Raw genomic sequence first — 115,343 nt, forward strand, 5'->3', positions numbered from 1 at the left:
ACCAACAGACATAGCACTCTATGGAGACGTGAAAAAGGTTATTGCTACGAAAGTAACGGAGAACAGCCCGGAAGGTATACTAAGAATGGCTGCTTCGTTCGACTCGGGGCTTACATGGAAGGCATACCGTTTCAACAAGTGGTTCAATATGGATATCCAGGATACTGCGTTGTTCAAAAGAAAAGGAATGAATCTGGACACGCTTAACGCGATCCCTGAAAATGATTTAATCGGTATAACACGAATCGCCTATTATTTCGATAACAGCAAGCATTATGAAAACAGCTATTCGCTTGACGAAGTGAAGATGGTCGTTGATGCACCGCGTAACGCAGTGGAGTTCAGAGATATGTCATTGCAACTGTTAAACACCACAGCCACAATCAACCTGACCTTCTCAGGTAACAAACTAACAGGGGTGCTGGCTGATGCAGATCAGGGCAAGGTTAAATATCGCGTCTTATTGAACGGGAAAACGTATTATCCGGCAGATGGCCAGTTTACACGGCTAGCAGCATCTCCATTTAATATTGAACTCAATATTGACGAGAGAAATGTACATTTTGGTGTAGAGAATACGCTGAAGGTTGAATTTCAGGATTATTGGGGTGCCGTAGACTCCTGGGAAACTAAGTTTATCGGATCGTATTCTGGATTAATGTTTATGGATGAGTCTGGAGACTTTCTGTCAGATACCTTTGGCGGAATTTTGAAACAACTTGATTATGGGGTGATCATTGCTGGACAGACGACACTAACGAAGAAAGTCAGAATCAAAAACTTGCTTGGATATGCTGTGGACCATGTATACCTGGAGATGGATAAGAAATTCGAAACGGACGGTGTTAACGTCCAATTATCCAGACAGGCCGACCCGTTTCTTCCGATCGATTATCTGACCTATGGTCTGATCCAACCAGAGGATAGCATCGATTTTTATATTCGCATCGCAACGGATATTCATGCCAAGCCGAACCCGAATGGTAATTTTGAAATGAAAGTCACAGCAGACCGTGTATAGCTCTCAATACAATGAGACAGGAAGTGAGTGGAATTAATAACGGGGAGACTCTATTAGATAGTGTTATACATATTAAAAGTCCGGAAAATCGTTTTGCGGCAAAGTATATCCTGTACAATCAAGTCGATGAAGAACTGTCTTCAACGCTAATGGCTGCTACAAGAAAATTGAGTGAGATCGTCTCCAGTGTCTCCGTACGTGTCAGACGGTCACAGGAATTGAGCAATTCGCTATATGTGATGTACAAGTCCCAAGGAGATCTGAGCGCAACCATTCAAGCAGCGTCCAAAGTTGATCTTGAAGGCATGTTATACGTACGGCCACATAACCGTGCACACGGCAAATATGAATTACTGGAAGCACCGCGTGTGACTGTTAACCTGAAGCCTGTTGCTGATGCGACCACACGAAGTCAAACTCACTTGCAGACGCTCAACTTTGGTGATACACAGCGTATGATGATTGGCAGAGACGAGATAGAGCAATTCGAATCGTTTGTACATTTCGGTGATTTGGATAACAGAATACCTGATCTGTTATATATGGAAGAAGTTAAATTGAGGTTATATTACACGGGGACTCTGGCACCTGAAGCACACATTGAGCTGCACCAGCCGGATACATTGTGGCGGGAGTACGGGATTACGCATGCAAACAGACCCCAGTCCATTCAGCTCTTATCGTCCAGCTATATCATTAATAATGCTGAACGTTATATTGAGTTTGATATGATGGCATTACTTCAAATGTGGAGAGAAGGCATTCTTTCGAATGTTGGAATGATTATTCAGTCTAGCGGTAACACGCCGATATATTTCAACACTCGGGAATCTTCCAAACCACCTGTTTTGCAGATCAAATATATCACTTCTCAGATCTATTCCATCGGTCGAACTGAAATCGGAAGTGACATTTTTATTTATGGTGCAGGTCGCAAGGATATAGCTTCAACGTTAGTTGTACACAGTGATATTGGGCTGGACTGGCTCAAATCTCAGTTGTACGTCCACCGATATGAGGATCACATGCATCATGATATACCTCAAGTCATTGCGGTCAGCCGTCCGGATCTCGATGCAGACCTGACTGTAGCTAAACGTATAGACGCGGATCTGGATTCGAACATTTCTATTGCTGAAAGTAGGACAGAAGAGAGGGAAACATGGGTTGTTGTTTCTAAACCCGAGCTTCATTCGCAGTTCATTACTGCTATACGAACAACTGAGGATTTAGACAGTAACCTTGCCGTTAGAGTAGGTCTGGACGACGAAAAAACTGTACAAATCGCAGTCTCTCATCCGGACTTACCTTCAGTTATTACGGTAGATAGACAAATGTCTCTGGTCAGTACGTTAACGATATCACAATTGTTCCATGATGGACGGGATACGAGTTTAATGGTATCCATACCTGATCTTCATGCTTCAGTAGAAGTCTCTAATTATACAAAAGCAACTTCAACGTTGGGGTCTTTGCTAAAGGTCATGTATGACGATGATTCGACTGTGCTTTCGGAGATTATGGTCAATAAGCCTGATCTGAATAGTGTTCTTCAAGTCAGAGCATTAGATCATGATGAGAGGGCAGCGAGTCTTGAAATTCCTTACCTGGAAGAACAGCCTGGGCAAGTATGTATCTCCAGACCTGATGTACACTCCAGTATTGAGATCAAGTATATGGATGTTCTGGATGGCCACATTAGTATCAAGGAAAGAGAATACTTGGATGGTTATCTTCAGGTGCGAGAGTGGAAGGATATGCAGTCTAAGGTAGATGTGAGACAGATTGTGGATATGGCTACTGAAATGATCATTTCCAAGCCTGATCTGGCAGCTTATGTCCTACCAAGAGTTATTGCGAATGAAGAGTTAGATTCGATCACAAGTATCCGTAAACGGGATGCCAGTGATTTAGTGACCACAGTGATTGTGAAGAGTCCAGGGAATCAAGCGTATTTTTACATTTTATAAAATGATCTAACTATCTAAGAGGGCATTGGCCCTCTTTTTTTTGCGTTTTAGGCTCTTGCTCAACTCTAAACACCTGTACTTTTTTGGGTAACAGTCGTCTTCTCGTTATGTTACAATGTGTTCATCACATTATAAGGAATGAAGACCATGCGTCAAGAGGACAGCGTATTTGAACAAATTATGAAGCAAAAGAGATTGAGACCGATCAAGTCTGAAACTAATAATCTTCAAGTTGTACCAATACATAAAAAGAAACTAGCTCAGAAGCCATTAAGTGAATCGGATGTCCAGTCCAAAAAGTCGGCAGCTGCATCAATAGACCGCAGTGTACTTCATAGACGTGTACTGGGAATTAGAAGAGATTTAACAGAGTTAAGGCGATTAAAGAATGATGAGCATACGTTCTAAGGAAGGCCAACGTGACCAATTAAAATTAAATTCGTCTTCTAAACTCGAGAAGCTGATTGAATGTTATCAAAAATGGTTGACTCCGAGATAAACTTTAGACACTCAAAAATATTAATGATAAGTATAAGAGCTGCCTCATTTCCGAGGTAGCTTTTTATATTCCAACTAAGCATATATCTATTATCTAAGTCTGCGAGAAGAATTACCAACAATGTATTCGAATGATAAGTACCTACATTTTCTCAAACACGGCAGGTGTCCACACGACAATCCAGAATGAGGCATACAATTATCGTGACCTGTGGAAGAGGAGGTGGATCGGGAAATTATGGTGACGATGGAGCCCATTGTAGTTGGAGAGCATGTATTGGTTGGGGTAGAAGTCAAGCTGCCCAAAACAACGTTGTTGACCATTAACACATCCAAAGGATATATCATGTGCGGGGCACTCGATGTGGGATTACTTAATGAGAAGCTCGGGGATCGCAAAATTATTGCGGCTCGGGCGGTTGGTGTGCGTACACTGGAGCAATTGCTGCATGCACCTATGGAGTCGGTGACAACTGAAGCCGAAGCCATGGGCATTACGGTTGGCATGACGGGTGTAGAGGCTTTGCTGAAAATGATCTAATCACTAACAAAAGGGCTCCCCGTACGGGAAGCCCTTCTTTAGCATCTTAATTCAGAGTCTGGAGCACGTTGTAGCTACCAAAGCTATACAGGAACTCTCTTCTCGAACAATCCTATTAAGTTAAGCTTCTTCCTTCGCGAACAAGGCAGCCAGATTTTCCTGGAAAGGTGCGCGAACAACGCCTTTTTCCGTGATAATGGCTGTTACATATTCGTTAGGTGTTACATCGAACGCAGGATTGAATACTTTAACACCTTGCGGTGCGGTACGTTTACCAAATCCTTCGGTCACTTCCTCCGCAGAACGTTCCTCAATTGGAATCAGGTCACCGGATGGCGTGGACAAGTCTATCGTGGACAATGGGCTCGCTACATAGAACGGAATATTGTGAGCCTTGGCAAGCACAGCTACACTGTAGGTTCCGATTTTGTTAGCTACGTCACCGTTCGCTGCTACACGGTCTGTTCCGACGATAACGGCTTGAATCCAGCCTTTGGACATAACCATGCCTGCCATGTTATCACAGAGCAACGTAACGTCGATTCCTGCTTGCTGTAACTCAAATGCAGTCAGACGTGCACCCTGAAGCACAGGACGAGTCTCGTCTGCAAATACTTTCAAGTTAATCCCACGTTCCTGCGCAAGATACATTGGAGCGGTTGCCGTACCATATTTCGCTGTAGCCAGTCCACCTGCATTACAGTGAGTGAGTACCCCCATTCCATCTTCGAACAAAGGCAGTGCATTCTCGCCGATCATGCGGCATACTTCTTCGTCTTCCTTCTGAATCAACAAAGCTTCTACTTCAAGAGCATCATTGCCCTCCTCCAGGCTCAAGCCGGATTCAACGGCCACATTTGCTCTTTGCATCATGCGGTCCAGTGCCCAGAACAGGTTTACTGCTGTTGGACGGGAAGTCGCCAGATGGGCACATATGGATTTTACGTGATCCAGCCAGCCTTGGATGGTCGTTCCGTCATATGACTTGGCACCCAGAACGACACCAAATGCAGCAGCAATACCGATCGCTGGAGCACCGCGTACTTTCATGGAATGAATGGATTCCCATACTTCCTCGGGTGTGTATAATTTCAGCATGAGGATGGTTTCGGGCAACAGACGCTGGTCAAGCATTTCAAGTTTGTCCTTTTTCCAGATGAGAGAGGACAGAGGCTGATATTCAGGGGTTGTCATGGGTGGTTCCTCCGTTCCTTTAGTTAAGCCTTAGTCGTTGAGACAGCTGTAGATACAATATCCAGTACTTCACCGATGGTATTCAAGCGACGATTATTTTTGATTAACGCTTTACCAATGGACAATGATTTACGCTGAGCACGTTCACGTTCAAACGCATTAGGAATGGTATCTATATCCGCCACGTGAGCGAGTCCCACGATACGACGGACCATTTTGGCGCCTGCGAAGCCGATCGAATCTCTGAACAATTGCTGCACATACAGCTCCTGGTACCCAGGCGTTTTTGCCATCGGATCCACTAGGTCATTGTCCCAAAGGGCACGGAAACGGGATTCGAATTCTGTCCATACATCATGAACCATATTCAGTAAAAGCGTTTCACGCTCACGCAAAGCAGTCTCATCCTGAATCCATCCTGGCAGGGAGGCGTAGTTCAAGAGCAGGTTCGCAAGGACTGCACCAACATCGAATCCCATGGGTCCGTAAAAAGCAAATTCCGGATCAATGACTTTGGTGGATTCGGGTGTAACAAAAATACTGCCTGTATGCAGATCTCCATGAAGCAGTGCCTGCCCATGTGTCAGGAATTTTTCCCGCAGCAAGACTACTTCAAGGTGAAGCTCCCCATCCGTGCGAAGGGCTTCAGCTTCATCTTCGATGGAAGCATCATAATTATTTTTTTCAGCGATTCGGTAGGGTTCATCAAAGATCAGATCTTCCGTTATTTTGCATTGGTCCGGATTAATGAATCTGCCCTGTTGCTCCTTCTTCAGCTGTTGATCCATGCCCAAGTCGGATGTGAAGAACAGCGTTCTTGCCATGAATTCCCCAATATGCTGTGCAAAATGAGGATAGGTAACACCTTCGATCAGGCCTTTGCGCATGATCACGTGATCACTCAGATCTTCCATAACCGTTAGCGCGAGGTCATCATCGTAATGATACACTTCAGGTACCATCCCTGGACACAGACGATACTCTTCCTGAAGGATTTCACGTTCAATGCGGGCACGTACGAGAGAAAGTGGCCATGATTCGCCAACTACTTTCGCATAAGGAAGCGCCTGTTTGATAATGATACTTTTATCGGAGTTCTGATCCGTGATGTGGAATACCAAATTCAGATTGCCGTCGCCGATCTCGTGACAATCCAGATTCGCATCTGCCGCAAACGGACCCGGTAATGTTTTGGCCAGTTCAATTGCATCCTGGGGTGTTAAAGGGCGATATTGGGACAAAGGTGCCACCTCCATATATATGAAGAAACAGGAAAACCCACTTCTTTGCTTGGTATATGTCAGTATATCGGAAAAAGCGCGGTTTTTGAACTTTTTTTTTGAGACAAGCCCGGTTGATTCTGATTCGAACTTCCTGTTCAAGGGTAAAAACAAATAGGCCGGACAGTTGATAGAAACGCTGTTCATGAGCCTCTCCGCTACCAAGCGGTGACACATTGTTAACTCTCTGTTATGTACTGCAGGACAACCTGCTTATCACGGCATGACAGACTAATTTTAAATAAAAGGATGGGATTAATATGGCTACAAAAAACAAAACAGATCAAGCGAAATCAGTGGAACAAGTACTTAATCGTCAGGTGGCTAACCTGAACGTATTGTATGTCAAAATCCATAACTATCACTGGTACGTTAAAGGACCTAACTTCTTCACATTGCATGTGAAATTCGAAGAGTTCTACAACGAAGTTACTGTGCAAATGGATGAAATCGCGGAGCGTATTCTTACGCTCAAAGGTAGCCCGGCGGCTACAATGAAAGAGTATCTGGAACTTTCCTCTATCCAGGAGGCAGCAGGTGGCGAAGATGCGAAGACAATGGTGCAAAACCTGATCGAGGACTTCGCTACACTTTCAAATGAATATCAGGAAGGTATCGAAGTTGCTGATGCAGCCGAAGATCAACCGACTTCCGATATGCTGACTGGTTTCAAGGCTGACCTTGAGAAACACATGTGGATGCTTCGTTCTTTCCTGGGTTAATACGCCCAGGTTTCAATCTAATCTAAGTATGTTTCTTGCGTAAGCTTTCTGATCCCCGTTCATGTTGTCAGAAACGCCCTGAGCGTCTATACTGCTGACAAGAACGATAGGGGAGGGAACCGATTATGTTAGAACCAACGATACCGGCTTTAAAAGAATGGGCTTCTGCAATCAAGGCATTGGAAACGGGTCGCCAAATTATGGTGATGCGCAAAGGTGGGATCGTAGAAGAAACCCGACATTTTGAGCTGAAAAGTCCAGCGTTTTACCTGTATCCGACTTATGAACATCAGCGTAAAGAACTGATTAAGTCCTCGGATCAATCCTATGTTGAAGAATCACTGGCCGAATGGGTGCCGGAAGCTTCGACAATCCGTATTACTGCTTATGCCGAAGTAACGCAGGATCTGGAGATACGAGATCAGGAGATGCTGGATCGACTTCTTGACTTTCATATGTGGACTGCGGATTTTGCCGAAGACCGTTTGAAATGGAAACGGAAAGATCCGCTCCATGTATTGATTTTACGGGTGTACCGTTTGAAGGAACCGATGGAAATCCCCGTACTGCCTGAATATAATGGTTGTCGTTCATGGATTTCTATTCCGAATGGTCCGGTGCCGCGCGAAATGACGCCGGTGGTGGACGTTGCGGATTTTGACAAACAGGTACAGAAGATTAACGAGATGCTCAAATTGTAATATATTAATGAAGGGGCTTGTCCATATTATGGATAAGTCCTTTTTTTAGATTAGTATAGCTATTACGATAAAAGCTTGATTTTCCGTGATTTTTCTCACTGTCCGTCTTGGCGGGAGATGTTTTCTCATTTGATTCAATCTGGTATTTATTATAGAATCAGAAAGAATAATGTTTCCTGCAAGGAATGCACACTCTAAGGAAATAGCTTGATTATCATTGAGAATCAGTTTAGAATTATTCTAAAGTGTTCTTGTTTTAAAGGAACCGAGTGCAAGTGAAATTCAGGGGAAGCCCTGTTCAGATATAATAGGCGCTTTTTCGTTTTCGACAGCAAACATCAATTTAATCAATGGAGGGAAACAATACACATGGCTACGAATTTCGTCATTGAAGGTCTGAAAGCGACGATCGAAGGTAAGGAAATCCTGAAAGGTATCAACCTGGAAATGAAGGGTGGAGAAATCCACGCAATCATGGGTCCAAACGGAACAGGTAAATCAACTCTGGCTTCTGCATTGATGGGCCATCCAAAATATGAAGTAACTGACGGTACAATTACACTTGATGGTGAAGATGTATTGGATATGGCTGTAGATGAGCGTGCACGTGCAGGTCTCTTCCTGGCTATGCAGTATCCAAGTGAAATCGCGGGTGTTACAAACTCCGACTTCCTGCGTAGTGCAATTAACGCACGTCGCGGCGAAGGTAACGAGATTTCACTGATCAAGTTCATCCGTCAAATGGAAGGTAAAATGAAAGAACTCGACATGAACCCTGAGTTCGCTCACCGTTACCTGAATGAAGGTTTCTCCGGTGGTGAGAAAAAACGTAACGAGATTCTGCAAATGATGCTGCTTGATCCGAAAATCGTAGTACTTGATGAAATTGACTCCGGTCTGGACATCGATGCTCTGAAAATCGTGGCAAACGGTGTAAATGCAATGAAGAGCGAAGATCGTGGTTTCTTGATCATCACTCACTATCAACGCCTGCTTAACTACATCACTCCTGACTACGTACACGTTATGATGCAAGGTCGTATCGTGAAATCCGGCGGACCTGAACTGGCACACCGTCTGGAAGCTGAAGGATATGACTGGGTTAAGGAAGAGCTGGGAATTACAGACGAAACTGTAGGTCAAGAAGCGTAAAGACAAAACGGAGGAGGATTAATCAATGACTACACAAACAATTCTTCCGGTTGAATCTGAAGCGCTTCGCGCCTTGTCGGAAAGCAACAATGAACCCGGCTGGTTGACCGAACAGCGGCTCGAGGCTTTGAAGCTTGCGAGTGGGCTTGCGCTTCCTAAACTGGAAAAACAAAAAATTGAACGCTGGAATGTCAGCGAGTACGGAACATATAAAGCAAGTGAAGCTATTTCTTCTTTGACAGAAGTACCTGCTTCTATTAAAGAATTGGTTCAGGACCAAGCTGAAGGCAGTCTGGTTATCCAGCGAAATTCCGGTGCAGTATACTCCAAAGTGTCTGCTGATTTGGCGGCAAAAGGAGTTATCTTCACGGATCTGGCGACAGCGGTTCGCGAACACAGTGATTTGGTAAAACCATATCTGAACACAGCAGTGAAAGCCGATGAGCATTCACTGGCAGCATTACATGCGGCACTTTGGAATGGCGGGGTCTTCCTGTATGTTCCTAAAAACGTCGAAATCGAAGTGCCACTGCAAGCCGTGTTGCTGACGGATGATGCATCCGCAACGTTTGCACCTCACGTGCTTGTCGTTGCAGAGGCAAACAGCTCTGTAACTTATGTGGATAACTATGTATCTGGCGAACTGTCCGCACCTGTTTTCCATAATGGTGTTGTGGAAGTATTCGCAAAATCCGGTGCTAAAGTACGTTTCGCTTCGGTTCATCAATTGAGTGTGAATGTGACTGATGTTTCATTCCGTCGTGCAGTTCTGGAGAATGATGCTTCGATCGAGTGGATCGTTGGTGAGATGAACAATGGCGACACAGCGAGTAACACGATGACCGTGCTTAAAGGCAATGGTTCAAGTTCTGACTCCAAAGTCATCGCTGTAGGTTCCGGTTCCCAGAAAATCAACTACACCACAGAAGCACGTCACTTTGGTAAGAATACGCCAAGTCAGATGATTACACGTGCAGTTATGCGTGAAGAAGCTTCTGCAATTATCAACGGGATTACGAAGATTGAGAAAGGCGCTACCAAAGCTGATGGACAGCAGACAGAGAAAGTATTGATGCTGAGCCCTAAAGCACGTGGAGATGCCAACCCAATCCTTCTTATTGACGAGGATGATGTAACAGCAGGTCACGCGGCTTCTGTTGGTCAAGTCAATGCCGAGCAGATTCATTACTTGATGTCGCGCGGAATTAACCGTACGGATGCCGAACGCCTGATTATCTATGGCTTCCTGGCTCCGGTGGTGGCGGATATTCCTCTGGAAGCACTGCGCACCCAATTGCAGTCCCTGATTGAGAAGAAGCTGGGACAATGAACCCGTCCATTCGCGAGCAGTTCCCGATCCTCCACCAGGAAATTAACGGACACCCGCTCGTATATTTAGATAGTGCTGCAACTTCGCAGAAGCCTCGTGCTGTGATTGAAGCAGTGAAACATTATTATGAGTATGAGAACTCCAACGTACATCGCGGTGTTCATACCCTTGGAAGCCGTGCAACCGATGCTTACGAAGGCGCACGTGAGAAGGTAGCCAAGTTTATCAATGCGCGTCGTACAGAGGAAATTATCTTTACTCGCGGAACAACGACAGCCCTGAATCTGGTGGCTTCGTCATACGCCCGCGCCAATTGCAAAGAAGGCGATGAAATTGTTATTACGCAAATGGAGCATCATAGTAATCTGATTCCTTGGCAGCAGGTTGCCAAGGAGACAGGTGCAACATTGAAATACATCCCGCTTCAGCCTGACGGTCATATTGAATTGGCTGATGTCGAGAAGACGATTACGAACAATACTAAAATTGTAGCAATCGCATATGTATCCAATGTTATGGGGCTGATCCATCCCGTGAAACAAATTGCTGAAATTGCACACCGCAATGGTGCTGTCATCGTTGTTGACGGCGCACAAAGCACACCTCATATGAAGGTGGATGTGCAGGATCTGGACTGTGATTTCTATGCATTATCCGGTCATAAAATGTGCGGACCAACCGGAATCGGTGCACTCTACGGCAAAAAGGCGCTGCTGGAGTCCATGGAACCCATTGAGTTCGGCGGTGAAATGATTGATGATGTGGGTCTGTATGAATCCAACTGGAAAGAGCTTCCCTGGAAGTTCGAAGGCGGAACCCCGATTATCGCAGGTGCGGTAGGGTTGGGAGCTGCCATTGATTTTCTGGAGCAGATTGGTATGGATGAGATTGCACATCATGAGAGTGTACTGGCAGCTTATGCAACGGAGCGTCTGTCCGAGATCGAAGGCTTAACCATCTATGGCCCTGCGAAGCGGCATGTGGGTGTGGTTACCTTTAATCTGGGCGATGTTCATCCGCATGATGTCGCAACCGTGCTGGATGCGAGTGGCGTAGCCATTCGTGCCGGACACCATTGCTGCCAACCTCTAATGCGCTGGCTTGAAGTTAGCTCAACAGCTCGTGCCAGCTTCTATCTATACAATAACGAACAAGATGTAGATCGGCTTGTCAGCGCCTTAATCCAGACAAAGGAGTATTTTGGCGATGCAACTTGATGATCTGTACAGACGTGTTATAATGGACCACTACAAAAACCCGCGTAACCGCGGAACGTTTGATAATGACGCTGTCACGGTAAATTTGAACAATCCAACGTGCGGCGACCGGATTTCACTGCAAATTTTGTTGAAAGACGGAATCGTTCAGGAAGCCAAATATACGGGTGAAGGTTGCTCCATCAGCATGTCCTCTGCATCAATGATGACGGAGGCCGTCAAAGGCAAAACGATGGAACAGGCACTCGATATCGCTAACCGTTTTTCCTCACTGATGAAAGGTGAAGAAGTCGATTTCGACGATTATGAAGATCTCGAAGCCCTATCCGGTGTGAACAAGTTCCCTGCACGCATCAAATGTGCCACTCTGGCCTGGAATGCATTACGCAAAGGGATTGACGAAGAGAACAAAGTACAATAACGATAGGGAGGTAGAGCAAGATGGCTAAAAAAGCACCAGAAATGGAAGAGTACAAATATGGTTTTCGCGACGAGCACAAATCCATCTTTCAAACCGGTAAAGGTCTGACTGCAGAAGTAGTTACCGAGATTTCCCGGATTAAGAACGAACCGGAATGGATGTTGGAATTCCGTTTGAAATCCTTGAAACAATTTGAAAAGATGCCAATGCCGAAATGGGGCGGAGATCTCGACGGATTGGATTTCAACGATATTCAGTATTATGTTCGTGCTTCTGAAAAGCAAGGGAAAACATGGGAAGAGGTTCCTTCTGAAATCAAGGAAACCTTTGACAAATTGGGTATTCCTGAAGCAGAGCAAAAGTTCCTTGCAGGGGTATCGGCTCAGTATGAGTCCGAGGTTGTATACCACAACATGCAAAAGGAATTGGAAGACCAAGGTGTAATCTTCATGGATACGGATACGGCTCTCAGAGAGCATCCGGAAATCCTGCGTGAATATTTTGCAACGGTTATTCCGCCAGCAGATAACAAATTTGCTGCATTGAATAGTGCGGTTTGGTCCGGAGGAAGCTTCATTTACGTTCCTAAGGGCGTTAAATGTGAAGTGCCTTTGCAAGCCTACTTCCGGATTAACTCCGAGAATATGGGACAATTCGAGCGTACACTTATCATTGCGGACGAAGACAGCTTCGTACACTATGTTGAGGGCTGTACAGCTCCGATCTACAGCACGAACTCACTGCACAGTGCGGTTGTTGAGATCGTTTGTAAGAAAAATGCCCGTGTTCGTTACACAACGATTCAAAACTGGGCACCGAACATCTACAACCTCGTTACGAAACGTGCGGTTGCAGAAGAAAATGCAACAATGGAATGGGTCGATGGCAACATCGGTTCCAAACTGACAATGAAATATCCAGCGGTTGTACTGAAAGGCCGTGGAGCTAAAGGTTCCGTACTTTCCATCGCTGTTGCTGGTAAAAACCAGCACCAAGATGCAGGTGCGAAAATGATCCACTTGGCTCCGGATACAACATCTACAATCGTATCCAAGTCCATCAGTAAACATGGTGGTAAAGTAACGTACCGTGGTTTGGCTTCCTTTGGACGTCAAGCGGAGGGCGCGAAATCCAATATCAAGTGTGATACACTCATTCTGGATAATGAGTCCACATCGGATACAATTCCTTACAATGAAATCATGAATGATAACATCATGCTGGAGCATGAAGCTACGGTATCCAAAGTTTCCGAGGATCAACTCTTCTATCTGATGAGCCGTGGTCTGACGGATGCCGAAGCTACACAGATGATCATCATGGGCTTCATTGAGCCATTCACGAAGGAATTGCCAATGGAATACGCCGTTGAGATGAATAGATTGATCAAATTCGAAATGGAAGGGTCTATTGGTTAATCCTTTTAATAAAGGATTATTCAGCAGATCGGGACGTTCACGTCCTGAATCCGACCTAACTTAAATCATGTAATACTGAAAAAGATCGAGGTGAATTCCTCGGTCTTTTTCTTTTATATTGTTCTGTTCATTTATTGTACATATGAATAATCAGATTCTAGTACAGGACGAAATTAAGGGAAAAGATTTTGACCAAAAAAGCATGCTGTTATGCTTAATCCTAGTCTGAGCAATATTTTGTGGAATAAAATAAGACCAATAACACAAGCCAATTCATAGATTCAAGCATCTAATGATAGAAAAGGATGTGAGTGTATGAGCGTGAACCCTTTCGAGGGATATCGGATTACAAGTTCATTCGGCTATCGCATTCATCCCATTCATGGTGGACAGACATTTCATCGCGGAATCGATCTCGTGACAGAGCCCTGGAATGGCCCCGTCTATGCCTTTATGGAAGGCAGGGTACGTTTTGCTTCTGAAGGAGTTACAGGCTCCGGATTCGGCGGTTACGGGCTTACCGTTGCACTTCAAGATCATCGCGGCTATTTGCATTGTTACGCTCACCTTTCGCGTATTGCCGTAACCGTTGGGCAGCAGGTGAAGCGAGGTCAGCTTATTGGTAATCAGGGAAGCACGGGTCAGAGTACTGGACCGCATGTACATTATGAGATTCGTAAAACAAGTGCACCGTCATACGGGTATACAGCCAGTGAAGACGGTGTGACGGAACCGGGTGCATACCTGGAAGCCGAATACGGAACTGCATCTCAGGAACAGGAGGTTCTGCCGATGACTACTGAGCAGAAAAAAATGTTTGAAGCCATGCAGAAAACGTTGGAGTTTCAAGGGGGATGGATTCAGCAGCAGCAGCAACTTGCCAATATGGATTGTCCCACATGGGCGCAGCAAGCATTTGATTATTATCGACCTTTTATTATGAATGACAAAGGCAGTTATGATTTTTGGCGATCACTCGTCATTATGTATCGCAAGGAAAAAGGCATCCAGGTGCATTCGGATTCCGACATATAAATTTCCGCAAAGCACGGGGAGTAGCAACAGGTTGATCCACTCAGGTAGATGCAGGCAGACAACCAATTATCGAATGTTGCCACATCGCCCGGTTCACTAGATCGGTGAACGTCATATGTTAGGGTATACCTGATGAAGAGGAGGCAATCACATGAGCGAAGTAGGATATGGCTGTGGGGGCAATGTAGGCGGAGTAGGCGGCGTTGGTGGATACAATATGTTCACGAACACGGGTGCAATCTTGGTACTGTTCATTCTGTTGGTTATCATCACAAAAGCATTCTGTGTATAATCCAACATAATTGAATCGAAATAAACAAAAGGGAAGCCGATTATGGCTCCCCTTTTGTCATATTCAACATATTAAGTTTGCTATGCTATTTAAGCTACTTTTTGGTTCTTCGTAAGCATGCTGTGTACAATGAACAGTTACTGTACATAGATCTCAACGATAGCAATATCTCTTTCTTTCGCTAAATCGATAAAGGCTGTAGAGGTCTGAACAAGTGGCCGGAAATAATCCGCAGGATTATTCATGACAATCAGTCCCGTCTGACCTGTGGTAAGCAGAACCCTTTTACCAATAAAATTAGGCAGCATGTGCTTGATCAGTTCCTGCGTTGCTTCACCATTTAACTGACCGAAGCTGAGGCTGTACAGTTCACACAGAACAGAGATCAGTTCCTGTTTGGTCTGATATACCCGATTGGTCGTCATTGCGCTGTAAACGTCCGCTACAGCCGTTATACGGGCATAGGGATGGATCTCGTCTCTTCGAAGCCCATGAGGATAGCCACTCCCATCCTCGCGCTCATGGTGCTGAAGTGCAACCAGTGCGAGAATTTCATCTTGCGTGGATTCTTTGATGATATCGTAACCATAGAATGTGTGTTTCTTCATTTCGTCAAATTCTTCCGTGGTCAATTTACCCGGTTTATGTAACATTTCAGAAGGAATCTTGGACTTGCCGATATCGTGAAGATATCCAGCTTTGGCGACCGTTAGACATTCCTCGGGGTTATAACCCATCCAGCCCGCGATGTAAAAAGCGAGCATCCCCACTTGCAATGAATGATTATAGGTATAATCGCTATCCCCGTCCAGCATAAGCAATAAGGAGACTACATCTTTCTGTTTTTCCAGCTGGCCCGTCAGGGTAATCAAAATCTCATCGACTTGTGTCTCATCAATAAAACCCTTCTCCATCGCTTGTTGAAATAGAGATTCAGTACCTTTGATCGTATCGTTAAACAAGTTAGTTAACAGAGTGGTTTGATCGGAAGGTAAGGTTTGTGCATCAGAGTGTAGGTCGGATGTTGTATGTTCTACATCTGCGTAATCAATTCCATGTTGCAGCAGCTTGGACAGGTCATCTTCACTGAGGGTGGAACCTTTCATCAGGATGTGGAGACCCGAACTGTTGTATACATCATTTTTTAACAGGTCGCCAGGTTTGAGATCAGTAACATGCACTCTCACGTATAAACCACCTTTTCCTCGACTAATATCGACATATATCATTATAATAACAAGAAAAAAATGGGTTGACAACGACTTATTTACTAATAAGTCACTCTGTCGAAGAAGGTGTAAAGGCTCATTGTTAGTTCTCCATAGGGTTCCATGGTCCTAATTGATGACCCTTCCATTCAGACCCATCTTCCCAGATTTCCTTTTTCCAAATCGGAACGGTCTGTTTGAGTCTCTCTATGGCATGGCGGCTTGCATCATAGCAGTCGTTGCGATGAGGCGAGGAAACGGCAATGACCACACTAATCTCGGCCACATCCACTTTGCCGATTCGGTGACTGATTGCACATAACACACCAGGCCAGCGATCGGAGATTTCCACACCAATGGCCGCCATCTGAGAAAGAGCCATCGGCACATACGCCTCATATTCAAGATGGACGGTACGCTGTTCACCAGTCATTTCACGAGTCGTACCTACAAAAGTAAGAGCTGCCCCGTGATTCGGGGTAATCACTAGCGCTGTTGTTGCTTCCACAGACAAGGTGGATTCTGTAATCAGAAATAAGCCATCTTCAGTCCGATGCTCAAGGGAGGCAGAGTGATGCTCCTCATCGGATATATCCGTACCATCGCCTCCGGAGACGGGAGGAATCAACGCAAGTTCATCTTCCGAGCTAAGTATAGTATCGGCAGGAGCATACTGTTGATTAACGGCCAAAAAAGATGTTTTGATCTGAGAAGCTGCCTCCGGGTAGGCCAGACTCAGTTTTTCTTTTAAATCGGCAGCGGTTGGAATGTCTCCAATGTAATCAAACTCCAGAAGGGAAGTATTTAAACGTTCTGCAATGCCTGCAAATAGTTGAATTGTCAATTTCATGGATATGACTCACCTCTTTTTGATCTCTAAACCCTTTAAATATATCATAACGACGCGGAAAATGTTATGCTTATCCATTAGAAGAATGAACGTTTATTGAAGAGCAGGGGAGGCGGTGTGATGAGCACCAGAGAGAAGCAAAAGTTAACGATTCTTCACACCAATGACATTCATAGCCACTTCGGCTCCATGAGCACCATCGCCGCTATGATCAATGAGGAACGTGGACAAGGTGGCAACTTCCTTGTATTGGATATCGGCGATCATATGGACCGGATGGCCGTTGAAACAGAGGGAACACTGGGTACGGCTAATGTTGATGTTATTAACCTGACAGGCTACGATGCCATTACCATTGGTAATAACGAAGGACTGACATTTACGCCAGATCAGCTCTCGCAAACCTATGCTGGACTTATGTGTTCTGTGGTATGCGGTAATGTTGTAGAGCAAGATACGGGTCTACCGCCAGTGTGGATGAAACCTTCTCTGATTGTGGAGAAAGGTCCATTTCGCGTTGGTCTTCTGGGGGCAACGGCCCCTTTTACAACGTTTTACGAACTGCTTGGGTGGGATGTTCTGGACCCTGTGGATTCACTTAGAGCTCAGGTGGAAGCATTGCGTGATGAAGTGGATGTGGTGGTTATTCTTTCACACCTGGGACTCTCAACAGATCGGAGACTGGCGGAGCAAATTACTGGAATTGATGTTATTCTCGGTGGACATACCCATCATGTTCTCGAAGAACCATTAGTCATTGGTCAGACCGTGCTGGGTGCAGCTGGGAAATTTGGCCAATGGCTTGGTAAAGTGGTTCTGGAACGAACAAGCGTGGGAGAACCTCTCCAGCTGGTAAGTAGCGGTTGCGTGACTGCCAAGAGTATATTATTGGACGATCAGGTCGCTCTGGCAATCGCTACGAATCGTACGGAAGCCGAAAGGACACTCAATCAGACGGCAGTGATTACAGACCGGGTGCTGCCCATTGCGTATGACCGGGAATCCCCGTTTGCAACATTGCTTGCACAAGCTGTTCGTCATTTCACGGGGGCACAGCTGTCTCTGGTGAATGCAGGTCAGCTTCTCGGAGATCTTCCACAAGGCAATATTACAAAAGGAATGTTGCATTCCCTATGTCCATCTCCTATAAATGCTTGTACAATATGCTTGAGTGGAACTCATATTCGTGAGGCACTGGAGCAGTCCTTGTTGGACGATTTTTCAGGCAAGCCCATTGTGGGATTTGGTTTTCGGGGACAAATTCTAGGTACGTTATGCATGGATGGAATGGAAGTCCAATACAATCCACATGCGCCTGCCTATGAGAAGATCCAGACCATTTACATCGATGGTGAGCCTATGGATGAACAGGGGGAGTATATTGTTGGAACACTGGATATGTTTACGTTCAATGTAGGATATCCTCCTCTGGGTCATGGAACCCGTACGCTTTATCATCTTCCGGAATTCATACGTGATTTGCTGGAAACGGAAATAAAACGACCAGGGGCTCTGGACGACAGCCTGCGAGCCCGATGGCGTCAAAGCTAAAATAAGTACTTGCCTTCTGCTGAAGCGGCGGCTAGTGGTAATTACATCTACGGAGCGGGAGAGGATAGGCTGTGCGTTTAGTACATATAAACTTATTGCAGCCTGGCATGAAGCTGGGGAAACGAATTTATAGTGAAGAAGGCCTGGTATTACTTAGTGAGGATGTAGAGCTAACCAGTCGATTAATTGGGCGGCTCAAAGATCTCGGGGTTGGTTACGTGTATATCAAAGATGCTGCGACAGAGGATATCATCGTTCCTGATATGTTGCAGGAAGAGACCAAGAGGAAGGCATTGGTAGAGATCAAACAGCAATTTCAGAGTATGTCAGGACTGAAAACCAAAAATCAGATTCCTCATTTCGGCAAAGCGCTCAGTGGTGTGATGAATGCCATTCTGGAAGACATCGGCAGTCAGAAGGAAGCCATGATTATGCTGATGGACATGAATTCGAGTGACTTTGACCTGTATAACCATTCTCTGAATGTATGTGTGTACACGTTGGTTCTTGGTGTCGCTTCGGGTTACACACGCCAGCAATTAATGGAGATTGGTCTGGGCGCTTTGTTGCATGATATCGGCAAGACACAGATTGCACCAGAGATCCTGAACAAACCCTCCAGATTGAGTGACGAGGAATTTAAAATCATTCAGCAGCACACTACATATGGACACCGCATTCTCAAAGATGAACCAGGCATACCGCTTCTATCTGCGCATTGTGCATTGCAGCACCATGAACGAATTGATGGTAGCGGGTATCCCTTTGGGTTGAAAGACAAGGAGATTCATGAATATGCGAAATGGATTGCACTTGCTGATTCCTATGATGCCATGACGACGAATCGGGTGTACAAGCAAGCCTTATTGCCGCATCAGGCTGTCGAGGTACTGTACACTGGTTCAGGGACCTTGTACGAACAACGGATGCTGGAGAAGTTCAGGGATTGTGTAGCGATATACCCAGTAGGTCTTTCAGTCAAGCTGAGTACAGGAGAGGTTGGGGTAGTTGCATCCATTCATTCACGTGTTCCCCAACGTCCGCTTATCCGTGTTCTTAAAGATGCGGACGGCCAGACATTATCTTCGCCTTATGAAATTAACCTGCTGACAGCTCTGTCTGTTATGATCACAGGTGTAGAAGGTGTGGCGGATACACCATTAGCAGCCCGAGGTTTGCAGGTGGAAAGCTGAATAACTTGAAAAATGATTAGCGCTCATGTCGTAATATCAGGGCCGTTTCGTAATTCGGTCCAGAGTTGCCTGAGCGTTTTTTGTCATGTAATGGACAGGGTCTGCGTATGCCGGAGCATTCAAAATTGTGCTATGATAAAAGATAACTCCAAAAAGAGAAACACAAGGTATGATGTAAATAAAACTTTTTAGGTTAATAAAAGGAATAAGGTGAAGAACAATGACCATGCTAAACTCAGGATCGGTACAACCGATGCCTTTATCGCCGACCAATGATCCGTGGGATCCAATCGGCTCTCTGCGTACATATGGACGCCATGTGCTGACCAGTGTAGAAATGACCGTGACACATCTGTGCAACATGAGGTGTGAGCATTGTGCCGTGGGAGATATGCTTACGATGCGTGAAGCGCCAGCTCTTCCGCTGCCTCTGATGCTAAAACGATTGGACGAAGTGGAGCATCTGCAGACAATTAGTCTGACGGGTGGCGAGCCAAGCTTTAGCCAGAAAACAGTGGATGAGATGATTATTCCATTGCTCAAATATGCCAAGGAACGTGGAATACGTTCCCAGATCAATTCAAATTTAACACTGGATATCAGCCGGTATGAGCAACTTTTACCTTATCTGGACGTTATGCATATCTCATTTAACTATCTGAATGCTGACGATTTCCATCAAGTTGGATTTGCGAATAGTGGCAGACCTGTGAAACGTGAAGTAGCAGTGAAGATGTATGAGAAAATGATTGAGAATTCCCGCAAACTGAGTGAACAAGGCATGTTTATCTCTGCGGAGTCCATGATTAACTTCCGTACGCACGACAAGCTGGATGGCATTCACCAACTGATTCGTGAGATGGGCTGTGTTCGTCATGAAGTACATCCGATGTATAATTCAAACTTTGCTTCGTCGTTGCCCGTCTTATCACTGGACCATATGAGAGCAGCGATTCATCGTTTGCTTGATGTGCGTGACAAGGAGATGTGGATGCTTTTCGGAACATTGCCATTCTTCGCTTGCAGTGCAGCAGAGCAGGATCGGGAACTGATTAACAGGCTGTACAGCGAGCCAAATGTGACGGTGCGTAATGATCCGGATGGACGCAACCGCGTGAACGTCAACATGTTTACGGGCAATGTGTATGTAACGGATTTTGCGGATATCCCGGCATTTGGTAATATTCGGGATCGTAAGCTGGATGATGTGTTCCATGAATGGTCAGCGGAACATCCGCTCAATCAGACGGTTAACTGCCATTGCGATATAGCTTCCTGTTGCGGGCCTAACCTGTTGGTGGCAGATATGTATTACAAAGGTGTGGATTTCAAATCCAGAAAGGCAATCACACGTTGATATTCCAGGTGTATTCCTGAAATAGATAGAAAAGGGGAGTTTCAACTTGGATATTCATACCGAATTTCATCTTGGACAGCTGGTATTTAATCTGGTCTGTGTCTTTTTGCTCGTATTTTTGAATGGCGTATTTGTTGCAGCAGAATTTTCCCTTGTGAAAGTAAGGCAGACACGCTTAACTCAACTGCAGAGTGAAGGAAATCGTATGGCTGGTTACGCACTGAAGGTGAATAGTAAACTGGATTCCTATCTATCGGCAACGCAGTTTGGGATTACATTGACATCGCTTGGACTCGGGTGGCTGGGAGAGCCGGCCATCTCTGAATTGCTCGTTGAGCCACTGATGTTTAAGCTTGGTGTAGGAGATACTGGACTTATATCGACGGTATCTGTCATTATCGGTTTCTGTATTATTACGTTTCTGCATATCGTGCTGGGTGAGCTTGCGCCTAAATCGTTGGCAATTCAAAAAACAGACGGAGTGGCTTTGTTCTTATCTGCGCCCTTGCTGTTGTTCTACAAAATCTTCTTCCCATTCATCTGGGTATTAAATGTCTCGGCCAATGCATTGCTGCGTCTGGCGGGTATCGAACCTGCCAGTGAAGGAGAGGCTCACTCGGAAGATGAGCTTCGTATTCTGATGAAGCAGAGTGCCAAGAGTGGTGTCATCGATAAGGATGAGATCAAACTGATGGATAACATCTTCGATTTCTCCGATATGCTGGCGCGTGAAGTCATGCTGCCTCGTACCGATATGGATTGTTTGTATACCCACATGTCTTTGGAGGAAAATCTGGAGATTATTAATGCAACCAAACATTCCCGGTATCCCGTAGCAGTAGAAGACAAGGATGAGATTATTGGGTTTATCCATATCACAGACCTGCTGTTGGCTGACCCGGAGCAGCAACAAGATCTGGCTTCGCTTGTCCGTCCCATCTTAAACGTTCCTGAATCGATGGAGATCAGCCATGTGTTGCGGATGATGCAGAAGAAACATTCTCAGATGACCCTGGTTGTGGATGAATATGGGGGCACAGCGGGACTTTTAACTGCCGAAGAGATTTTGGAAGAGATTGTTGGAGACTTGTATGACGAGTTTGAGGATGAGCGTCCGCATATGGAACGTACCGGCGATTCATTTTCCATTGATGGTCGATCTCTTATTGAAGAAGTTCATAAGTGGACTGGAGCCATCATTGAGGATGAGGAAGTAGATACGATTGGTGGATGGTTGTTCAAAGAGCTTGGCGGCAGTCCGGCGAAGGGCAAAACGCAGGAGTTAAATGGGTACGTTTTTGAAGTGGAGGAAGCTACTCGTTTGCGTATTACCCGGGTTCGAGTGTACAAGCAATCTGTCCCTCAAGACATGAATTCGGAAGAAACAACGAGAGAATAGATTTGTTGTAGTCAGATGATGAGTGTGACGAACAAGAGGTCAACATATTTCTCCATTTTACGAAAAACAGACTTTTGGAACTGCCGTAGAGGTGCTTCCAAAGGTCTTTTTTTGGTTCAAGAGAAGAAGGCCTGGGAATTACTTTATGAATTTGTGCCGAATAGGGATTAACCTGTAGAGCTGAAACATATACATAGGGAGACGGGAAGCAGTGGTTTGAGATGTACGGGGATGCACGTAAACATTGTCGAAGGAGGCGTTTCGAGTGAAGGATCCACAGCTTCGGGCCTATGCTCCTTTTGTGGGGCCGTTTGATCCTTGTAAACCGATGGAAATACGTACGTATCTTGTTCCGCCGCAGTTGTTTATACCTTTCCAGCCCATGGGTTGGCCGCAATACAGTCCGGCAGAAGCGCTAAGACTGGGAACATTATGGCCTGCATTATACAGCCCTTATACATCCAAGAAGTCAAAGGAGAGGAAGGTGGAGGCGGATGGAACCTGAAGCACCGAAAGCCTGTGATGCAAAATACTACGAGTTGCTGGAAGAACTTCAGGCGCTGGACTTCGTATTAGTGGAGCTAAATCTGTACCTGGATACCCATCCAGGTGACTTTCAAAGCATTGAACAGTACAACAAGTTCAGCCAAGAGCGAATGCGAGTGGCCCATGAGTTTCAACAGTTGTATGGACCGTTAATGAATTTTGGTCATGCCTTCTCGAAGTATCCTTGGGAGTGGTCCCAGACACCTTGGCCATGGCAAGTATAAAAATTAAAGGGGGAGTCGTGGAATGTGGGTCTACGAGAAGAAACTGCAATATCCCGTTCGTGTGAGCAAATGTGACCCTCACATGGCTAAATTGCTGATGGAACAGTATGGCGGAGCAGATGGCGAATTGGCGGCAGCCTTGCGTTATCTCAATCAGCGTTATACGATCCCGGACAAAATTATTGGTCTGCTCAATGATATCGGAACAGAAGAGTTTGCTCATTTAGAAATGATTGCAACCATGATCTATAAGCTCACCAAAGATGCTACAGTGGAACAGTTGGAGCAGGCCGGGCTGTCTGCTCACTACGTTAATCACGATAAGGCCCTTTTTTACAATAATGCAGCAGGCGTACCTTTTACCGCTACGTATATTCAAGCCAAAGGTGACCCTATTGCAGATTTGTACGAGGATATTGCAGCAGAAGAGAAAGCCCGGGCTACATATCAATGGTTAATCGACCTGACCGATGACGTGGATCTGCAGGATAGTCTGAAGTTTCTGCGGGAACGGGAGATCGTGCATTCCTTACGTTTCCGGGAGGCTGTGGAAATCCTGAAAGACGATCGGGACACAAAGAAAATATTCTGAATATTTAATATCGCGGCAGAAGTCTGATTTTATAAAATTTTAAAAGCAGCAGTTCTCAAGATTGAATAATCTTGGAACTGCTACTTTCATTTAGAGCATCCTTTTCAGATTAATAGATACTACATCAACAATTTAATAGATATTATAGTTGTATGCTGACGGTTTCTTCACCAGGGCTAATATAATTAACACTTACTTTATTGGAAGGCACAGAGTGATATCCTCCGGTTTGTCCACTGCCCCAACTGCTATATATAAGATTGTTTCCTGAATAGTAGCCTACAGTGATATCATGCCAGCGAACATTTTTAATGGTTGAACCTGTGTTCATGTTTTCGGGTTTTTGACCAATGGTGGTCATTCGTTTTACTCTCATCCCTATACCGCTTTTATCCCAGCCGCTTACCCCGCTTCTTACAATCGTCGTTGTTAGTTGTTCGCCAGTCGTCGTGATTCCTGATACTGCCAACGTACATTCATTGGGATTCGTCACATAAAATTTCATATAAATATCTTGTCCTGAACGATAGCGAGTGTTAGGAGCAGGCACCATGAGTCCATTTGCTAACGTTGTGGGGGCCCAATTATCAAACGCTGTGCTGTATTGCAAACCTGCATCTATCCCATTTCCATTAGATCCCCAGCCTCCCAGGTACACATAAGGAACATCCGTAGAAACATTACCTTTTACGTATGGGGCACCTGGGATGGTTACCTAAGTACTTAACCAATTGTATCCGTTATTTGAGAAAACTCTTCGATACGGGCCGGAACCTCCGCTTGGATTAGGCACTTCGGCAGTGGGCGAAATTTGTGTGTCATCTTTAACGGCAGATGCTGAAAAATCATTCGTGGATACGCCAGGACCGACAAGTTCTTTTCCGGATGCACTTTGATAGATATTGTTCTCAACCAGATCATATACTTCTGTCGTCTCTTTGAGATCCGTCTTGTTAGAGTAAATGGCACCATCTTCTGCGACATAGATGACATTGGCTCGATCTTCTTCGTCTAGCCGGGCCATCACGGCAGCAATTACTTCTCGCTCATTTCCGGTGATTGATGAATCGATGTTGACTTCGATACTTTTTTTAAGTTCGTTGTTCATGGTGTTCGTGTCCATATTACCATCAGCGAATACAAGATTGAATGGAGTTAGTAACAAAGCTAAGGATAATAATGAAGTTAGCGATTTTCTTATCTTCAATCTAAAAACTCCCTCTCTCTGGTGGAATGTGTGTTGATATTTACCAATTGAATGTTAACTACGTTTAATACAGCAAATCATGATAATGATAGATCGTACTTGAAGATAAACCTCTCCTTTTATGGAATTTAATTACTTCTAAATCATAGTTTTTGTGTAATAATATGTAAGTGACTATTTTCACAATAAAAGGTGATAAATTATCTCATGATCGTTAATCGTTATAGGTTAGAGAATGGAGAAACAAAAAACCATCCCCAGTAGTGGTACCAGAGATGGTTTTATTGGATTTAAAGTGTTTGGCTAGTATTCAACCACCATGGCAACATTTTGCCACCCGGCTCCAACGGTCCAGAACAAAATTTTGTCACCACGCTGAATCTGCCCGGTTGTAACTGCTCGATGTAAAGCGATGAACGGACTGCTGGTTGACGTATACCCGAACTCATCTCCGATATAGACAGCAATATCATTATCAATGCCAACGTTCTCGGATATAGCCCGAATGTTACTAATGGATAGCTGGGAGAAGCAGGCCGCTCTGATCTCATCTGGTCTAATCTCGTTGCGTTTCAGCAAGGTACGAATAGACTCTGAAGCGGCATCCACACAGATGGAATCATCAAATGGGATGAATTTCACATGAAAGGCACCTGCATCTACACCCGTTTTGCCCAGCTTCGCCAAGCCTTCTGCAGGAAAAAGAGAATTGCCATATACGCAGGTATCCGTCTGATAGATTGAATCAATGAATCCGACAGCCTGTTCATCCCGCTCTATCATAACCGCCGCTGCGGCATCACCGAAATTGGCGAAGTATACGGGATCATCGGGACTAGCGTGAGGAGCCACGTAATCCGAGCCAATGATTAAAGCGCGGCGAATTCGAGGATTGCCCAGCATCTGCCGGCTAACCTGTTCGAAAGCAGCAGTCATGCCTGCACAGTTCGCATTACTGTCAATACAGATCGTGTGAGAAGCGCCATTAATCAGGCGATGAATCATCAGGGAATTCGTAGGAAAGATGTATTCTGGCGTTTGGCTTGCATAAGCAATCAGATCAATATCTGCACCGGTAAGTCCGGTTTTCTCCAGTAGATTACTGGCTGCCTCAAAGGCCATGCTTAGCGAATTTTCGTCATCATTGTCAATTTTATAACGTGTATCACGACCAAGTGCCTTTAATAATCCACGAATATCTACACCTCTTGCATCAAAATGTTCAATATAAAAATCATTGTGCATCTTGGTTGCTGGGTGATAGATATCGATATCTACAATACGAATTCCGGCCATCTTCATTCTCCTCTTGAGCGGAAGGGTGAATTCACAGCTTGTCCGCCTGGTTTATTAAGTGGTAACGGTAGATATGATTTCGAGATTGTCCAGGCCAACAGACCGACCAAGTCGGGACAATTGCATTTTTAGAATTGCGTTGTTCTCGAGGGTCAACACAACTTTCTTATATTCATCTTTTTTGAACATTTGAAGGCAGCCTTCCAAAAGAGGAACAATCTCCGGAGCAGTAACATTCAACTTTTTGCAATCGATGTTCAGGTCATACTCCTTGGTGTTAATAGGAGCGATCGTATCCTGATAAGCCGAGATGGAACGCAAACCGTCTTCTTGAGAGAAAGAACCCTCCAGTTCAATGTTTAACACCTTGTTCGGAACGTCAGTCTTAAGAATGAAATTTCCCATGCTTGATCTCTCTCCTTTAAATGAGTTAAGGCTATCCTGCGAATGGACACACAGCCCCATAAGACCTCTGCTGAAAGCTTCTAGGATGGTGAGAGCTGGTTGGAAGGATAATTTAACCATATTATAAAGGTAGGAATGTAAAAAGATCAATAAAAAAGTCGAATCATGTATAAAAATGTAGAAAAGTGAATTATTGTATTTCGTCCAAGGTGGCAAGCAAAATATTAAATGCACTAATAATGCGCGGGGCCCCCACACATGGTGCCAGATGCAGCAATATTCCCTTGATCTGATCCACCGTCACTCCCACGCTTAGAGCCATTGTATAATGTACTCCCAATTGTTCATACTGTCCTTGGGTGATCAATGAAGAGATAATAGCAACTTCCTTCCATTGATCTGTAATCGTGGTGCGCTGAAAAATATCCCCGTATGCCGTCCCCATAATAAATTCCGACAACTCGGGAAAATGTTCTTTGATGGGGGCGAGGGCTCTTACACCGTACTCCCCAGAAAGTTTAGCAAAACGGTCGAGTCCCTGAGTCACATGTTCACTCATGATATACTCCTCCTAATTCAAAGTTACAGTGCGGTGAGCCGTGGGTGGAATCTCGTCCCGATCAGTCAGAAGCTCTATAACCGTTACCCGATTCAACGTCTGGGCTGCGTTCAGCGCAGATGAGAACTCAGCAAGGGTCTCTGCTCGAAACGCAACTGCACCGAGAGATTCGGCAAATTTGGCTGCATCCATAGGAACTTCATATACTGTGCCATCGATTCTGCCCGTTGTTTTTTCCATTCCTTTGAGTGCCATGTCCAGTTGTTTGTTATTAACGACAATGAAAATGACATTCAGATTGTTGCATACCGCGGTATTGATCTCCGTCCCCAGCATCATGAAACACCCATCTCCGGTGATACATACGACAGTCTCTTCAGGTGAAGCGGCCTTTGCACCTATCGCCATACCGATGGCATTACCCATGCATGCAAAGTACGCGTCAAATACAAAGCTGCCTGGTTTCTTGACTTTATATCGCTGAACTGCATGGAATCCGTGGCTGCCATCATCGACAAACAGTTTATGTTCGTACGGAAGCATTTCACTCATCCCGTCCAGCACAGAAGCCAGAGACAGTTGGGGGAGATCTGGTAAAGGGATCGTGTAATCTATGGGTGGCGTGGTTCTCACATGAGTAGGCAGGCCTTCTAGTGTGCCCAGTAGATATTGCAGGTTGTCCTTTAAATCACCAGTGATATGTAAGGTTTGAGCGCTCAGTATCTTGCCCACAAACGTAGGATCAGCATCAAATTGAATGAGGTGTGCCGGATGATGCTCAGGCTTCAGATTGCAGATGGTCATGTCACTAAGACGTGAACCAAGTACAATATATAGGTCACTTTGGTTCAGCATGTCGTCTGCATGCGGGAAACCACCTACACCACAAGGTCCATGGTACAGGGGATGGTCCCACGCAATCGCTCCTTTTCCACCAGGAGTAGTAATGACGGGAATGTTGAACGATTCGGCCAAATGAAGCAATTCATCATGGGCTCTGGCGCGACTTACACCTTTACCAGCAATAATTAAGGGACGGTTGGATTGTTGAATGAGAGGAAGAATGCGATTCAGATTCGATACGCTAAGGAGAGGTTCCGTTTCGGGAATGACAATCCGGCATTGAGATAACAATTCAGTCTGTACGTCAAAAGGAAGACAGAGGTGAACTGGGCCTTTGTTAGGGCCGAGTGCAATGGAAAGGGCATGATTCAGCAGTGTGCCGAAGTGATCTCCACGTTCAACCAGTTTGCTGAATAGCGTAGCAGGCCTGAACATCTCGGCCAGATCAGCCAGATAGGAAGAGGAGTCCTGACACTGGGGTAGCCCCAGTTCCTGAATGGATTGATGACCCGTAATAAACAGTACGGGCAGATTGTTGGCCTTTGCATGGGCTGCAGCAGTAATCAGATTGGTTCCACCTGGACCGGATGTGGCAAAGGCAACACCGAGTTTGCCCGTCTGTAAAGCATACCCGGATGCGGCAAATCCTGAGCTGGATTCATGACGGCCTGGAATGAATTCCAATCCGTGATCCACCATCTTCAGGATAGCAGGACAGATCGATTTACCAATAATACCAAAGACATGAGTAACGCCTAGATTACGCAGAGTTTCTGCCAAATAGTCCGCAACTGTTCTCACGCGGGACACCTCGCTTCATGAAATAGGTTAATAGAACCACACGCATATTCCATTTGTTGAATGCAAGTCAATGTCTAAGGTTGTAAGAGGAAATATTCATTGTTATTAGGAAGAGTATCTTTTTTTGTGGTTTTTTGTCAACTTGTTTTTGTGAGTCTTATTTCCTGATTCTTAAGTTGGTAACGCTTTAAGTGTTGCTGGATCAAGTGAAATTAAATGGTTATAAATCCCTGCAACGAATTACCCAATTGATAACGAGTTACAAATAATGTAAAAATATGACTAACCATGATGAATTTCAGCCTCTACCAGTGACTTGAAAGCTAGAGGTATATTTTTTTCGTATCCATGCATCGCATTCGCAATTCTCCGCTATCTGCTATACTGGAAAGGAATTGGGAGGGGATAGAATGGTAGTCATCAAGATGGCTCTGATTGGTCTGGGTAAAATGGGATTACATATGGTTCATCAGATCGATAATACGAAGCTGGATACACAGATTGAGATTGTAGCGGTGTGCGATGCGAATGAGGAAGGTTTGGCATCTTTTGCAGCTTCTCGTCCTGGGGTTCGTACGTATACGGATTACAAGCAGTTGATGAATGAGCATCAGATTGATCTGCTGTATATTGCAGTTCCGCCGAAATATCATTATCCAGTTGTCATGGAGGCACTAGAGCGCAAAATTCATGTGTTCTGTGAGAAACCCTTAGCCAACAGTGTAGAAGAAGCCAAAGAGATGCTGGATGCAGCGGAGCAGGCGGGTGTTGTTCACGCCATTCATTTCTCTATGCCTCATGAACCTTCCGTGCTGAAACTGCAAGAGATGATCGAGCAGGGCAACGTGGGGGCAATTCGCAAAATAGATCTCATTCTGCAATTCCCGCAGTGGCCACGATCATGGCAACAGAATGCATGGATTACGAGCCGGGAACAGGGTGGATTTATTCTTGAAGTGGGGATTCACTGGATTCATATGATTCAGAACGTGTTTGGCCCCATTCGGGTAGTCAGTACTCAGGTTCAATATCCTGAGAATGGAGAATGTGAACTTGAAGTACAGGCTGCACTGGAACTGGAAGACGGGACTCGAGTTCAGCTAAACGGCATCTCTCAATTTGCCGGAGAAGAACGTGTATCCATGGTGGTATACGGCACGGAAGGTACAATTGCTCTGGAAAATTGGGATGAATTGAAGAGTGGCCTGGTGGGGCAGCAACTGTCCCCAGTGGAAGTGCTTGAATCGGCGAGTGAACTGCCTGTACTTAAACATGTCATTGCTCGCATACAAGGCAAACCAGCTAAAATTTATGACTTTAACGATGGATATCAGGCACAGGTTGTGTTGGAAGCGCTGCGAAACACGGGACGATTGAGGTAAGAATAGGAGGAATCCTTTTTTTTCATATAAAGGTACCTGAATGCCTTTACCGTGAGCTGCTCTCGTTAACACAAAAGAAGCATCGCAGAAGCTCGTGTGAGCCGCCTGCGATGCTTCTTTGCTTAGATATATGCATACGAAATAACGTTATCGATATTTTTATCCATAGCTTGGTTCGGATCAAGCAAGCTTAAATCGTTTAACCAATTCATCAAGTGCATCGGACATTTCATTCAACTGCTTGGAGGTGTCAGACATTTCCTGCAGAGAAGCCAGTTGTTCCTCCGTCATCGCAGATACTTCTTCTGTAGCGGAAGCGGTATCCTCCACAACGGCCGATACTTCATTAATGGACTTCATCACAGACTCGCTACCGGAAGTTAACTCCTCGACAACAGCAGATACCTCCAGAACTTCACCACTGAGGTTATGAATATGCTGAGTAATGGTTGAAAAGGCCTTGCCTGCATCCTCAATGGTTCGCAACCCTTCATTGACATGTAGAGTGCTCACATCAACGACCTGCACTGTACTTTGAACACCCGCTACCACGGTCTCCAGGATACTTGTAATCTCTTTGGCTGATGTTGCACTCTGGTCTGCAAGATTACGGATCTCCGAAGCCACGACAGCGAAGCCACGTCCATTCTCCCCAGCCCGTGCCGCTTCGATTCCGGCGTTAAGTGCAAGCAGATTCGTTTGTCTCGCAATACCCGACATGGAATCTGCAATGTTGATTACTTGATCAGACATTTTCGAAATTTCATTAATGGCTTCCTGTACAGAGAGGAAGGATTGCTCAATGGAACTCATTTTGCCTACAGCATTATCGATGCGCTGTTGACCATCCACCGCAATGGATTCGGTACGTACAGCACGTTCTGCCACGTCACCTGCCGAGGAGGCAACACGCTTAAGCCCGGTTAGGGATTGCTGCATCGCAGCTACCATGGTTTGCGTGAGAGCAACCTGTTCATCAGCCCCTTCAGCGACACGTTCCATGGCAGTGGCAACCTCTTTTCCAGCAAGATGGCTATCGGCAACCCCTTTATCCAATCGATCCGAAGCAGTACTCAGAATCAGGGCATTGCTCTGAACATCCAGCATCATTTGCTGCAAACCGGCGAGCATTGTGTTGGCTGCCTCCGCAAGTTCACGAGTTTCATCTTTCATTGGCGTAGCGATTCTCAGTGTCAGGTCACCATTGGAAGAACCGATGTCATTCAATGCCTGTTTCACGGTACGGATGTTCTTAACAATGGCACGTGACAGGACCAATGCAGTGATGAACGAGATAATGGCGACAACGACAAGTGCCCCATACAGTTCCAGGTTCAGGAGTGCATTTTTTTGCTTCAGCGCTTCTGTACGGTTTTCGGTTAACGTATGCTCATTGGTTCGAAACGTATCGAGGGCAGTACGAATCTGGTCCATGTCTCGTTTACCCGGATCATCTGCGAAGAAATCTCGAATGGCTTGCGTATTATTTGCCTGGCGTAGGGCGATTACAGGTTCTCCAGCGACCTGGACCCAGTTCTCCATATTGGTATGTATGTCTTTCAAGCGTGCAAGTTGAGCCGGATTGTCCGAAATTAAAGCAGCAAGTTCATCTCTGAGAGTACTAAGCTTCTCTTTTCCTTGGATGTAGGGAGCAAGGTAACTGTCCTGACCCGTGATGATGTATCCACGTTGGCCTGTTTCCATATCTACCATATTTCTTTCGAGTTCATAGGTCAGAGCGTGTACTCTCATATCATGATCAACCAGAAAGTCCAGTTCCCGTTGAAGCTGACTTGTGCTGTTCTGAATCAGCAGGATGCAACCAGCCAGTACAGCCAGCACGAGTAGATATCCTAATCCAATCTTATAAAAAATCTTGAAGGTCTTACGCTTTTTCATGTTTGTTATTCCTCTCTATGGGGTATATGTAGTTGTCGAAAAAAGCGGAAATGTCATAATTGTAGGTCTTTAGATTAGGTGTCTAAAGCACTATTTTTTAGTATTATACGAAAAGAAAGTTATTTTGTATATAGTTTGTTTAACTATCATATAATGTTTGGTTCGATGTGTATAAGGTTAGGTCTAATGATATATACAATCGTTGGTTTACACGTTCAAACGTTATGTTTATCATGGGAAGGGAACGATTCCAATTACACATACATATCCCAATCCGAAAGGAACATTGGACATGACTAAAGAGAAAGTATTGCTCAAACCGGAAGCGATGATTTTTGACATGGATGGCACGCTATTCCAGACAGAGACCCTGTTGTTGCCAGCTTACCAGCAACTATTTGATACATTGCGTGCCGAAGGGCATTTTGAAGGAGAAACTCCACCCGAGGAACGCATGCTGGGAAGCTTGGGCATGTTGCTCGAAGATATATGGAAAGTGGTTATGCCTGAGGCATCGGAAGCGGCACATCGCCGTGCAGACGAACTGCTGCTCCAACTGGAGATTGAGGGGCTTGATCAAGGAAGTTCCCAATTGTATCCGGGTGTGAAAGAAACGCTGCAAGCACTAAAACAACAGGGAGTGCGTCTTTTTGTCGCAAGTAATGGGTTGGAGGACTATGTGAAGGGAGTGGCATTTGCACACGAGATTATGCCTTTCTTTGAAGGGGTATACAGTGCGGGCCAGTACAAAACACCCTCCAAGATTAATCTGGTGCAGATCCTGCTTGAGAAACATCGCATTCAGGACGCATGGATGGTAGGGGATCGCTCTTCTGATGTGGAGGCTGGTAAAATGAACGGTCAGGCGGTCATCGGCTGTGCCTATGCCGGTTTCGGCCGTGATGAGGAGCTTGCGGGCTCAGATGTGCTCATCTCTGATTTTACAGAACTGCTGCGTCTGTATGATGAAGCAGAGTAAGGCAGTCGCCGATTAAAATCTGAGTAATCATATGAGAGCGCCCAACCCACGATGTTCCACGGGTTGGGCGCTCTTTTATTGGTGATCAACCGATCATCTCTTTTTGCGTGCCTTCTTCAGTGCAGATGGTCTGTTGCTTGCAAGCCGGGTGTTTCGTATTGGTTTGACCGGACGACTGGCTTGGTTGCGATATACCCACAGGGCGTACTCCAGCGGTTGCGTGATGGCTTTATGATAGATGTCCCGTTCACCGATGCGAGCGAATACTTCACGTGCAGGTTTGGGGTTGACTTCAAGCAGGTAGATACGTCCGCTTCTGTCAATCGCCAAATCCAGTGCCAACTCACATAAGTCCCCGTACGTATCTTCCAGAAATGTAGCAACATCAATGCCAAACTTCTCTGCAGTCGTGTTAATTTCCGCGCGGAGGTCGTCATCCTCGATCCATTGCTTCATGAGTCGGTTCATTGCGATTGCCTGGCCGCCGCCATGCAGATTGGAGGTTACGCTTTTTTCAGCACCCATGCGTCCGGCACATCCGGTAAGCTCCCATTGTCCTTCACCATTCTTCTGAACCAGCATGCGGTAATCATGCACACGTCCATTCGGAAGCTGAAGTTGAATCCCCTTTTGTACAAGATACTTGTCTTTCATGTTCCAGTGCTGGAGCAATGAGCCCAGTCGTGATAAATGAACCTTACGCGGAGTGATGATACGACGTTTCTGATCCCGTCCCTGAACAAGCACCGTATTCGCCTCGTTACTGCCGCGTTCAATGCGCAGAATACCACGTCCGCCTGTTCCATTAATGGGTTTAAGATAGACTAGAGAAGAAACTTTGAGCATCCGATTTACATCGGACATATCCTGAAATAAAGTGGTTTCCGGCAGGTGCTCCCGAAAGTTGGCCTTTTGCAAGAGAGTCTGGTGGATGGTCCATTTATTGCGCAGAGGTCTGTTCAGAAAGAGCAGATGCCCATATTTTTCACGAAAAGCAAGCAATTGCTGGAACCTGCGGTTCCGTTGAATCCGGCAGCGATCAAAGATCAGGTCCGGGAATGATCGCCACTCCCTGGACCAGCCTTTTCCCTCATGAAAAACCATGGCTTCAATCTGTTTGCCGCCGGGGTGTACGTCAGCTGGTGTGAACACATAGATATCGAGTCCCCGCTTGCGCCCTTCAACAATCATCCTGCGATAGATGGTGCGTTCTTCAAGAGCGCGATGTTCATTTAAGTACAACGTCATAATGCCCAGAACAGGTGAGGACACAAACAATCACCTTCTTTTTGCAGTATTCCTGTCTATCATCGTTTGGACTGACGGGCAAGATAAGCGCTGTAGTGAAATATACGTTCCAATGACCGTCGTCTGATCTGTGGTTCATCGAACTTCATAGGCTTTGCATTGGCTTCAAAGAACCAAAGTTCCCCCAGGTCATCAATGCCCAGATCCATGGACATTTCTCCAAGTGTGTACCCTGATCCCCGTTCTACCTGTCTTGCAATCATTAATGAAGTGGATTTCACACGTTTCATCAGGGTTGTAGTCATTTCTTCGCCAAAAAGCTCAGTTAGCAGCTTCTCAGGGTCTTCTACGCTTCCGCCGCGCGGCACATGAGTGGTAATGCTGCGGGACCCGGCAAGTCTCGCACCTACACCGGTCACGCTCCATTGACCCTTGCTGTTCTTTTGTACAAGAACACGCAGATCGAAGGGGCGTTTACGAGAGGATGCCAGTTCAATACCTTGTTGTATGATATAGGGCGTATGTCCGGTTTCTTTGCGAATTCGTGCCCATAACTTGGCGAGTGTAGCAGCTTTATAGGTCGTGCTTTTACGTGTAGTTTGTATTTTAAGTCGATACGGAAGACGTTCTTTTTCCTGATATTTAAGCATCATGATTCCTTTGCCAGCTTTGCCGCTCTCAGGTTTAAGGTACAGATAAGGATACGTCCGTAGAACGGCCCCCAGCGAAGAAGCACTTCGCATCCGTCGGGTATAAGGGATCAATTGCTGAGTTGATTTGGACTTTTTAAGCCATTCAAACAGATCCCATTTGTTGAAAAAGAAGGGGTTATACAGCTCAATTCCTGATTGCATGCATTCGTCAATTTTGCGCTGAACGGAAGGTTTGCCTTCGTCTTCCCGATTGGGAATACGATTGTACAGAACATGGGGAAGGGGGAAGGGTTGTGAGACCCACTTTCCACTCCCCTTGTTGTACGTATAGCCTTTCACGGTAGGACCACCCACGTTCAGATCCCGCACAGTCACAATGTACACGACGTATCCCATGCTCTCGCCTGTCTGCAGAATATCTTGAAAATTTTGATGATTTCCCCTGAACATGCGCTGATTATCATGCATGGTCAAAACAGCAATGACAGGTTTGAAATCATCATGAAGACTCATCAAATTTCTTCCTTCTTCCGGAACTTGCTCAAATACAGGCAGTGTTCCAAGATGTGCTCCACCGACGATTTTCCCTCCACCCGGAGTGAAGGGTGACGGAAAATGGAGCGCCCGGGTTTGGCGTTCGCTTCGAACATCCATACATGTTCCTCCTGATCAATGCCCAGATCAAAGCCAATCTCACCAATCAGATGCTGGTGCTGGGTTTCAATCGCCTGGGCCAGTGTAATAGCGACGGATTTGGCATGCTGAAGAACTTCTCCCGCACGATCGCCGAAGTTGCGACTGAGCGCCTGCTCAGGAGTCATTAGGGAGCCGCCATTTTTGATGTGTGTTGTGACGCTGCCACGTCCTGCTTTTTTGGCTCCAATCCCGACAACAACCCATTGATTGTTACCATTTTTGTGCATGTGAAAACGAAAATCAATTGGACATTCGTCAATCTCGATTAGACGTATTCCCTGCTGAACAACGTATCCGCGCAGTTGTTTGCCATGTCTTCCCTGAAGCATACGCATCAGACTGTTGAAGGACCCAAAACGCAGGAGTGCATTACCGCCTTTTTTGCGATAACGTGCGAAGTATCCGCGTTTGGGCGAATAAGTCAGGCGGTAGATCCCGTTCCCCAGACTTCCTGCAGTAGGCTTATAGTAGACGAACTGATGGCGTTCCAACATTTCCTTCATCTGTTCAACGGATGGATTGGTAATGGATTCTGGGATATAACGTCCTGCTACCGGTTCATTCTCCAGCAATGTATAGATATCTGATTTGTTGAAAAAGCTCCAGTTGAAGAACGGAATTTTCCGACGAACAAATCGTTCCCGCAGTTGGTTAATGGCGGGTGAAAAATCGGAACGACGGCTCGGTAACCGGTTGTAGACAACATCGGGCAGGGGTACCGTTTTGCGTGTGAAGCTTCCGTTTTCATTCAGAAAAAAGCCGGACACCGTTTCATTTTGCCAATTGATATCCCGGGGAGTAAAGGCATAAATATAGGATTTCCGGCTGCCTTCACGGAGTAACTGTTTGATGAAACCAGTACGGGAACCGAATGGATTAGTGCTCGTCGCAGGCCCATCAGAGAGTACGCCGATCAGCGGACCTAACTGAACCTCATCATTTTGCAAATTACGGAGATAAATACTGCCCCGTTTGGGAACGTTCATCATGTTACGGATACCTGAAGCGAGATACAGATGTTTACCTGCTTTTTTGATTGGTTTGATCGTTGCAGGTACCCGGTCACGCCCGAAGCGAAGGTTCACCGTTTTTTTGCCGGACAGGTTGAGGCTCTTCATTAAAGCGTTGGATACATAAACCACTTTATCCGGTTGCTTGGTGAAATGCAGATTGCAAAAGGTCAAACTCATGATTTATCCTCCTATCCTGAAAAGATCCTTGGGCTCCATGGCAAGCGGGCACTGCGGGCCTCAGCCGCCGTGAATCGGGATGGGTTTCAGGCCAGCTTTGCTGGATGTATTCGGCAATTTCATTGGACGAATGACGTCCGTGAGAACATGTTGTTGCAACAGATAACGGGCATAGGCAAGCGGCCGGGTATAAGTCAGGATATGCATGCGTCGGTCGCCCGCTTCTGCGAATGAGGTGCGGCCTGGTTTGGAGTTGACTTCAATTAGCCAGAGTTGGCCCTCTGCATCTGCTCCGAAATCAAGCCCCAATTCGGCTAACCTGCCGAAACGGCTCTCCAGCAGGGTGGGGATAAGAGTAGCAGTCTGCCGGATGTTCTTCAGCAGAGTTTCTGTACGGGTCGTTCCATATCGCTGGAGCAGATATGCTTGAGCCGGATAGGCACTACCCCCACCGTGAAGATTGGACGTGAGTGAACCTTCGGGTCCTTCTCGTACCATACATCCGGTAAGCGTCCAGCGACCTTGCCCATTCTTTTGCATCAGTGCCCGTATGTCGAATGCTCTTCCATGATGGCTAAGCTCCAGATATGGCTGCACGATCATCTTGCGCCCAGCCTGTTGTAATGCCAGCCAGGAAGATACAGCCTGGGTATGGTTGAATGTTAGAAGAAAGGGTTCATTGTGCTCGTTACGACCCTCCATGATCCATGTGGATGGAGTCGATCCCCGAGACAGGCGAAAGGTATTTTTGCCATGAGTCCCGGATATCGGTTTGAAGAATAATCCACTTGGCCAACGGTCCAGCCATGTTTCCCAAGGAATATGCGCTCCGATCCGGGTGGTGGGGGCAAGTAGTGACCGCAATTCAGGATTTCGGGACAATAGACGATGTACCTCCCATTTTCCTGGAAGAGAAGCCGACCAATAACGGTGTTGATCTGTGCCGTTGGTTCGAATCTGTTCCTTAAGCTGCTGTTTGACGTTCCTTGGGAGAGGGCGAAGACAACGATCCATGATGAGATCAACTGCAGGAACAGGTACCGAATTCCACTTCCCTTGCTGATAAGCAAATCCCCATTGAAGAGGGAGGTAGGCGGCATCAGCCGATATCGGAATCACAATAATCTGAAGGGCGTATTGCATACTTCCCAAACTGAGACGACGGCAGAAAAGTTCATCCGTGAAGGGAGGTGAGCCTTCGGTTGCACGTACCAGAATGGCCAGTGTTTTGATCTGAGATGATGGAAACATTTTGCTGCACCTCTCCTCAATGGAATGACTTTTCAAAAACCTGCCAGATACGTAGAATATTCGAGCATGGCTTTGACGGAAGGGCGGATCTTGCTCTCACTCAGTGGTGTGTTATCATTCTTGGATGGTTTGGAGTTAACTTCGAGCAGCCATACGCGCCCAGTCGAATCCAGGGCCAGATCAATACCGAGTTCACCAAAATGAGCAGGGATGGCACTCTCAATCCCTTTGGCGATATCCAGTGCTGCGGTGTGCAGTCCGGCATATGCGGAAGCTTTGGCTGATCCAGACAACTGCGTTTTGGCAACGGCATCCTTGACGGTGCTCAGGCTTCCACCCCGTGCCAGATTGGATACGTAGTGACTCCCGCCTGCAATTCGTGCGACGATGGAAGTTACACTCCATTTACCTGTACGGTTCTTTTGCACGAGCGCACGGAAATCCACGGGTCTGCCACTGTTGTCAATGAGAGTCAGCCCTTGTTGGATCTGATAACGCGTTGTTTTCATTTTCCCAGTCATACTGGCATACAGTTTATCCAGAGACGAATACGTTTGTTTCCGGGTACCCCCGACGCCAGTTGCGAGAGTCAGGAAGCTTCCGTCCGTCTGACGTGAGACACGGATGATCCCTTTGCCCAAAGAACCGCGTACAGGCTTCAGGAATACAACCGGATGTCGGTTGCACATCGTCTTGAGCATGGTGGAAGTCTTGAGCAAATGAGACTCGGGAAGAACCCGTTTAAGCGTTGAAATGGACTTGAGTGCGTCAAATACTTCGTTTTTGTCCAGAAACTTTTCATTGAAGGTTTGCGTACCGTAGAGCGATTTTACTTCTTTCATAAAATGCTGTACGCTAGGTTTGTTCTCAAGCTTGCGGGACGTTAGCCGGTTATTGACGACGTCTGCTACAGGCAGAACAGTCTTTTTCCAGCCGTCATCATACACCCAGCCTTTCATATAACCCGTTACCGCTCCAATATCCTCCGGTGTGAAAAAGGATACATAGGCGCCTTGCTTACGGCAGGCGTTCACCAGTTCTTGACAGAACATCGTGATGGAGCCAAAGGGCCGATCGGGCTGATCGGGATAATCCTGGCTAACCAGTACACTGATGTAGGGTCCAAGGCGAAGCGTACGGCTGGCTGAACGATAGGATACTCTCAGGACCGAACGTGGAACGAGACCGGTCTTGCTGGCAACTGTCTGATTGATGCGCAGCCCGTCATACCTTGGTACCGGAATGACTGTGACTTCGCGGCGGAAAGAGCCAAATTGCAGCTGAAGCGGCCTTCCTGAAGGGATTTTAAGCGCTTTGAGCACCCCTTCGCCCAGCATGATGACGTCGTCCTGCAGGATGCCCGAGCCGGTAACCTGAATCGTTACTTTTTTAGTGGACATCACGGATCTCCTTCCGGGCGGCAACTTGATGTCTGATCTCGAAGTTGAACGGCATCTGAACATGGCATGTGCTTCATCATATGAGGACATATAACCCTTGGTGATTGACCCATATGGATTAAATGCATTTGATTCGAGGCAGGTTATTGATGGCCTGTTTCAGATCGCCCCTGTTTGACAGGAGAGCAAAGCGTGTATTAACACGGATGAACAAACCAATCTGAGGAGGAATAATAGTGAACATTTATGACAAAGCCAATGATTTGGCCAAAGCACTGAGAGAAAGCAGCGAGGTGGAAGAGATTACTTCCGCGATGAAGCTGATTGAAGCTGATCCGGACGCAAAAGCAATGCTGGATAACTTCCGTGATCAACAAATGGAATTGCAACAACGTATGATGAGCGGGGATATGCCGGCTCCGGATGAAATGGAGAAAATGGAGAAACTGTTTGAAGTACTGAGCTTGAATCTGAATATCCGTCGTTTGTTTGATGCAGAACGTCGTCTCAGTGTCATCATTGAAGACGTGAACAAAATTATTGCGGACAGCCTGGGTCATCTGTACGGTGGCGCTGAAGCGTAAAAAGGTAGTTCATAATGTCCACTTTTGATTAGGAAAGATGAACACGTACCAAAAGGTTGTCTTGTTTTTTTCCTGAACCTCTCATAATAGCTCCTTATCGTTCATAGACTAGACATATAGAGTCGATCAAGAACGAAGGAGCTGTGAAGAGTGAAGAGGTTGAAAAAAGCAAAACATGTGATCTATCTGCTTATCGCGTTGTCGATGCTGGTCATTGCACTGCCGCGGATTTCCTTTGCTGGAGGAATGGACTGGGTTAATATCTTTGGCATCGTATGGGTGCTGTTCTCCTTATTAATCGTTGGTGCACATCTGCATTTTATTCTCGGTGTGGATGAAGAGAAGAAACGTGCACTGGAAGCCATTCGCCGGGCGAAGCTGCGGCAATGGGAGATGAAACTGCTGGACAAGCAGGAGCGGAGCGAGTCTGTATAAGGTGTCGAATTACATTCTGCACGCCAAGGCCAACCTTGTTGGTTCAGCCTCTGGAAAAAGACCGGATTACCTTGCACATAAGGGATCCGGTCTTTTTGGTATATAAAGGATTAGCAGCCACATCGGAAGAAAGAATTTATTCGGCGCAATTCCCTTGAGAGTGGGATAGGATATGGGGTTATTTTCCTAACGACGTGTTATAATAGATACAGTATAGTACAGATGCATCTTCGGGGGTGGTACAGTTGGACGGTCAGGAAGAGAACGTAACGAAGCATGAACAGTTACTTCAACATATTGAACAACTGAAGGTAGGCAGTAAAATATCGGTACGTGGACTTGCGCGGGAGCTGGGTGTAAGCGAAGGGACAGCTTATCGTGCGGTGAAAGAGGCGGAGAACTTCGGACTGGTCGTGACCAAGGAACGTATTGGCACGGTGCGGATCGAGAAGAGACCTCGGGGCATGTCGGAACAGTTGACCTTCGCTGATGTTGTGACCATTGTGGAAGGCCATGTGCTAGGTGGTAACGAAGGTCTCGCCAAACCGCTGCACAAGTATGTGATCGGTGCGATGAAAGAACAGGCAATGGCCCGTTATATTGACGCTGGAAGTCTGCTGATTGTGGGTAACCGTGAAGATGCTCACTCACTTGCCCTCGAACAGGGAGCGGGCGTGTTAATAACGGGTGGCTTTGGAACTAGCCGTGAAGTAAGAATTATGGCTGACGAGCTTGGGCTACCGATTATTTCCTCCAGACATGATACATTCACGGTGGCTTCCATGATTAACCGTGCGATCTTCGACCGGCTGATTAAGAAAAAGATTATGCTTGTTGAAGATATCATTGGTCAGAAACCACGTCTTCAGGTGTTGAAGGTCACCAGTTCAGTCTCGGATTTCCATATGTTGGTGTCGGAGACGGGTGAACATCGCTTCCCGGTCGTGGATGAATGGAACCGGGTCATTGGAATTGTGAGTCTGAAGGATGTCAGTGAGCTTACGGCAGATCAGAGTATTGAGAAATGTGTGATACGCCGCCCGATTACGGCCTCATTGCAGACATCTCTTGCTTCTGCTGCCCAGATTATGACCTGGGAAGGCATCGATTTTCTGCCAATCGTGGATCGGAACCGCAAACTGATTGCGTCCGTCACACGCAAGGAAGTGCTGCAGGCTATGCGGGATGCACAGAAGCAGCCACAACTGGGAGAGACGTTTGATCATTTGATTTGGAACGGATTTGCCGAGGAGCGCGGTGATCAGAACGAATTGTTATTTCACGGATTCATCATTCCTCAGATGGCGACGGATCTGGGTACGATCTCTGAAGGTGTACTGTTGAATGTGATGACACAGGCTGGCCGACGGGCAGCGTGGGATGTTACAGGGAACGACCATGTGGTGGATAATGTAACGACATATTTTGTTCGCCCTGTACAGATTGAGGATCAGATTTTGGTTCGACCGGTGATTCTGGAAACCAGCCGTCGGACGTGCAAAATGGACATTGTGGTTACCCGTGAAGGCAGTGTGGTATGCAAAGCGGTAATGACACTGCAGTCGATTGACCATGCCTAGCAGGTTGAGTTACCTCGGGCATAGACAAAGAGAGTACTCCCTGATTGAGAAGCTCTGCCTGGTGCGCTGTCGCGCGGTTCTGGCTTCGCTTGATGAAGGGAAGTACTCTCTTTTTGCAGACCTAACAATAGAGCTTCAACGAATCATGCAGATTGTCCGGAGGTTTTACCTGATCCATTCCTGGACCGTTGTTGAAGCCGGGCATAATAACTGCGGTTACGTATTCCGGCAAATACGTTATACGCACCCATAATCAGAAATAGCGCTTCCACAATCACCGATAGGGTGGAACCCGTGAAGACAAACATCAGAATCAGTGCAAGCACGACAAGCATGCCACCCATCCAGATATTCGTCCATGAACGGTACAGACCGGCGCTGGTGGCATCCGAGCTTCTGTGTGAACGAATGCTGTTCAACGCTGCCAAAACCACGGCAACAGCAAAGATGGCGATTAGAGCATATTTGAGTACATCAATGAACACAAAGACGCAGCTCCTTTTCTGGAAAGCATTTACTGCCCTTATTGTACCATGGAGAGATGCAGACAAGGGCAGTTTTTTGCTGTTACGCAGGAACGTGCATGCGAATCTGTACCCAAACTTGAAGTACGCCTTCCATAACCAGCATCGTTTTGACCTGAACGGTGTACTCCTTTTCCCTGACCGAGTATACTTTCTGATTCAACATGATGCGCGTCATTTTGCTATACTCGTCGATGTTGAATACATCTCTGCCCCGAAGCACCTCAAGTTCGTCACCGAGCTTCTGTAACATCACTTTCAAAGAAGCCTCATCTGGCCCCTTATCCGACTCTTCTGCACGGACCTTGATTTCCTTGATAACGGTTTGGCGTTTACTGTATTTTTTCAGCGTTTTGATATCCTCCTCATTCTGATGCAGCTGAAGCTGCAGCTCCTGATTGTTCAGCCACAACGCATTGTAACTCAGGTGAAATACACCGTTGTAGACGACACATCCAGCGATCATTCCCAGAACAAATACAGCGGTCATTCGCATCAGCGGGCGGTAACGGGAGAATGGCGGAATTCTCATGAACGCTGTTCCCGTATCATATTAGCTCCGGCCTCCGCCGCACACCCACTTCACCAGTTCGGTTCCCATATGTGCGCCCATAAAAGCAGAGATCAGGTACAGGATTTGTTTGACCGCCGGAGACAGGTTGCCATCCAGGAAATTGCTCTCGATGACACGCATGGGATCAATGGTGCCGCCGACAGCGGCTGCGAGCGCCCATATCTTTATTTTTCCGGAAATATCGAGCATCGTCTGTGTCGGAGGCTGAAGAGAAATCACGGCTCCAATACCTCCGATCATCGCGCCGCCCAGCACGATTCCAAACGCAATAAAGAAATCAAGAATGGCTTTGGACAAAAATGTGCTCACTGGCAACACCCCTTTCAGACCTAGCAGCACACCTCCTGTCTTGGGTCTGTCACAGGGGGAGCGGCTTGTACTTCTATTGTATGGGCGTGCCCCCGAACGTTATGATAAAATAGAATAATAAAGAGACTCCATTTTTTATTTATTTAATTCATAGATATGAGATAGATAGGTTAGCAGACGGATCAGAAGATCGATGCTGCGACTATCTGCGGCGAAAGGAAGAAAAAAACATGAGTTCTTTTGTGCATTTGCACGTTCACAGCGAGTACAGTTTGCTGGACGGCGCTGCGCGTATTCCGGATCTCGTGAATAAGGCTGCAGATCTCGGAATGACGACACTTGCGCTGACCGACCATGGCGTGATGTATGGTGCAATTCCTTTTTATAAAGCATGTGTTGAACGAGGTATCAAGCCGATTATAGGTTGCGAGGCATATATGACAGCAGGGTCCCGCAAAGAGCGGGGAAGCCGCAAGGATCAACCGATTCATCATTTGATTCTGCTGGCCAAAAATATGACAGGTTACCGTAATCTGATGAAATTGTGCTCGATTGGACATCTCGAAGGTTTTCATTACAAACCACGTGTAGATATGGAAAGTCTGGCTGCCCATCACGAGGGCATTATCTGCCTCAGTGCGTGTCTGGGTGGTGAAGTACCACAGCATCTGTTGCATGGACGAGAAGAAGAAGCGCGACGTGCGGCGTTACGCTACAAAAATATCTTTGGTGCCGACTTTTATCTGGAACTTCAGGATCATGGGCTTTCCGAGCAAAAAAGGGTGAATCCGCAGTTGATCAAACTGGCTTCTGAACTTGAAATTCCGCTTGTAGCGACCAATGATGCTCACTATCTGGCGGAAGGGGATGCCGAACTTCAGGATGTGCTGATCTGTATCGGAACGGGCAAGACCGTGGATGATGAGAATCGGCTCCGAATTGCTACCAACCAGCTCTATCTGAAAAGTGAAGAAGAGATGGCCCGGTTGTTTCCTCATGTACCTGAAGCTCTGGCGAATACCGTCCGCATTGCGGAATCCTGTGAGTTGGAGCTGGAATTCGGCAAATCGATTTTGCCGGAATACAGACCACTTCCCGATGGACTCAGCCCTTCGGCATACCTGCGTCAACTGTGCGAAGAGGGCATGGAGGAACGTTACGCGCAGTCCGCACGTTGGACTGATGCGGAGCTTCGATCCGAACTCGAACAACGCTTGTCGTATGAACTGGGTGTAATCGACAGCATGGGCTTCTCGGATTATTTCCTGATTGTCTGGGATTTCATCGCCTATGCGCATAAACAAGGGATTGTTACTGGACCAGGCCGGGGCTCCTCGGCAGGTAGTCTGGTAGCCTACACGTTGCACATCACGGATGTTGATCCGATGAAATACAATCTGCTCTTCGAACGGTTCCTGAATCCCGAGCGGATCTCCATGCCGGATATAGATATTGACTTCAGCGATGAACGGCGGGATGAGGTCATTGATTATGTGGCACATAAATACGGCAAAGCCCATGTCGCCCAGATTATTACGTTCGGAACGATGGCTGCCCGTGCAGCTGTACGTGATGTCGGACGAGCACTGAATGTGCCTTATGGCGAAGTGGACAAGGCTGCGAAGCTGATTCCGGCGCAGCTCGGCATTAACATCGAGCGGGCCATGGAAACGACACCTGAATTGAAGGCGCTGTATGAGACCAAGCCGAAAACGCGTGAACTGCTGGATATGGCGATGAAGGTCGAAGGTATGCCACGTCATGCTTCCACGCATGCAGCGGGAGTGGTCATCTCCCGTGATCCGCTGACCGATGCGGTACCGCTCCAGGAGGGCAGTGAAGGGACATCGTTAACCCAGTATTCCATGGAAAACCTGGAGTCAATCGGGTTGCTTAAAATGGACTTTTTGGGTCTGCGTACCCTCTCAATCATTGAGCGGTGTGTACGCTGGATTGGGGAACATGGAGAAGTTCCGGACTTCCGTGTTATTCCTGATGATGATGCATTAACGTATGAGATGCTTGGCCGTGGCGACACGATGGGCATATTCCAACTGGAATCTGCCGGGGTGCGCCGTGTGTTGAAAGAGTTGAAGCCCAGCGTATTTGAAGATGTGATCTCCGTGCTGGCCTTGTATCGTCCGGGTCCAATGGAGTTCATATCCAAATACATTCAGGGTAAGCATGGACAGATCGAAGTGGATTACCCGCATGTGGATCTGGAGCCTATCCTGAAAGATACGTACGGCATCATCGTGTACCAGGAACAGATTATGCAGATTGCCTCCCGGATGGCGGGTTTCTCGCTGGGGGAGGCAGATTTGCTTCGCAGAGCGGTCTCCAAGAAGAAGCGGGAAGTGCTGGATCTGGAGCGGGGACACTTTGTGCAAGGCAGTCTGAAACAAGGGTATAGCGAGGAAGAGGCAGACCTGGTCTATGATATGATCGTCAAGTTTGCCAACTATGGCTTCCCGCGCGCTCATGCCGCGGCATACGGTGTGCTTGCGTTCCAGACCGCGTATTTGAAGGCACACTATCCGGTTCATTTTATGGCTTCCATGCTGACAGCCGTGATGGGCAGTCATCGGAAAGTCGCAGAGTACGTGGTGGAATGTCGGCGTATGGATATGGAGGTGCTTCCGCCGGATGTAAATGAGAGCGGTATTCTGTTTACACCTGTATTTGTGCCGTCCGTCAGCGCAGGAACCGAGGAACAGAGCAATGTATCGCAGCAGACTGCTGGAGCAGATGCAGAGAGTGACACCGGAAGCGCGGGCGAAGAACATACCGCGAACGGTAACGGAAGTTCCTTCATGGATGATCGCGCTCATGAGCATGATGGGCATTCAGGACAAGCTGAATATGGTGAAGCACCTTTGCCGGATGACCCTGGTCCTGGACCGGATGAGGACAGTGGCGGATATGAGTGGCAAGCCGCAACATCCATGCCTGAAGCATCCGACAACCGGAAGGAACCGGGCTTGGTGGCGGCTACTTCAACGGAAGAGAACAATGATCAGGGTCCGGAGGTATCTTCTTCGCATGCGGAGCAAGGTGAATTGATCTCTGCTGAGAAGAACGTTGCAGTATCTAATGGGAATTCGGACGAGGGAAAATTAACGGGTGCAATACGCTTCGGTCTTGCCGCTGTGAAAAATGTCGGTACCCAGGCGATGGAAAGCATTATGGTCGTACGGCAGAAGAGACCATTCGACAGTCTGCTCGATTTCTGTCGTCGTGTGGATTTGCGCGTATGCAACAAACGTGTGATTGAATCGCTGATCCAGGCCGGAGCTTTTGATACACTGCCTGGACACCGGGCCCAATTGCTGGCGATGCTGGATGAGACCGTTGAAGCCGCGTTGAAATGGCGCAAGGAACGTGAGGATCTGCAGATTCAATTGTTCGACTTTGTGGAGACGCCAAACTGGGAGATTGAATACCCGGAGATCCCTCCTTATTCCTCAGGGCAGCAACTGGAGCTGGAGCGAGAGTTGTTAGGCTTGTATCTTTCCGGGCATCCGCTGGATGACTATGAAGATGTGCTGGAATCGAGTGGGGCTGACCGGATCATGGAGCTGACCGAGGCGGCAGACGATACGATGACCGTCGCCGCGGGTATGGTGGTGTCTGTGAAGTCGATTACGACGAAACAGGGCAAGGCCATGGCGTTCATGGAGCTGGAAGACCAGATCGAACGCTGCGAAGTGGTTCTCTTTCCCGAAGTATGGCGGCGTAGCCAGCAGCATGTCGGGAAAGGTGAACTGCTCGTCGTGCGTGCCAAAGTGCAGCAGCAGGACGAAGGGTTTAAGCTGCTGGCTGAGGAAGTGCTGCCGTTGTCACAGGCGGCACTGGAGCAGCAGCTGCGCAGCCGTGACCGGCGCGGCAAGCCCGGCAGCGGCAGCTCTACGCGCACGGCGCCATCGGCTTCGCCGCGGCGGCCAGCGGGCGCAGGAGCCGAAGCGCAGCGCAGCAGCGCAGGCGGGGATGCTTCCGCTGCGCGTAGCAGCGGGGGCCAAGGCTCGGCAGCGACGCGCAGCGATGCGGCGGGTAAGGGCGCAGCCACGGCTGCGGCTTCCCGGCCTGGCAGTGCCGCTGAGGCGGCTGGCAGCGCGGCGCAGAGCCGTGAACCGCGGGCGGTGGAGCAGCGGGTGTTCGTGAAGATTGCTCCGCATGCAGAGAAGCCAGAGCTTTTGGCACGTCTGAAGCAGCTGCTTCAGGAACATCCCGGACCTGTGGCAACGGTGCTCTTCTATGAGCAGCAACAGAAGCTGCTTGCGCTGAGTGATGCCTACCGTATTAAGCCATCACCAACCTTGTTCTCCGATATGGAGCAGATGCTGGGTGAAGGTACGGTCAAAATTAAATAAGAGTTTATCCCTTAGGGCGTTCTTGTTCCATAATATGAGACCTGTTTGGCTAAAAGCTGAACAGGTTTTTTAATTGTTTTAGTGCGGGTCCTGGGTTCAAGCATCCGCACATTTTATGAACATTTTAACAGGTTGCTGCATACACTTGAGAACACCGAAGGACCTCGCGGTCCTCGGGGGATTGATGCGGGAGGTCGAGATATGTCATATGAAATCGTAGAAGCCATGCTGGCCCGGCGGGGTGTACGGATTGATGCCATCGCAGCAATTGTATACCGTCTGCAAAAAGGGTACCACCCCGAACTGACCATGGACGACTGTGTAACCAGCGTGAAATCCGTTCTGCAGAAACGAGAGGTGCAATATACGCTCTATACCGGTATTGCGCTCGACGAACTTGCGGAGAAAAAACTCTTGCCCCAACCGTTACAGGCTATTATGGAAGCGGATGAATCCCTGTATGGAGTGGACGAGACTCTGGCCCTCGGCATTACTCATGTGTATGGTATGATCGGTTTAACCAGCTTTGGTTATCTGGATAAAGAAAAAATAGGTGTCATTCATGATTTGAATGAACACACCTCAGCCATTCATGTCTTTTTGGATGATTTGGTCGCAGGGGTAGCCGCTGCCGCTTCTGCCCGGATAGCACACAAAAATATCAAAGCCAAAAAATACCCCTCAGACCTGTAACCCCCTGCATTACCATACTTCTGTGCTAGTGTTCTTCAATGGCTCATATGAAGCTATCAAGGGCGGCTAAGGCTGCCCTGGCAGGCTTGCTGATGCTTGATGAAGGATATGAACAAGAAGATTTCGTCAACCATATGAGTTAGTCGTGGGGGACAAATGTCCCTCATGATCCCGAATTCTCCCCAAAGGTCCCGAACCCTTTCTTGCAGAAAAAAAGTGAGGTATGTTATCATTAGTCCAATATACGGGCTCTGAACATTAGCTTAGGGGGCGGACAAGGCATGTGGACGGTGATTTACATTGCGCCGACAGCAAAGGTTGCGGACAAGATCAAGACCAAGCTTTCGGAAGAAGGTTTTCTGGTACAGACCCGTCCCATCAGTTTATCCAAACAGCAATTTGAGATTCGCGTCCCTTCTGGGGAATTGGAAGAGGTCCAGGAAGTGCTGAATTCCATTCTGCATTCCTGATTCGTTCGACATCGACATGCCTTGGCAGATGAAGAAGTACCATCGGTACATAAGGGACTAATCGCGTAAGCGGAGAGAGGAATCGACTTGCATGTATTGTATGCTGCTGTCCTTCCTTCTTTTTTTGTTAGGACAAGGACCGACCTGGTTGCTCCCGGAGACCCTACCAAGATAGATTCAAACATCGGCGCAACAATCTTTCGGTTATTGCAGGTAATATCAATCGTGCTGACAGAAGCCGCTGATCCTTGCCCTGTACCGGCGGATTTTTTTGTTGTGAATGCTGGACAAGGCCCATGGCAGCGTGTGGGTCGTAAGCGGTTTACCGTAGCACGCGGATGAAGCTGCCCCAAGCAGCGCACTGCAGGTTGCGGCCATCAAATCAACGGCTGGAGAGGTGTAGTTGTGTTCAAAGATATATTCCAGAAGAAACGGAAGTACGCTACCATACCTTCCGAGCGTGCACTTCCCGGCGAAGGCCAGGAAGTCCCAGAACGCCCAAAACGTGAAATACCTGAAGGGCTTATGAACAAGTGCAGCAAATGCGGCACCATTCAATATAGCAAGGAATTGGAGAAAAATCTGAAAGTATGTCCTGCCTGCGGTTACCATATGCGTCTTAATGCTATGGAGCGCATTGCAATGGTACTTGATGATCAAGGATTTGTTGAGTTTGACGCGGATATGATATCGGTTGATCCACTTGGCTTTCCTGGATATAGCAACAAATTGGAACAACAGCGCCTGAAATCGGGCCTCAAGGAAGCGGTAATTACAGGGGAAGGAACCATTGAGGGCCTGCCTGTAGTTGTGGCTGTCATGAGTTTTGATTTCTTCACAGGCAGCATGGGTTCTGTTGTAGGAGAGAAAATTACCCGTGCCATTGAGCATGCAACAGAAAAACGGTTGCCATTGATTATTTTCTCCACATCAGGTGGTGCCCGGATGCAGGAGAGTATTCTCAGCCTCATGCAAATGGCCAAAACAAGCGCAGCTTTATCCCGTTTGGATGAACAGGGCGGGCTGTACATCTCGGTCATTACAGACCCGACGACAGGTGGAGTCTCGGCAAGTTTTGCGAGCCTGGGCGATATCAATATTGCCGAACCTGGCGCTGTATTTGGTTTTGCCGGCAGAATCGTTATCGAGCAGACCATCCGTCAGAAGTTACCTGATGATTTCCAGACGGCTGAATTTAATATGCAACACGGTCAGCTGGACATGGTTGTGCACCGTAAGGAACTTCGGGCCACTCTTGGCAAGCTTCTGGATATGCATAGTGAAAAAGGAGGGGTCTAAATGGCGGGTGAGTTGCCATATGAAGCGCCTCTGGTTGAGATGCGCAAAAAGATTGATGAACTCGTACAGTTTGGACAGGAAAAAGGGATCGACTTCACTGACGAGATTGCCCGCCTGGAAGAACGTTACCATAGACTTGAAGAAGAGATCTACACTGGCATAACGGCAGCACAGAAAATGCATCTGGCCCGGCACCAACAGCGCCCAACGGCGCTGGATCTGATCCAGTTGATTTTTACGGATTTCATTGAGCTTCACGGTGATCGCATGTTCGGAGACGATCTTGCGGTTGTTGGCGGGCTTGCCAAGTTGAATGGAAAGACAGTAACGGTAATCGGACAACAGCGTGGGAAAGATACGAAGGATAATATTGCCCGCTTTTTCGGCAGCGCTCATCCGGAAGGTTTCCGAAAAGGACTTCGTCTGATGAAACAAGCGAACAAATTTGGCCGCCCTATTATTACATTTATTGATACTAAAGGGGCGTATCCGGGTAATACTGCAGAAGAGAGAGGTCAATCGGAAGCTATTGCCCGTAACCTGATGGAAATGGCGAAGCTTTCGGTTCCTGTTATTGTTGTGGTCATCGGCGAAGGTGGAAGCGGCGGTGCCCTCGCTATGGCTGTGGGTAATCGTGTGTTGATGCTGGAACATGCGATCTATTCTGCGATCTCTCCGAACGGGGCTGCTTCAATTCTCTGGAAGGACGCATCCAAAGCAGATCAGGCGGCTGAAGCGATGAAAATAACAGCCAAAGACCTGCTGGAGATGGAAGTCATTGAAGAGATTGTCCCTGAGCCACGCGGCGGTGCTCATCGGGATTATGAAGCGTCTGCTTCTTTCATTAGTGAGGCTTTGGTCCGTCATCTTGATGAGATGAAGGGTTGGAGCGCGGATCAGCTGAAACAGGATCGTTATGAGAAATTCCGTAAAATTGGATCGGTCACGTTTGAACCTCAAGCATCCATTGAAGCTTCTCCAGAGCTTGTAGAAGTCGATGTGGCGAGTAATTTGTCGGGAAATGCTGAATAATGTGACGAATTTCCTATACAAATGAGCAAAAGTATAGTAAATTTAATAGTTGGAAAAAGAAAAATAGATAAAGAGTAATACCTTTAAAATCGGAGGAAACCCAAAATGCGTAAAACGAAAATTGTATGTACCATTGGTCCATCCAGTGAATCTCTGGAGAATACCAAAAAACTGATTATGGCCGGTATGAACGTGGCCCGTCTGAACTTCTCCCACGGTGATTTCGATGAGCACGGCGGACGGATCATTGCGATTCGCCAAGCATGCGAAGAGTTGAACAAAACAGTAGCGATCTTGCTGGACACCAAAGGACCGGAAATTCGGACAGGTAAACTCGAAGTTGAACCGATCGAGTTGGTTCAAGACGAGTACATCACTTTGACAACAGAAGAAATTCTGGGCACCAAAGAACGTCTTTCCATTACGTATACAGATCTCCCGAGTGATGTTGAACCGGGATCTACAATTCTGATCGACGACGGTCTGATCGGACTGACCGTGGTGGAAGTGCAAGGCACCGAGATCAAATGCCGTATCGTTAACGGCGGATCGATCAAAAGCAAAAAAGGTGTTAACGTTCCGGGCGTTGCCATTTCTCTGCCGGGTATCACTGAAAAAGACGCTAACGATATCGTATTTGGTATTGAGCAAGGTGTCGATTTCATCGCGGCTTCTTTTGTACGTAAAGCAAGTGACGTACTAGAAATTCGTGAATTGCTTGAAAAACACAATGCTGGACATATCCAAATCATCTCCAAAATTGAAAACCAACAAGGTGTCGATAACCTCGATGAGATCCTAGAAGTGTCTGACGGCCTGATGGTTGCTCGTGGAGACCTGGGTGTTGAGATTCCTGCGGAAGAAGTACCATTGGTACAAAAACGCATGATCGAAAAATGTAACGTTGCAGGTAAACCGGTAATCACAGCTACACAAATGTTGGATTCCATGCAACGCAACCCGCGTCCAACACGTGCGGAAGCAAGTGACGTGGCGAATGCGATCTTCGATGGTACGGACGCAATCATGTTGTCAGGTGAGACAGCTGCGGGTAAATACCCGGTTGAATCCGTTCTGACCATGTCCCGTATTGCTGAAAAAGCAGAATCTGCTCTGCCTTACCAAGAGCTGTATCTGAAACAACGTGTAGCTCAACAAACAACAGTTACAGAAGCAATCAGCCAATCGGTTGCCCTCTCAGCTCAAGATTTGAACGCAAAAGCGATCATCACTTCAACTGAGTCAGGACACACTGCACGCATGATTTCCAAATATCGTCCAGAATCTCCAATCATCGCGGTGACTACGGAAGACAGAACTTCCCGCCGTTTGGCTCTGGCTTGGGGTGTAACTCCTGTCAAAGGAAGATTGGTTGATTCCACGGATGCTTTGTTCGAAAACGCAATTGAAGGCGGCGTAAAATCCGGACTTGTTAAAGAAGGAGACCTGGTCGTGATCACAGCAGGTGTACCTTTGGGTCGTTCCGGTTCTACGAACCTGATTAAAGTAAGCCAAATTCCAAACAACGCTTAATAGCGTCTTGAATGGAGAAGTAACAGGAAAGAAGCAATGGGGCTTTATAGTCCCGTTGCTTTTTTTCCATCTTATTGACACTTTACAACGACGTAACACGTATGAATGTTAGAGCGAAGGAGGCCGATCACGTGCGAGAACAGATCAACGGTAGCTGGTATGCGGCACGTCTTCGTGTACGCTATCAAGAAAGTGACCAGATGGGCGTGGTCTACCACGCGAACTATTTGAATTGGTTTGAAATCGGTCGAACTGAGATGATTCGCCAAATGGGGTATACATATCGTAAAATGGAGGAACAGGGGTTACTGCTTCCCGTAACCGGACTGGATGTGAAATATCACAAGCCTGCTCGATATGATGATGAGATTATCATTTTCACCCGTATTGCTGCATTTAGTGGTCTGCGACTGAACTATGAGTATGACATAAGACGCATGTCTGAAGAACCTGATGAGCATATGGCGATTGGAGAACGGGTATGGTCAGCTGATGAATCACTCCCCGGTGAACGGCTAGTTACAGGTTCTACCCAGCATGTGTGGGTGAATGGGGACTGGAAGCCAGTTCGGCTGGATAAGGCAGCCTCTGAGCTATACAGCGCGCTTGAAAAGGTGTGGCTTTCGGGAAAGGGGTAATACGTCAATGCGAAAATGGATGTGGGCTTTACTCTTAATCATTCCGGTGATTGAATTATTTGGTTTCATTCTGATGAGTGACTGGATCGGAGCCGGAAAGACATTGCTTCTCATGATTCTCACGTCCTTGATTGGTATAGCAATGTTGCAGTTTGAAGGGCGTAAAGTACTAGTGGACGCCAAATTGGAGATGGAGCGCGGCAAAGTACCTGGTAGAAAAATGGTCGATGGTCTTTTTATTTTCGTCGGAGGTTTCCTGCTTTTGATTCCAGGCTTTGTAACAGATCTGATCGGGTTTACACTGGTATTTCCATTAACACGTCCGGTGTACCGCCTGTTCTTACTGGGGTGGCTGGAGAAAAAAATGAAAAGCGGCAAAATTACATTTTATCGTCGTCCGAAATGAAACATCGGTTGTTATGCAAAATGAAAAAGGCTTCGCTCAGCAGATGATTTCTGTTGAACGAAGCCTTTTTCATTTTTACTGTGTGCTCAAAATGCATAAGGTGATGCTCATCGGACACGTCCGTTGATAATGTACGTTCTAAGGTCACGCAATACGTTAGCCCGATTAAACGCATCGAGGATGACCAGGCTGACAGGACCGATAATCAAGCCAAGTACACCGAACAGTTTCAAACCCACGAACATTCCGACCAGTGTGGCGAGTGGATCGAGCCCAACACTACTTGCAAGGACCTTCGGTTCAATAATCTGACGGGCGATCAACAAGATCAGATAGATAACACTGATACCTATGCCCAGATACAGATCCCCGTTCATAAACAGGTATGCTGCCCAAGGTACCATGACCAGACCCACACCCAAGTAAGGAAGCAGATCGACCAGACCAATAAAGAGAGCGATGGTGAAGGCTGACTTCACTTGCAATATTAGCAGTCCTATCATGACGAATAGTGCTGTAATCGAGATCATGATTAATTGTGCTCTCACGTACCCAAACAAAGCCTTTCTCAGGTCAGTCCATATGTCTGATATGGGCTTGCGAATGGAAGAGGGCACCCAGCCCGATACGGTGATGCTGTGTCGGGTCCAACTTTTGCTAATGAAGAATGTAGATAGCAGAACAACAATTAATACGGCGCCCATGTTCGGCAGGGAAGTCAGGAGATTTAGGACCATATTGAAAAATCCGGTGACCAGATCGGTCACGGCTGTACCTACCGTTTCGGTTGTTTTACTAATATTGCTGTTGATGGTTTCCTGGTAGTTGGGATTCTCCTTGTAAAATTCGTTAATCTGCGCAATCAAGCTCTGAATGGTGTCATTCTCGGTCCAGCGCACAAACGTGTCCTTGATCTCATCAACATGAAGATCGAAGCTTGTCGTAAGTGAAATGACTTCTTTTACCATACGGGTAATCGCTGCAGACAGTACCACCGCAATGGCTCCAAAATATAGGATCAATGAGAGAGTCACAGCCAGCCAGCGGGGGAAACGGGCTCGATTCTGAAGCAGCCTCACTAATGGATTCATGGCATAGGCGATAATCCAGGCAATCGCAAAAGGATACAGAAGCGGGAACAGCAAGTATATGGCAACAGCGATCAGAATGGTCGCAATGATAACCCATAAGCCGCGGAGCAGGCGTTTCAGTATGATTTTATCCAAGCATCAACTCTCCTAGTTTCAATTAAGCCGACCTATGTATGATCCATAAGGCAGAGATGGCTATCTTAATTAATATAGAGCATTTACCATGTTTTGAAACGCCAGACTGTTCCCAGAGTGTGTTCAAAACCTGATTGATGAACAAGCTCTGCCAGGATTCTTCTTTTGCCTAGAGTATGCCTTAGTATTACAGAATATAGCAATAGGAAGTTCTTTAAACGACAGGATTGGTTAAAAAACATTAAATGTCAACCTTGTTTTTGTAAAGGCTTTCAAAAATGCTTTATCGGACCGATAAAGAAGTTTGATGTGCGAATGAACTCTCATCATGTTCACATAAACGACAAAATCCAGTATGATGTTATAAGTAAATACCGATTGACAGATAGGAAAACCGCATTTTGAAATATTTGTTAATTTTAAAATGAAAATGTTTACAAAAAGAGAATAGGTGCACTTTGGCACTTATATGCACTCTGGAATGGTTCCTGATTTCGCTTATTAAAGGAGAGATGTAATATGACAGCTACCAAAGGTCTGGAAGGCATCGTTGCAACAACCTCTTCGATCAGTTCTATTGTAGACGGTGTGCTTACATACCGTGGTTACGATATCGACGATTTGGCTGAACATGCCAGCTTTGAAGAAGTTGCCTATTTGTTGTGGTTTGGTAAATTGCCATCAACGGATGAATTGAAATCCCTTCGTAAAAGCCTGAGCGATTACGCGCCGATTCCGAGCGAGTTGATTGCACAAATCCAATTGTATCCGAAAAACGTCAGTACCATGGCAGCACTTCGTTCCGCTGTCTCTGCACTTGCCTTGTACGATGAGCAAGCTGATGAGATGACAACGGAAGCGAATGAGAACAAAGCGGTTAAGTTGCAAGCACAGTTGCCAACGATTGTGGCAGCCATCGCCCGTATCCGTCAGGGCAAGGAACCTGTGGCTCCAAAAGAAGGCGCTTCCATCGCAGAGAACTTTTTATATATGATGACTGGTGAAGAACCATCCGAGACCGCAGTGAAAGCATTGGATCAAGCCCTTGTCCTGCATGCGGATCACGAGTTGAACGCTTCGACATTTGCAGCACGTGTAACGGTTGCTACGCTGTCGGATATCTATTCCGGTGTAACTTCCGCCATTGGCGCATTGAAGGGACCACTGCATGGCGGTGCTAATGAAGCCGTTATGAAAATGTTGAACGAGATTGGTACGCCTGATCGTCTTGAAGCGGCAATTCAGGAAAAATTGAATAATCGTGAAAAGATCATGGGCTTTGGACATCGGGTGTATAAGAATGGTGATCCACGTGCCAAACATCTACAGAAGATGTCCAGAGAACTTGGCGAGATGAATAATGATACACGCTTGTATGATATGTCAGTGAAGATCGAGGAACTGGTAACAGGGCAAAAAGGACTGAAGCCTAACGTAGACTTCTATTCTGCTTCTGTATATACCCAACTGGAAATCGAACAGGAATTGTTCACTCCGATCTTTGCCATCAGCCGGGTGTCTGGATGGACTGCGCATATTTTGGAACAGCTTGCGGACAATCGCATCATTCGTCCACGTGCGGAGTACACTGGCCCTACTGAACAGAAATACGTTTCTATTGAACTTCGCTAATAGCCGCAAAAACAGTATAATAATATGGACGAGGTGAAGGGTTGGAAAGCAGAGGCGTTATTGGCTTAAGCTCTCAGGACCCTTCTCTCCACAAGACTAGTGGTATGATGAATACTGCATATACGAAACCTAGGAGGAATTTTAACTATGAAATTAGAAAAATTTGCTCACCCAACTGAAGGCGAAAAAATTCAAATTGACAATGGTACACTTCAAGTACCTAGTAATCCGATCATTCCATTTATCGAAGGTGACGGTACAGGCCGTGATATCTGGAAAGCTTCCAAACGTGTATTGGATGCAGCTGTTGAAAAAGCCTATGATGGCAACAAAAAAATCGCATGGTATGAAGTGTTTGCTGGACAAAAAGCATTCGATACATACGGTGAGTGGTTGCCGAATGATACATTGGAAGCCATTCGTGAGTATATCGTAGCGATCAAAGGACCTTTGACTACGCCAATCGGTGGCGGTATTCGTTCCCTGAACGTAGCCCTGCGCCAAGAGCTGGACCTGTACACTTGCTTGCGTCCTGTTCGTTATTTCGACGGCGTACCTTCTCCAGTTAAACGTCCTGAGCTGGTAGACATGGTCATTTTCCGTGAGAATACGGAAGATATCTATGCAGGAATCGAGTATGCTGAAGGTTCTGAAGAAGTGAAAAAAGTGATCCAGTTCCTGCAACAGGAGATGGGTGCTAACAAAATCCGTTTCCCTGAAACTTCCGGTATCGGTATCAAACCAGTTTCTTCCGAAGGTTCGAAACGTTTGGTACGTGCAGCAATTCAATACGCAATTGATCATAACCGTAAGAGTGTTACCTTGGTACACAAAGGTAATATCATGAAATTTACCGAAGGTGCCTTCAAAAACTGGGGATACGAAGTGGCTGAAGAAGAGTTCGCTGACAAAGTATTCACTTGGGCACAATATGACATCATCAAAGATAACGAAGGTACAGATGCAGCGAATGCAGCACAAAAAGCTGCTGAAGATGCTGGTAAAATCATCGTAAAAGATGCAATTGCCGATATCGCTCTGCAACAAGTATTGACTCGTCCAGGCGAATTCGATGTGATCGCAACATTGAACCTGAACGGTGACTATCTGTCCGATGCACTTGCGGCGCAAGTGGGTGGTATTGGTATCGCTCCTGGAGCGAACATCAACTACGTAACAGGACATGCTATCTTCGAAGCTACTCACGGTACTGCACCTAAATACGCGGACAAAGATGTCGTGAACCCTGGTTCCGTTATTCTGTCCGGGGTTATGTTGCTTGAGCACTTGGGATGGCAAGAAGCAGCTAACCTGATCTACAAAGGTATGGAAACATCCATTAACAATAAAACAGTAACGTATGACTTTGCACGTCTGATGGACGGTGCTACTGAAGTGAAATGTTCTGAATTCGCGGATCAAATCATTAAAAACCTGTAAGGGGAGATGTGAATCTTGACTATTCAGCGCAAAAAAATCACAGTAGTCGGCGCCGGTTTTACCGGTGCTACGACCGCATTAATGCTTGCCCAAAAAGAACTCGGGGATGTGGTGCTGGTTGATATTCCTCAACTGGAGAACCCGACGAAGGGGAAAGCACTCGATATGATGGAAGCAAGCCCTGTTCAAGGATTTGACAGTCATATCGTCGGTACTTCCAACTACGAAGATACTGCTGGTTCTGAGATTGTAATTATCACTGCTGGTATCGCCCGTAAACCGGGGATGAGCCGTGACGATCTGGTCAATACGAATGCGGGTATCGTGAAGTCCGTTTGTGAAAATGTGAAAAAATATTGCCCTGATTCCATCGTCATTATTCTAAGCAACCCGGTGGATGCGATGACTTATGCTGCTTATCAGACCCTTGGTTTTCCTAAAAACCGTGTTATTGGTCAATCAGGTGTTCTGGATACTGCACGTTATTGTACCTTCATTGCGCAAGAGTTGAACGTATCTGTTGAAGATGTTCGAGGATTCGTTCTTGGTGGTCACGGAGATGATATGGTGCCTCTTGTTCGTTATTCGAGCGTGGGGGGCATTCCAATCGATACACTGATTCCGGCTGACCGGATCGAATCCATCGTTCAGCGGACCCGTGTTGGCGGGGGTGAAATTGTGAATCTGCTCGGTAACGGCAGTGCATATTACGCACCGGCGGCTTCACTTGTTCAGATGACCGAAGCGATTTTGAAGGACAAGAAACGTATTATTCCTGTCATTGCTTATCTTGAAGGTGAATATGGCTATCATGATCTGTTCCTCGGTGTACCAACCATTCTGGGTGGTAACGGCATTGAGAAAATATTTGAACTTGACCTGACAACGGAAGAAAAAGCGGGGTTGGATAAATCTGCTGATTCGGTTCGCAACGTCATTTCGGTAGTAAACCTGTAAGTTTGAATACTTTTTGAACAGAAGCCCAAAGAAAACCTCCGGTAAACCCGGAGGTTTTCTTTTCTTTGGATAAGTTCCCCAGTATAATGGAATGTGATATACAGCACACCGAAAATGTTGAGGAGGATGAAAATTTTGACAATGATTATGTATCTGCTCCATATTATTGGAGCACTGGCAATGGGGTTCTATTTGATTCTGCCATTTGTAGTCGGTAAAATCCGTACCTTGAATGCTGCAGCACAAGAGGGAGCATTTGCTTCGCTTCGTTCTTTGAACAAAGTTGCGCAGTATGGACTTGTAATCCAACTTCTTACGGGTGGGTACCTCATGACAAAAGGGGAGTACTCCCATGTCTGGATGGCTGTCGTGGTTGTTCTGCTCTTGGCGATTGCGGCTATTGGAGGCATTATGGGCAAACCGCTGCGACTCGCTGCAGAAGGTGTGAAAAACAAGCGTGATGTGGGCCCTGAGCAAAGCAAGATCCGTATGTTCAGTACACTTCTGGCTGTATTCTTGCTAATTATGGTATATCTAATGGTGAACAATCAAGTGATCTAAATGTGTTGTGCACGGTTAATCCATCCTACATAGATGTATTCGTAGTTGTTGGTTAAGCGTTTGCAGACATCATCAGGACAAGCCAAAATGTAAGATGATGTTCGTTGAAACGAATGAAGAATAGACAGCCAATGCGGCTGTCTATTTTTATTATTGCCGATATAAGATTGGCAAACATTAGTTTATATGAGTTGAAACTACAGTATTCACTAACCTACATATCATCGTACAACTTCCGTCAGACACAGCCTACATTAGTTAGGTCGTACTCACAGTATATACACGCACTGCATTTCGACCATTGCGCTTGGATTCGTACAAGGCAGTATCAGCGTCACGTAACAAGGATTCCAGCGAATCCAGCCCTCCATTGTACTGGGCAATGCCGAAGCTTGAGGTCAGCGTAATAGAAACTCCCTTAACATCTAGAGGGCTATTCAACAAGGCAACTCTCAGTTGCTCGGCAAGATTCTCGGCTTCTTGAAGCAAGGTATTCGGGAGAGCGATGACGAACTCTTCTCCTCCATAACGGGCGAACAACATCTCAGGTCGCAAAAAACGATTACATACAGAGACGACATGAATGAGGGCCTGGTCACCAATATCATGCCCGTAGGTATCGTTGATGCGTTTGAAGTAATCAATATCGAATAAAATAAAGGAGACTGGTTGCAGATTAAGTTGAGCTTCCCTCAACATTTCCCGCCCCTTATGCAAAAATTGAGTGCGATTATAGATTTTGGTCAGACCATCGAAATAAGCCAGTTGTTTGAGTTGTTCTTGCAAGAAGCGTTGTTCCGTTATATCAATGAGCATAATCAGACTGCCTACAATCTGTGCATCCTTGTTATACACGTAAGATGTCCTGACCTGATAACAGACGGTCTCTCCATTTAACTGCCAGTACAGATCGGTTTGCAATCCTTCTTTGTGATAATCGACGGGGAACGTCTCTCCAGCAAGATTAAGCCATAGGTCATCCAAGAGCTGGCCAACCATGGTTGTATTAAGCTCTGGCAACATGTCACGCAGAGACCTATTGTAATCAACGAGTCGATAGGAACTATCCAGTACAATAACACCTTCACGCATGCTCTCGAAAATACTGTCTTTGGCGATGGGGACGATGGTCAGGAGACGAGAGGATAGAATCGCCCAGATATACATGGCAGAGGTGATACACATGAGTACGGGTACGGGGTCCATCCCGCCAGGAGTCAAACCAAGCAAATACAGAAAAGCTGCGACCATAGGAATAATCTGTGAAGTAATCAGAGTAAGCAATTGACGACGGTACATCTTCTTGGTGTGTCTCCATTGGGCAATTAGAATAAGGCAGGCACATAACAGACAGGAGAACGTGAATGCACCGTGTACAACATACCATTGACCCACTGCGATATCCATCAGAGGAACAGGACTATCTTCTCTCAGCCATACTTTCTTATAGAAAAGATGATGAAAGTCATTGGTTGCAACCATAACTAAAGTAATGGAAGGGATTACAAACAATGCGGCAGTTACCTTTTTGGATAACGTTTTCCCTGTGTACTTTATCATCAACATGAGGCCGAGGGATGCGGAGAAAGGCATGCCTATATACTCCACGGTGGTCCAGAACTTCATCTGCTCCAGTGTGTTGCTGGCCAGCTCAATCGCATAACCAAAAGTGTATATGGAGAGTGCTGCGGTGTAGAGAATGAATATTTTGGAGCTGGGGATCTCGGATCTTCTGAAATAGGTATATAAACACAAAAAGACATTCAGCACGGCTGAAGTGGCTACGAGTGTTATATATGAATTAATATGCGATTCCATTGTCAGGTCTCCATGTTAGATAGAATGATCAAACCAATAAAAATGAGAGTTTAAACACATCAGTATACTGTACATTGTACATCAGCCCAAGCAGCATAGGAATACACTTTGTATCATGAAACAGTCTAATTTCGAATAAATTTCGAATTTTGGCAAAACAGGCATTGAAGAAAATCGGTTGTTTGATATCCAAAGAGAGTGGTAAATAACGAATAGAAGATAGGACGCTGATAGAGACAGCACGCTGAGGCTTAAGTTGCTGTTCCTCGCAGAAGAATAATCTGAACTGTTCATGCCATCCTACAGAATGAGACCTTTTCAGAGAACGCAAGACAAGGAAAGACACAGTTGGAGTCCATGTCTTCTGTAATCCAAACATGTTCACATTTTGAGAGGAGAATGTTAGATGTCAACCAATACACAACAAAATCAAAAAACGATGCCAGCACAGCACCAGGATCAACGCCCCGGAATTGAATCGGAGATGCATCCCAGACCGGAGTTTGAAAAGCCTGAATACAAGGCGGCAGGTAAACTGACGGGTAAGGTAGCGCTCATTACAGGGGGTGACAGTGGGATCGGACGTGCTGTTGCCGTTACGTATGCCAAGGAAGGCGCGGATGTCGCCATTGTATATCTGAACGAGCACGAAGATGCCAAGGAAACGAAGCGTCAGGTCGCACAGGAAGGACGCAAGTGCATCTTGATTGCCGGGGATATTGGTGACGATGCCTTTGCCAAGAAGTCGGTTCAGCAGACAGTGGATGAACTGGGCAAACTGGACATTGTTGTGAATAATGCTGCAGAACAACACCCACAGCAGAATCTGGAGGATATTACGCCAGAACAACTGGAGCGAACATTCCGTACCAATATCTTCGGCATGTTCTATGTGACGCAGGCAGCCCTGCCACATCTGAAGAAGGGCAGTACGATTATTAACACAACATCCATCACAGCCTATCGCGGGAGCCCGACCCTGCTTGACTATTCATCCACTAAAGGAGCCATCACTTCATTCACACGTTCTCTGTCGATGAATGTGATTGAGAAGGGGATTCGTGTTAATGCGGTTGCACCAGGGCCGATCTGGACCCCGCTCATTCCATCCACGTTTGATGAGAAAAAGGTAAGCGAGTTTGGCGCAACGCAACCGATGAAGCGGCCGGGACAACCGGATGAACTGGCTCCAGCCTATGTATATCTTGCTTCAGACGATTCCTCGTATGTGAGCGGACAGGTGATGCATGTGAATGGCGGCGAAGTGGTGAACGGTTAATTCGTTAAAATGCTTTAGAAGCAGTATGGGATTGATTTTTACAAAGAGGCGTATCGCTTTCAGCATGGCTGAGCGGTGCGTCTTTTTTATATCAGGGGAATGTGCAAGTCCAAGATGCGGTTTAGCACGTGTTTACAAAAGTCGGCATCTCTGTTGATACAACTATGATAATTTATTATTAGCCATGTCTGACTGGAAGCTCCCTAATCTGTGATATGATAGATCGAGCAAATTATACTCGGAGGGACAAGTCATATGAAAATGAGCAAACAGAATGCAACGCATTACATATGGGGTGGACAGTGCGATGGCTGGCACCTTGTTCAAAACGATACGTTAAGCATCATTCATGAGCGAATGCCTGCAGGAACGGCTGAAATGCGACATTACCATTCAGTAAGCCGTCAGTTTTTTTTCATCCTCAGCGGTGAAGCATATATGGAACTTAATGGGGAAAAGTTCGTACTGGAAGCCCATGAAGGAATAGAGATTGCACCCGGAATGCCGCACCAGATGATGAATCGCAGTAACGAAGAAGTGGAGTTTCTCGTTATTTCCAATCCGGGCACCCGTGGGGACCGAATTGAAATGGATTCAATGTAGAACAAGTCATTAGATGTTAATCTGATCATAAAGGAAGAGATAGATGAGACCTTTCCGAATTCGCCTTGCCATCATTATGATGGTGCTGATCGGTGTATCCGTCATTGTAGCTGGTTACACGATGGGCAGAGTGTTTAAGACTACGCATATAACCGCACTGGAACAAACCATGGTGCGCGAGATTAATCTGCTCAAAGCCACTTTTCCATTCCATGATGCAAGTGATCCTACCTCGGAAGCCACACGAAAGTATTATTCGGATCGGGCGCTGGAACTGGATCGTCTGACGGATTCCCGGGTAACGTTCATCAACAAAGACGGCACGGTCATTGGAGATTCCGAGAGTAATCCGGCAGCGATGGATAATCACTTGAACCGGGAAGAGATCTTGGGGGCGGTTGGGGATGGATACGGGCAGTCCATACGATACAGTGAAACACTGGGACAGGACATGCTGTATGTAGCGCTACCTGTCAATTCGGATCAAAGTGACATGATTGAAATACCCAGTGGCAAATTTGATGGCTACATCCGCCTTTCGATGAGTCTGTATGCGGTTGATCAGGGGCTTCAGCGTGGTTGGATGATTATGTTTGCTGCACTTGGACTACTGTTTTTAATTGTCGCGTTTGTCAGCTATCGGGTTGCACGCGGATTAACCTCTCCAATTGAGCATATTACAAAAGTGGCTCATCGGATCACCAAGCTGGAATACGATGCGAGAGTCGATGTAACGCGTAGAGATGAGATTGGACAGCTGGGACTTGCGATAAACGGAATGGCAGACAGTTTGCAATCCCAACTGAAGACCATTCGTGACAATGAAGCGTTGCTGCAGAGTGTCCTCGCCAACATGACCGGAGGTATTGTCATGATCGACGCAGGGCAATCCATTGCACTGGTCAATCGGGAAGCGGAACGTATGCTTGGTATTCAGGCAGGAAAGGTTACGGGCAAGCCTTATACTGAATTGAAAAGACACTATGAATTAACACGTACCATTGAAGAGAGTGTTGCATCGAAAGAACGGATGCATGAAGAAGTGAGTGTGTTCAATCCGGAGGAAAAACTGATTCGTATTGATGGAGTTCCGATGTCAGAAGATGATGGCGGATATCGAGGCATGTTGTTCCTGTTGCAGGATGTGACGGCAATTCGTCGATTAGAATCAATGCGCAGTGAGTTTGTGGCGAATGTCTCTCATGAGCTCAAGACACCTGTGGCTGCGGTCAAAGGGTTTGCCGAAACGTTGCTCAGTGGCGGGGTACAAGATAAGGAAACGGAGCGTTCATTTCTGAAAATCATCTATGATGAAGGAGATCGACTTAACCGATTAATCGGGGATATTCTGGAGTTATCCAAAATTGAATCCAAACGCGCGCCGCTGCAATGCTCGCCTGTTCATCTACACTCTTTCTTTGAAATGGTGCTGGGCACTTTGTCCAAGGTGGCGGAGAAAAAACAGATTCGTCTGGAAATGCATGTTCCGGAGGAATTGTACATTGAAGCGGATGAGGACAAGATGAAGCAGATCTTCATCAACCTGTTATCCAACGGAATCAACTATACCCCGGATGGTGGACGAGTCAAGTTACAGGTATCGATGGATAACGATGATGAAGTGGTCTTTGCGGTATCGGATACCGGAATAGGCATTCCGAAAAAAGATTTGCCGCGAATTTTCGAACGGTTCTATCGCGTTGATAAAGGCAGATCCCGTAATTCAGGGGGAACAGGCCTTGGACTATCCATTGTTAAACATCTGGTGGAATTGCATCATGGCAAATTGTCTGTAGAGAGCGAGTTGGGTATGGGGACAACGTTCCGTGTTATCCTTCCGTTCATTCAAGATGAAGAGATCTAGACATGAAGTAGCAAAATGTAAAAAGGTTGTTTTGTTTTACACCGCGTTAACAATTTAGTGCTATGATAGAAAAAGTGTTGTGGCAACAGACAGCCTATGAAGAGAGAAGGGGTATCATGGCACAGCGTTTGCTAGTTATTGAAGATGAACCTACATTATCGAGATTACTCACGTATAACCTGACACAGGAAGGTTACGACGTTACGGCAGAAGATCACGGATCTGCAGGATATGATCGGGCCTTGTCCCAGGAGTTTGATCTCATTTTGCTGGATCTGATGCTTCCGGGCATGAATGGTCTGGACATTCTGAACAAGTTAAGAATACAGGGTGTCAGTACACCTGTTATCATTCTGACGGCCAAGAACGGTGAAGCCGAAGTTGTACAGGGACTGAAATCGGGTGCCGATGATTACATCACGAAACCATTTGGTGTATCTGAATTATTAGCACGAGTGGATGCAGTATTAAGACGTTATTCCAATGGCGAAGACTTGCCACAACCTGAGGATAAGGATGGCTCACGAATTATTCTGGGAGAGCTGGAGATTTATCCTTTGAAATATGAAGTGACACTGGGTGGACAATCCATCAGTCTGCGTCCGAAAGAGTTCGAAGTTCTGCTATATTTGGCCAAAAAACCGGGTGTTGTGCTGACAAGGGATGATCTGATGAACGCTGTGTGGGGCTTCGATTATATTGGAGGTCAACGAACCGTGGACGTTCACGTCAGCTCATTACGTAAAAAGCTGGAGCTGGACCCGGAATCGGTTCACATTGATTCCATTCGTGGTGTTGGTTATAAATTGGTTGTCAAAAGAAAAACTCCCCATCATTCAAGCTAGCAATGATCGGGGAGTTTTATTTTACGTTATTTTAACATAAAGGAGGATTTTCCTTTACGAAGAGGGAGTAGCATGGATTTATCTGGGTGATACTTTATACCTACATAATCTATCTTAAGACGGAGCTAATACGTAAAGGAGATTGCGCATTTATGCCCATGTTGCTCGAAGTGAAACCTGACCAGCCTCATGTTGTTTTACATAACGAAGAATTTGCGACACCCGACCCGCAGCATCATGAAGTAACGGTGGTTGCTAAAGAATCTGTAATCCATCTGCATGACTATTATCGTCAGGTTCCTGTCGCCGGGGTCCATACGACCTGTGGAGAAGCTGCCAGTATGATGAATCAGGATCAGGAGCACCCATGTATCGTACTGTGTGATGAGCAGATGAGACCTACCGGATTGTTAATGCGAGAGACGTTATATCGGATGTTAAATGGCCGTTTTGCCGCAGATCTTTTCTACCGTAAGCCGGTCATACAAGTAGTGAATACATCTCCGGTTATTGCAGATATTCATATGGAAGCTACAACGATTATTGATATTGCACTTGGACGGAATGAACAACATTTCTATGATTGTCTGCTCGTTACGGAACAAGACAGACTGCTCGGTGTGCTGACGATGCGTGATGTGATGTCCCTCTCCCGCAGATTGCAGCAAGCTTCTTCGGCAGAACGGGTACGTACGGTATCCGAGAGCAGGCAGGAGATATCGAGAATCAATGATGCCGTCACCAAGCTGGTGCATGCAGCGAATCAGACCGTTCATGAGGCCCGTGAGATCATGGCATTGTCCAATCAGGGCGAAGAGAGTTTGAAGCAAGTCGATGCTTCCTATAACCGGGTACATGAGCATATGAAGAGTCAAGGACAACATGCGGATCACATGCTGAATTCCATCAAAATAGGCTCAGGCATGGCACATTCCATTCGATCCCTGGCAGATCAGAGCGGACTACTTGCGCTGAATGCTTCCATTGAAGCAGCGCATGCGGGTGAATATGGACGAGGCTTTCAGATTGTTGCAGGGGAGATCCGCGCGCTCGCCAAACAGACCCGTGAAGTCGCAGGCAACATGTCTTCATTGCTTGAGAATATCAGCGAACTGACCCTTCAGACGGTAGAGTTGGTCAAGGCAAGCGGAACTGAGATTGATGACAGTTCGGTACATGTTACCTTGGGGGGAGCAACATTCCGACAACTGAACCATGCGGTCAGAGATCTGTCCCGTATAGCAGAGGGAATCGCCGTGGAAGGCGGGAAAGCTGGAGAAGTGGCAGAGCATATTCGTACGAAGCTGGATGAGATGGTTTCGAAGTAGCGAGAAAATATAAGGAAATTAATAAGGCAGGCATCAGGAATCAGATTGATCATCAAGCAGATCATGAAGGTTTAGGATGTCTTTTTACATTCCGTTAACATGAAAGTGATACTGTTTTTACAATGAAAGGGTAGGATATTAAAGATGGCCGAGCAGCGATGAACGATTATCAGCATCGGTCTCAACGTAAAGGGAGTTTCCGCGTCCCTGCAGCGAAGGAGAAGTGAACATCCATGAAGGACCTCATTCACATTGATAAACTTAATTTATACTATGATACGCATCACGCGCTTAAAAATATATCGATGGATCTGCCGGAAAAAACCGTTACTGCGTTCATCGGGCCGTCAGGTTGTGGTAAATCGACATTGCTTCGCACGTTAAACCGGATGAATGACATGATTCCGGGTGTTCGTGTGGAAGGACAGGTTATGCTGAATGGCTCGGACATTTACAGTAATGAGATTGAAGTGGAGACACTGCGCAAACGAGTGGGTATGGTATTCCAACAACCGAATCCGTTCCCGAAATCCATCTATGATAACGTCGCTTATGGACCGCGCTTGCACGGAGTAACCCAAAAGGCTGAGCTGGATCAGTTGGTGGAACAGAGTCTTGTCCATGCTGCTCTCTGGGATGAAGTGAAGGATGTATTGAAAAAGTCGGCACTTAGTCTGTCCGGCGGACAACAGCAGCGTCTCTGTATTGCTCGGGCGCTGGCTGTACAGCCTGACGTTCTGCTGATGGATGAAGCAACGTCCGCACTCGACCCGATCTCCACGTTGAAAATTGAGGAGCTGGTGAAGGAGTTGCATCACAAGTACACGATCGTTATGGTTACCCACAATATGCACCAGGCGGCACGGGTATCTGGACGCACGGTATTTTTCCTGAATGGTGAAGTGGTGGAGGCAGCTGATACGGAGACGTTATTCTCCACACCGCAAGATTCCCGAACCGAGGATTATATCTCCGGAAGGTTCGGTTAAGCGAGCTGAGTTGGAATGATCCCGGCATACCCGGAGATGATGGATAAGGAGGACATGAAATCTATGATTCGCAGAAAAGAATTTGATCAGGAGCTTGAAGAGCTGCGTACCTTGCTCAAACAAATGGGTGAACATGTAGGAGCAGCACTGGATGGTGCTATTGAAAGTTTACAAACGATGAACGCCGAGAAAGCTCAGGTCATCATCAAGAATGATGCGAATCTGAATGCCCTTGAAGACAAAATTATGGAACTTGGCTCCAAACTGATCATCACACAACAGCCGGTGGCGAAGGATCTCAGACGTATTATCGTGGCCTTCAAAATTTCCAGTGACCTGGAGCGCATGGGAGATCTTGCTCTCGACGTGGCGAAGGTGACACTCCGGATGGATGGCCAGAAGCTGATTAAACCTCTGGTGGATATCCCGCAAATGGCAGAAATCGTGAAATCCATGATTGATGAGTCGATTGAATCTTTCCTGAAAGAAAATACAGATTTGGCCTACAAAATGGCTCAGACGGACGATCAGGTCGATCAACTGTACAGCCACATGATCAGTGATCTCTACACGTTAATGACGGAGCATCCGAATCAGGCTTCTCAGGCTATGCTGTTGATGATGGTAGGACGTTACATTGAACGTATTGGTGACCATGCGACCAACATTGGTGAGAGTACGGTATACCTGGTCACAGGTAAACGTCCGGATCTGAATCAATAGGAAGAGTATGAATTAGGAAGACCATTATTATGGAATTGGGGAATCAGTGTTTGCAACGATAGCATTAATATCGAAATAGGGAACTTTCTCTCGAGTAGCCTGTGTACAGGCTGCCTGCGGAGGAGGTTCTTTTTTACGGATAAAAATGGAGTGAGAAGATGGCTATTTTTTTTGATGTGACAGATGGGTATGGTATCATGAGAAGTAGATGCAATTTGAAGAGGTTGACCATATAATACGCGAGGTGCTGGAATGGACAAGTTTATTCTTATAGATGGAAATAGCATTATTTACAGGGCGTTTTTTGCAATGCCGCCCCTGACCAACTCGAAAGGTCTGCATACCAATGCGGTATATGGCTTCACCACGATGCTGCTGAGACTGCTTGAAGAGCATAAGCCTACACATGTGATGGTCGCATTTGATGCAGGCAAAGTCACGTTCCGCCACGAAGGGTATCAGGAATACAAGGGTGGTCGGGAGAAAACTCCGCCAGAGTTGTCAGAGCAATTCCCATTGCTCAAAGAACTGCTGAAAGGACTTGGCATCGCTCAATTTGAGCTGGCTGGATTCGAAGCGGATGATATCATCGGGACGTTAACCAAACGCGCAGATGATGCGGGCAGACAGGTGCTTGTTGTATCGGGTGACAAAGATATGCTGCAGCTTGCTTCTGAACATGTACATATCGGACTGACACGTAAAGGCGTAACCGATATCGAACTGTATGACCCTGCTCAGATTAAGGAGCGTTATGGTCTGACGCCGCTGCAAATCATTGATCTCAAAGGTCTGATGGGCGATGCCTCTGATAATATTCCGGGTATTCCCGGGGTTGGAGAGAAGACAGCGTTGAAGCTGCTGCACCAGTTCGGATCGGTAGAAGATGTGTTGAACGGAACGAGTGAACTGAAAGGCAAGATGAAAGAAAAGATCGAGGCTCACGCCGAAGATGCCCGGATGAGCAAACAACTGGCGACGATTCACAGGGAAGTTCCGCTGGAGCAGACATGGGAGGATATGCAATTCGCCGGATTAAGAGAAGAACAGGCTGGTCCTGCACTGGCCAAGCTGGAATTCAAATCCTTGCTCGAACGCCTGTCATTCAGTGGCAGCATCGGTTCTGAACAGGAAGCGGTCCCTGCTGCCGAGGTAGAATCCTCCATTGCAACAGAGGACAACATCAGTGAGCTGTTTAGTTCTCTGGATTCCATTGATGTACTGCACGTGGAGACACATGGGGATAACCCGCACCAAGCGAAACTGATTGGACTTGCTGTAGGTTCCGCTGGAACCTATACGTTCATATCTCCCGAAGTGCTTCATTCCGATGCTGCTGCTCCGGTACGGGAATGGCTTGGTAATTCAGAGCAACCAAAGCGCGGGTATGATCTTCATCGTGTAGACCTGGCCCTTCATGCACATGGTATTGAATTCGCTGGCGCATCATTTGATGTACAACTGGCAGCGTATCTGCTTGATCCAACGGAATCCAACCAGACGATTAGTGGACTCACAACCAAGTATGGTCTGCCTTCCCTCGTGGAGGATGACACGGTTATGGGCAAAGGGGCCAAGTATAAGGTGCCGGAAGTAGAGATACTCGGCGATTTCCTGTGCCGCAAAGCTGCTGCAGTCGCAGCGATTATTCCACTTCAGGAACAGGCACTGGCGGGCGATGAGATGAACTCGCTCTTCCACGAGCTTGAGATGCCGTTGTCACGCATATTGGCGGACATGGAGAAACAGGGAATCAAGGCCAATACATCCGACCTGCAGGCTCTGGGCAGTGAGTTTGAAGAACAGATTAGCAGGTTGATGGCGGAGATCTACAAGCTTTCAGGAACGGAATTCAATCTGAATTCACCGAAGCAGCTGGGCGAGATTTTATTTGATAGACTGGGTTTGCCAGTGGTGAAAAAAACAAAAACGGGCTACTCCACAGATGCTGAAGTATTGGAAAAGTTGGCTCCTTATAATGATGTGGTCAAACATATTCTGCAATATCGTCAGCTTGCCAAGCTGCAATCCACTTATGTGGAGGGCTTGCTTAAAGAGATTTCTGATCGGGATGGCAAGGTGCATACGTATTATCGTCAGACCATTGCTGCAACGGGACGACTTAGCAGTCAATTTCCAAACTTGCAGAACATTCCGATTCGGATGGAAGAAGGTCGCAAAATCCGGAAGGTATTTGTTCCTTCCGAGCCAGGATGGTCCATTTTGGCAGCAGACTATTCCCAGATTGAACTGCGTGTACTGGCACATATTTCGGACGATGAGCGCTTGAAGGAAGCGTTTGTCAATGATATGGATATTCATACAAAGACCGCTTCGGATGTATTTGGCGTGAAGCCTGAAGATGTGGATGGGGATATGCGTCGTTCCGCCAAGGCAGTTAACTTTGGTATTGTGTATGGAATAAGTGATTATGGTTTGTCTCAGAATTTGCATATTACGCGTAAAGAGGCTGCACAGTTTATCGATCAGTATTTTGAAGTCTTCCAGGGTGTGCGCCGATATATGGACGATATTGTGAAGGAAGCTCGCCAGGATGGATACGTTAAAACGTTGTTGGAACGACGTCGCTACCTGCCAGAGATTAATGCCAGCAACTTCAATCTGCGTTCCTTCGCTGAGCGTACGGCAATGAATACACCTATTCAGGGAACTGCGGCAGACATCATCAAACTGGCCATGGTACAGATGGATGAAGCGCTGCGGGAACGCGAGTTGAAGAGTCGTATGTTGCTTCAAGTGCACGATGAACTTGTATTCGAAGTGCCTGCCGATGAATTGGAACTGATGAAAGAACTTGTGCCTGCTGTCATGGAAAAAGCATTGGAACTCTCGGTTCCGCTGAAAGCAGAAGTCAGCTTTGGTGATAACTGGTACGAAGCGAAGTAAACCACGCCCCGCGCGGTTTTTCCGGTATTTTACATTAGCCCTTTCCATGTTTTCGATATAAGAAAAGGGTCCCGCTGAGCGCCATCTTCCGTTATAATATAGGGGAGGTGAGAACATCATGCCGGAATTACCGGAAGTCGAAACAGTCAGAAGAACATTGAATCAACTTATTGTAGGCAAAACGATTGATCATGTTACCGTTAGCTTGCCGCGGATTATTCAGCGGCCGGACGATATAGATGCATTTGCACTGGAACTGGCGGGACATACCGTAATCGGGGTGGAGCGTCGAGGCAAGTTTTTGCGTATTTTGCTGGACGGGCTGGTGCTTGTCTCCCATCTGCGGATGGAGGGAAGGTACGGTGTGTACGAGCAGCATGAAGATGTGGAGAAGCATACCCATGTGATCTTCCATTTTAATGATGGTACGGAATTGCGTTATAAGGATGTGCGTCAGTTCGGTACGATGCATCTGTTCAACACAGGGGAGGAACTGGTGTCCAAACCTTTGCTGAAGCTGGGACTGGAGCCGCTTGATCCGGACTTTACAGTAACTGCATTCCGCGAGGCGGTTGGCAAGCGCACAACCAAAATCAAGGCTGTACTGTTAAATCAGGCATATGTGGTCGGCATCGGGAATATTTATGTGGACGAGGCCCTATTTCGCGCAGGCATCCATCCCGAGACCATCGCCAAGACACTGACCGAAGCTCAGTTAACCGTGCTCCATGAAGCGATTGTGGCTACGTTGCAAGATGCAGTGAATGCAGGTGGATCTTCCATCAAGTCCTATGTGAATGGACAGGGTGAGATGGGGATGTTCCAGCATCAATTGAAAATCTATGGACGCAAATCAGAGCCTTGTGCAACATGTGGTACGTTAATCGAAAAAACGGTGGTAGGTGGCCGTGGTACGCATTTTTGTCCGAACTGTCAGCCGCTGAACATGAACTGAATGAACGAAATGATGAAATCATAGCACCCTTGGATTCCTCCCTCCATATACTGATATGGCAGAAATAAGCGGGCGTATACCCATACTGGCATCTTCAGTTGGCACGAGTACCGCACAGAGGAGGAATCCGGGGTGCTGCATCATTTTATTTCATTGCTGGCGCTTGCTTTGGCGCTTAGTTTAGATGGTTTTGGAGTCGGGATTACATATGGGTTACGGAGGACTAAGATTCCCCTGTTATCTATCGCTGTTATTTCGATCTGTTCGGGATTGGTTATTGCCTTGTCGATGCAAGTTGGTGTGCTGTTGTCCCATGTGGTGTCACCGGATATCGCTTCTATTGTGGGAGCCGTTATATTGATTGGCATTGGTGCATGGTCACTGTTGCAACTTATTCGAAAGCAAGGCAAAGAACAGCAGGAAACAGACACTAGATCGGGTGAGGGAGCAGAAACAAAGGTAACTGGTGTTGGTGAAACTCAAGAGACACTGACGGATTCAAAAGGCCGGAATCAGGTGCTTGCCCTGGATCTGGAGCAGTCGGCTTCAGGCGGTTCGCTGGAACGCATGGTATTTACACTGGAGCTGCGTAAGCTGGGTGTTGTCATTCAGATTCTTCGCAGTCCCTCCAAGGCCGATATGGATAACTCGGGGAGCATATCGGCCCAGGAAGCGATGTGGCTTGGTATTGCCTTGTCTCTCGATGCGTTTGGAGCAGGTTTGGGAGCAGCGCTTTTGGGATTCCCTACACTATGGACAGCACTCATTATTGCACTGTTTAGTGGGGCATTTCTGTCACTCGGCATGAAGGTTGGTCTGCGATTCTCAGCGCTGCGCTGGATGCGAAGACTCTCTGTATTGCCAGCACTATTGTTAATGATTATGGGAATAATGAAGCTGTTATGAGGTGAAACGATGAATATAGGCTTAACCGGCGGGATCGCGACAGGCAAAAGCAGTGTTTCCGCCTATCTCGCCAGTAAGGGAGCGTTGCTCATCGATGCAGACGTTATTGCCCGGGAAGTTATGATGCCCGGGCATCCCGTGTTGGCCGCCGCTGTTAAGCGGTTCGGACAAGCCATACTGAATGAAGATGGAACACTGGATCGGAAAAAGCTTGGAAGTATTGTTTTCAAACAACCTGAGGAACGAAAGGCATTAGAGGCGATCACACATCCGGCGATCCGTCGAGAGATGCGTGAACGGGCTGCCGCATACCGGGTGCAACATCCGGATAAACTTGTGGTATCTGATATTCCTTTGCTGTACGAGTCGGGTCTGGAAGAGGGTTTCGAGGAAGTTATGGTTGTTTATGTTCCCAGATCGGTCCAACGCGATCGCTTGATGAGTCGGGATGGAATGACTGCAGAACAGGCTGAGGCCCGGATGGATGTACAGATGGATATTGAGCGCAAAAAGAAGCTGGCAGATATTGTAATTGACAACAGTGGTTTATGGACTGAGACGGAGCAGCAAATTGACTCATATCTACAGCGTAAGGGTTTGTTATGAGAATATTGCGCAAGAAACGAGTACTGCTGTTGATGTTTGTGTCCTTTGTATTGGTGTTGTTTCTGAATACAAACTGGATGGCATGGTTCTATCCGATCCATTATAAGGAAGAGATTCGTGCCCAGTCTCAGAGTTATGAGGTTGATCCGTTTCTGATTGCTTCGATCATTAAGGTGGAGACCAATTTCAAGACAAGCAAGGAATCCAAACGCGGTGCCATCGGGCTCATGCAACTGATGCCGGACACGGCCAATTGGATACTGGAGCAAGCCAAAATTCCCGAAACTTCGCTGGATGAATTAAAGCATGAGCCTGAACGAAATATTCAATTAGGCACATGGTATCTGCGTAATCTGTCCGATCAATTTGAGGGCAATGAAGTGGTCATGATCGCTGCCTATAATGCAGGTCCAGGCAAGGTAAATAGTTGGCTTAGAGATGGTGTATGGGATGGCTCGATCGATACGGTGAAGGATATTCCGTTTGGTGAGACGCGTCACTATGTACAAAGGGTTATTTACTATTATAATCAGTATGTAAAGATCTATAATACGTTCTGAGTATATATAAGTAGAAGCACAGAGCAGGCCGGTTATTCACCGGCCGCTCCATGCTCCTCTGTGTAGCGTATTACGTTACGATGCAGATATTATTGGTATTGACCTGCCAATTGCTGTTCTGCAATTGTTACCAGACGCTTCGTGATGTATCCACCGATCGAACCGTTCTCGTAAGAAGTCATGTTACCTTGGTATCCGTCTTGTGGAATGCTGATTCCGAGTTCTTGAGCAACTTCATATTTCATTTGCTCGAGTGCTGCGGAAGCTTTAGTTACCACCAGGTTGTTGGAGTTACCGTTGCTTTGTGCCATTGCTGTTCACCTCCTCGTGAGTTGGTAAAAGTATTATGTCTCGGCAATGCATTTTTCATTACAAAATCAAGACAGGGAATATGTGGTAAAAAGTAAAACGTGGGAAGTGATCTGATTTGAAGTGTCCTTATTGCGGTTATATGGGTACCAAAGTGCTTGATTCGCGTCCGGCCAACGAAGCAAAATCCATTCGTCGTCGCCGTGAGTGTGAGCAGTGTGCCCGAAGATTTACAACGTTTGAGATGATTGAGGAGACTCCACTGATCGTTATTAAGAAAGATGGCAGCCGGGAAGAGTTTAGCCGGGACAAGATTCTCCGCGGGCTTATTCGTGCCTGTGAGAAACGTCCAGTCTCCGTTGAGACGCTGGAGATGATGGTATCTGAAGTGGAGAAATCGCTGCGTAATACAGCTGAAGCTGAAGTGGAGAGCCGCCAGATTGGCGAGCTATTGATGGAACAGTTGTTTCCAGTCGATGAAGTGGCATATGTTCGTTTCGCGTCGGTATATCGCCAGTTCAAAGATATCAATATGTTCATGAAAGAACTGAAATCCCTGTTGTCCAAAGACGATCTGGAGGATTAGTGAAGTGGGAAAGGGAGAAGAGCAGTCTGGAGTTCCAGTCCATGTGTGCCAGTGAAATCGGTTGTTCTTCTCCAATCACTTTGGATCTTGAAAAAGTGATTGACAGCGAAAGCTGGATTTTATATGATATAGGAGTCGCCTGTGGAACGTTAGCAGTGTTGGACAAGTTATCTATTTCATATCCCGGGGCCTTAGCTCAGCTGGGAGAGCGCATCGCTGGCAGCGATGAGGTCAGGGGTTCGATCCCCCTAGGCTCCATAACTAAAGAACCCGCTAAACACAAGGCTTTCCTAGTGTTTGACGGGTTTTTGCTATGAGAAAATGCTTTGTTCTTATCGTCGTGGTCACACGAATGGTCACAGTGAAAGTTTTTTTAGTGTTTTTTTGATTCACTGACTGAATTAATGAAGTAGAATTTTGGACTTGGGGACGAGCTTGGGGACGAATATTCTAGATGTGAAAAACAAGGTTCTAAATCCTGACTGTAGAGTTGTCAAAAAAGTGCAGTTTGAAAACAAGGAGACCCTTCCGGCTGGATATTGTCCAGCCGCAAGGGTCTCCATTTTCCTGTATACGCTTTCAGTTAACCAGATACTCGACGAATCTTACAAAGATAGTAGCTACTTCGGCGCGGGTGGCAGTGGCTTTGGGAGCAAAAAAGTTGTCCGTCTTGCCTAATACAATGCCCATGCCTTGTAGCGCCTGAACGGCCTCCAATGCCCAGGAGCTAATCTCACTCTCGTCCGTGAAGGATTTATAGTGGCTTTCAGGTATCTCATAGCCTTTGTACTTCATATAGTTGTACAGTATCACGAGCATTTGCTCGCGTGTCATCGGTGAATTGGGGTCAAACAGGTCTGCGTTTGTACCGTTGATTATGCCTTTTTCGGCCGCCCACTCGGCTGCTGCCGTGTACCACTGTCCGTCCGTCACGTCACTAAAGCGGGAACCCGTATAGCTGGAGAGGTTTACGTTCTCCAGATTGGTCAATACTTGCACGAACATTGCACGCGTCATTGCGGTGCCCGGTGAGAACGTCGTAGACGTCGTACCTTTGAAAAGATCGTATGTGTAGGCGAAATTGATATCGTTGTAGAACCAGTCGTTTATGTTGGCATCCCTGAAAGGGTTGCCCGATACCACCAGGAAGCCGATTGGGGTGGCGTCATCGAACGACAGCTCCGTACCCTCACGTATGTTCAGCGACAAGCCGTTGTCTAAGCTTACTCTTGCGCCGCTCAGTCCTACCACAACCGCGCCGCTACTCCGTATCTTCGATCCCCCGTGGATATGCACTTGATTACCGTTTGGCAGATTCACATGCGCGTCTTTGCCGCCTATTGTGATCGTACCGTCGCTCGCGATCGTCGAGCCGCCCGAGATGGTCACTGTGCTGTTGCTGCTAGGGAGCTCCACGTGGGCGCTCTTGTCCGCCGGAATGGTCACCTTACCGTATGAGTCTATCGTTGTGCCTTCGGGTACCTTAATCTTCGTCCCGCCTTTGGTCGCAATTTCGCCGCCACCGGGTAGAGTGGTGTTGCCGTTTTTGTCTGTTATCGCGGGCTTATCCTTTGGTGTATTTACTGTGTAGGTCGATTTTGAAGTTCCAGGGTCTGTCCCGATGCCCGTATTGTTGGTGTTTTGTGTACTACCACCGTTGCTTGTATTACCGGTGTTGCCCGTATTGCCTGTAGTACCACCAGAACCAGGTACGGTAGGAGTCGTCGTCTTCGTCGGCATCGCCGTCACACTGATCTCCGCGCCGTCTCCCTTGGCGTTCACCGCAACGATCTTGAAGCTGTAGCTTTGGCCGTTTGTCAGGTTGTTGAAGGTATACTTGTTCTTCGCCGCATCCAATGTAATCGGTGTTATATTGCCATACCATACCTTGTAGCCCAATATCGCGCTGCCACCATCGTCAGCAGGAGTAGTCCAGCTCAATGTGACCTGACCGTCACCTGCTGTCGCCTTGAAGCTGCTCGGCGTATCGGGTACGACCGGTTTTCTCTGCGCGAACATCCAATCAAATACATCTGTGTAGTCGTTGTTCCAAGCTGGCAAGTTAGAGGACTGCGCCGTAGGTGCTATACTCCAAGTTCCCATAGTGATCTGGTTATAAAGAACCGCCGCTTCAACTTCATGCGCTATATAATCAGCCAGAACAGGTGTGTTGGCTGGATTCGGCCTCAGATTCGGCTGATCAAACTGATTGTAGGGCCACGTAAGTGCCTCATTACTCTCAAAGCGCGAAGCCCTCGCGTTGATCATTTTCGGCATATTGTTATTGATAAAGTTATTGAGGTTAGTCTGGTAGCTTCCAACATTATGAGCATTTAAAAACATCCAATAGGCCAGGTTGTTGTGAGCATCATTGTCCTTCGCGTTCGGTGAACCGCTTACCGGGGCCATAGGGGCGGCTGCGGCGAAAAAGCCGGGATAGCTATTAACTAGGTTGTTCGTATACTGACCGCCCCAGGAGAAGCCTGCTGCGTAAACACGGTTAGGGTCTACTTCACCGCTGGCAATCAGGGCGTCTATGACCTTCTTAACATTTTCTGTTGAGGGCACAGATACGCCATTATAGGAAATGTTCAGTACATGGCTGGCATACTTATCGGGATTTTGCTCCATCTTTTTCATTAGAGCGACTGAGCCGTTGGCGGATTTCATGGCCGCTTTTTGGTCTGCCGCAGCATTTGTGCCGCCGCGTGACATGCCGTGAGTATAAACATACAGCGGCAATCCTTTCATCACGTTACCGTCTTCACCCTTATGAAGGTAGAGCGAGCGATTGACCAAATTGTCCGTGAAAGTTGTGAACTTATCGAGGATTGGATTCACAACCTTTTCCTGTTCAAAAACCACGTTGTGAAGCGGATTGCCTTCTGTCAGTACGATTTCGCCTTTTTGGACAATAGTGTAAACCTGCTTTGTCGAGTTACTGCTGCCATCCAGCGTTGTATTGCCGCCGCTCTCTGAATAAAACTCAGACTCAACGACGATGTAACGACCGCTCGCCAGACCGTCCTGATAATCTGGTGAGTTGCTAACCTGCCCCACATAGCCGAGTACCTTAGGCTCGTCATTAGCGTAAACCCTTGTAATTTTGCGTGGTCCTTCAAAGGTCACTGCTTCACCGTTCAGGGTCGTATTCCTAGCCGATAAGGCTAACAAGTCCGGATTAAGCGCGGAGCCTAACACTGCCTTCCCCTCGCCTAAATCAATGATAACAGCCGTTGTGTACTCGCCACTGGCGAAGTTGTCATTCCATACGATAAAGGGAAGTATGCCCGCATCCGGATCGTTTTTGAATGTCACATGAATAGTATGGTTAGCCTCAATATTTGAAAAGGTATACGTGCCAGCAGATAGAGTCACGGTCTCGCCGTCTACCGTTACAGTATCCACAATTTTGCCGTAATCGGGGGTGAACGTAATGTCTTTGTTAGAGCCCCGATCTACTCTCAGAACATCACCGGGTGGGTTCGACATGATTGAGCCGCCCGGTCCCGCAGTGGCGGTGATTGAAAATCTGGTGTCCACTTCATTGGCTGAAATGAGCTGCAGGCTGTCTGTAAATGAATCAGAGCTGGTATAAGCCGCGTCCGGAATTCCAAAAGAGGAAACGACTTCATAGCGGTCAGCTCCATTTTCCGTCGAGTTATTGATGTAAACCTCAAAAGTGAGCTTTCCCTCCTCAAAGGTCAAATTTCTTTTGGGTATTCTCATCTCCACGATGTATCCGGTTTCCGTAATCTGGGTCCATGTAGCCCTGCCTGGAGCGGCCTGCCCTGAAAACACGCCCGTCGCACTGACGCGCCATTGGTTCGAGCCTCCGGTTCCGGTGCCAACATAAAACTCCAGGCTGTCATACCGGTGATCTGCGCCAGCTCCCTGATATAGATTATTGTCATTCACAACTACACGAGCATACAGGTAGTCATGATCCCAAAGGATTCTGGCTGTACCCATGGCATGAGGTCTGGGGTCGGTGGGTACCGTGCTTTTATTGATGTGATGCTCCATGGTTTGGTCCCAGAGGGGATCGTTTGACCCGAGTTCGGGAGTTCCAAACATGGCGGTGGGTGTTTCATTCGCTTCTGCGTTCTCGATGTTGTCAGTGGCGGCAGCATAGCTGGTAGGCATTAGCGAAGCCACCATGACCAAGCAGCAAAGGAGCGCGAGCATTTTTCTTAATTGTTTTGGCATAGATGCAATCCTCCTTATTTTTTGATCTGGTGCGCTCATAGGTTAACCTGCACCATATTTGGAATCGTTTTACAAGCGCCCAACTATATATATTATGTTTATCAGGGCTGCAATCCTTTAATTTAAACCTAGCGTATATTCGAAAATGAAAACGATTACTTTGAAGTATAAAAATGGTGTTGCATTCTGCATTAATTTCAGATTGCAATAAAAAAGTCCACATTATTAACATGATAGTACATTGAATTGAAATATCTGAACACGTAATATGAGAATGAATGTAAGCGTATTCATTTTGGTGAGGAAGGTTTAGCTCCTTGAGTGAGGTAGGTCTTGTTTTGCATGTGAGCTATGGATTTGTGTGCTTCTGAAAATTAAACGAGGGGAAGAATGCTATGCGAAAGCGAATGACGAGCATAACTTTGGTTTTACTTTTGACCTTCAGTAGCTGTTTTAGTTTGGGTATGCCATTCAGCAATCAAGCTTCAGCGGAAACAATAACACCAACGATGTTGGCGCATTATCCACTGCTTGAGGATGTATTGGATCAATCAGGTCATGGCAAGCATGGAACAGCTGTAGGAAACATTACGTATGCTGATGGTCTTACTCTACCTGGAGGGACCGATAGTAATACGAACTACGTCCAGCTTCCGACGGGTTTGTTTGATCATCAAGAAAATACAACGATTTCTGTATGGATCAAGAGTAACACGGGGAGCGGAAACTACTCCGCATTATTCTACGGTACGCCAGCAGCTGATAATAAATTGCCAACGAATTACTGGATGTTTAATCCATCCAACCCAAGCGGTGATTTTAAGTCCGTATTTACAGATCGCAATAATGTTGACCAGCCTTGGACGACAGAGGTAGGCGTATCAGGCACCTCTACGTCACAGTACGAAGGTCAATGGGTTCACTATACAACGGTCATCACAGAACGCTCTATTACAGGTTACATTAACGGTGTAAGTATAGGTACAGTCGCCAAAGAGAAAACAACAGCAAGCTTTGGTACGGATTTGCAAGCTTACATCGGTCGCTCCAATTATCTAGGGGATGCTACTTTTGCAGGTAGCTTTCAAGATTTAAGAATTTACGGTGAGGCACTAAGTAGTGAAAATATTGCCGAAGTATATGAACAATCATTGAATGAAAAGCAAATACAACAAAGCAAAATAGAGCTAACGTTAGGTGATGTATCTGCCGTGACAGAATCTCTTGAACTTCCTTCTGCCGATAAGTATGACGCATCGATATCATGGTCTTCCAGTGATGAAAGTGCGATTAGTCCAACGGGGGAAGTGTTTTTACGAGAAATGGAGCAACAAGTGACGTTAACGGCAACCATTTCTCTAGGTGGGAGCCAGGCAACGAAGGAGTTCATGGTTACCTTACTGCCTAAGGATGGATCTATTGAGTTTGAGCAGATTACCGTTCAAGAAAAGTTGCTAAACGATGATCTGCTTCTTCATTACAACATGAAAACGACTGCCGAAGTAGACGGTCAACTCGTACTGAAGGATGTTGCCAACAAGGAAGTTACATTCGACGGGGTATTTAAAAATCCAAACCATGGACAATTCATTTCAAATAGCGAAGTGGGCTTTATTTCCTTCAATGGTGGAAGCTCTACATCGAATAGTGGATATGTTGAGATCCCTAAGGGCTCCAACGGACTAGATCTATTACAAGGTCTGAATGAAATTACCGTATCTTCCATCGTGAACTGGACGAATGATGGTACGAATCGCTGGATTTTCGGATTGGGTACAGTGTTAACACCGGAAACGAACAAATATTTTTTCGTAACCCCACGTCACGGTAGCGGATCAGGCAATATGATTGCTACAGGTATATCCAAAAATGGCTGGCCGAACGAAGCATTAGTTACAGGTAGCGCCAACTCCAACCTGGTCGGTGGACAGTGGAAGCATGTTACCGTTTCCTTCTCCGAACCTAGCAACAAGATGACATTATTCGTGGATGGAGCGAAGGTTGCTTCAGGCAATACGAAGGGACTTAAGCTGTCAGACATCATTAATCCGGATGCTACGTTCTCTGGTTTTATCGGTAAGTCCATCTTCGCGAATGATCCATATCTTCAAGGTAGCTTGGCTGATTTCCGAGTATATGATCGTGCGTTGACGGAGCAAGAAATGGGCGAGTTATATCAACAGGAAGCCGTGACTCATATCTCCCAAATACGTCAGCTTACTGTTGATGATGCAGCGAATCAACTTAGCATTGATCGTTACTTAGACGAAGCAGATCAGAGTGCTGAACAGATAACGAAAAACCTTACCTTGCCGACTAGCGGTAAAAACGGCGTAACCATCACTTGGAGTTCCAGTCAACCTGCAGTTATCTCTAACAGTGGCACTGTGCAACGTCCAAATGCTCAAGCAAGTGATGTTCAAGCAGAGCTTACCGCTACTTTAACGTATCAAGGCGTATCTATAGAAGCTGTATTCCCTGTTACGATCTTGAAGCAATTCGATGATCAGCAGAAGGTTGATCTGGATGCTGAACAATTAGAGATCTACAATGCGGACAATGTTAAAGGCAACCTACGTCTTGTAACTACAGGTGAACAAGGCTCCACCATTACATGGACATCTAGCAAACCTACAGTAGTTAAAGGGACAGCCGAAGCGGCTGGAAACGCTACACAGTTAGGCTGGGTAAGCCGTCAAGCTATGGATGTACCTGTTACGTTAATAGCTACAATTACGAATGGTACAGCTTCTGAAGAGCGTACGTTTGACCTTACAATTAAAAAAGCAGCTGCGCCAGTACAGCTTGATGCATACTTCTTTGCTTATTTTACAGGTGAATATGAGGGTGGGGAAGAGATCTCCTTCGCTACAGCTGAAGATCCATTGTTCTGGAAAGCGCTGAATAATGGGAAGTCGATCCTTCAATCGGATATGGGTGAAAAAGGGCTTCGTGATCCATTCATTATTCGGTCAGCAGAAGGCGATAAATTCTATATGCTGGCAACCGATTTGAAAATGGGTGAAAGTACAGATTTCGACCAGGCTCAAATTACGGGCAGTCATTACATGATGGTCTGGGAGTCAGAGGATCTCGTTAACTGGAGCGAGCAGCGAATGATCGAGGTTGCTCCCAAGACGGGAGGAAATACGTGGGCACCAGAAGCGATCTATGATCCGGTAACTGGAGAGTATATCGTATTTTGGGCATCATCGATGAAAAATACAGAGACATATGGTGATTTTAACGGAAGACCGGCAGGTCAGTACAATGTGATGTACTACGCGACAACACGAGATTTCTACAACTTTTCTGAACCAACGGTCATGATTGATGAGTCACTGCCAACCATTGATACGACGTTTATTGAGCATGATGATATGTTGTATCGATTCACCAAGTCAGAAGTGAATACGAAAGTCTATGTAGAGAAAGCACCTAATTTCTACTATGACAAGGACGGTATTGCAGCAAATGGCCTTCAATACAACGCTGTTCCTGGAACACGTGATAACAAACTTGGCTTGATCGGAAAAAATGGAAACAATGAAGGGCAAACGATTTTTAAGGATATTCATAAAGACAAATGGTATCTGTTCCTTGATTCATGGCCCTATCATGTACGATACACAACAGATCTGGATAGCAGCACGCAATATATAAACAATGTATTAAGCAGTGATCAATATGCACTGCCACCAGGACCACGACATGGAACGGTCATTCCCATTTCACGTGCAGAGTATAATGCTTTGCAAGAGAAGTATGAATTGCAAGGACCAGCACCATCAACAGACCCGGTTGTACATTACTCATTTGATGCAGATACAGTGAATGGGGCAACGTTAAACGACATTTCGGGCAATGGCCATCATGCAACACTCTTAGGTGGAGCAACGATTAATGAAGAGGATCGTATCGGGATTTCGGGTGCTTCGCTAGAGCTTAATGGGTCAACAGGATATGTGAAGCTGCCAGATCACTTGATTCAATCCTTGAATCTGGAGAAGGCTACGTTCTCTACATGGGTTCAAATGGACCGAAATCAGGCAAATCAAAGAATATTTGATTTTGCTTCCGAAACAGGCAGACAGGTGAATCGCAATACGATGTACTTGAGTACACAAGGGGATACAGGTAGTTTAGAGTTCGCTGTCGTAACCCCTTTTACTGAGAAATTCAGCAATGACACCACAAAACTAGGGTCTGATTATAAATATGCAGTGAGAAATGCCGGACTATTGCCAACAAAGACTTGGCAACATGTTGCCATTACAATGGACGAATTCGAGGCAGTATTGTATGTGAATGGTCAAGAGGTTAAACGTAGCTCGACATTTAACGTGGAGCCGAGAATGTTACTGGAAACAACGATGAATTATATTGGTAAATCGAGAAATAGCTCTGATCGTCTATTTGCTGGTAAATTGGATGATTTCCGTATTTATAATCGTGCATTATCCGGTGAAGAGATTACAGCATTAGCAGATGAAGATGTTACTCCTCCAGTAGAGCAGCCCTCTGGTGCTGAGCTTATTCTCCACTACGATATGAACGATATCGATCGTGCGACTGCAACGGTTATTGACCAAACAGGTAACTTCAACGGTAAATGGATGAATCCGTCTAAGGCAGAATGGATTCGTACACAAGATGCTGGTGTGTTGAGCTTTAATGGGGGCAGGACGGACTCCTATGTAGAGCTGCCACAAGGAGTTCTCGATGGATTAACGGATATTACCGTTTCATCAATTGTGAACTGGAGCGGTAAAAACGCTGCGGAGTGGTTATATGCATTAGGAAGACCGAACAATAATACGCACTATACGTATTTCACACCACGGTATAACGCTAACGGTCTAGCCCGTTTGGGTATCGCGACGAATGCCTGGAATAATGAGTCTTCAACCTCGACCACGGGCTTAAAGAAAAATGAATGGAAAGTAGTTACGACTGTTGTTTCAGGTACAGATGGTACACTAACGCTTTATATTGATGGTGTTGCTGTTGCAGTAGGCTCAACGAATGGAATGACACTGGAACAAATAAAAAATACTTCAGGCAGTAGTGGAACCATCGGTAAGTCATTCTATACAGCTGATCCATACTTCGGCGGGTTGATTGCAGACTTCCAAATTTATGATGGTGCGATGACTGCGGCAGATATTACATCACTTCAGGCTCGTGCAGATCAGAAGATTGCTAAAATGGAGGGCATGCTGGTATCGGCTGCGACAGAGCAATTAACGATTGCTGATCTGCTTGCTTCGAATACATCCAAAGATGCGATTATAAGCAATGTAACCTTGCCAACATCAGGTGCGTATGGCACAACAATAAGCTGGACTTCAGATAAGGACAGAGTGATCTCAAATACAGGTACTGTAACCAGACCAGCTAACGCAACGGGCGATCAAGTTGTAACCCTAACAGCGGAATTTACAGATGGTACAGAGACCGTTAACAAAACCTTTACGTTGATGGTTAAGGCATTACCGAGCGATACCGCTTCTGTAGATGAAGCAAAAGCAGCGCTAGTCGTTCATAACATTACGGATGTGAGAGGTCATATATCATTACCGGCATCCGGGTTATATGGAACAACGATTACTTGGACTTCTGCTCAACCAAACGTCGTTTCAGTGACTGGTGAAGTACAACGTCCGTCGCACGGTAGTGGAGATATAGACGTGAAGCTTACAGCTACGATTACTTTAAATTCAGCATCCACTACAAAGGAATTTATTGCGAAGGTCAAGGAACGGCCTGCTGCTGAAAATTATGCGGGATACTTCTTCACCTATTTCACTGGAGAAGGTACTTCAACAGGCGAGCAAGTTCACTTTGCACTAAGTAACGGTAATGATCCGTTGAACTGGCGAGAATTGAATAATGGTAAACCTGTATTGACCTCTACCTTAGGGGAGAAGGGAGTACGTGATCCATTCGTTATCCGTTCGCCTGAAGGTGACAAGTTCTACATGATCGCTACGGATCTGAAAATTAACGGCAATGGTGACTGGGGCAAAGCGCAAACATGGGGCAGTCGTTCCATTATGGTGTGGGAATCGAATGATCTGGTCAACTGGACAGATCAACGCATGGTAGAGGTTGCACCGGAAGAAGCGGGTAATACATGGGCACCAGAAATTATGTACGATAAAACAACAGGTGAATATATCGTATTTTGGGCATCAAGAATGTTCGATGATGCATCCCATACAGGCAGTGCATATCAAAAAATGATGTATAGCAAGACAAGAGATTTTTATACGTTTACTGAACCGCAAGTATATTTGGATTATGGATATTCCATCATTGACACCACGATGATTGAACACGATGGAAAAGTGTATCGTTTTACGAAGGATGAACGAGACAACGGAGCTGCTGCTCCATTTGGCAAGATGATTTTTCAGGAGATGGGTGACTCGATCTTAGATCCAGCCTTCAAGTTGATTAATCAAGGTGTGGGTAACATGAAATGGGTTGAGGGTCCAACGATCTTCAAATCAAATACAGAAGAAAAATGGTATTTATTCGTAGATGAGTTTGGAGGAAGGGGGTATGTTCCATTCGAGACAACCAATCTGGCATCAGGTGACTGGACATTATCTTCTAACTACAATTTACCCGCTAGTCCGCGTCACGGAACCGTAATTCCGATTACACAAAGTGAGTATGATGCACTCAGTGGGAAGAACGTTCCTGTTAGCGGAATTAGCTTGGACAAAAAGACATTGTCCATCGTAGAAGGTCAATCAGGGCAATTGACAGCTACGATCGCACCGGCAAATGCAACGAAAAAAGCAGTAATATGGAGCTCAAGTAACCCAGTAGTAGCCACTGTAAGTGCGACTGGTCAAGTAAAAGCTGTTGCATCAGGAACAGCAATCATCACAGTAACTACGGTAGATGGTGGTTTTTCAGACAGCGCTACCGTAACGGTAAAACCATTGGTTGATGGGATGCCACAAGCACCAGGCAGTGGTGATGGAAGTGGTGGCGGTGGCGGTAACATCCCTGCGCCTACAGTACCACCAACTCCAGGTGGAAGTGAGCCAGTTGTGATGGACAACGGACAAATAAACATTAAACCAGTAGTTAATGAGAGCGATGCTTCTAAGGTGAAGTTAAGTGCAGATACGGTGAAGCGTGCGCTTGATCAAACGACAGGCGGTAAGCTACGGGTGCGTCTCGAAGCTGATGAAAGCTTGAACGGGATAACGATTGAGCTAGCAGTAGATCCGCGTTTAACAAGTGGAACGTCTACGGTAGATCGCATCGAGATCAACACAGGCTCGGCAGTCGTAACTGTGGCAACCGAAATGCTTGGAACAGAAACAAGCGCAGGGACAACGTTAGGATTGTCGCTTAAGAAAATACCAGCTAATCAACTGTCAGCTGGTGCACAAGCTGGGCTAACCGGTGAGGTCGTATACGATATCAAGTTAACTATGGATGGTAAGAAGCTTACAGTGTTTGATGGTAGAGATGATCTCGTGATTGCATTGCCATATACATTAAAGGTTTCGGAGAATCCAAACAACGTCATCGTATACGATGTGAAGGATAACGGTGAGCTAAGAGTGGTGACAAATGGTAAATACAATGAAGCGACGGGAAAAGTAGAGTTCAAGCCAACGTATCCAGGCAAGTATACGGTAGCGTATGTTGCAACGAGCTTTCAGGATGTGACCCAAGCTTGGGCGAAGGATGCGATCTCGGGATTGGGAGCAAGAGGCATAGTGAAGGGTGTAAATGTCGGCGAGTTTAATCCGAAGGGTCAAGTGACAAGAGCAGAATTCATCACCATGCTGATGAATATGTTGGAGTTATCGGATGAGCGCGCAACGACAAGTTTTAGTGATGTGAAGCAAGGTGAATGGTACCATGGAAACATCGCAACCGCGCAGAAGCTGGGGATTGTGAACGGGAAACCAGATGGAACATTCGGAGTTCATGAGAACATTACGCGTGAAGATATGGCCGTTATGGTATACAAGGCAATCCAAATGAAGCAACTAGCGTTAGCGATTTCTGAAGCTAGAGCCTTCAAGGATGAAGCAAGCATCGCAAACTATGCGAAGCAAGCGGTAGAGGCAATCCATAGAGCCGGCATCATAAACGGTGTAGGTAACGATGAGTTTGCACCGAAGAAGAATGCCAGCCGTGCAGAAGCAGCAGTGATGATCTATAAACTGTTGGGTTTGATGTAGGCACGTGCTCCTTGTATTAGGGAATAACAAAGCGAAAAACGTTACCACCTCGTGTGGTAGCGTTTTTTTTCTAACTTTACCTGGCATCAACAATCTCATTATTTTACCCTGATATCGGTTGGATTCTTCCTTGCAGCCTCGATATGTTTCATTTGATTCACTTTATGAATAATGGAGACAGCAGTGTTTTTTAAGATTTATAGCAGCGACACTTTTATTGAAAGCGCTTTTAAATTGTTATAGACAACAGTCGCGTCGGATGATATATTGTTTCTGTAAGAAACAATATTATTTTTAAGAGAAATAATAATAAGCGTGTCCACGGTAGGCGGAGGAAGTGATTTCTCGAAGCTTAAGCTTGGACACCACCAAAAGGACGGGGAAACGATGACTAAGATTGAAACAACAATCAAATCCTTTGACGGTACACAGCTTTATTTCAGCAAGGATACAGTTGAACATGCAAAAGCCGCTGTCGTTATTGTACACGGACTCGCTGAGCATGCAGGGCGTTACGATTATGTGACAGAGAAGCTGAGCCAGCGCGGTTTTAACGTATATCGGTTTGACCATCGCGGTCATGCCAGATCCGAAGGACAACGTACGTTCTACAGTGATTTCCACCAGATTATAGAGGATGTCAACGTTGTAGTGGAGAATGCATTGCAGGAGAGCGGCGACCTTCCGCTGTTTGTTATCGGACATAGCATGGGTGGTTTTGCAACCTCATCCTTTGGAACGAAATATCCTGGCAAAGTCAAAGGCATCGTACTATCCGGAGCGCTTACTCGTTACAATACAAAAGTTGCCGGAGAACTGCCGATGGATCTTCCTACAGGCACCTATTTCCCCAATGAGCTGGGCAATGGCGTATGCAGTGATCCCGCTGTTGTATCCGCTTACGCGAATGACCCACTGGTGGAAAAGCAGATCTCTGTAGATTTGTTTAACAGCCTGGGAAATGGCATAGCATGGCTGAAGGAGAACCCTAAGCAGTTTACAGATCCTGTACTTGTTCTGCATGGGTCCAATGACGGGCTGGTCAGTGAACAGGATTCTCGTGACTTTTATGGGGATATTGCTTCAACAGATAAAACACTCAAAATCTATGCTCATCTGATGCATGAGATATTTAATGAAACGACTCGTGATGATGTTATTGAAGAAGCAATTACATGGATTGAAAAACGAATCTGATTTCAGTAGAGTAAGAGAGAGAATCTGAATATGAAAGGGATTACTCATGAAATTAGATTGGATGGGCGACCATCGGGCACTGATTGAGAAAATTATCAAATACGGCAATGCATACTCGAACACCTACAAGTTGCAGCGAAGTTATGGTACGGATATGATGTTCTCGGCTTCACAGATTCAGACGCTGGAATACATTCTGGAAGCCGAGGACAAGGAAGAGAAGATGTCGGAAATGGCCGCACGCTTGGGCGTAAGCCGTAGTACATTTTCCAAGAACGTGAAGAATCTAACGGAAAAAGGTCTGCTCGAAAAATTTCATTTAAGCGGCAACCGCAAAGACATCTACGTCAAACCTTCTGCAAAAGGGCGCGAGGTATATGCGAAGTACACTGAATTTGTAAGGGAGCTTTGCTTTGATGAGATTTTCAAGTATGCAGATCAGATTTCGGATGCGGACAAGCAGAACTTTATTCGCATCATGGATTTGTTTGCCGACGTGCTCGTCTGGTATGGGGAAAAGGAACAGGAAGCGCGCAAGTTAATCAGAATTGATTCCGATTTGAGCAGAGACTAGTTCAACAACATTAAAGGAATTTCCTCAAGGCTGTCTGTGGCCTGAAAGGGAAATTCCTTTTTGCTTGCTCTGAGACATGAACCTTGAAATTAAGGCCCTAGCCCATTCCCTCCGCGAATGTCCGTCATACAGTATAAAGTGCTTGAGGCACCAGAGGCTGTAGGACAATTATTCAGCAAGGAGTGGGATGTGTGAAATCATCAACAAAGCTTACCGGACGGGTTATTTACAAAGGTGATCCAGGATATGAAGCGGCGCGCAAGAACTGGGACCCGCATACCGACAGATACCCCAAAGTTTTTGTTTTTGCCCAAAAGACGAAAGATGTCTCCAACGCTATCCGTTGGGCTCGTGAAAACAATGTTCCGATCAGGCCGCGGAGCGGCAGACATGCGCTTGAAGTAAACCTTTCGCAGGTGAACGGCGGTATCGTGATTGATGTGAGTGATCTGAATTCGATCAAGCTTGATAAAAAGAATGGAACGGTTGTTGTTGGAACAGGAAACCGCGTGGGAAGAATTGCGAATACCCTTGCCAAGCAAGGTTTCATAGCTCCTTTTGGTGATAGCCCAACTGTAGGGATCGGTGGAATTACATTAGGTGGGGGAATTGGGCCTCTCCAACGTACCATTGGTCTCATCAGTGATAACTTGCTTGAAGTAGAGATGGTGGATGCCAAAGGAAAAGTGATTCGAGCCAATAAAAATTGCAATGCAGATCTCTTTTGGGCCTCGCGCGGAGGCGGAGGTGGTAACTTCGGAGTGTACACCCGCTACAAGTTCAAAGTGCGCCGGGCTCCAGCGAAGGCGACAGTATTTAAAATCACCTGGCCATGGGCTCAATTCGAAAAGGTGCTCAAAGTATGGCAGCAGTGGGCTCCCTCTGTTGATACGAGATTGGGCAGCGAGTTGTCCATCGGACCGAAAAAGGGTGGCAATGTCGTCATGGAGGGGCTGTTCCTAGGGTCAAAAACGGAGGCTCTCCGGCTATTACAGCCGATTACGAGTGTCGGCACACCGACAAGTACCATCGTTCGTTTGTTACCATACACAGAAGTTGTAAAGTTCTTATTGCTTCCTGATCCGATCGAAACTCAAAGGTACAGTAACCAGTTCTCGTCCGGTTTTGGACGAAAACCATTCCCCGATAAAGCCATCAAATCGATGCGTGCATTCTTGGAGAACTTGGAAGAGGGGCCAGGCGGGTTCTATTTCCTCAACTGGGGCGGAGCAGTAAGTCGCAAATCGCCTAGATCAACCGCGTTCTTCTGGCGGAAAGAGAAGTTCTATGTGGAATGGACCAGTACGTGGATCAAACCATCCCATGCCGCCAAAAATATTGCACTAGCTCGTAATACCCGCAAGAAATTGCAACCATACATTGTCGGTTCGTATATCAACGTTCCAGACCAAGGAATCAAAAATTCCGGTCCAGTGTACTATGGAGCCAACTATGCCAGACTGCGGAGAGTCAAAGCCAAGTACGACCCGAAAAATGTGTTTAACAATCCGCAAAGTATCACTCCCGCCCGGATGGTGTAGTTGAGTACCAAGAAATCGTGGATCTGAAGTGAACACATTTTAAAAAAAGGAAACCAAAAAGCTGCCCTCGGTCATATGACCAAGAGCAGCTTCTTCGCATGTTAGATACGCATGGCAACTGTTCTGCTATTATGCTTTAACTTGTTCTCCAGCAAATACTTCAACGTTCATAGGAGCGGCCATAAATGCTGCTGCTTGTTGAACAAAAGCTTGGAAATGTGTGCTTGTATTGTGGGATGCTGTAGCAGCTTCATCTTTCCACAGCTCGATCATTGTGTATTGTTGTTCGTGTTCAGTGCTTTTTGCCAGGTCATAGCTGATGTTGCCTTCTTCTTGACGTGTTGCAGCGATCAGTTCTTTCGCAGCTGCGAGGAATGCTTGTTCTTGGTCCGGTTTAACCTGCAAATGAGCGTGAATGATAATCATAATGTGTAACCTCCATATTGTGTTTGTTTGGAATGTGTTAAGAATGTATGCTTATTGACCAATATAACCGTAACTTACAGGGAATGACGTTCCTGTTATTATGCCCAAGTTGTGATGGTTTCTACAGGCAGACGGTAGGACGGATGACCTTCTTTGGCTGATTTACCAATAGAGATCAACATAACTGCTTGATAACGCTCTTTGTCCATGCCAAATGCTTCTGCAATTTGATCTTTTTCGTAACCGCCGATTGGGTTGGTATCATAACCATGAGCACGTGCTACAAGCATTAATTGCATGGAAGCAAGTCCAGCGTCGATCATATTGACTTCGCGAATAGCGGGAGCAGGCATACTTTCATAATAAGGCAATACTTTTGATAACTGCATATCTTTGACTTCTTGTGGCATATAACCCAGTTCTACAGCTTTACCAAAAATCTCTTCCATATGTTCGGCATTGTTCATATCAATGAATACGCCAATGACTGCGGAGGAAGTCAACACTTGATTCTGATTGAATCTCGCAAGTGGAGCAAGCTTTTCTTTACCTTCAGCCGTATCTACAACCAGAAAGCGCCAAGGCTGCAAATTGATCGAAGATGGTGCACGGGAAGCTTCTGCCAGAATCTCAGTCATTTCTTCACGGCTGATTTTCACCTCAGGATCGTAAAGTTTAACAGAACGACGACCGTAGGTAATTTCGTTAAAATCATTGGTTTTTTGGAATTTGCTTTGGATTGTACTCATGAATGGATCTCTCCTCTATATATGGGTTTAAAAATTGTTTTGCATACGTTCCAGGAAATCGGCGAGTGCCTGAACTTCGTCCTTACTGAAATCCTGTAAAATCTGGTTGATAAAATTGGTCTTCTCTGCTTTGTAGCCTTCAATCTGCTTCCGACCGTGGTCCGTCAAACGAACAAAAGTTACCCGATTATCTTCAGGATTCTTGCGTCTTGTAACCATTTGGTCAACCTCAAGCTGTTTCAAGTGGCGTGTAATCGCAGCACTATCAATGTTAATGATTTTCTGCAACATGGATTGGTTAATCTCATCTACCTGATCCAGCTCATGCAGAATTTCAAAGCGAGAGGAACTGATCCCTGTACAGCGTTCGAACTTGGGACTAATTTTGTTACCCAATACGTTCAACAGATTGATGATTTGTTCTTCTTTGGAAACAATACGTGTCATGACTAGACCTCCCGGGTGAATCTGAATCATGAACAACGGCGCATGTTAACCAATAATAAAAGTTGCAGTATACAATGCCATTGTCTAATGATTATTTGGATGCTCTCGATCATTGATGTATCAATAGTTGATGCCTCAATCATTGATGGCTCAATTAATATATCATGCCTTTTAGGATTTTGCAACAGGTTCAGAAGAAGAGGATGATTATACCTGTATTATCACGGTACATAAGCATTGTCGTCTATGTAGGGTGTCCATTTGAATCAGTTTATATCGATCGATGGAGTTATTGAGAATTATTATCAATTGATCTATAATAAAAAAGATATGCACATCGAGCGAACGTGACAGGTTGCAGTTCATACAACAGCTGAGAAGGTAAGAAGGTGCATTTGGATCGGAGGGTAAGTACAGAAGATATGAATTTGAATGATCACATCAAGCTGTGGAATCATGTTTTTGTCAAAATACTCGATGTACGCCAAAACAATTTGCAACCTGGCGAGAAGCTGAAGACTTATCAACTACCGGCGAGTGTCTATTTGTATATCATCCATGGCAGCGCACGAATACGAATGGATCAACACAGTTATATTGTAGATGGATTCCACGTTATTCATGGCGGCAAGCAGGCATACTTAAACATGGAGACGGATTCGGGCGTGGCGTATTATATGATTTTGTACAAAACCATTCTTGCGTTGCCCTGTGGTATGGAAATTCAGCATTTGATGGATCATGAACGTCCGTTCCAGGACCAATATGCACTTGTACCCACCCGTCCGCTGGACATGTATCGATGTATGGAGGAACTGAAAAGGGAGTGGGAACAGTCCACCAAACTCGCAAAGCTGCATGCCAAAACTCTATTTCTTCAATGGGTATATTCTTTGTTGGAAGACTTACATAAACAATCCATCCAACCATGGAAACCGGATACGGTCACACAAGCTATTGATTATATGAATGCTCATCTGCACGAACCCATAGCTCTTGATATAATGGCGGAAGCATTGGAATGCAGCGTGGGGCACCTGTCCAGATTGTTCAAACAAAAGTTGAACGTCAGTCCCATCCAGTATCTTGCACAGATCCGAATGGAGAGGGCTGCACATCTTCTGGTACACACGGATGCTACGTTGCAACAGATTGCAGAACAAGTTGGTTATCTGGATGCACATTCACTAAGTCGCAGTTTCAAAAAAATCAAAGGACAATCTCCAATTCGCTACAAAAAAGCTCTAAGCCAACGGTTAGATAAGCCGAAAAAGGCATTGGTAATGAACCAAAAGCAAGATTTGCCCACTGTGATGCAAGAAAATGCCCTTCATCCGCTACATACCTCTCTATATAATGATATTGATTATCAATATCACAAGAATGTTGGAGGGGAATTACTGATGCAAGGAAAATTCAAAATGACAGCTGTAAGCATGCTGCTGTGTCTTACTCTATTACTCGCGGCATGTTCCAGTACCGCACCGTCTGCAAGCGGTTCGCAAACAGAGAGCAATACGACTACTACACAATCGGGTAACCAGGCAACAGAGGCAGGCAAATCGACTGCCCAACCAGAGACAAGAACGGTTTCTACATTGAGAGGAGATGTGGTGATTCCCGCCAACCCTCAGCGTGTTGCTTCGGATCAATACATGGGGTACCTGCTGAAACTGGGCATTATACCGGTTGGTGTGAGAACGTTCATGCTGAATGAATCCTGGATTGAAAAGTCCAATATTCCTGCTGATGTGATAGCCGGTATTGAAGATTTGGGAGGAGAATTCCCGATGAATCTGGAGAAGCTGGTTTCGCTTGAGCCCGATCTTATCATCGGTTCCATTGATAAAAATATCGAGGATTACGAGAAAATTGCAACGACTGTCTTTTTACCCTATTGGGAGGGTGAAACAACTTCAGGTCCACTGGAAAAACTGCGCCGGATCGCTGGTGTGTTTGGGAAAGAGAAGGAAGCAGAGACATGGATTACAACCTATGAAGAGAAGGTCGAAGAAGCCAAAAATCGGATCGATGGTATTATTAAAGATGGGGAGACCGTATCCATTGTACAGATAGGTAACAAAGCGATGTATGTAATGGGGGCAGATGGCGGTAACTACGGCAGCTCGACCATTTATGAAATGTTGAAATTGCCTCCTACTCAGCAGGCATTGGAGATGAAGGAAGGGTTCGAAAATATCTCCCTTGAAGTGCTGCCGGAGTATATGGGAGATCATATCTTCGTATATGGTTCGGGAGACGCAGACGCTGATGAGGTACTGAACAGTGAGGTATGGAAGCATCTTCCCGCTGTGCAGAAAGGTCAGGTTTATGCTTATGGTTCCTTTGGAGACAAAGGCGATGAGTTCGTGATGGAAGATCCGTATTCACTGGAATTGCAGCTGGATACGATCACAAACATATTGCTGAAAGCAAAATAATTAAGTGTAATCAGGTAGTTATAGGTTCGATCCGAACTGGGAAGGGACGTCAGCATGGGAGAAAATGATTGGGTACAACGACTGGAGCAACTTTATTTCACTTCTGTCCACATTTGCCATTACGTCAGCAATCCGGGGGCTGTCCAGCGCAGGATCTGGAAGCGGTTCGCCATTTGCAGGGTTCTCGCTGGCAAGGGATCTTTGTCTATGGATAACGTTGTACATACGGTGTCCCAAGACGAGTGGTTTTTGTTGAAACCAGGAATGCATGTGGAGTTTCAGACAGATATGGAAGCCCCCGTGCGATATCAGATCATTTTATTTTCCTGCGTGGCACTTACCCGGAATCGAAATGCATGGCATAGCGGTGCGGTTGATTTTCCTGTTACAGGCAAGCTTAATATTTCCTCCAACGCACCTGTTATTCAGGAGTTGATGGATACCCTGGTACGTGGAAAAGACTCTTTCACGAGTTTGGAGAAGACGCGCAGGAAACATTTGTTGCACCAGTTGTTGATCCAGTTAATGATCTGTGCGAAAGAAGTAACTCTACCTGTCACAGGCATGGATCGGGCACTTGAATACATGACACATCAGTATATGAAAGACATCCGAATGGATCAGATGGCCCGTATGGCAGGGCTGAGTGTGAATCATTTTATAAGAACGTTCAAACGGCAATTAAACATGACTCCGATCGAATATATTATGAAACAACGTATGGCGAAGGCCAAACAGCTGTTATTTTCTTCAGATAAAATCAAGGAAATTGCGGAGCAAGTGGGCTATCGGGACGAACACTATTTCAGCAGAGTCTTCAAGAAAAACGAAGGTGTCGCCCCAACGTTGTATATGAAAAATAAAGTGAGCCGCATTGCCACCTTGTATTATGGTTTGGACGATTATGTAATAACGCTTGGTATGACGCCAGTGTGCGCACTATCTTATGGTCAGAGAGTGGCTCGTCATGTTGCTGTTCCTGCGCTTCAAGCGCACAGCCATCAGGGACTTGTCCTGGACAGTTTCAATCACAACTATGACGAGTTGAGGCGAGTCCAACCGGATCTGATCATCACAAGTGATCGTTTGCAGCCGAATGAATCTCTGCATCATATCGCACCTACCGCTATGCTGGAGCATACCAACCATTTTGGCGAAAGACTGCTGTATATGGCAGACATTATGGGCCGTACCGAAAAGGCTGTACAGTGGATTGAACAGCATGCTGACCTGAGTCTGGTGCTTCGAAGACGAATTCAATCGAGATGGGGGAAACAGAGTGCGATGTTCATCCGGGTGTCCTCCCATTTCTACCGAATGTATGGGTTGAATAACCAGACAGGGGCTCTGTTGTATGATGATTTAGGTTTCCATTTGCCTGGTCATTTTCCGGAACAACAGTGGGCTGTGGAGACGAAAGTTGGCGATTTGCAGTTATACGATGCGGATCATATATTTGTAATGGTCGATCCTACAGAAGAGGCGCGCGCTCAACTACGGCAATTGCAGCAGTCCAGTGAATGGTTGGCATTAAAGGCTGTTCAAGAGGGCTGTGTCTATAACGCTGGAGACATTTTCTTCAAGACGTTGGGTCCAACCGGACGCATGTGGGCTATGCGATATGTAGCAGAGCAGCTTGGTGTCACTGTACGGTGATATTGTGCAAGTGAAGAGCGTGGAATAATCCATGGCAAGCTTGTTCTCTTTTCCCTACTATAATGATAATGATTATTATTCTTAAATAGTAGAGGGGATTTAATACAAATGGTAAGACAGAGAGCAGCAACTATACTATTGTTGACCCTGCTTATGCTTGTTCTGGCGGCATGTGGCAAGACTTCGGAAGTATCGGAAGAAAAGCCTCAACAACAGGATACCCCTGTGGAAGAGAGCGGTACACAAACGATTGAGCATCTTAAGGGAACAGCGGTTGTACCGCAAAAGATAGAGCGTATGGTTGTATTATCCGCTGCATATATCGATCACATGCTGACGATTGGTGAGAAACCAGCAGGGGTTAACGTAGAAGTTCGTTACGGAGGAGATTATCTGCCTTACTTCGCAGATCAGCTTGAGGGTGTTCCAACAGTTGGGTCGGCAGATAGTCCTAACCTGGAGGCTATCCTTCAGATCGATCCGGATGTTATCGTTATTGAAAGTCGAACTGCCGAGAATACGTATGATCAGTTGGAGAAAATCGCGCCTACGATTGTACTTGGTACCGAATGGCTGGATTATGAAGATGACGCAACCTATTGGACTCAGGATTTGATGACTTTTGCTGGAATGTACAATAAGGTTGATCTAGCGAAAGAAAAGATTACAGAGGTAGAACAACAGGCAGAGCAATTAAAGGCGAAGATCGCACAACTGGATCAGAAAAAGCTGGCTTATCTGCGTGTAAGAGAGAAGACCTTGCAAATATATGCGGCAAAAGGACATCCAACCAATACATTATTGTATCATGATCTTGGGTTTGAACCCACTACTGTGACGCCTGCCGAACAGCGTGAGGACCTGTCTATGGAGAAAATCGCGGATATCGATGCCAATTTCGTAGTTCTTGAGGTTGATCCGAATGCCGAGGATTATCTAAACAACATCAACGCAAGCTCACTCTGGAAGGGAGTACCAGCTCTTAATGAAGATCAGGTCTATACGACAGACTCATTCTGGCTGTTTAAGGGCTGGGGGGTCATTGGTCGCAGCGAGATAATTAACGAAGTTGAAGATATGATTCAATAGATGGGACATTATCAAGGACTTAAACATGCAGAGATGACGGAAACATTACAGCATTTTTTTGTGACGACGATCCGAGCGAATTACGATGACCTCAAGTATCCTTTCCGAGTGAAGGATCTGCTGGATGAAAAGAAACGAGACTCGATACTGCGTGAGCAGGCTATGCAGCAAGGGCTCCAACTGGGCGGCAAAGGGAGTGCGGCCGTCGGTACACTTTTTGCCAAGCGTTATTCGGTGCTTGTGATGGCCGTAATCTCCGCATTCAGTCTATACGACACCACACTTAGCATGGCTGAGGATGATATACGATTCGAATTGAATGGATCAGGCGGCATGCGATATGAGACTCTGCTGGAGAGAACCTTTCTGGAAGGTGAGGATTCTGTCCAGCGCATGTCAGAAAGCGGCTTGCTCAAGAAGAGGATGCTGTTACATCTGGAGCCTGTCCTGCGAGCAGTAGCTGTTGATACAGGAGCGAGCGATAAGGTCATGTGGTCTCTGGTTGCGCATAATGTGCAACAATTGTATGTACGTATGGTCCATGATCAAAGAATATGGAAGACGAATCAACGGCTTGCACAGATCAAGGAAGATCAAAGCATATGGCTGGATCCGCATAACGATAATGGATATACTTTTGCCAATGAGCTAAAACCATTTGAACATCCCACGTGGCAGGGACCGCCTTTCTTGATACGCCGATATTGCTGTCTGGCTTATCAGGTTGGAGACGGCAGTCATACACATGGTTACTGCAATAGCTGTCCGAAGCTGGATTCAGAAACACGATTGCGCAATCTTCTACAGCAGTGAACTGACACTTTTGTACCGCATCGTCCGTATCTGTTTCAGACGATCCATGTTCTCTTCGAAACTGGCGCCAGAAGCCTGGGCGAGACCACGTCCAAAATCCTTTTTATACAGAAAAGGGGCTTCCGGGTACAAGGCAATAATGTGGAGCTGATTCCACTCCGGGTAATCTGGGTGATGAGTCCATACTTCTTCGGTTTCCAGGGCATAGAAGCTATGGCACCATTTCCGTTCACTCAAAATGAAATTCATGGCTGGTCCATTTCCGTGGATCATGATGTTGCGGAATTCTTCCAAGGAATCCTGCTGAACATCGACATGTTCCACAACCTGCAGCGGCTTGAGCCAGCGTCTGCGGGTTTGTTGGTTTTGGACGGGAAAGTTACTGCTTGGTGTACTGACGAGCAATTCCTGACGAACGATGATGGCATCAGGAAACGGCTGGATCTGGTTTAGTTCGCTCATGAGAGGTGCAGCCAGATCACGATTTTGAAGTTGTATAACGTGTAACATGTTCCATAAGGGAAATTCACCGTGTTTTTCTGTCGTTAATTTGTGAGTGTATATGTTGTATGTTGTGATGGACTCATTCATATTTCGCATATAAACCGGAATCACGTGTGTGTTGAGGTATTCATGATATGCTTTAAGCTTTGGCTTGGGGATATGGAAACTCAGTGCGATATAGTAGGTGTTGTCTAGGGATTTCATGATGTCTGCTCCTTATCTAAGGTTAAGTGACGAGTATTGGTTTCAATAGATTGATGTGTATAGGTTACAACGGATACGCATGCACTTGTTACCTTAAACGGGAGCTTTTATATCTGAATAAGGAGGAACGATATGTCCACATTTTATCTACCGGATCACGCAGGAAGTGGTGTATTTCAAACGACAAGTCTGGGACCACATGCCAATTGGTCGTTCTGTGATCTTACCCCGTGTAGAGATACAGTCGTCGATGAGCGTAGTGAACATGCAGGGTTTGTTCTTGCATTTAACCTGACGGGTGAGCAGCAGTGGTGTAATCGAGATACTGGACGTAAGCATAGATTGTTGGAAAATCACTTTGGGATCTATGAGGGTGGTGCATTTGCCACATCCAATATGTATGAAGAAGGGCAGCGAAGTGTGCAACTGGGGTTACAGGTCCATAAGGAATACTATCCGATGCTGTTTGAGACGATACGTCAGACTGGAGCGATTGGGATATTTAATCATTTGCCGAAAAATGCAGGGATCGATATACCGCCTGTGGCACGTCGGGTTATTCAGGACATGATACAATGCAATTACACGAATGAGATCCGTGAATATTATTTGGAAGCCAAGTTGGCGGAATTAATTGCAGTGCTTGCCGGAGAGTTGACGGACCGATCTCATTCCCATGTGCAAGAGGTGAGACTGAGTGACTCCGACCGAGCTGGATTAGAGGAAGTCAAACGAATTCTGGATACCCGTTATGCCGACGCACCTACAATTCCGGAGCTGGTTCGACCGGCCATGATGAATGAAAATAAGCTAAAACGAGCATTCAAGCAGCAATACGGCAGATCCATTCATGCGTATGTCATTCAGAAACGGATGGAAAAGGCGCGTGAGCTACTGGAGAGTGGGCAAGTTGGTGTATCGGAGGCCGCCCATCTGGTTGGGTATGTGAACAGCAGTTATTTCATCAGTCGTTTCAGGCAAACGTATGGCTATAATCCCAGTAAGTTCAAGGGTTAAATGAAGTGTCACTATATTGCATTTTGCCTTGATTACATGAATCAGATATACTTCAGGTTATTGATCAATTCATAACTGTACGTTGGAAGGGGAAAATGATGGCTAAAGATACAGCAGCGTCGGTTAATCGGCGAAATGATATTATCTCTGCGGCAATCGATGTGTTCGCGGAAATTGGCTATTATCGTGCGACTACAGCCCAGGTGGCTGAACGGGCACAGATCTCACAGCCGTATATCTTTCGCTTTTTCAAAACCAAAGAAGCTTTATTATTAACTGCAATTGAGGTCTCATGGACACGGGTGATTGATTCGTTTCGAATTGTGGTGGAGACGGCGACGCCAGATCAGTTGGAGAATGATCTCATTGAAGCCTACGATAAGATTCTGGAATCGCACAAGAGCGAAATTTTGCTTCAGATGCAGGCACAAACGATCCGGGAAGAAGTCATTCGTCAGGCCATGCAAAAAGGCATTCGTGATGTACGAAGCATGGTACTGGAAGCTTTCACCGTTGCAGGTATTGCTGAACCGCTGAAAAGAACCATGATTTTCCTGGCGATTGGGATGTTGTGTAATTTATCTACTGCACTGGACATGCCTGAGCTGAAGGACCGATAGAGAGGGATGGGAACTCCCTTTTTGAAATTTAGTTATTGATCAATCACTAATTATGGATTATATTGTTGTCAGGTAAGTTATTGATCAATAACTAAATGGATGGAAGAGGTCGATCTACGATGAAAAGAGCTATTGTGATTGGAGCCACAGGTGGAACAGGTGCAGCGATTACGGAGGAATTGATTAAACGAGGCATTTCTACGATTGCTTTTGGGCGCTCCCGTCAAAAACTGGAGCAACTTGCGGTAAAGTTGGGATCTCCAGATCACCTGCAAATCGCAGTGGGAGATGCATTTCGGTCGGATGATATTATCGCTGCTTCTCAGGAAATGGATGTCATGTTTCATTGTGCGAATGTCCCGTATAACGAAATGGAGAGCAGTCTGATTCCGCTGGGCGAATCCGTGATGGCGGCGGCAGAACACTTGGGTCTGAACGTGGTTGTAATAGACGGAATCTACCCTTATGGTAGAAGGCAAATGGGGGAGGTAACGGAAGAACACCCGAAACAGCCACACACCCGCAAAGGCAAGACACGACTTGCCTATGAACAAATGTTATTTAGCACAAGATGGAGCAGAGCACAGGTGATGATCGTTCGTTTGCCGGACTATTATGGCCCATCGGCTAATCAGGCTTCCTATCTGGGTTCAACGCTTGAAGCGATAGCGAAAGGCAGAATGGCTTTTTTTATCGGAAATATGAAAGTACCCAGAGAGTACATCTATTTACCGGATGCTGCGGTTATGGTGGTGGAGCTGGCAAGCAGGGAGACGACGTATGGACAGAACTGGAACATTCCTGGATCGGGGATCATTCCGGGTCATGAGATTGTGCGTATGGCACAGAAGGCTGCGGGGATAAGAAAACCTGTGATAGCATTAGGAAAAGTGGGATTGTCGTTGATTGGACTGGGTGTACCCGTTATGAAAGAAATTGTAGAGATGTTATATCTGACCGAGGAACCCCTGATCTTGAGCAGACAGAAATATGAGGAACAGATTGGTCCAGTTGTGGCAACATCTTTCGAAGAGGGAATTGCGTTGACGATTAAGGAGTTGCAGGTGGAGTAAAGGGAAATATATTTTTTGGAGAAAAGTAATTGATTGATCACTAACTATGGTGGTTTCATAGGCATATTGATTAGGGGGCGCACAAAGCTAGTCCTGGGCATAGACTGTACTATTGTAAAATGCGGAGATTTGACGTGGTGTACAAGGAGGGGGGATTTTCTTGTGAGCGGTATGTCCAGAAAGAAACGTAAAATTTCCTCAATCAGCACAGTTAAACGGAAAGCCAAAAAATCAAAAAAGCACTCTATCCCAAAGAAGAAGAGTAAGTCATGTAAGAAAAGCAGACGTTCATGCAAAAACAAGAAAAGCCACAGGATTCCTTTCCTTCGCGGCCCACGGGGTTATCGGGGAATGAGAGGATACACCGGAGCAACTGGAGCTACCGGGTTAACCGGAGACCCTGGGTCTCCAGGCAAAAGGGGAGCAACCGGACTAACAGGACGGACTGGGGTCACTGGGGCTACGGGAGTTACGGGTTCAACTGGAATAACTGGGGCTATAGGGGCAACTGGAGTTACCGGACTGATGGGCACCACAGGTGTGACTGGAACTACCGGATTTACAGGTCCAACCGGTCTAACGGGTGAGGCGGGAGCAACTGGATCTACAGGAAGCATAGGAGTTACAGGTGCAACTGGCATCGGATCGACTGGAGTCACAGGAACAACCGGCGCAACTGGAATTACCGGTTTTGGTGCCACAGGCGTGACAGGTGCTACAGGAAATACTGGTATAACCGGCCTTACAGGTTCAACTGGAGTTGCTGGATTAGCTGGGGCCACGGGGTTAACTGGAGCAACTGGTCCAACTGGCATTGGTGTGATGGGACTAACTGGAACTACTGGTGAAACAGGAACCACAGGAGCAACCGGACCAACTGGTATAACCGGTATTACTGGAGCAACGGGAAGTATGGGTACCACAGGAATTACTGGCGTTACGGGCAACAAAGGTGTGACTGGATTTACTGGAATTACTGGTGTTACAGGGTTAACAGGACCCACTGGTACAACCGGAGTTACTGGCGAAACAGGAAGCACTGGCACAACAGGTATTACTGGATTTACAGGTGTTACAGGGGTAACCGGTCTAACTGGAGAAACTGGAATCACAGGAGTTACTGGTGTTACGGGTACAACAGGTGCGACCGGTGTGACAGGAGCCACCGGAGGTACTGGATCAACGGGAAGTACTGGCATTACAGGTTCAATCGGAGCAACTGGTGCCACTGGAGAAGCGGGGCTAACAGGGGTCACAGGTCCGACAGGGACTACTGGTTCATCTGGTAATACCGGAACCACAGGTGTAACTGGAGAAACAGGACCCACGGGCAACACTGGAGCGACTGGTATCACTGGTACTTCTGGAACAACAGGCACTACGGGGGCAACTGGATTAACTGGTGAGACGGGAGCTACTGGAAATACTGGTGCTTCAGGAATTACTGGATTTACGGGCAGTACAGGTGCGACCGGAGCAACTGGTGCCACTGGAGAAACGGGTCTAACAGGTGTGACAGGACTCACCGGAGCGACAGGAAATACTGGTCTAACGGGACCCATCGGTGTAACCGGCACAACCGGGGTCACAGGCGAAACAGGAGCAACAGGTACGAATGGCGTCACGGGTACTACAGGAATTACCGGACTGACTGGCGCCACTGGCGTAACTGGCACAACTGGTGTCACAGGGGAAACGGGGATTACAGGTACGACTGGCCCAACTGGGGAGACGGGACCCGCAGGACCCGCAGGAACCACGGGCATTACAGGAGAGACGGGAGTAACAGGCGTTACAGGTACGACAGGTGTAACTGGAAGTACGGGTACCATAGGAATTACTGGCGTAACTGGGACGACCGGTATTACTGGATTGACTGGAATAACTGGCGCGACCGGAGCTACGGGAGTTACTGGTGTTACGGGCAACACAGGTGTGACTGGATCTACTGGAAGTACTGGTGCTACCGGAATTACTGGTGAGACGGGTCTAATGGGGACTACTGGCCCAACTGGTGTTACGGGATTAACTGGAGTAACAGGAACCACGGGCATCACAGGCGCGACCGGTGAAACAGGAATTACCGGCACGGCAGGTGAGACAGGATCAACCGGTGCTACTGGAGAAATAGGAATTACAGGTACGACAGGCCCAACCGGTGAGACAGGTTCGACTGGATCTAGTGGAGAAACGGGTACCACCGGAGTTACAGGTGCTACAGGATCTACTGGGGAAACGGGTCAAACAGGATTCACAGGCACGACAGGAGCGACGGGACCGACTGGGGCGACTGGAGCAACTGGAGCAACTGGAGCAACCGGAATTACAGGTATCTCGGGAGTGACTGGCGTAACCGGCCCGACGGGAATTACGGGAGCGACCGGGGCCACTGGTGTCACTGGAGAGACGGGTCTAACAGGAGGTACAGGTGCAACTGGTATTACAGGTCCTACGGGTGCGACTGGACCAACTGGTATTACCGGAAACACGGGTACAGCTGGTGTAACTGGCCCAACAGGAGAGACAGGACTAACAGGTATAACTGGAGCTACTGGAAGTACGGGTGCAACCGGAGTTAGTGGCACAACAGGAATTACTGGTGTAACTGGCGCGACAGGACTCACCGGGGTTACTGGTTCAACTGGTAATACCGGAACTACTGGCATAACTGGGGTCACCGGCGAAACAGGGACAACCGGCACAACTGGCGTAACTGGCGTTACGGGTACAATTGGTGTGACCGGAGCAACAGGCGTCACTGGAGAGACGGGGCTAACTGGGAGCACAGGAGCCACAGGAATTACCGGTGCAACCGGAATAACTGGAGATATAGGTCTAACAGGGCTCACAGGTACGACTGGTGTGACGGGACTGAACGGTGCAACTGGAGAAACTGGAATTACAGGTACAACTGGACTAACTGGCATTACTGGAACCACAGGTATCACAGGCGTGACCGGAGCTACCGGACTGACTGGTGTCACTGGGGAAACGGGCCTAACAGGATTCACAGGCGCGACGGGACCGACTGGGGCGACAGGAGCAACCGGAATTACAGGTATCTCGGGAGTGACTGGCGTAACCGGCCCGACAGGTGTTACTGGAGAGACAGGTCTAACTGGAAACACAGGTGTAACGGGCCCTACCGGTTCTATTGGCCCAACTGGTGAAATAGGACCAACCGGCACGACTGGTTTAACTGGAGTAACGGGAACAACTGGTATTACGGGAGTAACCGGAGGTAGTGGCACAACAGGAATTACTGGTATAACTGGCGCGACAGGACTCACCGGGTCTACTGGTTCAACTGGTATTACCGGAGCTACGGGCATAACCGGGGTCACCGGAGAAACAGGGCCAACCGGCACGACTGGCTTAACTGGTGTTACGGGATTAACTGGAGTAACAGGACCCACGGGCATCACAGGCGTGACCGGTGCTACAGGAAGTACTGGTGAAACAGGAGTTACCGGAACGACTGGTCTAACGGGATCCACCGGGGTCACAGGCACAACCGGAGTCACTGGCGAAACAGGACCAACTGGTACGACAGGTATTACTGGATCTACCGGCATTACGGGTACCACTGGGGAAACGGGAATTACAGGTGCGACCGGCCCAACGGGAAGTACGGGTACAACCGGCATTACGGGTCTAACGGGAGTCACTGGTGCGACTGGAGAAACAGGAACCACGGGCATTACAGGAGAGACGGGTGTAACAGGCGTTACGGGTACAACAGGTGCGACCGGAGCTACTGGCGTCACTGGTCAGACAGGTCCGACAGGAGTCACCGGGGTTACTGGAGCAACGGGAAGTACGGGTATCACAGGAATTACTGGAGTAACTGGGACGACTGGTATAACTGGGACGACTGGTATAACTGGCGCGACTGGAGCCACTGGGGAAACAGGTCTAACAGGAATTACCGGAACGACTGGTGCGACCGGATCTACGGGAGTTACTGGCGTTACGGGCAACACAGGTGTGACTGGATTCACTGGAATTACTGGTGCTACCGGCATTACTGGTGATACAGGGTTAACAGGAGTCACCGGCTCAATAGGACCCATCGGCACAACCGGAGTCACAGGTACGACTGGAGCAACAGGAAGCACGGGTACAACCGGCACAACTGGCGTAACTGGTGTCACAGGGGAAACAGGTCTAACAGGAAGTACGGGCCCCACCGGAGTTACCGGCATCACGGGAACGACTGGTGCTACTGGAGTTACAGGGGCAACTGGTTCAACGGGTATTACTGGTGAAACAGGAATAACTGGCACGACCGGCGTAACTGGGGTTACAGGTACTACAGGATTTACCGGCACGACTGGATCAACCGGTGCGACCGGAGCCACTGGTGTCACAGGGGAAACGGGTATAACTGGTCTCACGGGTACGACTGGAGCAACAGGAAGCATGGGACCCACCGGAGTTACTGGCGTAACGGGTACAACAGGCATTACAGGGGAAACAGGTCTAACAGGAATAACTGGCGTAACCGGGCCGACTGGTGCTACTGGAATTACTGGTCAAACTGGTGTGACAGGATCAACCGGAGTTACTGGAGTTACGGGAGTAACTGGACTTACTGGATTCACTGGGGAGACGGGTCTAACCGGGATCACAGGTGCGACTGGACTGACTGGTGCTACTGGCATTACTGGCGTAACCGGATTTACAGGAGAAACAGGAATAACCGGCACGACCGGCGTAACTGGCATTACGGGTGTGACTGGAGCTACTGGAATTACAGGTGCCACCGGCACAACTGGCCAAACTGGTGAGACGGGTCTAACAGGGGGCACAGGTACGACTGGTGTGACGGGACCCACCGGGGCTACTGGAGCAACGGGAACGACGGGAGTTGCTGGCGTAACAGGTACGACTGGATTAACAGGAGTCACAGGGGAAACAGGTCTAACAGGGGTCACAGGAACGACTGGTGCGACAGGACTCACCGGTGGTACTGGAGCTACTGGAGAGACGGGTGTAACAGGCACTACCGGTACGACAGGTGTAACAGGCACTACCGGTACGACAGGTGTAACGGGAGCAACCGGTGCCACTGGCATAACCGGGACGACTGGCGTAACTGGTGTTACGGGTACTACAGGTGCGACCGGAGCAACGGGAAGTACGGGGACTACGGGAGTTACTGGTTTAACCGGTACTGGTGTAACTGGGGTCACAGGGGAAACGGGTCTAACAGGGGTCACAGGTACGACTGGTGTGACTGGAGCCACGGGAACCACGGGAGTTGCTGGCGTAACAGGCGCGACTGGAATTACGGGCGTGACTGGAGCTACTGGAGAGACGGGTGTAACAGGCGCAACCGGTACCATTGGGGTCACGGGGACTACGGGAGTTACCGGCATAACCGGAACTACGGGTATTACAGGTGTAACTGGAGCAGCAGGAAGCACTGGAACAACCGGAGCTACTGGCGTAACGGGCACAACTGGCATCACAGGGGAAACAGGTGTAACAGGAATCACTGGTCCAACTGGTGTTACGGGATTAGCTGGAGAAACAGGAACTACAGGTGCAACGGGCACCACAGGAGCAACCGGAGTTGCAGGAGCGACTGGTCTTACAGGTGCCACTGGTTCAACTGGAGCAGCAGGGAGTACAGGAGCCACAGGTGCAACAGGGACAGCCGGAATCACAGGTCCAACCGGCCCGACTGGACCAACTGGTGCTAACGGACTTACAGGAGCTACTGGCATCACTGGTGTAACTAGTGCCACCGGAGCAACAGGAACAACAGGAGCGACTGGGGCAACGGGGCTGACAGGAGCCACGGGCCCAACCGGGCCCAACTTTGCAACACAAGGCTTCTCGGCCTTCCTGGCATCACTTTCTACAGCAACGAGCACACAATTAACCAACTGGACAACAACGAGTCCTTATTACGGTAATGCCAACTTCAATGCAACCACAGGAAATTATACGGTGCCCGTGACAGGAAGATATTCCATTGTGGCCACGATCAATTATGCAACGACCGCAGCAATCGCTTTATCACTGGGTGCTGGAGTTAACCCTGCCTTTCTTGTCCAGAGGACATCACCTACGGTTACAACACTCGTTAGTGGTTTGTTGCCGATCTTGAATTTAGCTGTTACCTTGCTTACAATACGGGCAGTCTTGGGGAGCAGTTCAGTTACATTGGCAGTTGAGGTGGCACTGAATGCGGGAGATGTGATTGGGTTGTTCTATGCCGCGAACGGGCTAACGATTACGTTGAACTTGGGCAGTGGTGCTACAAATGGCATTGTGTGGTCTGTGCATGAAATCACCTAAAACTTCTCAATGGATCGAGCCTATGGACAAATTCGTAAAGTTGTAATAAGTTAGTTTGAAGATATTCGAAATATCTTTTGGAAAATGGACTAACAAGTGAGGTGGATTTCATGATTCCTTTTTTGGGACGCATTAATGAATTAAGTCGAAAACAACGCAGCAGCGTCGGTTTGACAAAGGCAGAGCAAAGCGAGCAGCAGGAGCTTAGAAAACAATATTTGCAGGCTATTCGAGGTCAGGTGCTGACAACCATGCTGGCAGTATCCGTTGTGGACCCACTGGGTCATGATGTGACCCCTGAGAAATTAACCAATGAAAAATTGCAGCGCCGTGAACAGGCCGACCAATAGCATTTCTTTTAAAAGACAGACCAAGGTTACATCTTGGTCTGTCTTTTTTTTGTTTTCTGCAACTCTTCCGTTGAAAAGGAAGCAACATCTGGAGAGGAAGTGACCATCCAATTAGCGTTTCGTGCAGATTAACAAGCATGTCAGTTATTTTTAGTATTGATGACAATAAATCTGCCACCAACTTCAATTCATCCCTAATAAATCTTATAATAACGCTAATACATTTCAGGAATACAAGTGAAGTGCAATTAATCTTAGTGAAGTTAACAACAAACTAACACCAAATGATAAAAAAAGCGAGTTCATATATGTATCTCGAAAGGGTTGATGAATCATGAGCCTGGAAGCTTTGAATGAACGTGTGAAGACTGATCTGGATTATTTGTCATTTGGTGGCGCGAACTGGGTACGTCCAAGAGAACATATCGATGGTCACGTCTATGATGTCGTCATTGTGGGTGGAGGTCAGAGTGGATTAGGGGCAGCATTTGGACTTCTTCGGGAACGAATCTCCAATATTCTTGTCATTGACGAGAATACATCGGGGCTTGAAGGACCTTGGCAGACTTATGCGCGTATGGTTACTCTGCGTACCCCCAAGCATCTGACTTCCATCGATCTGGGGATCCCCTCGTTAACCTTCCGCTCATGGTGGGAAGCACAGGTTGGGGCCGAAGGTTGGAATGAGGTAGATAAAATTCCGCGTGGAGACTGGATGAATTATTTGCGCTGGTATCGTGAAGTGCTGAATCTGCCTGTGCTTAATGAGATCCAATTGACGCTGGTTGAGCCGATAGAGAACGGAATACATCGACTTCAAGTGAAGAAGGCAGGAACTCACAAGGACGTCATCCTTGCACGGAAAGTCGTGTTTGCCACGGGAATACAAGGCGGTGGAGAGTGGCATGTGCCATCCATGATTGCTGATAGATTACCTCGGGAACTGTATGCCCATACGTCGGAAGCGATTGATTTTGAGCGGTTAAAAGGTAAAAGGGTTGCTGTGCTGGGCGGCGGCGCTTCTGCTTTTGATAATGCGAGCTATGCCCTTGCCGCGGGCGTGGCGGAAGCGCATGTATTTGTACGACGGGAACAACTGCCTAGTGTTAATCCCATTCGACAGATGGAGCAGTCCGGTATGATTGAGCGATTCCACGCTCTTCCGGTTGCGGATAAATATGAAGTGATCTCTCATTTCTTCAAATTCAATCAACCGCCAACCAACGATACGTTTAATCGAGCGGCAGCCTGGCCTGGATTCCAACTGTATCTGAACTCGCCTTGGCTGAGTGTAGAAGCGATGGACGAAGGCGCGATTGTGCATACGGCACAGGGGGCATTTACGTTTGATTTTCTGATTATCAGTACAGGTCTGCTTAGTGATCCGGCACTTCGTCCTGAACTAAGACTGGTGGAGCCATACATCGCTCGCTGGAAGGACTGTTACCAAGCTCCGCCAGAGCATCGTAATGCATTACTGGATGCACATCCATACCTGAGTTCCGGGTTTGCGATGACCAGCAGGGATGAACAAGGTGAGAAGCAGTTGCATGGACTGTTTGTATTTAATTACTCTGCACTTGCCAGCTGTGGTCTGTCGGCATCGGCTATATCGGGCACCAAGAGTGCGGTACCCAAACTGGTCTCGGCCATAGCTGATCAGTTGTTCCTCGATGACCGGGAGGTTATTTTGCAACAATTCTATGCGTATGAAGAACAGGAATTTACCGCTACATGGGTGAAAACCGGTGCCCTCGCTGAGTGAATTGCCCCCCATAAGATCGTGAACGTGTGGCATTTGATGCTGCACGTTTTTTTGTTTTTCACATGATGAAGGTTACACTTGCCTTTGATTTGTTGTAAAATGTCGGTTGGAACATGTTAAAGGCAGGGATAATAGATGAAGGAAATGAACTATGAACAATTTAGGGCCCATGTGAAGAAAGCTTCGCGTAAACGAAATGTACCTCTGATTAAGATCGTTGCATTTCAAGAGAAATACATGAAGATCGAAGAAATTCAATTTTACGATGTGGAACAAAATCATATGAGTGTTCAGGCCTGCAATACGTTGTGGATGCACCTTGAGAATAAATCTTTCCGTAATATGGTGTCCCAACATTTGCAGTTTTATAGAGATATGGAGAACTTGGGTCGGCATTCCTTTGAGAATCTGATCAAAGAACTATATGATACGTCTGTTCCTGTGCTGCTCGATTACAATCCCGCTCATTACTACACCTCCGGGCAGCTCGCTGAGATTCTGGTCATGGACGAGGAGAGGCTGATTGAACAATTGGAGATGGGGCGCTTCAAGGGGGCGTTTATTAATGAGGATGGCAACTGGCTTAAACCTAAACCGGATGCAATGCTTGTAGAGTCATAAACGAGAATGAAATCCCCATGAAGAGTAAAATCCTGCAACGCCGCGCATAAGCGATGGACGCTGCAGGATTTTTAATGGAGATACGAAGGTCTTGAAATACCAACTTTAAACCACGAAGTATGAAACTTCGTTCAATCATTAATTAATCAAGTGCTGCGACGAACCTTAAAGCGACGAACTGTAAATCCATCTTTGCACCGATTAGGGGAACCAGGGATTGAGACGATACCTCCTCCTTGAATCATGATCCCTTTTTGAGAGGTACGAAAAGTAGGAGAGCATCCGTTCAGGCGGCACATGTTGAAGGTCACGGGACTAAGCCGTGCCATTGAGGCGATGGAACTTCCGACAGTGGGTGCTTCGACAATCCATTCCGCAGAGGATTGCGGACCCGAATAATACTGAATGGTACGGAAGGTCCAGCCAAGGGTTAGATTAGAAAGTGTGATGCACCAGGTCTTGCGCGTTAATTTGGCAATGACTGCTCGAATATGATGGCCTGGGGAAACCGGATGTGGAATGATCGTCTCCACGTCAGGCAGGATCTCCCACCAGGCGTAATAGCTGGGTTTGCCTTGAATCCAGTCGTGACCTGTTCCGGTCTGAATAAGACTGCTGTTCTCAAAGCCGTCAATTCCAATCCATGCGGATGAGTATGCGTTACGTGTGCCAGATAGAACATAGGGGACAATCCATTCAGCTGAGATGCGGCGGTATTGGTTCTGTGTGCCTGTACGAGCATAACCACTCCAGTTGGAGGAGATCCATCCAAAACGAGGCTTCGCAATTTTCTTTTTCTGATGCAGGACACAAGGTTTTCGCCGTTTGTTTGGATGATCTGCCATCAGGTCACCACCTTCGATAAAATAGGGACTAGATTATCAGATGCATATGTAGGATTCGGGGGAAGGGACAATCGGACAAGAAAATAAGTCGAAAGATGCGGGTTTTTGAATGTTTTTAAATTATTTTGAATGAAAATGGTTGTTTTTTGAGGGATTTATGATACTATAGAAGCAGTTGGAGGAATGAAGATGCTGACTGAAGAACGATATGCTGCAATTATAGAGCGCTTACATTTACAGGGAATTGTGAAATTGCAAGAGCTTGTTGATGTGCTAGGTGCTTCTGAATCAACGATTAGGCGTGATTTGATCGATCTGGAGAGTCGCCAGATGCTCAAACGCATCCACGGCGGTGCCGCACTGGTGAACGAAAAAACGCTGGAACCGGGCATGGAAGAAAAAACGTTCAAAAACATTCAACAAAAAACAATGATCGCTCGTTTGGCTGCTCAGGAGATCGAAAATGGCGAATGCATCTATCTGGATGCGGGAACGACAACGTTAGCCATGATTCCCTTTATTGAAGCTAAGGACGTAACAGTTGTTACCAATGGACTTTCACATGTTGAAGCTTTGGTAAGCAAGCGTATTCGCAGTTATTTGCTTGGAGGTATGATGAAAATTCATACAAAAGCAGTCATTGGAAGTATCGCATTACAGAACATGGATAATTTCCGTTTTGATAAATGTTTTCTTGGAAGCAACGGAGTAGATCCCGAAATGGGGTATACAACACCGGATCCGGAGGAAGCCTTGATTAAAAGGCGTGCACATCAATTGTCGGGAAAATCTTATGTGCTGGCTGATTCCAGCAAAATAGGGGAAATTACTTTTGCCAAATTGTTTGATTTGGAGGAGGCCGATTTGATTACCGAGCAGATGCCAGAACACTGGCGGCCTGGAATCGCCCAGAAAACTAAAATAATTGAGGGATAACAATGATATATACGATAACACTTAACCCGTCCATTGATTACATCGTGGAAGTCGATGAGCTGAAACTTGGTGGATTGAATCGAATGAATCGGGATTTGAAGCTTCCGGGCGGCAAAGGCATTAATGTCTCTCGCATACTGAATCAACTTGGAGCAGATAACACGGCTATTGGTTTCCTTGGTGGATTCACAGGACGTTTCATTAATGACAAGTTGCAGGAAGATAACATTCTCACAGACTTTGTGACGATTGCAGACGATACTCGCATTAACATCAAGCTGAAGCATGGAGAAGAGACCGAGATTAATGGTCTTGGACCTGCAATACGTGCAGAAGAGGCAGAGCAGTTGATACACAAATTGTCTTCATTGCAAAAAGGAGATATTGTCATTCTGTCCGGAAGCGTACCGCCTTCACTTGGATCGGATTTCTATGATCGCCTTATTAAAGTCTGCAAGCAAACGGGAGCCGAATTTGTGATTGACACAACTGGCCCTGCATTAATGGAAGCTCTTGAACATGCACCCTTGCTGGTGAAACCAAATCATCATGAACTGGCCGAACTGTTTGGTGTAACCATTGAGACTCGTGAGGAACTCGTGTTGTACGGCCGCAAGTTGCTGGAAGCAGGTGCGAAACATGTATTGATCTCCATGGCAGGCGAGGGCGCACTGTTCATTACTCAAGCGGAAGTTCATCATGCAAGTGTGCCAAAAGGTACTGTGAGAAACTCGGTTGGTGCCGGAGACTCCATGATTGGCGGATTCGTAGGAACCTATGTACAGAGTGGTGATCTGCTGGAAGCCTTCCGTACAGGGGTTGCATCTGGAAGCGCGACTGCGTTCTCGGATGATCTGGCAACACGTGAATTGATTGATGAATTGCGCAATCAAGTAACCATTACGACGATCTAGTCTAACGGCGATATAGAAGGTTTTTATTGTAAACGTAATGAGGCCTGCACATCGCAGGCCGATAGAACTTAAGGGAGTGTACCAAGATGAGAATAACTGACTTGATGATCCAGGAAACAATGATCATGGACCTGCAAGCCACAACCAAAGACGAGGCTATTGATGAACTAATTGCAAGCCTGAACCGAAGCGGACGTATTAATGATCCTGTTCTGTTCAAGGAAATGATCTATAAAAGAGAAGCTGAATCCAGCACGGGGATCGGTGGCGGAATTGCGATGCCACATGCGAAGACAACAGCGGTAAATGAACCAACGGTTGTATTTGCGAAGAGTAGAAAAGGACTTGACTTTGAAGCATTGGATGATCAACCAGCTCATGTGTTCTTCATGATTGCGGCTCCAGAAGGCGCAGGTAATACCCATCTGCGTACGCTTGCAGCTCTTTCCAGGTTGTTGATTGATAGCGATTTCATCTCACAATTAATGAGTACAGATACTCCTGCAGAAGTGAGTGCATTGTTTGATGCGAAACAGGCAGAAGCAGCTGAGAAGGAAGCAGCCAAAGAGAAAGCAAAAGCTGAAAAAGCAGCGAATGCCGCATCAGGCTCCACTGGCAGTCAGCAGCAGAATACTTCTGGTGTGATCGTAGGTAATGCCAATTCGGAAGATTTTGTTGTCGCGGTGACTGCCTGTCCAACAGGGATAGCGCATACGTTTATGGCTGAAGATGCACTTAAAAAGAAAGCTCAGGAGATGGGCA

At 46.8% G+C, this 115,343-nt stretch carries 96 protein-coding genes and 1 tRNA gene (2 of these 97 cut by a window edge); 69 read left to right on the forward strand and 28 right to left on the reverse strand.

Annotated features, from left to right (window positions below):
* The 3 genes from ACTHPG_RS04505 to ACTHPG_RS04515 form a co-directional block, all read left to right on the forward strand.
* Nucleotides 1–1,021, forward strand: the 3' portion of a protein-coding gene (locus ACTHPG_RS04505; protein ID WP_440387944.1) for a hypothetical protein. The gene continues 575 nt to the left of window position 1, outside the view; 1,021 of the gene's 1,596 nt are visible here — the last part of the coding sequence; the start codon falls outside the window, past its left edge; it ends in the stop codon at nucleotides 1,019–1,021.
* Nucleotides 1,022–1,044: 23 nt separating this feature from the next.
* The gene (locus ACTHPG_RS04510) at nucleotides 1,045–2,991 is read left to right on the forward strand and encodes a CBM96 family carbohydrate-binding protein (RefSeq protein ID WP_440387945.1); all 1,947 of its coding nucleotides are present in this window, start codon (nucleotides 1,045–1,047) and stop codon (nucleotides 2,989–2,991) included.
* Nucleotides 2,992–3,727: 736 nt separating this feature from the next.
* The gene (locus ACTHPG_RS04515) at nucleotides 3,728–4,030 is read left to right on the forward strand and encodes a YunC family protein (RefSeq protein WP_017689545.1); all 303 of its coding nucleotides are present in this window, start codon (nucleotides 3,728–3,730) and stop codon (nucleotides 4,028–4,030) included.
* A gap of 120 nt (nucleotides 4,031–4,150) precedes the next feature.
* On the opposite strand, the gene mtnA is transcribed toward ACTHPG_RS04515, so the two are convergent.
* Both mtnA and mtnK read right to left on the reverse strand, forming a co-directional pair.
* Nucleotides 4,151–5,224 carry an S-methyl-5-thioribose-1-phosphate isomerase gene (gene mtnA, locus ACTHPG_RS04520; RefSeq protein WP_440387946.1) on the reverse strand — a complete coding sequence of 358 codons (1,074 nt, stop codon included), beginning with the start codon at nucleotides 5,222–5,224 and terminating at the stop codon, nucleotides 4,151–4,153.
* A 23-nt stretch (nucleotides 5,225–5,247) separates the two neighbouring features.
* Complete coding sequence (gene mtnK, locus ACTHPG_RS04525; protein ID WP_440387947.1) at nucleotides 5,248–6,465, reverse strand: S-methyl-5-thioribose kinase; 1,218 nt, start codon at nucleotides 6,463–6,465, stop codon at nucleotides 5,248–5,250.
* 299 nt (nucleotides 6,466–6,764) lie between these two features.
* Here mtnK and ACTHPG_RS04530 point away from each other — a divergent pair, with 299 nt between their 5' ends.
* The 9 genes from ACTHPG_RS04530 (at nucleotide 6,765) to ACTHPG_RS04570 (ending at nucleotide 14,792) form a co-directional block, all read left to right on the forward strand.
* Complete coding sequence (locus ACTHPG_RS04530) at nucleotides 6,765–7,226, forward strand: Dps family protein (protein WP_017689542.1); 462 nt, start codon at nucleotides 6,765–6,767, stop codon at nucleotides 7,224–7,226.
* A gap of 125 nt (nucleotides 7,227–7,351) precedes the next feature.
* A complete protein-coding gene (locus ACTHPG_RS04535) occupies nucleotides 7,352–7,927 on the forward strand; it encodes a DUF1802 family protein (RefSeq protein WP_440387948.1) in 576 nt (191 codons plus the stop codon).
* A gap of 369 nt (nucleotides 7,928–8,296) precedes the next feature.
* Nucleotides 8,297–9,079, forward strand: coding sequence for a Fe-S cluster assembly ATPase SufC (sufC, locus tag ACTHPG_RS04540; RefSeq protein WP_062833524.1), 783 nt, complete (start codon nucleotides 8,297–8,299; stop codon nucleotides 9,077–9,079).
* Nucleotides 9,080–9,104: 25 nt separating this feature from the next.
* Complete coding sequence (gene sufD / locus ACTHPG_RS04545) at nucleotides 9,105–10,409, forward strand: Fe-S cluster assembly protein SufD (RefSeq protein ID WP_440387949.1); 1,305 nt, start codon at nucleotides 9,105–9,107, stop codon at nucleotides 10,407–10,409.
* Nucleotides 10,406–11,626 (forward strand): cysteine desulfurase, encoded by a 1,221-nt coding sequence (locus ACTHPG_RS04550; RefSeq protein WP_440387950.1) that lies wholly within the window; start codon nucleotides 10,406–10,408, stop codon nucleotides 11,624–11,626. Before sufD ends, ACTHPG_RS04550 begins: the two co-directional genes overlap by 4 nt.
* Nucleotides 11,616–12,047 carry a Fe-S cluster assembly sulfur transfer protein SufU gene (sufU, locus tag ACTHPG_RS04555; RefSeq protein WP_017689537.1) on the forward strand — a complete coding sequence of 144 codons (432 nt, stop codon included), beginning with the start codon at nucleotides 11,616–11,618 and terminating at the stop codon, nucleotides 12,045–12,047. Before ACTHPG_RS04550 ends, sufU begins: the two co-directional genes overlap by 11 nt.
* 20 nt (nucleotides 12,048–12,067) lie before the next feature.
* Nucleotides 12,068–13,465: a Fe-S cluster assembly protein SufB gene (gene sufB, locus ACTHPG_RS04560; protein WP_440387951.1), complete on the forward strand. Its 1,398-nt coding sequence runs from the start codon at nucleotides 12,068–12,070 to the stop codon at nucleotides 13,463–13,465.
* Nucleotides 13,466–13,780: 315 nt separating this feature from the next.
* Nucleotides 13,781–14,500, forward strand: coding sequence for a M23 family metallopeptidase (locus tag ACTHPG_RS04565; protein WP_440387952.1), 720 nt, complete (start codon nucleotides 13,781–13,783; stop codon nucleotides 14,498–14,500).
* A gap of 151 nt (nucleotides 14,501–14,651) precedes the next feature.
* Nucleotides 14,652–14,792, forward strand: coding sequence for a hypothetical protein (locus ACTHPG_RS04570; protein ID WP_017689533.1), 141 nt, complete (start codon nucleotides 14,652–14,654; stop codon nucleotides 14,790–14,792).
* A 137-nt stretch (nucleotides 14,793–14,929) separates the two neighbouring features.
* Here the strand turns inward: ACTHPG_RS04570 and ACTHPG_RS04575 are convergent, their stop codons facing one another.
* Nucleotides 14,930–15,979 carry an HD-GYP domain-containing protein gene (locus tag ACTHPG_RS04575; protein WP_440387953.1) on the reverse strand — a complete coding sequence of 350 codons (1,050 nt, stop codon included), beginning with the start codon at nucleotides 15,977–15,979 and terminating at the stop codon, nucleotides 14,930–14,932.
* A 124-nt stretch (nucleotides 15,980–16,103) separates the two neighbouring features.
* Nucleotides 16,104–16,850, reverse strand: a complete 747-nt coding sequence (locus ACTHPG_RS04580) for a molybdenum cofactor biosynthesis protein (protein WP_440387954.1) — start codon at nucleotides 16,848–16,850, stop codon at nucleotides 16,104–16,106.
* A gap of 120 nt (nucleotides 16,851–16,970) precedes the next feature.
* On the opposite strand from ACTHPG_RS04580, the gene ACTHPG_RS04585 reads away from it, so the two are divergent.
* The 7 genes from ACTHPG_RS04585 to ACTHPG_RS04615 all read left to right on the forward strand — a co-directional run bounded on the left by ACTHPG_RS04585 (nucleotide 16,971) and on the right by ACTHPG_RS04615 (nucleotide 23,712).
* On the forward strand, nucleotides 16,971–18,401 hold the full coding sequence (locus ACTHPG_RS04585) for a bifunctional metallophosphatase/5'-nucleotidase (protein ID WP_440387955.1): 1,431 nt from the start codon (nucleotides 16,971–16,973) through the stop codon (nucleotides 18,399–18,401).
* 71 nt (nucleotides 18,402–18,472) lie between these two features.
* Nucleotides 18,473–19,594 carry an HD-GYP domain-containing protein gene (locus ACTHPG_RS04590; protein ID WP_440387956.1) on the forward strand — a complete coding sequence of 374 codons (1,122 nt, stop codon included), beginning with the start codon at nucleotides 18,473–18,475 and terminating at the stop codon, nucleotides 19,592–19,594.
* A gap of 220 nt (nucleotides 19,595–19,814) precedes the next feature.
* Nucleotides 19,815–20,951 (forward strand): radical SAM/CxCxxxxC motif protein YfkAB, encoded by a 1,137-nt coding sequence (gene yfkAB, locus ACTHPG_RS04595; RefSeq protein WP_440387957.1) that lies wholly within the window; start codon nucleotides 19,815–19,817, stop codon nucleotides 20,949–20,951.
* Nucleotides 20,952–20,997: 46 nt separating this feature from the next.
* On the forward strand, nucleotides 20,998–22,350 hold the full coding sequence (locus ACTHPG_RS04600; protein ID WP_440387958.1) for a hemolysin family protein: 1,353 nt from the start codon (nucleotides 20,998–21,000) through the stop codon (nucleotides 22,348–22,350).
* 265 nt (nucleotides 22,351–22,615) lie between these two features.
* Nucleotides 22,616–22,855 (forward strand): spore coat associated protein CotJA, encoded by a 240-nt coding sequence (locus ACTHPG_RS04605; RefSeq protein WP_179088483.1) that lies wholly within the window; start codon nucleotides 22,616–22,618, stop codon nucleotides 22,853–22,855.
* Entirely contained in the window at nucleotides 22,845–23,120 is a 276-nt protein-coding gene (locus tag ACTHPG_RS04610) for a spore coat protein CotJB (RefSeq protein ID WP_076209123.1), read from the forward strand. Before ACTHPG_RS04605 ends, ACTHPG_RS04610 begins: the two co-directional genes overlap by 11 nt.
* 22 nt (nucleotides 23,121–23,142) lie before the next feature.
* Nucleotides 23,143–23,712, forward strand: coding sequence for a manganese catalase family protein (locus ACTHPG_RS04615; RefSeq protein ID WP_433752356.1), 570 nt, complete (start codon nucleotides 23,143–23,145; stop codon nucleotides 23,710–23,712).
* 142 nt (nucleotides 23,713–23,854) lie between these two features.
* Here ACTHPG_RS04615 and ACTHPG_RS04620 read toward each other — a convergent pair whose 3' ends face one another.
* From ACTHPG_RS04620 to ACTHPG_RS04645, 6 genes are all read right to left on the reverse strand, one after another.
* Nucleotides 23,855–24,370 carry a hypothetical protein gene (locus ACTHPG_RS04620; protein WP_440387960.1) on the reverse strand — a complete coding sequence of 172 codons (516 nt, stop codon included), beginning with the start codon at nucleotides 24,368–24,370 and terminating at the stop codon, nucleotides 23,855–23,857.
* A 57-nt stretch (nucleotides 24,371–24,427) separates the two neighbouring features.
* Nucleotides 24,428–24,820 (reverse strand): hypothetical protein, encoded by a 393-nt coding sequence (locus tag ACTHPG_RS04625; RefSeq protein ID WP_440387961.1) that lies wholly within the window; start codon nucleotides 24,818–24,820, stop codon nucleotides 24,428–24,430.
* Between the two features lie 402 nt (nucleotides 24,821–25,222).
* Nucleotides 25,223–26,215 (reverse strand): 3-oxoacyl-[acyl-carrier-protein] synthase III C-terminal domain-containing protein, encoded by a 993-nt coding sequence (locus ACTHPG_RS04630; protein WP_440387962.1) that lies wholly within the window; start codon nucleotides 26,213–26,215, stop codon nucleotides 25,223–25,225.
* A 54-nt stretch (nucleotides 26,216–26,269) separates the two neighbouring features.
* Entirely contained in the window at nucleotides 26,270–26,620 is a 351-nt protein-coding gene (locus ACTHPG_RS04635; RefSeq protein ID WP_062833535.1) for a hypothetical protein, read from the reverse strand.
* 190 nt (nucleotides 26,621–26,810) lie between these two features.
* On the reverse strand, nucleotides 26,811–27,179 hold the full coding sequence (locus tag ACTHPG_RS04640; RefSeq protein ID WP_440387963.1) for a carboxymuconolactone decarboxylase family protein: 369 nt from the start codon (nucleotides 27,177–27,179) through the stop codon (nucleotides 26,811–26,813).
* Nucleotides 27,180–27,191: 12 nt separating this feature from the next.
* The gene (locus ACTHPG_RS04645; protein ID WP_440387964.1) at nucleotides 27,192–28,823 is read right to left on the reverse strand and encodes a thiamine pyrophosphate-binding protein; all 1,632 of its coding nucleotides are present in this window, start codon (nucleotides 28,821–28,823) and stop codon (nucleotides 27,192–27,194) included.
* A gap of 410 nt (nucleotides 28,824–29,233) precedes the next feature.
* On the opposite strand from ACTHPG_RS04645, the gene ACTHPG_RS04650 reads away from it, so the two are divergent.
* Entirely contained in the window at nucleotides 29,234–30,205 is a 972-nt protein-coding gene (locus tag ACTHPG_RS04650; RefSeq protein ID WP_440387965.1) for a Gfo/Idh/MocA family protein, read from the forward strand.
* Between the two features lie 180 nt (nucleotides 30,206–30,385).
* Here ACTHPG_RS04650 and ACTHPG_RS04655 read toward each other — a convergent pair whose 3' ends face one another.
* Nucleotides 30,386–32,104, reverse strand: coding sequence for a methyl-accepting chemotaxis protein (locus ACTHPG_RS04655; protein ID WP_440387967.1), 1,719 nt, complete (start codon nucleotides 32,102–32,104; stop codon nucleotides 30,386–30,388).
* A 292-nt stretch (nucleotides 32,105–32,396) separates the two neighbouring features.
* On the opposite strand from ACTHPG_RS04655, the gene ACTHPG_RS04660 reads away from it, so the two are divergent.
* Complete coding sequence (locus ACTHPG_RS04660; RefSeq protein WP_278295967.1) at nucleotides 32,397–33,083, forward strand: HAD family hydrolase; 687 nt, start codon at nucleotides 32,397–32,399, stop codon at nucleotides 33,081–33,083.
* Nucleotides 33,084–33,176: 93 nt separating this feature from the next.
* On the opposite strand, the gene ACTHPG_RS04665 is transcribed toward ACTHPG_RS04660, so the two are convergent.
* From ACTHPG_RS04665 to ACTHPG_RS04685, 5 genes are read right to left on the reverse strand one after another with little or no spacing between them, the layout of a single operon-like run.
* Entirely contained in the window at nucleotides 33,177–34,355 is a 1,179-nt protein-coding gene (locus tag ACTHPG_RS04665; RefSeq protein ID WP_440387968.1) for a YheC/YheD family endospore coat-associated protein, read from the reverse strand.
* A 35-nt stretch (nucleotides 34,356–34,390) separates the two neighbouring features.
* Nucleotides 34,391–35,497 (reverse strand): YheC/YheD family endospore coat-associated protein, encoded by a 1,107-nt coding sequence (locus tag ACTHPG_RS04670; RefSeq protein ID WP_440387969.1) that lies wholly within the window; start codon nucleotides 35,495–35,497, stop codon nucleotides 34,391–34,393.
* A complete protein-coding gene (locus ACTHPG_RS04675) occupies nucleotides 35,497–36,870 on the reverse strand; it encodes a YheC/YheD family endospore coat-associated protein (RefSeq protein WP_339240983.1) in 1,374 nt (457 codons plus the stop codon). The genes ACTHPG_RS04670 and ACTHPG_RS04675 overlap by 1 nt, the downstream gene beginning before the upstream one ends.
* 60 nt (nucleotides 36,871–36,930) lie before the next feature.
* Nucleotides 36,931–38,121, reverse strand: a complete 1,191-nt coding sequence (locus ACTHPG_RS04680; RefSeq protein WP_440387971.1) for a YheC/YheD family endospore coat-associated protein — start codon at nucleotides 38,119–38,121, stop codon at nucleotides 36,931–36,933.
* Between the two features lie 32 nt (nucleotides 38,122–38,153).
* The gene (locus ACTHPG_RS04685; protein ID WP_440387972.1) at nucleotides 38,154–39,521 is read right to left on the reverse strand and encodes a YheC/YheD family endospore coat-associated protein; all 1,368 of its coding nucleotides are present in this window, start codon (nucleotides 39,519–39,521) and stop codon (nucleotides 38,154–38,156) included.
* Nucleotides 39,522–39,757: 236 nt separating this feature from the next.
* Between ACTHPG_RS04685 and ACTHPG_RS04690 the strand changes: the two genes are divergently transcribed.
* From ACTHPG_RS04690 to ACTHPG_RS04700, 3 genes are all read left to right on the forward strand, one after another.
* A complete protein-coding gene (locus tag ACTHPG_RS04690) occupies nucleotides 39,758–40,105 on the forward strand; it encodes a YlbF family regulator (RefSeq protein WP_036609862.1) in 348 nt (115 codons plus the stop codon).
* A gap of 150 nt (nucleotides 40,106–40,255) precedes the next feature.
* Complete coding sequence (locus ACTHPG_RS04695; protein ID WP_278299293.1) at nucleotides 40,256–40,540, forward strand: hypothetical protein; 285 nt, start codon at nucleotides 40,256–40,258, stop codon at nucleotides 40,538–40,540.
* A gap of 245 nt (nucleotides 40,541–40,785) precedes the next feature.
* Nucleotides 40,786–42,120 (forward strand): DRTGG domain-containing protein, encoded by a 1,335-nt coding sequence (locus ACTHPG_RS04700; RefSeq protein WP_440387973.1) that lies wholly within the window; start codon nucleotides 40,786–40,788, stop codon nucleotides 42,118–42,120.
* A 143-nt stretch (nucleotides 42,121–42,263) separates the two neighbouring features.
* Here ACTHPG_RS04700 and ACTHPG_RS04705 read toward each other — a convergent pair whose 3' ends face one another.
* From ACTHPG_RS04705 to ACTHPG_RS04715, 3 genes are all read right to left on the reverse strand, one after another.
* Complete coding sequence (locus tag ACTHPG_RS04705; protein ID WP_440387974.1) at nucleotides 42,264–42,605, reverse strand: YtpI family protein; 342 nt, start codon at nucleotides 42,603–42,605, stop codon at nucleotides 42,264–42,266.
* Between the two features lie 82 nt (nucleotides 42,606–42,687).
* Nucleotides 42,688–43,176 carry a hypothetical protein gene (locus ACTHPG_RS04710; RefSeq protein ID WP_017689500.1) on the reverse strand — a complete coding sequence of 163 codons (489 nt, stop codon included), beginning with the start codon at nucleotides 43,174–43,176 and terminating at the stop codon, nucleotides 42,688–42,690.
* A 21-nt stretch (nucleotides 43,177–43,197) separates the two neighbouring features.
* Complete coding sequence (locus ACTHPG_RS04715; RefSeq protein WP_026081169.1) at nucleotides 43,198–43,527, reverse strand: YtrH family sporulation protein; 330 nt, start codon at nucleotides 43,525–43,527, stop codon at nucleotides 43,198–43,200.
* 230 nt (nucleotides 43,528–43,757) lie between these two features.
* Here ACTHPG_RS04715 and ACTHPG_RS04720 point away from each other — a divergent pair, with 230 nt between their 5' ends.
* The 8 genes from ACTHPG_RS04720 (at nucleotide 43,758) to ACTHPG_RS04755 (ending at nucleotide 53,968) form a co-directional block, all read left to right on the forward strand.
* Complete coding sequence (locus ACTHPG_RS04720) at nucleotides 43,758–47,897, forward strand: DNA polymerase III subunit alpha (RefSeq protein WP_440387976.1); 4,140 nt, start codon at nucleotides 43,758–43,760, stop codon at nucleotides 47,895–47,897.
* 201 nt (nucleotides 47,898–48,098) lie between these two features.
* Nucleotides 48,099–48,590: a phosphatidylglycerophosphatase A family protein gene (locus ACTHPG_RS04725; RefSeq protein ID WP_440387977.1), complete on the forward strand. Its 492-nt coding sequence runs from the start codon at nucleotides 48,099–48,101 to the stop codon at nucleotides 48,588–48,590.
* Between the two features lie 281 nt (nucleotides 48,591–48,871).
* Entirely contained in the window at nucleotides 48,872–49,060 is a 189-nt protein-coding gene (locus ACTHPG_RS04730; protein WP_017689496.1) for a hypothetical protein, read from the forward strand.
* 405 nt (nucleotides 49,061–49,465) lie between these two features.
* Nucleotides 49,466–50,359 carry an acetyl-CoA carboxylase, carboxyltransferase subunit beta gene (accD, locus tag ACTHPG_RS04735; protein WP_440387980.1) on the forward strand — a complete coding sequence of 298 codons (894 nt, stop codon included), beginning with the start codon at nucleotides 49,466–49,468 and terminating at the stop codon, nucleotides 50,357–50,359.
* A complete protein-coding gene (locus ACTHPG_RS04740; RefSeq protein ID WP_440387981.1) occupies nucleotides 50,360–51,391 on the forward strand; it encodes an acetyl-CoA carboxylase carboxyltransferase subunit alpha in 1,032 nt (343 codons plus the stop codon).
* Nucleotides 51,392–51,496: 105 nt separating this feature from the next.
* The gene (gene pyk, locus ACTHPG_RS04745) at nucleotides 51,497–52,924 is read left to right on the forward strand and encodes a pyruvate kinase (RefSeq protein WP_440387983.1); all 1,428 of its coding nucleotides are present in this window, start codon (nucleotides 51,497–51,499) and stop codon (nucleotides 52,922–52,924) included.
* Between the two features lie 101 nt (nucleotides 52,925–53,025).
* Entirely contained in the window at nucleotides 53,026–53,562 is a 537-nt protein-coding gene (locus ACTHPG_RS04750) for an acyl-CoA thioesterase (RefSeq protein WP_440387985.1), read from the forward strand.
* Nucleotides 53,563–53,569: 7 nt separating this feature from the next.
* Nucleotides 53,570–53,968, forward strand: a complete 399-nt coding sequence (locus ACTHPG_RS04755) for an FxsA family protein (RefSeq protein WP_278295959.1) — start codon at nucleotides 53,570–53,572, stop codon at nucleotides 53,966–53,968.
* A gap of 107 nt (nucleotides 53,969–54,075) precedes the next feature.
* Here ACTHPG_RS04755 and ytvI read toward each other — a convergent pair whose 3' ends face one another.
* Nucleotides 54,076–55,194 carry a sporulation integral membrane protein YtvI gene (ytvI, locus tag ACTHPG_RS04760; protein ID WP_440387986.1) on the reverse strand — a complete coding sequence of 373 codons (1,119 nt, stop codon included), beginning with the start codon at nucleotides 55,192–55,194 and terminating at the stop codon, nucleotides 54,076–54,078.
* A gap of 519 nt (nucleotides 55,195–55,713) precedes the next feature.
* Between ytvI and citZ the strand changes: the two genes are divergently transcribed.
* From citZ to ACTHPG_RS04780, 4 genes are all read left to right on the forward strand, one after another.
* On the forward strand, nucleotides 55,714–56,826 hold the full coding sequence (gene citZ, locus ACTHPG_RS04765; protein ID WP_440387987.1) for a citrate synthase: 1,113 nt from the start codon (nucleotides 55,714–55,716) through the stop codon (nucleotides 56,824–56,826).
* Nucleotides 56,827–56,973: 147 nt separating this feature from the next.
* Complete coding sequence (icd, locus tag ACTHPG_RS04770; protein WP_076330335.1) at nucleotides 56,974–58,266, forward strand: NADP-dependent isocitrate dehydrogenase; 1,293 nt, start codon at nucleotides 56,974–56,976, stop codon at nucleotides 58,264–58,266.
* A gap of 15 nt (nucleotides 58,267–58,281) precedes the next feature.
* Nucleotides 58,282–59,223 carry a malate dehydrogenase gene (gene mdh, locus ACTHPG_RS04775; protein WP_150365727.1) on the forward strand — a complete coding sequence of 314 codons (942 nt, stop codon included), beginning with the start codon at nucleotides 58,282–58,284 and terminating at the stop codon, nucleotides 59,221–59,223.
* 135 nt (nucleotides 59,224–59,358) lie between these two features.
* Nucleotides 59,359–59,784 (forward strand): hypothetical protein, encoded by a 426-nt coding sequence (locus tag ACTHPG_RS04780; protein ID WP_124113831.1) that lies wholly within the window; start codon nucleotides 59,359–59,361, stop codon nucleotides 59,782–59,784.
* A 258-nt stretch (nucleotides 59,785–60,042) separates the two neighbouring features.
* On the opposite strand, the gene ACTHPG_RS04785 is transcribed toward ACTHPG_RS04780, so the two are convergent.
* Nucleotides 60,043–61,602, reverse strand: coding sequence for a histidine kinase N-terminal 7TM domain-containing protein (locus ACTHPG_RS04785; RefSeq protein WP_440387988.1), 1,560 nt, complete (start codon nucleotides 61,600–61,602; stop codon nucleotides 60,043–60,045).
* Between the two features lie 406 nt (nucleotides 61,603–62,008).
* On the opposite strand from ACTHPG_RS04785, the gene ACTHPG_RS04790 reads away from it, so the two are divergent.
* The 12 genes from ACTHPG_RS04790 to ACTHPG_RS04845 all read left to right on the forward strand — a co-directional run bounded on the left by ACTHPG_RS04790 (nucleotide 62,009) and on the right by ACTHPG_RS04845 (nucleotide 75,167).
* Nucleotides 62,009–62,881 (forward strand): SDR family oxidoreductase, encoded by an 873-nt coding sequence (locus ACTHPG_RS04790; RefSeq protein WP_440387989.1) that lies wholly within the window; start codon nucleotides 62,009–62,011, stop codon nucleotides 62,879–62,881.
* 255 nt (nucleotides 62,882–63,136) lie between these two features.
* Nucleotides 63,137–63,484 carry a cupin domain-containing protein gene (locus ACTHPG_RS04795; RefSeq protein WP_440387990.1) on the forward strand — a complete coding sequence of 116 codons (348 nt, stop codon included), beginning with the start codon at nucleotides 63,137–63,139 and terminating at the stop codon, nucleotides 63,482–63,484.
* Between the two features lie 43 nt (nucleotides 63,485–63,527).
* Nucleotides 63,528–65,348, forward strand: coding sequence for a two-component system histidine kinase PnpS (pnpS, locus tag ACTHPG_RS04800; RefSeq protein WP_440387991.1), 1,821 nt, complete (start codon nucleotides 63,528–63,530; stop codon nucleotides 65,346–65,348).
* A gap of 116 nt (nucleotides 65,349–65,464) precedes the next feature.
* Nucleotides 65,465–66,193, forward strand: a complete 729-nt coding sequence (locus ACTHPG_RS04805) for a response regulator transcription factor (protein WP_253433078.1) — start codon at nucleotides 65,465–65,467, stop codon at nucleotides 66,191–66,193.
* Between the two features lie 152 nt (nucleotides 66,194–66,345).
* A complete protein-coding gene (locus ACTHPG_RS04810; RefSeq protein ID WP_440387992.1) occupies nucleotides 66,346–67,521 on the forward strand; it encodes a methyl-accepting chemotaxis protein in 1,176 nt (391 codons plus the stop codon).
* A gap of 233 nt (nucleotides 67,522–67,754) precedes the next feature.
* Nucleotides 67,755–68,510, forward strand: coding sequence for a phosphate ABC transporter ATP-binding protein PstB (gene pstB, locus ACTHPG_RS04815; RefSeq protein ID WP_339241024.1), 756 nt, complete (start codon nucleotides 67,755–67,757; stop codon nucleotides 68,508–68,510).
* Nucleotides 68,511–68,573: 63 nt separating this feature from the next.
* Nucleotides 68,574–69,233, forward strand: a complete 660-nt coding sequence (gene phoU, locus ACTHPG_RS04820; protein WP_017689478.1) for a phosphate signaling complex protein PhoU — start codon at nucleotides 68,574–68,576, stop codon at nucleotides 69,231–69,233.
* Between the two features lie 252 nt (nucleotides 69,234–69,485).
* Entirely contained in the window at nucleotides 69,486–72,140 is a 2,655-nt protein-coding gene (polA, locus tag ACTHPG_RS04825) for a DNA polymerase I (RefSeq protein WP_440387993.1), read from the forward strand.
* A 118-nt stretch (nucleotides 72,141–72,258) separates the two neighbouring features.
* Complete coding sequence (mutM, locus tag ACTHPG_RS04830; protein WP_440387994.1) at nucleotides 72,259–73,095, forward strand: DNA-formamidopyrimidine glycosylase; 837 nt, start codon at nucleotides 72,259–72,261, stop codon at nucleotides 73,093–73,095.
* Nucleotides 73,096–73,227: 132 nt separating this feature from the next.
* Nucleotides 73,228–74,001, forward strand: coding sequence for a manganese efflux pump (locus ACTHPG_RS04835; protein WP_440387995.1), 774 nt, complete (start codon nucleotides 73,228–73,230; stop codon nucleotides 73,999–74,001).
* 9 nt (nucleotides 74,002–74,010) lie between these two features.
* Nucleotides 74,011–74,607: a dephospho-CoA kinase gene (gene coaE, locus ACTHPG_RS04840; RefSeq protein ID WP_440387996.1), complete on the forward strand. Its 597-nt coding sequence runs from the start codon at nucleotides 74,011–74,013 to the stop codon at nucleotides 74,605–74,607.
* Complete coding sequence (locus ACTHPG_RS04845) at nucleotides 74,604–75,167, forward strand: lytic transglycosylase domain-containing protein (RefSeq protein ID WP_440387998.1); 564 nt, start codon at nucleotides 74,604–74,606, stop codon at nucleotides 75,165–75,167. Before coaE ends, ACTHPG_RS04845 begins: the two co-directional genes overlap by 4 nt.
* A gap of 89 nt (nucleotides 75,168–75,256) precedes the next feature.
* Here ACTHPG_RS04845 and ACTHPG_RS04850 read toward each other — a convergent pair whose 3' ends face one another.
* Nucleotides 75,257–75,478 carry an alpha/beta-type small acid-soluble spore protein gene (locus ACTHPG_RS04850; RefSeq protein WP_017689472.1) on the reverse strand — a complete coding sequence of 74 codons (222 nt, stop codon included), beginning with the start codon at nucleotides 75,476–75,478 and terminating at the stop codon, nucleotides 75,257–75,259.
* Nucleotides 75,479–75,594: 116 nt separating this feature from the next.
* Between ACTHPG_RS04850 and nrdR the strand changes: the two genes are divergently transcribed.
* Together nrdR and ACTHPG_RS04860 are read left to right on the forward strand one after the other, a co-directional pair.
* On the forward strand, nucleotides 75,595–76,062 hold the full coding sequence (nrdR, locus tag ACTHPG_RS04855) for a transcriptional regulator NrdR (protein WP_124113841.1): 468 nt from the start codon (nucleotides 75,595–75,597) through the stop codon (nucleotides 76,060–76,062).
* A gap of 185 nt (nucleotides 76,063–76,247) precedes the next feature.
* Nucleotides 76,248–76,320 (forward strand) — tRNA-Ala (locus ACTHPG_RS04860).
* A gap of 321 nt (nucleotides 76,321–76,641) precedes the next feature.
* Here the strand turns inward: ACTHPG_RS04860 and ACTHPG_RS04865 are convergent.
* Nucleotides 76,642–80,271 carry an S-layer homology domain-containing protein gene (locus tag ACTHPG_RS04865; RefSeq protein ID WP_440387999.1) on the reverse strand — a complete coding sequence of 1,210 codons (3,630 nt, stop codon included), beginning with the start codon at nucleotides 80,269–80,271 and terminating at the stop codon, nucleotides 76,642–76,644.
* Nucleotides 80,272–80,666: 395 nt separating this feature from the next.
* Here ACTHPG_RS04865 and ACTHPG_RS04870 point away from each other — a divergent pair, with 395 nt between their 5' ends.
* From ACTHPG_RS04870 to ACTHPG_RS04885, 4 genes are all read left to right on the forward strand, one after another.
* Nucleotides 80,667–88,490: an immunoglobulin-like domain-containing protein gene (locus ACTHPG_RS04870; RefSeq protein ID WP_440388000.1), complete on the forward strand. Its 7,824-nt coding sequence runs from the start codon at nucleotides 80,667–80,669 to the stop codon at nucleotides 88,488–88,490.
* Between the two features lie 387 nt (nucleotides 88,491–88,877).
* Nucleotides 88,878–89,687 (forward strand): lysophospholipase, encoded by an 810-nt coding sequence (locus ACTHPG_RS04875; RefSeq protein ID WP_440388001.1) that lies wholly within the window; start codon nucleotides 88,878–88,880, stop codon nucleotides 89,685–89,687.
* A gap of 46 nt (nucleotides 89,688–89,733) precedes the next feature.
* Complete coding sequence (locus tag ACTHPG_RS04880; protein ID WP_440388002.1) at nucleotides 89,734–90,261, forward strand: MarR family winged helix-turn-helix transcriptional regulator; 528 nt, start codon at nucleotides 89,734–89,736, stop codon at nucleotides 90,259–90,261.
* 191 nt (nucleotides 90,262–90,452) lie between these two features.
* Nucleotides 90,453–91,802 (forward strand): FAD-binding oxidoreductase, encoded by a 1,350-nt coding sequence (locus ACTHPG_RS04885; protein WP_440388003.1) that lies wholly within the window; start codon nucleotides 90,453–90,455, stop codon nucleotides 91,800–91,802.
* A gap of 129 nt (nucleotides 91,803–91,931) precedes the next feature.
* Here the strand turns inward: ACTHPG_RS04885 and ACTHPG_RS04890 are convergent, their stop codons facing one another.
* From ACTHPG_RS04890 to ACTHPG_RS04900, 3 genes are all read right to left on the reverse strand, one after another.
* Nucleotides 91,932–92,228: a putative quinol monooxygenase gene (locus ACTHPG_RS04890; RefSeq protein WP_440388005.1), complete on the reverse strand. Its 297-nt coding sequence runs from the start codon at nucleotides 92,226–92,228 to the stop codon at nucleotides 91,932–91,934.
* Between the two features lie 98 nt (nucleotides 92,229–92,326).
* Nucleotides 92,327–92,977 carry a nitroreductase family protein gene (locus ACTHPG_RS04895; protein ID WP_440388006.1) on the reverse strand — a complete coding sequence of 217 codons (651 nt, stop codon included), beginning with the start codon at nucleotides 92,975–92,977 and terminating at the stop codon, nucleotides 92,327–92,329.
* Between the two features lie 27 nt (nucleotides 92,978–93,004).
* The gene (locus ACTHPG_RS04900) at nucleotides 93,005–93,424 is read right to left on the reverse strand and encodes a MarR family winged helix-turn-helix transcriptional regulator (protein WP_440388007.1); all 420 of its coding nucleotides are present in this window, start codon (nucleotides 93,422–93,424) and stop codon (nucleotides 93,005–93,007) included.
* Nucleotides 93,425–93,813: 389 nt separating this feature from the next.
* Here ACTHPG_RS04900 and ACTHPG_RS04905 point away from each other — a divergent pair, with 389 nt between their 5' ends.
* From ACTHPG_RS04905 to ACTHPG_RS04925, 5 genes are all read left to right on the forward strand, one after another.
* Entirely contained in the window at nucleotides 93,814–95,865 is a 2,052-nt protein-coding gene (locus ACTHPG_RS04905; protein ID WP_440388008.1) for an ABC transporter substrate-binding protein, read from the forward strand.
* A gap of 68 nt (nucleotides 95,866–95,933) precedes the next feature.
* Nucleotides 95,934–96,080, forward strand: coding sequence for a hypothetical protein (locus tag ACTHPG_RS04910; RefSeq protein WP_440388009.1), 147 nt, complete (start codon nucleotides 95,934–95,936; stop codon nucleotides 96,078–96,080).
* Entirely contained in the window at nucleotides 96,073–97,521 is a 1,449-nt protein-coding gene (locus tag ACTHPG_RS04915) for a helix-turn-helix domain-containing protein (RefSeq protein WP_440388010.1), read from the forward strand. The genes ACTHPG_RS04910 and ACTHPG_RS04915 overlap by 8 nt, the downstream gene beginning before the upstream one ends.
* A 108-nt stretch (nucleotides 97,522–97,629) precedes the next feature.
* On the forward strand, nucleotides 97,630–98,610 hold the full coding sequence (locus ACTHPG_RS04920) for an ABC transporter substrate-binding protein (protein WP_440388012.1): 981 nt from the start codon (nucleotides 97,630–97,632) through the stop codon (nucleotides 98,608–98,610).
* A complete protein-coding gene (locus ACTHPG_RS04925; protein ID WP_440388013.1) occupies nucleotides 98,611–99,423 on the forward strand; it encodes a hypothetical protein in 813 nt (270 codons plus the stop codon).
* Here ACTHPG_RS04925 and ACTHPG_RS04930 read toward each other — a convergent pair.
* Nucleotides 99,412–100,131, reverse strand: coding sequence for a hypothetical protein (locus ACTHPG_RS04930; RefSeq protein ID WP_440388014.1), 720 nt, complete (start codon nucleotides 100,129–100,131; stop codon nucleotides 99,412–99,414). The genes ACTHPG_RS04925 and ACTHPG_RS04930 overlap by 12 nt on opposite strands.
* Before the next feature lie 132 nt (nucleotides 100,132–100,263).
* Here ACTHPG_RS04930 and ACTHPG_RS04935 point away from each other — a divergent pair, with 132 nt between their 5' ends.
* From ACTHPG_RS04935 to ACTHPG_RS04965, 7 genes are all read left to right on the forward strand, one after another.
* Entirely contained in the window at nucleotides 100,264–101,148 is an 885-nt protein-coding gene (locus ACTHPG_RS04935) for a helix-turn-helix transcriptional regulator (protein ID WP_440388015.1), read from the forward strand.
* Between the two features lie 98 nt (nucleotides 101,149–101,246).
* Nucleotides 101,247–101,768 (forward strand): TetR/AcrR family transcriptional regulator, encoded by a 522-nt coding sequence (locus ACTHPG_RS04940; RefSeq protein WP_440390130.1) that lies wholly within the window; start codon nucleotides 101,247–101,249, stop codon nucleotides 101,766–101,768.
* Nucleotides 101,769–101,887: 119 nt separating this feature from the next.
* Nucleotides 101,888–102,841 carry an SDR family NAD(P)-dependent oxidoreductase gene (locus ACTHPG_RS04945; protein ID WP_440388016.1) on the forward strand — a complete coding sequence of 318 codons (954 nt, stop codon included), beginning with the start codon at nucleotides 101,888–101,890 and terminating at the stop codon, nucleotides 102,839–102,841.
* A gap of 351 nt (nucleotides 102,842–103,192) precedes the next feature.
* A complete protein-coding gene (locus tag ACTHPG_RS04950; RefSeq protein ID WP_440388017.1) occupies nucleotides 103,193–109,150 on the forward strand; it encodes a beta strand repeat-containing protein in 5,958 nt (1,985 codons plus the stop codon).
* A 110-nt stretch (nucleotides 109,151–109,260) separates the two neighbouring features.
* Nucleotides 109,261–109,500: a DUF896 domain-containing protein gene (locus ACTHPG_RS04955; RefSeq protein ID WP_440388018.1), complete on the forward strand. Its 240-nt coding sequence runs from the start codon at nucleotides 109,261–109,263 to the stop codon at nucleotides 109,498–109,500.
* Between the two features lie 334 nt (nucleotides 109,501–109,834).
* Nucleotides 109,835–111,265, forward strand: a complete 1,431-nt coding sequence (locus ACTHPG_RS04960) for an NAD(P)-binding domain-containing protein (protein ID WP_440388019.1) — start codon at nucleotides 109,835–109,837, stop codon at nucleotides 111,263–111,265.
* A gap of 135 nt (nucleotides 111,266–111,400) precedes the next feature.
* On the forward strand, nucleotides 111,401–111,886 hold the full coding sequence (locus tag ACTHPG_RS04965; protein WP_440388021.1) for a hypothetical protein: 486 nt from the start codon (nucleotides 111,401–111,403) through the stop codon (nucleotides 111,884–111,886).
* Between the two features lie 146 nt (nucleotides 111,887–112,032).
* Here the strand turns inward: ACTHPG_RS04965 and ACTHPG_RS04970 are convergent, their stop codons facing one another.
* Nucleotides 112,033–112,731, reverse strand: a complete 699-nt coding sequence (locus ACTHPG_RS04970) for a G1 family glutamic endopeptidase (RefSeq protein ID WP_440388022.1) — start codon at nucleotides 112,729–112,731, stop codon at nucleotides 112,033–112,035.
* A 189-nt stretch (nucleotides 112,732–112,920) separates the two neighbouring features.
* Between ACTHPG_RS04970 and ACTHPG_RS04975 the strand changes: the two genes are divergently transcribed.
* From ACTHPG_RS04975 to ACTHPG_RS04985, 3 genes are all read left to right on the forward strand, one after another.
* Nucleotides 112,921–113,667, forward strand: a complete 747-nt coding sequence (locus ACTHPG_RS04975) for a DeoR/GlpR family DNA-binding transcription regulator (protein ID WP_315936522.1) — start codon at nucleotides 112,921–112,923, stop codon at nucleotides 113,665–113,667.
* 2 nt (nucleotides 113,668–113,669) lie between these two features.
* A complete protein-coding gene (pfkB, locus tag ACTHPG_RS04980) occupies nucleotides 113,670–114,581 on the forward strand; it encodes a 1-phosphofructokinase (protein WP_440388023.1) in 912 nt (303 codons plus the stop codon).
* Nucleotides 114,582–114,667: 86 nt separating this feature from the next.
* Nucleotides 114,668–115,343: the 5' portion of a PTS fructose transporter subunit IIABC gene (locus ACTHPG_RS04985; protein WP_440388025.1), read on the forward strand. 1,292 nt of this gene lie beyond the right edge of the window; only the first 676 of its 1,968 coding nucleotides appear in the window; it begins with the start codon at nucleotides 114,668–114,670; the stop codon falls past the right edge of the window.

The organism is Paenibacillus sp. SAF-068 (assembly GCF_051967555.1).
GTDB lineage: Bacteria > Bacillota > Bacilli > Paenibacillales > Paenibacillaceae > Paenibacillus.

What these genes read in the sequence shown, in the direction of transcription:
- ACTHPG_RS04580 (WP_440387954.1), bottom strand. Translation starts at nt 16,850, where the DNA reads ATGAAATTGACAATTCAACTATTTGCAGGCATTGCAGAACGTTTAAAT.
- ACTHPG_RS04725 (WP_440387977.1), top strand. Translation starts at nt 48,099, where the DNA reads ATGTCATATGAAATCGTAGAAGCCATGCTGGCCCGGCGGGGTGTACGG.
- mutM (WP_440387994.1), top strand. Translation starts at nt 72,259, where the DNA reads ATGCCGGAATTACCGGAAGTCGAAACAGTCAGAAGAACATTGAATCAA.
- ACTHPG_RS04635 (WP_062833535.1), bottom strand. Translation starts at nt 26,620, where the DNA reads ATGGGAAATTTCATTCTTAAGACTGACGTTCCGAACAAGGTGTTAAAC.
- ACTHPG_RS04935 (WP_440388015.1), top strand. Translation starts at nt 100,264, where the DNA reads ATGTCCACATTTTATCTACCGGATCACGCAGGAAGTGGTGTATTTCAA.
- ACTHPG_RS04890 (WP_440388005.1), bottom strand. Translation starts at nt 92,228, where the DNA reads ATGATTATCATTCACGCTCATTTGCAGGTTAAACCGGACCAAGAACAA.
- ACTHPG_RS04640 (WP_440387963.1), bottom strand. Translation starts at nt 27,179, where the DNA reads ATGAGTGAACATGTGACTCAGGGACTCGACCGTTTTGCTAAACTTTCT.
- ACTHPG_RS04740 (WP_440387981.1), top strand. Translation starts at nt 50,360, where the DNA reads ATGGCGGGTGAGTTGCCATATGAAGCGCCTCTGGTTGAGATGCGCAAA.
- ACTHPG_RS04670 (WP_440387969.1), bottom strand. Translation starts at nt 35,497, where the DNA reads ATGAGTCTTCATGATGATTTCAAACCTGTCATTGCTGTTTTGACCATG.
- ACTHPG_RS04785 (WP_440387988.1), bottom strand. Translation starts at nt 61,602, where the DNA reads ATGGAATCGCATATTAATTCATATATAACACTCGTAGCCACTTCAGCC.
- ACTHPG_RS04850 (WP_017689472.1), bottom strand. Translation starts at nt 75,478, where the DNA reads ATGGCACAAAGCAACGGTAACTCCAACAACCTGGTGGTAACTAAAGCT.
- ACTHPG_RS04810 (WP_440387992.1), top strand. Translation starts at nt 66,346, where the DNA reads ATGCCCATGTTGCTCGAAGTGAAACCTGACCAGCCTCATGTTGTTTTA.
- ACTHPG_RS04585 (WP_440387955.1), top strand. Translation starts at nt 16,971, where the DNA reads ATGAGCACCAGAGAGAAGCAAAAGTTAACGATTCTTCACACCAATGAC.
- ACTHPG_RS04920 (WP_440388012.1), top strand. Translation starts at nt 97,630, where the DNA reads ATGGTAAGACAGAGAGCAGCAACTATACTATTGTTGACCCTGCTTATG.
- ACTHPG_RS04945 (WP_440388016.1), top strand. Translation starts at nt 101,888, where the DNA reads ATGAAAAGAGCTATTGTGATTGGAGCCACAGGTGGAACAGGTGCAGCG.
- polA (WP_440387993.1), top strand. Translation starts at nt 69,486, where the DNA reads ATGGACAAGTTTATTCTTATAGATGGAAATAGCATTATTTACAGGGCG.
- pnpS (WP_440387991.1), top strand. Translation starts at nt 63,528, where the DNA reads ATGAGACCTTTCCGAATTCGCCTTGCCATCATTATGATGGTGCTGATC.
- sufD (WP_440387949.1), top strand. Translation starts at nt 9,105, where the DNA reads ATGACTACACAAACAATTCTTCCGGTTGAATCTGAAGCGCTTCGCGCC.
- pstB (WP_339241024.1), top strand. Translation starts at nt 67,755, where the DNA reads ATGAAGGACCTCATTCACATTGATAAACTTAATTTATACTATGATACG.
- icd (WP_076330335.1), top strand. Translation starts at nt 56,974, where the DNA reads ATGAAATTAGAAAAATTTGCTCACCCAACTGAAGGCGAAAAAATTCAA.
- ACTHPG_RS04750 (WP_440387985.1), top strand. Translation starts at nt 53,026, where the DNA reads ATGAATGTTAGAGCGAAGGAGGCCGATCACGTGCGAGAACAGATCAAC.
- ACTHPG_RS04790 (WP_440387989.1), top strand. Translation starts at nt 62,009, where the DNA reads ATGTCAACCAATACACAACAAAATCAAAAAACGATGCCAGCACAGCAC.
- ACTHPG_RS04875 (WP_440388001.1), top strand. Translation starts at nt 88,878, where the DNA reads ATGACTAAGATTGAAACAACAATCAAATCCTTTGACGGTACACAGCTT.
- ACTHPG_RS04515 (WP_017689545.1), top strand. Translation starts at nt 3,728, where the DNA reads ATGGTGACGATGGAGCCCATTGTAGTTGGAGAGCATGTATTGGTTGGG.
- mtnA (WP_440387946.1), bottom strand. Translation starts at nt 5,224, where the DNA reads ATGACAACCCCTGAATATCAGCCTCTGTCCTCTCTCATCTGGAAAAAG.
- ACTHPG_RS04915 (WP_440388010.1), top strand. Translation starts at nt 96,073, where the DNA reads ATGGATAACGTTGTACATACGGTGTCCCAAGACGAGTGGTTTTTGTTG.
- sufB (WP_440387951.1), top strand. Translation starts at nt 12,068, where the DNA reads ATGGCTAAAAAAGCACCAGAAATGGAAGAGTACAAATATGGTTTTCGC.
- ACTHPG_RS04720 (WP_440387976.1), top strand. Translation starts at nt 43,758, where the DNA reads ATGAGTTCTTTTGTGCATTTGCACGTTCACAGCGAGTACAGTTTGCTG.
- ACTHPG_RS04940 (WP_440390130.1), top strand. Translation starts at nt 101,247, where the DNA reads ATGGCTAAAGATACAGCAGCGTCGGTTAATCGGCGAAATGATATTATC.
- ACTHPG_RS04895 (WP_440388006.1), bottom strand. Translation starts at nt 92,977, where the DNA reads ATGAGTACAATCCAAAGCAAATTCCAAAAAACCAATGATTTTAACGAA.
- ACTHPG_RS04805 (WP_253433078.1), top strand. Translation starts at nt 65,465, where the DNA reads ATGGCACAGCGTTTGCTAGTTATTGAAGATGAACCTACATTATCGAGA.
- ACTHPG_RS04610 (WP_076209123.1), top strand. Translation starts at nt 22,845, where the DNA reads ATGGAACCTGAAGCACCGAAAGCCTGTGATGCAAAATACTACGAGTTG.
- pfkB (WP_440388023.1), top strand. Translation starts at nt 113,670, where the DNA reads ATGATATATACGATAACACTTAACCCGTCCATTGATTACATCGTGGAA.
- ACTHPG_RS04975 (WP_315936522.1), top strand. Translation starts at nt 112,921, where the DNA reads ATGCTGACTGAAGAACGATATGCTGCAATTATAGAGCGCTTACATTTA.
- ACTHPG_RS04845 (WP_440387998.1), top strand. Translation starts at nt 74,604, where the DNA reads ATGAGAATATTGCGCAAGAAACGAGTACTGCTGTTGATGTTTGTGTCC.
- ACTHPG_RS04930 (WP_440388014.1), bottom strand. Translation starts at nt 100,131, where the DNA reads ATGAAATCCCTAGACAACACCTACTATATCGCACTGAGTTTCCATATC.
- ACTHPG_RS04530 (WP_017689542.1), top strand. Translation starts at nt 6,765, where the DNA reads ATGGCTACAAAAAACAAAACAGATCAAGCGAAATCAGTGGAACAAGTA.
- ACTHPG_RS04550 (WP_440387950.1), top strand. Translation starts at nt 10,406, where the DNA reads ATGAACCCGTCCATTCGCGAGCAGTTCCCGATCCTCCACCAGGAAATT.
- ACTHPG_RS04625 (WP_440387961.1), bottom strand. Translation starts at nt 24,820, where the DNA reads ATGAACAACGAACTTAAAAAAAGTATCGAAGTCAACATCGATTCATCA.
- ACTHPG_RS04950 (WP_440388017.1), top strand. Translation starts at nt 103,193, where the DNA reads ATGAGAGGATACACCGGAGCAACTGGAGCTACCGGGTTAACCGGAGAC.
- ACTHPG_RS04925 (WP_440388013.1), top strand. Translation starts at nt 98,611, where the DNA reads ATGGGACATTATCAAGGACTTAAACATGCAGAGATGACGGAAACATTA.
- ACTHPG_RS04865 (WP_440387999.1), bottom strand. Translation starts at nt 80,271, where the DNA reads ATGCCAAAACAATTAAGAAAAATGCTCGCGCTCCTTTGCTGCTTGGTC.
- ACTHPG_RS04970 (WP_440388022.1), bottom strand. Translation starts at nt 112,731, where the DNA reads ATGGCAGATCATCCAAACAAACGGCGAAAACCTTGTGTCCTGCATCAG.
- ACTHPG_RS04615 (WP_433752356.1), top strand. Translation starts at nt 23,143, where the DNA reads ATGTGGGTCTACGAGAAGAAACTGCAATATCCCGTTCGTGTGAGCAAA.
- ACTHPG_RS04755 (WP_278295959.1), top strand. Translation starts at nt 53,570, where the DNA reads ATGCGAAAATGGATGTGGGCTTTACTCTTAATCATTCCGGTGATTGAA.
- ACTHPG_RS04795 (WP_440387990.1), top strand. Translation starts at nt 63,137, where the DNA reads ATGAAAATGAGCAAACAGAATGCAACGCATTACATATGGGGTGGACAG.
- ACTHPG_RS04900 (WP_440388007.1), bottom strand. Translation starts at nt 93,424, where the DNA reads ATGACACGTATTGTTTCCAAAGAAGAACAAATCATCAATCTGTTGAAC.
- sufU (WP_017689537.1), top strand. Translation starts at nt 11,616, where the DNA reads ATGCAACTTGATGATCTGTACAGACGTGTTATAATGGACCACTACAAA.
- ACTHPG_RS04680 (WP_440387971.1), bottom strand. Translation starts at nt 38,121, where the DNA reads ATGTTTCCATCATCTCAGATCAAAACACTGGCCATTCTGGTACGTGCA.
- yfkAB (WP_440387957.1), top strand. Translation starts at nt 19,815, where the DNA reads ATGACCATGCTAAACTCAGGATCGGTACAACCGATGCCTTTATCGCCG.
- ACTHPG_RS04965 (WP_440388021.1), top strand. Translation starts at nt 111,401, where the DNA reads ATGAAGGAAATGAACTATGAACAATTTAGGGCCCATGTGAAGAAAGCT.
- sufC (WP_062833524.1), top strand. Translation starts at nt 8,297, where the DNA reads ATGGCTACGAATTTCGTCATTGAAGGTCTGAAAGCGACGATCGAAGGT.
- ACTHPG_RS04880 (WP_440388002.1), top strand. Translation starts at nt 89,734, where the DNA reads ATGAAATTAGATTGGATGGGCGACCATCGGGCACTGATTGAGAAAATT.
- phoU (WP_017689478.1), top strand. Translation starts at nt 68,574, where the DNA reads ATGATTCGCAGAAAAGAATTTGATCAGGAGCTTGAAGAGCTGCGTACC.
- ACTHPG_RS04630 (WP_440387962.1), bottom strand. Translation starts at nt 26,215, where the DNA reads ATGGCCGGAATTCGTATTGTAGATATCGATATCTATCACCCAGCAACC.
- ACTHPG_RS04960 (WP_440388019.1), top strand. Translation starts at nt 109,835, where the DNA reads ATGAGCCTGGAAGCTTTGAATGAACGTGTGAAGACTGATCTGGATTAT.
- ACTHPG_RS04650 (WP_440387965.1), top strand. Translation starts at nt 29,234, where the DNA reads ATGGTAGTCATCAAGATGGCTCTGATTGGTCTGGGTAAAATGGGATTA.
- ACTHPG_RS04685 (WP_440387972.1), bottom strand. Translation starts at nt 39,521, where the DNA reads ATGTCCACTAAAAAAGTAACGATTCAGGTTACCGGCTCGGGCATCCTG.
- ACTHPG_RS04660 (WP_278295967.1), top strand. Translation starts at nt 32,397, where the DNA reads ATGACTAAAGAGAAAGTATTGCTCAAACCGGAAGCGATGATTTTTGAC.
- ACTHPG_RS04655 (WP_440387967.1), bottom strand. Translation starts at nt 32,104, where the DNA reads ATGAAAAAGCGTAAGACCTTCAAGATTTTTTATAAGATTGGATTAGGA.
- ACTHPG_RS04870 (WP_440388000.1), top strand. Translation starts at nt 80,667, where the DNA reads ATGCGAAAGCGAATGACGAGCATAACTTTGGTTTTACTTTTGACCTTC.
- ACTHPG_RS04730 (WP_017689496.1), top strand. Translation starts at nt 48,872, where the DNA reads ATGTGGACGGTGATTTACATTGCGCCGACAGCAAAGGTTGCGGACAAG.
- ACTHPG_RS04570 (WP_017689533.1), top strand. Translation starts at nt 14,652, where the DNA reads ATGAGCGAAGTAGGATATGGCTGTGGGGGCAATGTAGGCGGAGTAGGC.
- citZ (WP_440387987.1), top strand. Translation starts at nt 55,714, where the DNA reads ATGACAGCTACCAAAGGTCTGGAAGGCATCGTTGCAACAACCTCTTCG.
- pyk (WP_440387983.1), top strand. Translation starts at nt 51,497, where the DNA reads ATGCGTAAAACGAAAATTGTATGTACCATTGGTCCATCCAGTGAATCT.
- ACTHPG_RS04675 (WP_339240983.1), bottom strand. Translation starts at nt 36,870, where the DNA reads ATGAGTTTGACCTTTTGCAATCTGCATTTCACCAAGCAACCGGATAAA.
- ACTHPG_RS04565 (WP_440387952.1), top strand. Translation starts at nt 13,781, where the DNA reads ATGAGCGTGAACCCTTTCGAGGGATATCGGATTACAAGTTCATTCGGC.
- ACTHPG_RS04955 (WP_440388018.1), top strand. Translation starts at nt 109,261, where the DNA reads ATGATTCCTTTTTTGGGACGCATTAATGAATTAAGTCGAAAACAACGC.
- ACTHPG_RS04535 (WP_440387948.1), top strand. Translation starts at nt 7,352, where the DNA reads ATGTTAGAACCAACGATACCGGCTTTAAAAGAATGGGCTTCTGCAATC.
- coaE (WP_440387996.1), top strand. Translation starts at nt 74,011, where the DNA reads ATGAATATAGGCTTAACCGGCGGGATCGCGACAGGCAAAAGCAGTGTT.
- ACTHPG_RS04710 (WP_017689500.1), bottom strand. Translation starts at nt 43,176, where the DNA reads ATGAGAATTCCGCCATTCTCCCGTTACCGCCCGCTGATGCGAATGACC.